The organism is Pseudomonas sp. AA-38, from assembly GCF_029457475.1.
GTDB lineage: Bacteria > Pseudomonadota > Gammaproteobacteria > Pseudomonadales > Pseudomonadaceae > Aquipseudomonas.
In genome coordinates this window covers 2,577,293-2,689,907 of the sequence record NZ_CP120359.1, presented here as the reverse complement: position 1 = coordinate 2,689,907, position 112,615 = coordinate 2,577,293, and the positions used below count along the sequence as shown (strand labels likewise).

101 protein-coding genes and 2 pseudogenes (1 of these 103 only partly in view) are annotated in these 112,615 nt (G+C 62.4%); 41 read left to right on the top strand and 62 right to left on the bottom strand.

Translation table 11 applies throughout. The annotated features are described in order from the left end of the window. Positions 1 to 501: the 5' portion of a TSUP family transporter gene (locus PVE35_RS12260; RefSeq protein ID WP_268183817.1), read on the bottom strand. 279 nt of this gene lie to the left of the window's left edge; the window shows 501 of its 780 coding nt (coding positions 1-501); its start codon is at positions 499 to 501; its stop codon lies beyond the left edge, outside the window. 101 nt (positions 502 to 602) lie between these two features. Here PVE35_RS12260 and PVE35_RS12255 point away from each other — a divergent pair, with 101 nt between their 5' ends. After that, on the top strand, positions 603 to 1,250 hold the full coding sequence (locus PVE35_RS12255; protein ID WP_277374804.1) for a hypothetical protein: 648 nt from the start codon (positions 603 to 605) through the stop codon (positions 1,248 to 1,250). Between the two features lie 147 nt (positions 1,251 to 1,397). Here PVE35_RS12255 and PVE35_RS12250 read toward each other — a convergent pair whose 3' ends face one another. From PVE35_RS12250 to PVE35_RS12235, 4 genes are all read right to left on the bottom strand, one after another. After that, positions 1,398 to 2,165 (bottom strand): SDR family oxidoreductase, encoded by a 768-nt coding sequence (locus tag PVE35_RS12250; RefSeq protein ID WP_277374803.1) that lies wholly within the window; start codon positions 2,163 to 2,165, stop codon positions 1,398 to 1,400. 16 nt (positions 2,166 to 2,181) lie between these two features. Further along, positions 2,182 to 3,249, bottom strand: coding sequence for a phosphotransferase family protein (locus PVE35_RS12245; RefSeq protein WP_268183821.1), 1,068 nt, complete (start codon positions 3,247 to 3,249; stop codon positions 2,182 to 2,184). 458 nt (positions 3,250 to 3,707) lie between these two features. After that, the gene (locus PVE35_RS12240; RefSeq protein ID WP_277374802.1) at positions 3,708 to 4,019 is read right to left on the bottom strand and encodes an SCP2 sterol-binding domain-containing protein; all 312 of its coding nucleotides are present in this window, start codon (positions 4,017 to 4,019) and stop codon (positions 3,708 to 3,710) included. 57 nt (positions 4,020 to 4,076) lie between these two features. Continuing rightward, on the bottom strand, positions 4,077 to 4,775 hold the full coding sequence (locus PVE35_RS12235; protein WP_277374801.1) for a histidine phosphatase family protein: 699 nt from the start codon (positions 4,773 to 4,775) through the stop codon (positions 4,077 to 4,079). A 220-nt stretch (positions 4,776 to 4,995) separates the two neighbouring features. Between PVE35_RS12235 and sohB the strand changes: the two genes are divergently transcribed. Further along, the gene (gene sohB / locus PVE35_RS12230; protein WP_277374800.1) at positions 4,996 to 6,015 is read left to right on the top strand and encodes a protease SohB; all 1,020 of its coding nucleotides are present in this window, start codon (positions 4,996 to 4,998) and stop codon (positions 6,013 to 6,015) included. Positions 6,016 to 6,045: 30 nt separating this feature from the next. Next, complete coding sequence (locus PVE35_RS12225) at positions 6,046 to 7,035, top strand: YhdH/YhfP family quinone oxidoreductase (RefSeq protein WP_277374799.1); 990 nt, start codon at positions 6,046 to 6,048, stop codon at positions 7,033 to 7,035. A gap of 64 nt (positions 7,036 to 7,099) precedes the next feature. Here the strand turns inward: PVE35_RS12225 and PVE35_RS12220 are convergent, their stop codons facing one another. Further along, positions 7,100 to 7,597, bottom strand: coding sequence for a DUF934 domain-containing protein (locus PVE35_RS12220; protein ID WP_268183829.1), 498 nt, complete (start codon positions 7,595 to 7,597; stop codon positions 7,100 to 7,102). Next, complete coding sequence (locus PVE35_RS12215) at positions 7,581 to 9,239, bottom strand: nitrite/sulfite reductase (protein WP_277374798.1); 1,659 nt, start codon at positions 9,237 to 9,239, stop codon at positions 7,581 to 7,583. The genes PVE35_RS12220 and PVE35_RS12215 overlap by 17 nt, the downstream gene beginning before the upstream one ends. A gap of 491 nt (positions 9,240 to 9,730) precedes the next feature. Between PVE35_RS12215 and PVE35_RS12210 the strand changes: the two genes are divergently transcribed. Next, positions 9,731 to 10,762: an ABC transporter substrate-binding protein gene (locus tag PVE35_RS12210; protein WP_277374797.1), complete on the top strand. Its 1,032-nt coding sequence runs from the start codon at positions 9,731 to 9,733 to the stop codon at positions 10,760 to 10,762. Here the strand turns inward: PVE35_RS12210 and PVE35_RS12205 are convergent, their stop codons facing one another. Continuing rightward, entirely contained in the window at positions 10,763 to 10,990 is a 228-nt protein-coding gene (locus PVE35_RS12205) for a DUF2970 domain-containing protein (RefSeq protein WP_268183834.1), read from the bottom strand. 150 nt (positions 10,991 to 11,140) lie between these two features. Between PVE35_RS12205 and PVE35_RS12200 the strand changes: the two genes are divergently transcribed. After that, positions 11,141 to 12,547 (top strand): FAD-binding oxidoreductase, encoded by a 1,407-nt coding sequence (locus PVE35_RS12200; protein WP_277374796.1) that lies wholly within the window; start codon positions 11,141 to 11,143, stop codon positions 12,545 to 12,547. A 19-nt stretch (positions 12,548 to 12,566) separates the two neighbouring features. Here PVE35_RS12200 and PVE35_RS12195 read toward each other — a convergent pair whose 3' ends face one another. The 4 genes from PVE35_RS12195 to PVE35_RS12180 form a co-directional block, all read right to left on the bottom strand. Then, a complete protein-coding gene (locus PVE35_RS12195; RefSeq protein ID WP_277374795.1) occupies positions 12,567 to 12,872 on the bottom strand; it encodes a hypothetical protein in 306 nt (101 codons plus the stop codon). A 168-nt stretch (positions 12,873 to 13,040) separates the two neighbouring features. Further along, positions 13,041 to 13,463, bottom strand: a complete 423-nt coding sequence (locus tag PVE35_RS12190; protein ID WP_277374794.1) for a hypothetical protein — start codon at positions 13,461 to 13,463, stop codon at positions 13,041 to 13,043. 28 nt (positions 13,464 to 13,491) lie between these two features. Next, positions 13,492 to 14,550 carry an RNA methyltransferase gene (locus tag PVE35_RS12185; protein WP_277374793.1) on the bottom strand — a complete coding sequence of 353 codons (1,059 nt, stop codon included), beginning with the start codon at positions 14,548 to 14,550 and terminating at the stop codon, positions 13,492 to 13,494. Positions 14,551 to 14,565: 15 nt separating this feature from the next. Next, on the bottom strand, positions 14,566 to 15,591 hold the full coding sequence (locus PVE35_RS12180) for a DUF5924 family protein (protein WP_268183844.1): 1,026 nt from the start codon (positions 15,589 to 15,591) through the stop codon (positions 14,566 to 14,568). Between the two features lie 140 nt (positions 15,592 to 15,731). Here PVE35_RS12180 and PVE35_RS12175 point away from each other — a divergent pair, with 140 nt between their 5' ends. Continuing rightward, complete coding sequence (locus PVE35_RS12175) at positions 15,732 to 16,031, top strand: DUF1883 domain-containing protein (protein WP_268183847.1); 300 nt, start codon at positions 15,732 to 15,734, stop codon at positions 16,029 to 16,031. Between the two features lie 26 nt (positions 16,032 to 16,057). Beyond that, complete coding sequence (locus PVE35_RS12170; RefSeq protein ID WP_277374792.1) at positions 16,058 to 16,195, top strand: hypothetical protein; 138 nt, start codon at positions 16,058 to 16,060, stop codon at positions 16,193 to 16,195. Between the two features lie 41 nt (positions 16,196 to 16,236). On the opposite strand, the gene osmE is transcribed toward PVE35_RS12170, so the two are convergent. Next, the gene (gene osmE / locus PVE35_RS12165; protein WP_268183851.1) at positions 16,237 to 16,569 is read right to left on the bottom strand and encodes an osmotically-inducible lipoprotein OsmE; all 333 of its coding nucleotides are present in this window, start codon (positions 16,567 to 16,569) and stop codon (positions 16,237 to 16,239) included. Positions 16,570 to 16,682: 113 nt separating this feature from the next. Beyond that, positions 16,683 to 20,405: a methionine synthase gene (gene metH / locus PVE35_RS12160; protein WP_277374791.1), complete on the bottom strand. Its 3,723-nt coding sequence runs from the start codon at positions 20,403 to 20,405 to the stop codon at positions 16,683 to 16,685. A gap of 292 nt (positions 20,406 to 20,697) precedes the next feature. Here metH and PVE35_RS12155 point away from each other — a divergent pair, with 292 nt between their 5' ends. The 3 genes from PVE35_RS12155 (at position 20,698) to nfuA (ending at position 24,945) form a co-directional block, all read left to right on the top strand. Continuing rightward, on the top strand, positions 20,698 to 22,977 hold the full coding sequence (locus tag PVE35_RS12155) for a fatty acid cis/trans isomerase (RefSeq protein WP_277374790.1): 2,280 nt from the start codon (positions 20,698 to 20,700) through the stop codon (positions 22,975 to 22,977). A gap of 293 nt (positions 22,978 to 23,270) precedes the next feature. Beyond that, positions 23,271 to 24,290, top strand: a complete 1,020-nt coding sequence (locus PVE35_RS12150) for an acyltransferase (protein WP_277374789.1) — start codon at positions 23,271 to 23,273, stop codon at positions 24,288 to 24,290. Between the two features lie 70 nt (positions 24,291 to 24,360). Beyond that, positions 24,361 to 24,945, top strand: coding sequence for a Fe-S biogenesis protein NfuA (gene nfuA / locus PVE35_RS12145; RefSeq protein WP_277374788.1), 585 nt, complete (start codon positions 24,361 to 24,363; stop codon positions 24,943 to 24,945). Positions 24,946 to 25,167: 222 nt separating this feature from the next. Here nfuA and PVE35_RS12140 read toward each other — a convergent pair whose 3' ends face one another. The 11 genes from PVE35_RS12140 to PVE35_RS12090 all read right to left on the bottom strand — a co-directional run bounded on the left by PVE35_RS12140 (position 25,168) and on the right by PVE35_RS12090 (position 36,602). Then, positions 25,168 to 25,878 (bottom strand): SDR family oxidoreductase, encoded by a 711-nt coding sequence (locus PVE35_RS12140; protein WP_277374787.1) that lies wholly within the window; start codon positions 25,876 to 25,878, stop codon positions 25,168 to 25,170. Further along, positions 25,878 to 26,261, bottom strand: coding sequence for a 5-carboxymethyl-2-hydroxymuconate isomerase (locus tag PVE35_RS12135; protein WP_277374786.1), 384 nt, complete (start codon positions 26,259 to 26,261; stop codon positions 25,878 to 25,880). Before PVE35_RS12135 ends, PVE35_RS12140 begins: the two co-directional genes overlap by 1 nt. 13 nt (positions 26,262 to 26,274) lie before the next feature. Then, positions 26,275 to 27,657 carry an MFS transporter gene (locus PVE35_RS12130; RefSeq protein WP_277374785.1) on the bottom strand — a complete coding sequence of 461 codons (1,383 nt, stop codon included), beginning with the start codon at positions 27,655 to 27,657 and terminating at the stop codon, positions 26,275 to 26,277. After that, entirely contained in the window at positions 27,654 to 28,916 is a 1,263-nt protein-coding gene (locus PVE35_RS12125) for a hypothetical protein (protein WP_277374784.1), read from the bottom strand. The genes PVE35_RS12130 and PVE35_RS12125 overlap by 4 nt, the downstream gene beginning before the upstream one ends. A gap of 46 nt (positions 28,917 to 28,962) precedes the next feature. Further along, positions 28,963 to 29,841, bottom strand: coding sequence for a hypothetical protein (locus tag PVE35_RS12120; protein ID WP_277374783.1), 879 nt, complete (start codon positions 29,839 to 29,841; stop codon positions 28,963 to 28,965). A gap of 8 nt (positions 29,842 to 29,849) precedes the next feature. Then, a complete protein-coding gene (locus PVE35_RS12115; protein WP_277374782.1) occupies positions 29,850 to 31,619 on the bottom strand; it encodes a thiamine pyrophosphate-binding protein in 1,770 nt (589 codons plus the stop codon). Between the two features lie 15 nt (positions 31,620 to 31,634). Continuing rightward, positions 31,635 to 32,774 carry an enolase C-terminal domain-like protein gene (locus PVE35_RS12110; protein ID WP_277374781.1) on the bottom strand — a complete coding sequence of 380 codons (1,140 nt, stop codon included), beginning with the start codon at positions 32,772 to 32,774 and terminating at the stop codon, positions 31,635 to 31,637. Next, the gene (locus PVE35_RS12105) at positions 32,752 to 33,624 is read right to left on the bottom strand and encodes an alpha/beta fold hydrolase (protein WP_277374780.1); all 873 of its coding nucleotides are present in this window, start codon (positions 33,622 to 33,624) and stop codon (positions 32,752 to 32,754) included. Before PVE35_RS12105 ends, PVE35_RS12110 begins: the two co-directional genes overlap by 23 nt. Before the next feature lie 12 nt (positions 33,625 to 33,636). Continuing rightward, positions 33,637 to 35,301, bottom strand: coding sequence for a GH3 auxin-responsive promoter family protein (locus PVE35_RS12100; RefSeq protein WP_277374779.1), 1,665 nt, complete (start codon positions 35,299 to 35,301; stop codon positions 33,637 to 33,639). Positions 35,302 to 35,412: 111 nt separating this feature from the next. After that, the gene (locus tag PVE35_RS12095) at positions 35,413 to 36,396 is read right to left on the bottom strand and encodes an aldo/keto reductase (protein ID WP_277374778.1); all 984 of its coding nucleotides are present in this window, start codon (positions 36,394 to 36,396) and stop codon (positions 35,413 to 35,415) included. Further along, positions 36,393 to 36,602, bottom strand: a complete 210-nt coding sequence (locus PVE35_RS12090; RefSeq protein WP_277374777.1) for a hypothetical protein — start codon at positions 36,600 to 36,602, stop codon at positions 36,393 to 36,395. The genes PVE35_RS12095 and PVE35_RS12090 overlap by 4 nt, the downstream gene beginning before the upstream one ends. 122 nt (positions 36,603 to 36,724) lie before the next feature. On the opposite strand from PVE35_RS12090, the gene PVE35_RS12085 reads away from it, so the two are divergent. Further along, positions 36,725 to 37,630: a LysR family transcriptional regulator gene (locus tag PVE35_RS12085; protein WP_277374776.1), complete on the top strand. Its 906-nt coding sequence runs from the start codon at positions 36,725 to 36,727 to the stop codon at positions 37,628 to 37,630. Between the two features lie 115 nt (positions 37,631 to 37,745). Here PVE35_RS12085 and PVE35_RS12080 read toward each other — a convergent pair whose 3' ends face one another. The 6 genes from PVE35_RS12080 to PVE35_RS12055 form a co-directional block, all read right to left on the bottom strand. Continuing rightward, positions 37,746 to 38,255 (bottom strand): HPP family protein, encoded by a 510-nt coding sequence (locus PVE35_RS12080; RefSeq protein WP_277374775.1) that lies wholly within the window; start codon positions 38,253 to 38,255, stop codon positions 37,746 to 37,748. Continuing rightward, on the bottom strand, positions 38,249 to 38,485 hold the full coding sequence (locus PVE35_RS12075; RefSeq protein WP_268183861.1) for a DUF1272 domain-containing protein: 237 nt from the start codon (positions 38,483 to 38,485) through the stop codon (positions 38,249 to 38,251). The genes PVE35_RS12080 and PVE35_RS12075 overlap by 7 nt, the downstream gene beginning before the upstream one ends. After that, complete coding sequence (locus PVE35_RS12070) at positions 38,478 to 39,500, bottom strand: GlxA family transcriptional regulator (protein ID WP_277374774.1); 1,023 nt, start codon at positions 39,498 to 39,500, stop codon at positions 38,478 to 38,480. Before PVE35_RS12070 ends, PVE35_RS12075 begins: the two co-directional genes overlap by 8 nt. A 127-nt stretch (positions 39,501 to 39,627) precedes the next feature. Further along, a complete protein-coding gene (locus PVE35_RS12065) occupies positions 39,628 to 39,900 on the bottom strand; it encodes a hypothetical protein (RefSeq protein WP_268183866.1) in 273 nt (90 codons plus the stop codon). A gap of 205 nt (positions 39,901 to 40,105) precedes the next feature. Beyond that, positions 40,106 to 41,269, bottom strand: coding sequence for a catalase family protein (locus PVE35_RS12060; protein ID WP_277374773.1), 1,164 nt, complete (start codon positions 41,267 to 41,269; stop codon positions 40,106 to 40,108). 26 nt (positions 41,270 to 41,295) lie between these two features. Beyond that, positions 41,296 to 43,170, bottom strand: coding sequence for a di-heme-cytochrome C peroxidase (locus tag PVE35_RS12055; protein WP_277374772.1), 1,875 nt, complete (start codon positions 43,168 to 43,170; stop codon positions 41,296 to 41,298). 182 nt (positions 43,171 to 43,352) lie between these two features. Between PVE35_RS12055 and PVE35_RS12050 the strand changes: the two genes are divergently transcribed. Further along, positions 43,353 to 43,820: a DUF3429 domain-containing protein gene (locus tag PVE35_RS12050; RefSeq protein ID WP_277374771.1), complete on the top strand. Its 468-nt coding sequence runs from the start codon at positions 43,353 to 43,355 to the stop codon at positions 43,818 to 43,820. Here the strand turns inward: PVE35_RS12050 and PVE35_RS12045 are convergent. Both PVE35_RS12045 and pnuC read right to left on the bottom strand, forming a co-directional pair. Continuing rightward, positions 43,788 to 44,339, bottom strand: a complete 552-nt coding sequence (locus PVE35_RS12045; protein WP_277374770.1) for an AAA family ATPase — start codon at positions 44,337 to 44,339, stop codon at positions 43,788 to 43,790. The two genes, PVE35_RS12050 and PVE35_RS12045, sit on opposite strands and share 33 nt — an antisense overlap. Beyond that, positions 44,336 to 44,905 (bottom strand): nicotinamide riboside transporter PnuC, encoded by a 570-nt coding sequence (pnuC, locus tag PVE35_RS12040; RefSeq protein ID WP_277374769.1) that lies wholly within the window; start codon positions 44,903 to 44,905, stop codon positions 44,336 to 44,338. Before pnuC ends, PVE35_RS12045 begins: the two co-directional genes overlap by 4 nt. Positions 44,906 to 45,230: 325 nt before the next feature. On the opposite strand from pnuC, the gene PVE35_RS12035 reads away from it, so the two are divergent. The 3 genes from PVE35_RS12035 to PVE35_RS12025 all read left to right on the top strand — a co-directional run bounded on the left by PVE35_RS12035 (position 45,231) and on the right by PVE35_RS12025 (position 47,730). Then, on the top strand, positions 45,231 to 46,061 hold the full coding sequence (locus PVE35_RS12035; protein ID WP_277374768.1) for an undecaprenyl-diphosphate phosphatase: 831 nt from the start codon (positions 45,231 to 45,233) through the stop codon (positions 46,059 to 46,061). Then, positions 46,058 to 46,780, top strand: a complete 723-nt coding sequence (locus PVE35_RS12030) for a DUF1294 domain-containing protein (RefSeq protein WP_277374767.1) — start codon at positions 46,058 to 46,060, stop codon at positions 46,778 to 46,780. The genes PVE35_RS12035 and PVE35_RS12030 overlap by 4 nt, the downstream gene beginning before the upstream one ends. A gap of 92 nt (positions 46,781 to 46,872) precedes the next feature. Beyond that, positions 46,873 to 47,730 carry a hypothetical protein gene (locus PVE35_RS12025; RefSeq protein ID WP_277374766.1) on the top strand — a complete coding sequence of 286 codons (858 nt, stop codon included), beginning with the start codon at positions 46,873 to 46,875 and terminating at the stop codon, positions 47,728 to 47,730. Here the strand turns inward: PVE35_RS12025 and PVE35_RS12020 are convergent. Further along, positions 47,725 to 48,072, bottom strand: a complete 348-nt coding sequence (locus tag PVE35_RS12020) for an MmcQ/YjbR family DNA-binding protein (protein ID WP_268183885.1) — start codon at positions 48,070 to 48,072, stop codon at positions 47,725 to 47,727. The genes PVE35_RS12025 and PVE35_RS12020 overlap by 6 nt on opposite strands. Before the next feature lie 41 nt (positions 48,073 to 48,113). Beyond that, positions 48,114 to 48,929 carry a helix-turn-helix transcriptional regulator gene (locus PVE35_RS12015; protein WP_268183886.1) on the bottom strand — a complete coding sequence of 272 codons (816 nt, stop codon included), beginning with the start codon at positions 48,927 to 48,929 and terminating at the stop codon, positions 48,114 to 48,116. A gap of 108 nt (positions 48,930 to 49,037) precedes the next feature. Between PVE35_RS12015 and PVE35_RS12010 the strand changes: the two genes are divergently transcribed. Both PVE35_RS12010 and PVE35_RS12005 read left to right on the top strand, forming a co-directional pair. Further along, positions 49,038 to 49,364 carry a DUF2834 domain-containing protein gene (locus PVE35_RS12010; protein ID WP_277374765.1) on the top strand — a complete coding sequence of 109 codons (327 nt, stop codon included), beginning with the start codon at positions 49,038 to 49,040 and terminating at the stop codon, positions 49,362 to 49,364. A gap of 122 nt (positions 49,365 to 49,486) precedes the next feature. Beyond that, positions 49,487 to 51,337, top strand: coding sequence for a diguanylate cyclase (locus tag PVE35_RS12005; protein ID WP_277374764.1), 1,851 nt, complete (start codon positions 49,487 to 49,489; stop codon positions 51,335 to 51,337). A 264-nt stretch (positions 51,338 to 51,601) separates the two neighbouring features. On the opposite strand, the gene PVE35_RS12000 is transcribed toward PVE35_RS12005, so the two are convergent. The 7 genes from PVE35_RS12000 to PVE35_RS11970 form a co-directional block, all read right to left on the bottom strand. After that, the gene (locus PVE35_RS12000) at positions 51,602 to 52,990 is read right to left on the bottom strand and encodes a TolC family protein (RefSeq protein ID WP_277374763.1); all 1,389 of its coding nucleotides are present in this window, start codon (positions 52,988 to 52,990) and stop codon (positions 51,602 to 51,604) included. Beyond that, on the bottom strand, positions 52,987 to 56,166 hold the full coding sequence (locus PVE35_RS11995; RefSeq protein WP_277374762.1) for an efflux RND transporter permease subunit: 3,180 nt from the start codon (positions 56,164 to 56,166) through the stop codon (positions 52,987 to 52,989). Before PVE35_RS11995 ends, PVE35_RS12000 begins: the two co-directional genes overlap by 4 nt. A gap of 29 nt (positions 56,167 to 56,195) precedes the next feature. Next, positions 56,196 to 57,434 carry a multidrug efflux RND transporter periplasmic adaptor subunit MexE gene (gene mexE / locus PVE35_RS11990; protein ID WP_277374761.1) on the bottom strand — a complete coding sequence of 413 codons (1,239 nt, stop codon included), beginning with the start codon at positions 57,432 to 57,434 and terminating at the stop codon, positions 56,196 to 56,198. Between the two features lie 181 nt (positions 57,435 to 57,615). Beyond that, on the bottom strand, positions 57,616 to 59,418 hold the full coding sequence (locus PVE35_RS11985) for a cobalamin-dependent protein (RefSeq protein ID WP_277374760.1): 1,803 nt from the start codon (positions 59,416 to 59,418) through the stop codon (positions 57,616 to 57,618). Between the two features lie 26 nt (positions 59,419 to 59,444). Continuing rightward, a complete protein-coding gene (locus tag PVE35_RS11980; RefSeq protein ID WP_277374759.1) occupies positions 59,445 to 60,350 on the bottom strand; it encodes a DMT family transporter in 906 nt (301 codons plus the stop codon). Between the two features lie 164 nt (positions 60,351 to 60,514). Continuing rightward, positions 60,515 to 61,294, bottom strand: coding sequence for an AraC family transcriptional regulator (locus PVE35_RS11975; protein WP_277374758.1), 780 nt, complete (start codon positions 61,292 to 61,294; stop codon positions 60,515 to 60,517). A 70-nt stretch (positions 61,295 to 61,364) separates the two neighbouring features. Further along, a complete protein-coding gene (locus PVE35_RS11970) occupies positions 61,365 to 62,279 on the bottom strand; it encodes a LysR family transcriptional regulator (protein ID WP_268183901.1) in 915 nt (304 codons plus the stop codon). 218 nt (positions 62,280 to 62,497) lie between these two features. Here PVE35_RS11970 and PVE35_RS11965 point away from each other — a divergent pair, with 218 nt between their 5' ends. The 3 genes from PVE35_RS11965 (at position 62,498) to PVE35_RS11955 (ending at position 65,181) form a co-directional block, all read left to right on the top strand. Beyond that, positions 62,498 to 63,520, top strand: coding sequence for a zinc-dependent alcohol dehydrogenase family protein (locus tag PVE35_RS11965; RefSeq protein WP_277374757.1), 1,023 nt, complete (start codon positions 62,498 to 62,500; stop codon positions 63,518 to 63,520). A gap of 86 nt (positions 63,521 to 63,606) precedes the next feature. Then, positions 63,607 to 64,500 (top strand): chemotaxis protein, encoded by an 894-nt coding sequence (locus tag PVE35_RS11960; protein WP_268183904.1) that lies wholly within the window; start codon positions 63,607 to 63,609, stop codon positions 64,498 to 64,500. A gap of 156 nt (positions 64,501 to 64,656) precedes the next feature. After that, positions 64,657 to 65,181 (top strand): hypothetical protein, encoded by a 525-nt coding sequence (locus PVE35_RS11955; protein ID WP_277374756.1) that lies wholly within the window; start codon positions 64,657 to 64,659, stop codon positions 65,179 to 65,181. 105 nt (positions 65,182 to 65,286) lie between these two features. Here PVE35_RS11955 and PVE35_RS11950 read toward each other — a convergent pair whose 3' ends face one another. Together PVE35_RS11950 and PVE35_RS11945 are read right to left on the bottom strand one after the other, a co-directional pair. Next, on the bottom strand, positions 65,287 to 66,603 hold the full coding sequence (locus PVE35_RS11950; protein ID WP_277374755.1) for an alkaline phosphatase D family protein: 1,317 nt from the start codon (positions 66,601 to 66,603) through the stop codon (positions 65,287 to 65,289). Positions 66,604 to 66,940: 337 nt separating this feature from the next. Beyond that, complete coding sequence (locus tag PVE35_RS11945) at positions 66,941 to 68,146, bottom strand: NAD(P)/FAD-dependent oxidoreductase (RefSeq protein ID WP_277374754.1); 1,206 nt, start codon at positions 68,144 to 68,146, stop codon at positions 66,941 to 66,943. A gap of 123 nt (positions 68,147 to 68,269) precedes the next feature. Here PVE35_RS11945 and PVE35_RS11940 point away from each other — a divergent pair, with 123 nt between their 5' ends. Together PVE35_RS11940 and PVE35_RS11935 are read left to right on the top strand one after the other, a co-directional pair. Beyond that, positions 68,270 to 69,769 (top strand): PLP-dependent aminotransferase family protein, encoded by a 1,500-nt coding sequence (locus PVE35_RS11940; protein ID WP_277374753.1) that lies wholly within the window; start codon positions 68,270 to 68,272, stop codon positions 69,767 to 69,769. 417 nt (positions 69,770 to 70,186) lie between these two features. Beyond that, complete coding sequence (locus PVE35_RS11935; protein WP_277374752.1) at positions 70,187 to 71,845, top strand: hypothetical protein; 1,659 nt, start codon at positions 70,187 to 70,189, stop codon at positions 71,843 to 71,845. Positions 71,846 to 71,975: 130 nt separating this feature from the next. Here PVE35_RS11935 and PVE35_RS11930 read toward each other — a convergent pair whose 3' ends face one another. Next, positions 71,976 to 72,956 carry an IS5 family transposase gene (locus PVE35_RS11930; protein ID WP_277372100.1) on the bottom strand — a complete coding sequence of 327 codons (981 nt, stop codon included), beginning with the start codon at positions 72,954 to 72,956 and terminating at the stop codon, positions 71,976 to 71,978. Between PVE35_RS11930 and PVE35_RS11925 the strand changes: the two genes are divergently transcribed. Both PVE35_RS11925 and PVE35_RS11920 read left to right on the top strand, forming a co-directional pair. Further along, the gene (locus PVE35_RS11925; protein ID WP_277374751.1) at positions 72,898 to 73,995 is read left to right on the top strand and encodes an AAA family ATPase; all 1,098 of its coding nucleotides are present in this window, start codon (positions 72,898 to 72,900) and stop codon (positions 73,993 to 73,995) included. The two genes, PVE35_RS11930 and PVE35_RS11925, sit on opposite strands and share 59 nt — an antisense overlap. A gap of 123 nt (positions 73,996 to 74,118) precedes the next feature. Further along, positions 74,119 to 74,511, top strand: coding sequence for a DUF4280 domain-containing protein (locus tag PVE35_RS11920; RefSeq protein WP_277374750.1), 393 nt, complete (start codon positions 74,119 to 74,121; stop codon positions 74,509 to 74,511). Between the two features lie 20 nt (positions 74,512 to 74,531). Here PVE35_RS11920 and PVE35_RS11915 read toward each other — a convergent pair whose 3' ends face one another. From PVE35_RS11915 to PVE35_RS11905, 3 genes are all read right to left on the bottom strand, one after another. Next, positions 74,532 to 75,227 (bottom strand): RES family NAD+ phosphorylase, encoded by a 696-nt coding sequence (locus PVE35_RS11915; protein WP_277374749.1) that lies wholly within the window; start codon positions 75,225 to 75,227, stop codon positions 74,532 to 74,534. After that, complete coding sequence (locus PVE35_RS11910; RefSeq protein WP_268183921.1) at positions 75,227 to 75,634, bottom strand: antitoxin Xre-like helix-turn-helix domain-containing protein; 408 nt, start codon at positions 75,632 to 75,634, stop codon at positions 75,227 to 75,229. The genes PVE35_RS11915 and PVE35_RS11910 overlap by 1 nt, the downstream gene beginning before the upstream one ends. 114 nt (positions 75,635 to 75,748) lie before the next feature. Continuing rightward, the gene (locus PVE35_RS11905; RefSeq protein WP_277374748.1) at positions 75,749 to 76,621 is read right to left on the bottom strand and encodes a DUF72 domain-containing protein; all 873 of its coding nucleotides are present in this window, start codon (positions 76,619 to 76,621) and stop codon (positions 75,749 to 75,751) included. A 186-nt stretch (positions 76,622 to 76,807) separates the two neighbouring features. On the opposite strand from PVE35_RS11905, the gene PVE35_RS11900 reads away from it, so the two are divergent. The 3 genes from PVE35_RS11900 to ligD all read left to right on the top strand — a co-directional run bounded on the left by PVE35_RS11900 (position 76,808) and on the right by ligD (position 80,537). Continuing rightward, complete coding sequence (locus tag PVE35_RS11900) at positions 76,808 to 77,032, top strand: PLDc N-terminal domain-containing protein (RefSeq protein ID WP_277374747.1); 225 nt, start codon at positions 76,808 to 76,810, stop codon at positions 77,030 to 77,032. A 100-nt stretch (positions 77,033 to 77,132) separates the two neighbouring features. Then, the gene (locus PVE35_RS11895; RefSeq protein WP_277374746.1) at positions 77,133 to 77,993 is read left to right on the top strand and encodes a Ku protein; all 861 of its coding nucleotides are present in this window, start codon (positions 77,133 to 77,135) and stop codon (positions 77,991 to 77,993) included. Between the two features lie 15 nt (positions 77,994 to 78,008). Beyond that, entirely contained in the window at positions 78,009 to 80,537 is a 2,529-nt protein-coding gene (ligD, locus tag PVE35_RS11890) for a DNA ligase D (RefSeq protein ID WP_277374745.1), read from the top strand. Between the two features lie 93 nt (positions 80,538 to 80,630). Here ligD and PVE35_RS11885 read toward each other — a convergent pair whose 3' ends face one another. The 12 genes from PVE35_RS11885 to tssB all read right to left on the bottom strand — a co-directional run bounded on the left by PVE35_RS11885 (position 80,631) and on the right by tssB (position 94,608). Further along, entirely contained in the window at positions 80,631 to 81,173 is a 543-nt protein-coding gene (locus PVE35_RS11885; RefSeq protein WP_277374744.1) for a toxin-antitoxin system YwqK family antitoxin, read from the bottom strand. Between the two features lie 7 nt (positions 81,174 to 81,180). Then, on the bottom strand, positions 81,181 to 83,178 hold the full coding sequence (gene tssI / locus PVE35_RS11880) for a type VI secretion system tip protein VgrG (protein ID WP_277374743.1): 1,998 nt from the start codon (positions 83,176 to 83,178) through the stop codon (positions 81,181 to 81,183). Between the two features lie 2 nt (positions 83,179 to 83,180). Then, complete coding sequence (locus PVE35_RS11875; protein ID WP_277374742.1) at positions 83,181 to 84,194, bottom strand: hypothetical protein; 1,014 nt, start codon at positions 84,192 to 84,194, stop codon at positions 83,181 to 83,183. Between the two features lie 139 nt (positions 84,195 to 84,333). Continuing rightward, positions 84,334 to 84,996 (bottom strand): endonuclease/exonuclease/phosphatase family protein, encoded by a 663-nt coding sequence (locus PVE35_RS11870; RefSeq protein WP_268183937.1) that lies wholly within the window; start codon positions 84,994 to 84,996, stop codon positions 84,334 to 84,336. Positions 84,997 to 85,207: 211 nt separating this feature from the next. After that, positions 85,208 to 86,143: a hypothetical protein gene (locus PVE35_RS11865; protein WP_268183939.1), complete on the bottom strand. Its 936-nt coding sequence runs from the start codon at positions 86,141 to 86,143 to the stop codon at positions 85,208 to 85,210. Positions 86,144 to 86,226: 83 nt separating this feature from the next. Further along, on the bottom strand, positions 86,227 to 88,776 hold the full coding sequence (gene tssH, locus PVE35_RS11860) for a type VI secretion system ATPase TssH (protein WP_277374741.1): 2,550 nt from the start codon (positions 88,774 to 88,776) through the stop codon (positions 86,227 to 86,229). Beyond that, a complete protein-coding gene (tssG, locus tag PVE35_RS11855) occupies positions 88,776 to 89,795 on the bottom strand; it encodes a type VI secretion system baseplate subunit TssG (protein WP_277374740.1) in 1,020 nt (339 codons plus the stop codon). The genes tssH and tssG overlap by 1 nt, the downstream gene beginning before the upstream one ends. Continuing rightward, a complete protein-coding gene (gene tssF, locus PVE35_RS11850; RefSeq protein WP_277374739.1) occupies positions 89,759 to 91,546 on the bottom strand; it encodes a type VI secretion system baseplate subunit TssF in 1,788 nt (595 codons plus the stop codon). The genes tssG and tssF overlap by 37 nt, the downstream gene beginning before the upstream one ends. After that, positions 91,530 to 91,955 carry a type VI secretion system baseplate subunit TssE gene (gene tssE, locus PVE35_RS11845; RefSeq protein ID WP_268183949.1) on the bottom strand — a complete coding sequence of 142 codons (426 nt, stop codon included), beginning with the start codon at positions 91,953 to 91,955 and terminating at the stop codon, positions 91,530 to 91,532. The genes tssF and tssE overlap by 17 nt, the downstream gene beginning before the upstream one ends. Positions 91,956 to 91,967: 12 nt before the next feature. Further along, positions 91,968 to 92,465 carry an Hcp family type VI secretion system effector gene (locus PVE35_RS11840; protein WP_268183951.1) on the bottom strand — a complete coding sequence of 166 codons (498 nt, stop codon included), beginning with the start codon at positions 92,463 to 92,465 and terminating at the stop codon, positions 91,968 to 91,970. A gap of 83 nt (positions 92,466 to 92,548) precedes the next feature. After that, positions 92,549 to 94,027 (bottom strand): type VI secretion system contractile sheath large subunit, encoded by a 1,479-nt coding sequence (gene tssC / locus PVE35_RS11835; protein WP_268183953.1) that lies wholly within the window; start codon positions 94,025 to 94,027, stop codon positions 92,549 to 92,551. A gap of 29 nt (positions 94,028 to 94,056) precedes the next feature. After that, entirely contained in the window at positions 94,057 to 94,608 is a 552-nt protein-coding gene (gene tssB / locus PVE35_RS11830; protein WP_277374738.1) for a type VI secretion system contractile sheath small subunit, read from the bottom strand. Positions 94,609 to 94,814: 206 nt separating this feature from the next. Here tssB and PVE35_RS11825 point away from each other — a divergent pair, with 206 nt between their 5' ends. The 7 genes from PVE35_RS11825 (at position 94,815) to galU (PVE35_RS11795) (ending at position 105,928) form a co-directional block, all read left to right on the top strand. Further along, a complete protein-coding gene (locus PVE35_RS11825; RefSeq protein ID WP_268183957.1) occupies positions 94,815 to 95,288 on the top strand; it encodes a type VI secretion protein in 474 nt (157 codons plus the stop codon). A gap of 205 nt (positions 95,289 to 95,493) precedes the next feature. Next, a complete protein-coding gene (gene tssK / locus PVE35_RS11820; RefSeq protein ID WP_277374737.1) occupies positions 95,494 to 96,819 on the top strand; it encodes a type VI secretion system baseplate subunit TssK in 1,326 nt (441 codons plus the stop codon). Between the two features lie 26 nt (positions 96,820 to 96,845). Beyond that, entirely contained in the window at positions 96,846 to 97,616 is a 771-nt protein-coding gene (locus tag PVE35_RS11815; RefSeq protein ID WP_277374736.1) for a DotU/TssL family secretion system protein, read from the top strand. Next, positions 97,613 to 101,425: a type VI secretion protein IcmF/TssM N-terminal domain-containing protein gene (locus PVE35_RS11810; protein ID WP_277374735.1), complete on the top strand. Its 3,813-nt coding sequence runs from the start codon at positions 97,613 to 97,615 to the stop codon at positions 101,423 to 101,425. The genes PVE35_RS11815 and PVE35_RS11810 overlap by 4 nt, the downstream gene beginning before the upstream one ends. Further along, the gene (tssA, locus tag PVE35_RS11805) at positions 101,422 to 102,483 is read left to right on the top strand and encodes a type VI secretion system protein TssA (RefSeq protein WP_277374734.1); all 1,062 of its coding nucleotides are present in this window, start codon (positions 101,422 to 101,424) and stop codon (positions 102,481 to 102,483) included. Before PVE35_RS11810 ends, tssA begins: the two co-directional genes overlap by 4 nt. A gap of 1,135 nt (positions 102,484 to 103,618) precedes the next feature. Next, positions 103,619 to 104,980: a UDP-glucose/GDP-mannose dehydrogenase family protein gene (locus PVE35_RS11800; RefSeq protein WP_268183965.1), complete on the top strand. Its 1,362-nt coding sequence runs from the start codon at positions 103,619 to 103,621 to the stop codon at positions 104,978 to 104,980. Between the two features lie 108 nt (positions 104,981 to 105,088). Beyond that, positions 105,089 to 105,928, top strand: a complete 840-nt coding sequence (gene galU / locus PVE35_RS11795) for a UTP--glucose-1-phosphate uridylyltransferase GalU (RefSeq protein WP_268183966.1) — start codon at positions 105,089 to 105,091, stop codon at positions 105,926 to 105,928. A gap of 48 nt (positions 105,929 to 105,976) precedes the next feature. On the opposite strand, the gene PVE35_RS11790 is transcribed toward galU (PVE35_RS11795), so the two are convergent. After that, positions 105,977 to 106,399 (bottom strand): VOC family protein, encoded by a 423-nt coding sequence (locus PVE35_RS11790; RefSeq protein ID WP_268183968.1) that lies wholly within the window; start codon positions 106,397 to 106,399, stop codon positions 105,977 to 105,979. A gap of 80 nt (positions 106,400 to 106,479) precedes the next feature. Between PVE35_RS11790 and gorA the strand changes: the two genes are divergently transcribed. Both gorA and PVE35_RS11780 read left to right on the top strand, forming a co-directional pair. Beyond that, complete coding sequence (gene gorA / locus PVE35_RS11785; RefSeq protein WP_277374733.1) at positions 106,480 to 107,835, top strand: glutathione-disulfide reductase; 1,356 nt, start codon at positions 106,480 to 106,482, stop codon at positions 107,833 to 107,835. Between the two features lie 9 nt (positions 107,836 to 107,844). Then, positions 107,845 to 108,468: a trimeric intracellular cation channel family protein gene (locus PVE35_RS11780; protein WP_268183972.1), complete on the top strand. Its 624-nt coding sequence runs from the start codon at positions 107,845 to 107,847 to the stop codon at positions 108,466 to 108,468. A 15-nt stretch (positions 108,469 to 108,483) separates the two neighbouring features. Here PVE35_RS11780 and PVE35_RS11775 read toward each other — a convergent pair. Then, positions 108,484 to 108,972 (bottom strand): annotated as a pseudogene (locus tag PVE35_RS11775) (hypothetical protein); the annotation flags it as partial. A 248-nt stretch (positions 108,973 to 109,220) separates the two neighbouring features. On the opposite strand from PVE35_RS11775, the gene PVE35_RS11770 reads away from it, so the two are divergent. The 5 genes and pseudogenes from PVE35_RS11770 (at position 109,221) to PVE35_RS11750 (ending at position 112,475) form a co-directional block, all read left to right on the top strand. Beyond that, complete coding sequence (locus PVE35_RS11770) at positions 109,221 to 109,712, top strand: hypothetical protein (RefSeq protein WP_277374732.1); 492 nt, start codon at positions 109,221 to 109,223, stop codon at positions 109,710 to 109,712. Positions 109,713 to 109,722: 10 nt separating this feature from the next. Further along, positions 109,723 to 110,166 carry a YetF domain-containing protein gene (locus PVE35_RS11765; protein ID WP_268183974.1) on the top strand — a complete coding sequence of 148 codons (444 nt, stop codon included), beginning with the start codon at positions 109,723 to 109,725 and terminating at the stop codon, positions 110,164 to 110,166. A gap of 137 nt (positions 110,167 to 110,303) precedes the next feature. Beyond that, positions 110,304 to 110,459 (top strand): annotated as a pseudogene (locus tag PVE35_RS11760) (general stress protein); the annotation flags it as partial. Between the two features lie 282 nt (positions 110,460 to 110,741). Then, positions 110,742 to 111,605, top strand: a complete 864-nt coding sequence (galU, locus tag PVE35_RS11755; RefSeq protein WP_268183975.1) for a UTP--glucose-1-phosphate uridylyltransferase GalU — start codon at positions 110,742 to 110,744, stop codon at positions 111,603 to 111,605. A gap of 15 nt (positions 111,606 to 111,620) precedes the next feature. Then, positions 111,621 to 112,475: an SDR family oxidoreductase gene (locus PVE35_RS11750; RefSeq protein ID WP_277374731.1), complete on the top strand. Its 855-nt coding sequence runs from the start codon at positions 111,621 to 111,623 to the stop codon at positions 112,473 to 112,475. Positions 112,476 to 112,615: the final 140 nt, after the last annotated feature.

Genomic DNA, 112,615 nt, shown 5'->3' with positions numbered 1-112,615 from the left:
CGTCCAGAACGCGCCAGTGCCGGGCCCGGCGACGCCATCGTAAAGCCCTAGGCTCAGCCCTTGCGGCCATTGCCTGCCACGGGCGATGGGCAGGTTCTGCTCGCTGGGCGCTTCCGGCGTGCGACCGAACAACAGGTACAGGCCGCAGGCGAAAACCACTGCCGGCAGCATCTGGTTGAGCCATTCGGCCGGCAGCCAGTGTGCGATCACGGCACCGAGCAGGGCGCCGATCAGTGTCGCCAAGAGGGCATTGCGCCACTGGCTGGGGTCGAACAACTTGCGTCGGTAGAAGGTGAAGGCGGCCGTGCCCGAGCCGAAGGTGGCGCAGAGCTTGTTGGTGCCCAGCACCAGGTGGGGTGGCAGGCCGGCGGTGAGCAGGGCAGGGATGGTCAGCAGACCGCCGCCACCGGCGATGGCGTCGATGAAGCCGGCCGTGAAGGCCACCAGGGCAAGAATGGCGAGGGTACTGGGATCGATGGCAAGTTCGAGCGCGAAGGGCATGGAAAGTGTCGACTTGTGGGCGAATGCGCAGCCTGCTGGCTGTTCGCCGTGAAAAGAGCTGCGCATAATGCCCTGATTTTGCCAGAGAAGGAACGTGACCGATGCAATACAACGGCTTGGCCTGGGCAACTGCCTTGCTGGCAGTGCTGGCGCTGCTGGTGGCGCTGCGCATTCTGCTCAACAGCGGCTGGTTCCTGGGGTGGTTGCGCGGCACCTGCGGGCTGGCGTTCCTGGCACTGGCGACGCTGGTGGGGCTGGTGGCCTACGACCTGTACTCCTATTCGCCGTTGCCGGACGACAAACCTCTGGTGACCCTGAGTTTCAAGGCCGATGGCCCACAGCGCTACAGCGTCACTCTGTTGGAGGGTGGGCGAGAGCGCAAGGTGACGTTGGAAGGGGACATGTGGCAGCTCGATGGGCGACTGATCCGCTGGAAGGGCATCGCGGCGCTGATCGGCCTACAGCCGGGGTATCGTCTGGAGCGCCTGTCCGGGCGTTTTCTCGCCATCGAACAGCAGGCCCTGGCTCAGCATGGCCGCGTACAACTGGCGCAGAGCCTCTATGGCATCGATCTCTGGCGTTGGTTGCGGCTGAATCAGCGCGACCTGTTCCTGTTCGAGCCGCAGGCGCTGCGTGTGACCTATCTGCCGATCGCTGCCGACGCGACCTATAGCGTCAGGCTGACGCCGACCGGCTTGCTGGCCGAACCGATGAACCCGGCGGCCGAAGCGGCGTTGAAGAACTGGTAGCGGCCGCTTGCGGCCATCTGATGACCCTGGTTGCAGAGTAGGGTGCGCTGTGCGCACCGATAGCAACCGCTGAACCTGCGGTGCGCATGGCGCACCCTACAAAAAAAGGCACCTGTAAGGTGCCTTTGTCGCTTATGGCATTCGGCTTCAGGAAAGGAAACCACCGTCCACGTTCAGGGCGATGCCGGTGGTGTAGCTGGACGCTTCGCTGGCCAGATACAGCACCGCGCCGGCCATCTCGCTGGGGTCGGCCACGCGCTTGAGCGGGATGCGCTGCAGGGCCATCTTGAGAATGGCGTCGTTCTTGGTCAGCGCCGAGGCGAACTTGGTGTCGGTCAGGCCCGGCAGCAGGGCGTTGCAGCGAATACCGAAGGCCGCGCACTCCTTGGCGAAGACCTTGGTCATGCTGATCACCGCCGCCTTGGTCACCGAGTAGATGCCCTGGAATTCGCCCGGCGTGACGCCATTGATGGAGGCGACGTTGATGATCGAGCCGCCGCCGTTTTCCTTCATCAGCTTGCCGCCTTCGATGGACATGAAGTAGTAGCCGCGGATGTTCACGTCCACGGTCTTCTGGAAGGCGCCCAGGTCGGTGTCCAGCACGTTGCAGAACTGCGGGTTGGTGGCGGCGTTGTTGACCAGGATGTCGAGGCGCCCGAACTGCTCGCGGATCTGCGCGAAGACGCTGGTGATCTGCTCCATCTCGCCGATGTGACAAGCGATGGCGGTGGCCTTGCCGCCGTCAGCGATGATGGCGTCGGCCACGGCCTGGCAGCCCTCGATCTTGCGGCTGGAGACGATGACGTGAGCGCCTTGCTGGGCCAGCAGCTTGGCGATGGCCTCGCCGATGCCGCGGCTGGCGCCGGAAACGAAGGCGATCTTGCCGTCGAGATCGAACAGTTGGGTCTTGGACATTGTGTTTTTCCCAGGGTTAGAGCGTGGATTTGCCGATGACCTGCAGACACATGCGCTCCAGCAGTTTGTTCATCTGGACGAACTGGGCGAAGCGTTTGTCCTGAGTCTGGCCGTGGAAGAAGCGGTAGTAAATCTGCTGGACGATGCCGGCCAGGCGGAACAGGCCGTAGGTGTAGTAGAAGTCGAAGTTGTTGATCTCGATGCCGGCCTTTTCCGCGTAGTAGTCGACGAACTGCTGGCGGCTGAGCATGCCGGGGGCATTGCTCGGCTGGCGGCGCATCAGTTGCACTGGCACCGGGTCTTCGGCTTCGATCCAATAGGCCAGGGTATTGCCCAGATCCATCAGCGGATCGCCGATGGTGGTCATCTCCCAGTCGAGTACGCCGATGATCTGCATCGGGTTGTCCGGGTCGAGAATCACGTTGTCGAAGCGGTAGTCGTTGTGCACGATGCCCGGCTTGTGGTGATCAGCCGGCATCTTCTCGCGCAGCCAGGCCATGATCGGCTCCCAGGTCGGTGCGTCGGGGGTCAGGGCCTTCTGGTAGCGGTCACTCCAGCCGCTGATCTGCCGTTCCACATAGCCCTCGGGCTTGCCCAGATCGCCCAGGCCGCAGGCGGCGTAATCGACGTTGTGCAGCTCCACCAGTTTGTCGATGAAGCTCTTGCACAGTGCCTCGGTCTGCTCCGGGGTGAAGTTCAGCTCGGCGGGCATGTCGGCGCGCAGGATGATGCCCTTGAGGCGCTCCATGACATAGAACTCGGCGCCAATCACCGACTCGTCGGTGCAGTGCACATAGGCCTTGGGGCAGTAGGGGAAGCCGGCGTTGAGCTGGTTGAGAATGCGGTATTCGCGGCCCATGTCATGGGCGGACTTGGCCTTGTGGCCGAACGGCGGGCGGCGCAGCACGAATTCCTGTTGCGGGTACTCGATCAGGTAGGTGAGGTTGGAGGCACCACCGGGAAACTGGCTGATCCTGGCCTCGCCACTCAGGCCGGGAATTTGTGTCTTGAGGTAGGCGTCGATGGCAGCGCTGTCGAGTTCTTCGCCGCTGCGGATATCGGTGGATTGATCGGTGAGCGCCATGTCTATCCCTTCTATTGATGATGGGTGCCCCAGATAATTTCCTAATCTAATGCTGCACCCAGGTCGTCACAAGCGATACGCCCCTTCATAGGCGGGCGTGTTGCCTCGCAATCAAACTGCCTGATCAGTCATTTTAGGCTGTGTACGGCATCGGTGATGCTGCGTTGCCCCCCTCTGGTACGCCAGCCTGAGCTAGGCGCCCCCGTCAGAATGCTCATGTACAGCACGTAAACCCGAATGCGAGCCCAGTGCGTTCTTCGCGGGGCCGCCATCGGTATTGTCTGACCTTCGCTCGATGACTTTTCGTACAGAGCCTCGGGATGGCAGGCAATAAAAAATTTCAGGAGAAATTTTTAACGTCGCGCAGCGACGGCGACGGCCCGAAGGGGTGCCGCCAGGCAATAAAAAACCGGAGTGCCAGGACTCCGGTTTTCATGGGGTGCGAGCAGCCCGCCGAATCAGACCGGGAACAGTTCGCCCAGCTTCATCGCCAGCATCATGTCGCCTTCGGCGCGCAGCTTGCCGGCCATGAAGGCCTGCATGCCGTCGGTTTCACCTGTGGTGATGCCCTTGAGGGTTGCGCTGTCCATGATCAGGGTCACGTTGGCATTCGGGTTGTCGCCTTGCTCGATGGCGCAGGTGCCATCCTTGACGATCAGCGCGTAGTTGTCGCCGTCTTCGATGTTGAACTGGAATACCAGATCCAGGCCGGCAGCGGCGCTGGAGTTGAACTTCGACTGCATGTTTTGGACGATGTCGGCAACGCTCATGGTCTTATCCTTCCTTATCATGGGTTTCGCGCGGCGCTAAGGCCGTATGATCCGAGTTCATCGATAGGTGATGAACTCCGGTGCCTTCAGCAGCTGTAAATGCACGTGGCTGTTGAAGGAAGCCAGGGTCACCTCGCGGCCGCGAAACTTCAGCAGGCTGAGCGAGGTGTTGACGATTTGCCAGTTGAGCTCGAATGCCTTGCGCGCTGGCACCTCGGTGATCAGGCGCAGCAGGGCGGTGATGGTGCCACCGGAAGTGAACACGGCGATGTTCTGCCTGCTGTCTGCGCGTTCGAGTATACGCTGCAGGCCGCCTTCGACCTGCGCCACGAAGGCCTGCCAGCTCTGTAGATCGGGGCGGTCATGTTCGCCCGAGATCCAGCGTTCGATCAGCTTGGCGAACAGGCGCTGGAATTCGGCACGGTTGTTGGCGCCGTTGCGCAGGATGTCGAGGGCTTCTGGCTGTTCGTCGAGAATGCCGGGCACCAGGCTACGGATCACCGCGTCGGCGTCGAACTCGTTGAAGGCATCGTCGATTTCCAGAACGGGAGCATGCTCGATGTGCTGCAGGGCGGCTTGCGCGGTGTGCTGCTGACGCCGCAGGCTGCCGCTGATGCAACGATCGAGACGAACGCCGAGCTTGGCCAGGTGTTGCCCGAGCACTTCGGCCTGGCGCACGCCGGTGGGTGACAGCACGTCGTAGTCATCGGCACCGAATGAAGCTTGGCCATGTCGAATCAGGTAGATGCTGCCCACGTCCGTCTTCGTCCCGGCGTGTTGAAAGTTTCGCGAGGTTATGGGCAAGCCGGGTAGCCTGTCAACGAATAAACATACGCTTGTTTGAATTCGTGGAAAACTTTAGTCGGGCCGTGCAAGCCCATGGTCGATGCGCTGTCGCGTCGGTATGCTTGAACGCTCGAAGGCGTCGCATCGCTTGCCGGTCAGCCGCGCCAGAATCGTTTGCAAAGGGGGATCTGTGGAGTTTCTAAGCGAATATGCCGGCTTTCTGGCGAAAACCCTGACCGTCGTGGTAGCCATCGTCGTGGTGCTGGTGTTCATCGCCGCCCTGCGCGGCAAGGGGCGGCGCGGCAGCGGTCACTTGCAGGTGGACAAGCTCAACGATTTCTATAAGGACCTGCGCGAGCATCTGCAGCAGACGGTATTGCGCAAGGACGAGCTGAAGGCGCTGCGCAAGGCTGAGGCCAAGGCGGCCAAGCAGGAGAAGAAGGCACCCAGCAGCAAGCCGCGGGTGTTCGTGCTGGACTTCGATGGCGACATCAAGGCCTCGGCCACCGACAATCTGCGCCATGAGGTCACCGCGCTGCTGTCGATGGCCAAGGCCGAGGACGAAGTGGTGCTGCGCCTGGAAAGCGGTGGTGGCATGGTGCACGGCTACGGTCTGGCCTCCTCGCAACTGGCGCGCATTCGCGAAGCCGGCATTCCTCTAACCGTCTGTGTCGACAAGGTGGCCGCCAGCGGCGGCTACATGATGGCCTGCATCGGCCAGAAGATTCTCGCCGCGCCCTTTGCCATCCTAGGCTCCATCGGCGTGGTGGCACAGTTGCCCAACGTGCATAGACTGTTGAAGAAGCACGATATCGATTTCGAGGTGCTGACGGCCGGTGAGTTCAAGCGCACCCTGACGGTTTTCGGCGAGAACACCGACAAGGGCCGCGAGAAATTCCAGGAGGATCTGGAGACCACCCACGAGCTGTTCAAGAGTTTCGTCGCCCGCTATCGCCCGCAACTGGATATCGATGCCGTGGCCACCGGCGAGGTCTGGTTGGGCATGGCGGCACAGGAACGTCTGCTGGTGGATGAGCTCAAGACCAGTGACCAGTATCTGGCTGAGCGTGCCGCGCAGGCCGAGCTGTTCCATCTGCATTTCGCCCAGAAGAAGAGCCTGCAGGAGCGTGTCGGGCTGGCTGCCAGCGTGGCCCTCGATCGCTTCGTGCTGACCTGGCTGAGCCGCCTGCAGCAGCAGCGCTTCTGGTAGGCTGAACGAAGACAATGACAGGAGACCGAGATGAGTGAATTCAAGGCATTGCTGGTCAGTGAAGCGGCTGACGGCGGTTTTCAGCGGCAGGTGGTGCAGCGCCGCCTGAGTGACCTGGCGAATGGCGAGCTGCTGATTCGCGTGCGTTATTCCTCGCTCAACTACAAGGATGCCCTGTCGGCCAGCGGCAATCGCGGCGTCACCAAGCAGTACCCGCACACACCGGGCATCGATGCCGCTGGCGTGGTCGAGGCGTCCAGCGTTGGCGAATTCGCCGTCGGCGACGAGGTGATCGTCACCGGCTACGACCTGGGCATGAATACGGCCGGTGGCTTCGGTCAGTACATCCGCGTGCCGGCTGCCTGGGCGATCAAACGCCCGCAGGGTTTGTCGCTGCGTGAAGCCATGCGGCTGGGCACTGCCGGCCTCACGGCGGCGCTGTGCGTGGACAAGCTGGAGTGCGCCGGCGTCGCACCGCAAGACGGCGTGGTGCTGGTCACCGGCGCTACTGGCGGTGTGGGCAGCGTGGCGGTGATGTTGCTGAAGAAGCTCGGCTACCGTGTTGCAGCGGCCACCGGCAAGGCGGATCAGGCCGAGTTCCTGCGCAGCTTGGGCGCCGACGAGATCGTCAGCCGTGAGGAGCTGCAACAGGGCGTCGAGCGGCCTCTGCTCAAGGAGCGCTGGGCAGCGGCGGTGGACACGGTCGGCGGCGATATTCTGTTCAATGTGGTCAAGTCGTTGCGCCGTGGCGGCAGTGTCGCTTGCTGCGGACTGACCGCAGGTGTCGGCTTCCAGGCATCGGTGATGCCCTTCATCCTGCGTGGCGTCAACCTGCTGGGGGTGGATTCGGTGGAGCTGCCGTTGGTGGTCAAGGCCTCGATGTGGGACAAGCTGTCGCTGCAATGGAAGCTGGATCTGGCCCCCCTGGCTCGGGAGATCACGCTGCAGGAGCTGCCGGCTGCCATCGAGCAGATCCTGGCCGGCGGCATGGTTGGCCGGGTGCTGGTACGGTTGGACTGACCAGTCGCCTGTCTGAAACGCAGAGGCCCCGCATGTGCGGGGCCTCTGCGTTTCTGCTGGCGGTTCAGGCGCGGCGGCGGAACAGCGGCAGCGGCTGGTCGGCCGAGGCCTGGTAGACCTCCTCGTACTCCTCGAAGGCCTTGAGGGCATCGACGGGATCCTTGTCCGCGCGCAGGGCGAAGGCATCGAAGCCGACACGGCGCAGGGCGAACAACTGATCACGCAGCACGTCACCGATGGCACGCACTTCGCCGGTGTAGCCATAGCGGGTGCGCAGCAGGTAGGCGGTGGAGGAGTGACGGCCGTCGGTGAAGCTCGGGAACTCCAGGGCGATGACCTGGAAGTGTGCCAGGTCATCGGCGATTTCCTCGATTTCGTCGCCGGCCTCCAGCCAGACGCCCAGACCGCCATCGCGAGCCTTGAGGGCGTGAGCGTGTTCGACCCACAGCGCCAGCGGCACGATGATGTCATCGCAGTTGGGGATGGCGTCCAGGGTCACGTCCTTGGCCAGCAGGTGCCAGGTTTCGTCGATCACCTGACCGTTCTTAATGATTCGCTGCATAGACGCGCTCCTTGAACGGATCGATACCGATGCGGCGGTAGGTATCGAGGAAGCTTTCTTCTTCGGTGCGTTGCTCGACATAGACCTTGATGATCTTGTCGACCACGTCCGGCATGTCGTCCTGGGCGAAGGACGGGCCGAGAATCTGCGCCAGGCTGGCTTCGCGACCGGCGCTGCCGCCGAGGGAGACCTGATAGAACTCCTGGCCTTTCTTGTCCACGCCGAGGATGCCGATATGGCCGACGTGGTGGTGGCCGCAGGCGTTCATGCAGCCGGAGATGTTCAGGTCGATGTCGCCGATGTCGAACAGATAGTCGAGATCGTCGAAGCGGCGCTGGATGGCTTCGGCCACTGGGATCGACTTGGCGTTGGCCAGCGAGCAGAAGTCGCCGCCCGGGCAGCAGATGATGTCGGTCAGCAGGCCCACGTTCGGCGTGGCGAAACCTTGCTCGCGCAGCTCGCCCCAGAGGGTCAGGAGCTGACGCTGCTCGACGTCGGCAAGGATGATGTTCTGGTTGTGGCTGTTGCGCACTTCACCGAAGGAGTAACGGTCGGCCAGCTCGGCGATGGCATCCAGTTGCTTGTCGGTGACGTCGCCAGGCGCCACGCCGGTGGGCTTGAGCGACAGGGTCACGGCCACGTAGCCGGGCTTCTTGTGGGCGAAGGTGTTGCGCTGGCGCCAGCGGGCGAAGCCCGGGTGCTCGGCGTCCTGCTGGGCGAGCAGGGCGTCTTCATCCTGCAGCGACAGATAGGCCGGATCGACGAAGTGCGCGGCGACGCGGGCGACTTCGGCCTCGGTCAGGGTGGTCGGGCCATCCTTGAGGTGCGCCCATTCGGCATTCACGCGCTCGGCGAACACCTCGGGGGTCAGTGCCTTGACCAGGATCTTGATGCGCGCCTTGTACTTGTTGTCGCGACGGCCATAGCGGTTGTACACGCGCAGGATGGCGTCGAGGTAGCTGATCAGGTGCTGCCACGGCAGGAATTCGTTGATGAAGCTGCCGACGATCGGGGTACGGCCCAGGCCGCCGCCGACGGAAACGCGAAAGCCCAATTCCCCGGCTTCGTTCTTCACCGCTTCCAGGCCGATGTCATGCACTTCGATGGCGGCGCGGTCGCTGACGGCGCCGTTGACGGCGATCTTGAACTTGCGCGGCAGGTGGCTGAACTCGGGGTGGAAGGTCGACCACTGACGGATGATTTCGCACCAGGGGCGCGGGTCGACGATCTCGTCCTTGGCCACACCGGCGAACTGATCGGTGGTGGTGTTGCGGATGCAGTTGCCGCTGGTCTGGATGGCGTGCATCTGCACGGTGGCCAGCTCGGCGAGAATTTCCGGCACGTCTTCCAGCTCCGGCCAGTTGAACTGCACGTTCTGCCGGGTACTGATGTGCGCGTAGCCCTTGTCGTAGTCGCGGGCGATCTTGGCCAGCATGCGCACCTGCTTCGAGGACAGCAGGCCATAGGGCACGGCGATGCGCAGCATGGGCGCATAACGCTGTATATAGAGGCCATTTTGCAGGCGCAGCGGACGGAATTCCTCGCCGCTCAGCTCTCCGGCGAGGTAGCGGCGGGTTTGATCGCGAAACTGCTTGACGCGATCCTCGACGATCCGTTGATCGTACTGGTCATATACGTACATGAAGGGTCCTGTTTTCAGGCTGCTTACTGCCAATCAGCGCGCACGGCCGCGCACTCCCCGAGGAGCCGGGGCACGATACCAGCTCAGGTTTATGCGTAAAAGTGATGTTTGAATATATAAACCTAGGTTTGGGGAATAAGACGGAGGTGAAGCATAACCAGAAGGTTTGAGCCTTGGCCGTGCCTGGTCTTAACTGCAACTGTGTCCCCCACGAACATAACAACAGGTGGAGCCATGAGCGAGCACAGTGAAACTCAGCATAGCGACAGCGTCGTCGATGCCTGGGCCATCTTCTGTCTGATCCTGATCGTCGTCGGTACCGCCATCTTCTGGGTCAGCGGGCAATAGCACGGCGCTTCGGGCGCTTGCTGTCGGCGTCTGCGGCGAATGGTAACAAGTACTGTCGTCCCATCCTGTCGTCGCTGCCGATATACTGCGCCTCGCGAAATGGGAGGCGCATGGTGAACAGGTGGTGGCTAGGGATTGGGCTGATGCTGTGCTGCACGCTGGTGCAGGCAGGTAAAGATGGTCTGTCGGTGGTGTTCCTGAATCCCGGATTCAGCGACGAACGGTTCTGGAGCGATTACTCGCGTTACATGCAGGATGCCGCCGACGATCTGGGCATGGACTTGCGCGTGCTCTATGGCGAGCGCGACAACCAGCGCATGCTGGCTAATGCGCGCCGGGTGCTGGACGGCAAGCACCCCGATTATCTGATTTTCACCAACGAGCAATTTTTCGGCCCGCAGGTTCTGCGTCTGTTCGAGAACAGCGAGGTGCGCCTGTTCGCCTTGCACAGCACTCTGAGCCCGACGCAGCAGGCCTTGATCGGCGGCAGCCGCGAACGTCATGGCAACTGGCTGGGCAGTCTGATTCCCAATGACGAGGAAGCCGGCTACCTGATGGGCCGTGAGTTGATCGCCCTGAGCCAGGGAAAGCCGACGCAGATGCTGGCATTTTCCGGAGTCAAGCAAACGCCATCGGCCACTCTGCGTCTGCTCGGGCTGCAGCGTGCGTTGGATGAGGCGCCCCATGTACGCCTGGTGCAGGCGGTGTATGGCGAATGGCAAGAGCAGCGGGCCTATCAGCAGGCCTCGAGCCTGCTGCCGCGCTATCCGGATGTCGAGCTGGTCTGGACGGCCAACGATGCCATGGCATTTGGCGTCATGCGGGCTGCCAACGAGCTGGGCAGACCCCTTCGCTACGCCACTTTGAACAATTCTGCGCGGGTATTCCAGGCGCGTATCGATGGGCGCGTCGAGGTGCTGCTCAGTGGCCACTTCCTGCTTGGTGCCTGCGCCATGGTGATGCTTCACGATCACGCCAAGGGGCTGGACTTCGCGGCGCGCGGCGGCAAGGATCAGGTAGCCCGGCTGTTGCGTGTGATCGACGAAGACGCCGCGCAAACTTTGCAGGCCCGTCTTGCCCGCAATGATATGGGGCTGGACTTCAGGCGTTTCAGTGCGCTTGGCAAGGCCGGCATGCGCGCCCCTGGCTGTTCCATCGAGCCGTTGCTGGAGTGATCAGCCCACCGCCAGGTGCATGATCAGCTTGACGATGCCCAGCAGCACCAGGACGAATACGCCGGTGAACAGCACGCCGAGCAGGATGAAGTGGCTGGGCTTGCCGCGGCTGAAATCGCGGCTGCGGTTCTTGCCGCTCTGCACGCCGAAGGCAGCGGCCAGCACGCTGTGCAGCATTTCCCAGAAGCTCAGCGGTGGTTGTTGGGGCTCTTTCTCCTGATCACTCATAAGCCTTTCTCCTTCGCTGTTGAAAGCATAGCCGAGCTTACGCATGGCGACGTCAACTCCCAAGCAACTCTTTCCTGCATCCCGCGCCTGGCAGGGCATCGCCAGACCATGGTGCAATGCGGCTTGCACCGGCATTGGATGGAGGGATAAATGAATTCCTGGCGCAACATAAGCCTGTGGATGGACCGGCTCGATGATCCGCTGCAGGCGCGGCACAGCCTGCAGGCCGATTTACAGGCTGACGTGGCGATCATCGGCTCCGGGTATACCGGACTGTGGACAGCCTATTACCTCAAGCGCCAGGCACCGCAACTGCGCATCGTGATGCTGGAGGCCGAGACTGCCGGTTTCGGCGCTTCCGGGCGCAATGGTGGCTGGCTGATGGGCAATCTGCTCGGCGAGGATCGTCTGCTCGCCAAGTTGCCAGCGGTCGAGCGCAAGGCGTCCTTCGACCTGCTGCATGGCATTCCCGATGAAGTGGCCTCGGTGGTAGCCCGTGAGGGGATCGACTGCGATCTGCGCAAGGGCGGTGTGCTGTATTGCGCGGCGCGCTACCCCGAGCAGGAGGTGCGCCTGCGTGAATACCTCGTGCACCTGCGTGCGCTGGGCCTCGGTGAGGATGACTACCGCTGGTTGGCGCCGAACGAGCTGGCCGCGCAACTGCGCCTGGCCAATGCCTATGGCGCCCTGTACAGCCCGCATTGCGCGACTATCCAGCCGGCCAAGCTGGCACGTGGCCTGGCACGCTGCGTCGAAGGCATGGGCGTGGAAATCTACGAGCGCAGCCCGGTGATCGACTGGCAGCCTGGCCAGGTGCGTACCAGGCACGGCCAGGTCATCGCTGACTGGGTGGTGCCGGCCGTCGAGGGCTACGCCGCCACCTTGCCGCCGCTGGGCGACCATCAACTGCCAGTGCAGAGCCTGATCGTCGCCACCGAGTCGCTGCCGGCGGATGTCTGGGCCGGCATCGGTCTGGAGCGCGGCCAGGCCTTCAGCGAGTTCAGCCGCCAGGTCACCTATGGCCAGCGCAGCCGCGATGACCGCCTGATCTTCGGTGCGCGCGGTGGCTACCGCTTCGGCGGACGCCTGCGCAGCGACTTCAACCTCAGCGATGACGAGCAGAGCCTGCGCCGTTACCTGATGGGGGAACTCTTTCCGCAGTTGCGCAAGGTGCGTTTCACCCATGCCTGGGGAGGTAATCTGGGCATGGCGCGGCGCTTCCAGCCGCACATGCTGCGCGACACACGCAACCGCATCGCCTTATCCGGCGGCTATGGCGGGGAGGGCGTTGGGGCCAGCAATCTGGGCGGGCGTACCCTGGCCGATCTGATTCTCGGGCGTGACACTGAACTGCTGCGTCAGCCCTGGGTGCTGCACGATAGCCCGATTTCCCGTCTGCGCCGCTGGGAGCCCGAGCCTCTGCGTTGGCTCGGTTACAACGCGATCATTCGCAGCTTCGTCCACGAGGACGAGGTGCTGGCCAATCCTCGTAGCCCGGCCTGGCGACGCCGCCTTGCACAAAGGCTGGCGGCAGGGTTGGAAAGCCTGATGTCCTGAGCGGTCAGGGCCGAGCGCTTCAAGGCAGGCCCAGCGAGCTCAGGAAGCTGTCGACCCGCGCCGTATAGGCAGGGTCTGCACCCAGATCCGCGTTGATCTCGCCATGGGAGCGATCCTCGCGCACCACGCTGACCGTCACACCGAGCTGGCGTGCCTTGGCCGCATAGGCGTCGGCCTGCGGGCAGGCGTCGCGGCGCCGGGTCGAGCAGACTGCCAGCAGCGGGTGCGCATCGTTGCGCAGCACATGCAGGGGCGAGGCTTTCTGCCAGTAGCTGCTGTCCTTGCCAAAGGCACGGTCGTAGAGGGGCAGATGGCGCCCCTGCATGACGGCCGGTACATCGAAGGCGGCGCTGTCCAGGGCGACGGTGCCGAGCCACGAAGGCGAAACCCCAGGTGCCAGTTGCGGGTCGCTGTTCAGCAGGGCGACCAGATGAGCGCCGGCGGAATGCCCTATCAGCGCCAGTCGTGCCGGATCGCCGCCCCAGCCTCGGGCCTAGCGCTGTACGGTCGTCACGGCCTGCGCCACATCGCTGGCCTGGGTCAGCGGATCGGCCTCCGGCAGCAGACGATAGTTGCTCGATACCAGGATGTAGCCCTTGCCCAGCCAGTGCCGGGCCTTGTTCTCGACCACTGCGTCGCGGGCCTTGTCGCCGGTGTACCAGCCCCCACCGTGCACCATGAACAGGATGGGCGCACTTTGCGGGTTGGGTGGTAGGTAGACGTCGAAGACCTGCCTTGGGTGCGTGCCGTAAGGCTGATCGTGGAGGACGCGGCTGCCGGCTGGCAGCTCGACCAGCAGTTGCTGTTCGCTGCGTACTTCGCGGCGTTCTTCGAGTTTTTCACGCAGGATGCCGGCCTGGGCCGTGATGGGCAGACACAGCGCTACGAGGATGAGTAGAGCGAGGCGGTGGGGCATTGAGCACTCCTTCAGGGAACGCCAGGCCTCATGTTAGTGCAGATCGGCTCGGCGATTGGCGATCCAGATTACGCACCTTGATCAGTTCGGTGGCGCGGGCGCGCAATTGTCCGCAGCCGCCATCGACATCCTGGCCAGCCGAGTTGCGCACCTTGGTCAGTACGCCACGGCTGTGCAAGTAGCGCACCATCTCGACGATGCGCTCGCCGTCCGGGCGCTGGTAGTCGTCCGCTTCCAGGCTGTTGTAGGGGATCAGGTTGAGCACGGCGAACTTGCCCTTGAACAGGCGCAGGATGTTGTCCATTTCCTCCTGGCTGTCATTGATGCCCTTGAGCAGCGTCCACTGGTACTGAATCGGGTAGTCGATGGTTCGGGCATAGGCTTCGCCCAGCTCCAGCAGATCTTCGGGGGCGATGCGTGGCGCCTTCGGCAACAGGCGCTGGCGCAGTTCGGCATCGGTGGTATGCAGCGACAGGGCCAGGGCAGGGCGCACGCGCTGCTGCGGCAGGCGCTCGAACACGCGCCGGTCGCCGACGGTGGAGAACACCAGGTTGCGCTGGCCGATGCCGCCCTCGGTGCCGAGCAGGTCGATGGCTTCCAGCACGTTGTCGAGGTTATGCGCCGGCTCGCCCATGCCCATGAACACCACCTTCTTCACCGGGCGGAAGCGTCGGCCCAGAGCGACCTGAGCGACCATCTCGGCGCTGCTGAGCTGGCGCAGCAGGCCGCTCTTGCCGGTCATGCAGAACACGCAGCCCACAGCGCAGCCGACCTGGCTGGAGATGCACAGACCGTCGCGCGGTAGCAGCACGCTTTCCACCATCTGCTTGTCGGCCAGTTCCACCAGCAAGCGGGCCGAGCCATCGGCGCCGGGGTGCTCGGAGCGCAGGCGGGCCAGGCCATCGAGCTCAGCGGCCAGCGCCGGCAGGCCCTGGCGCACCGACAGCGGCAGGAAGTTCTCGGTCTTCTGATGCTTGGTGCCGGTGTCCAGCGGCTTGCCTTGCAGCCAGGCACGGGTGATGCGCCCGATATGCTGGGGTTTGGCGCCTAGGGCGGCGAGACGTTGGTTGATGTCGGAGAGCTGCATGGGGCGCGGATGCTATCACTTGGCCGGGGCGTCGACCACGTCGAAGCGCAGCACGCCGATCATCTGTCCGGCCTCGGTCACCACCTCGACCTGCCACTGGCCCAGAGCATCGCCGGGAAAGTGCAGCTTGTGCGTCCAGGCGCGGTAGCCCTGCTTGCGCCCGCCCTGGATATCCAGGGCAATGCGATCCACCTCGCGACCGTTGTGCCGCCAGACGTGATAGATGCGCTCGTTCAGGCCGCGTGGTGCGTTGATCGCGGTGTAGGCGTAGAGCCCGTCGTCCTGCAGTTGCGCCAGGGTTACGCTTTCCAGTTGTTCGCCCGGTGTGCGCAATTGGCCATCGAAGCGATCGCTGATGGCCACCTCGGTCAGCCACAGGGTGGCGGGCGGCACCCACACGCGCGCCACCCAGCCGCCGGCGGCCAGCACCAGCGGCAGCAGGGCGAAGGTGAGGATGCGGCGCCAGCCTGAGGAGCCGATCAGCCCGGACAGGCTGGGCAGCGCCAGCAGCGTGGCCAGCGCCAGCGAGATGCCATAACTCTGTGGCGTGCTCAGGTGGAAGATGATCGGCAGGGCGGTGAGCATCACCGCGAACAGCGTCAGCGTATGGAAGCTCAGCAGCAGCCAGCGCCGGGGCGCCAGCCAGCGGTAGTAGATGGGGTCGGTGATCGATGCCAGCGCGGCGGCCGCCAGCAGGCCACTGAACAGCAACTGCCCGCTGTTCCAGGTGGTGGTGATGAAAAAGAACGGCAGAACGAAGAACAGGCTTTCCTGATGGATCATCTGCGTGGCGTAGCGCAGCAGTGGCAGCGGCAGCTCGAAACCGAAGCGCTGGGCGATACGCTCACGCAGCAGGTTTTCCAGAATCAGCCAGACCCAACTGACCAGCAGCACCACGCCCAGTACCTTGGCCAGGTGGGCCTGGCGATCCACCAGCAGAAAGCTGGCCACCCCCGAGCAGAAGCCGAACAGGGCGATCAGGCCCGGGTAGCGATGCATCCAGGCGAGCAGGGTGGGGATCTTGTCGAGCAGGGCTTTCATCGAAGGCAACGTAGGTGGAGTGCAAGGCGGGCATGCTAGGCAGGCTGGCTGCGTGGTGCAAGCGGATCGTCGACGGTGCTGGCGATGCCGCGCCGCTTGCGGCACTATTGCGCCCCCGTTTCACCACCGAGTCCGAATCGATGAAATTCATCCATCAACGCGAGCAACTGGAAGAGGGCGATCTGGTGGTCATCCAGTGTTCGCAGCCGTGCAATATCCGCCTGATGAACGATGCCAACTTCCGTGCCTTCAAGAACCGTGGCCGGCACAGCTACCACGGCGGCGCCTTCATCAAGTTCCCGGCGAAGATCAGTGTGCCGTCCAGCGGCTTCTGGAATATCACCATCGACACCGTCACCCGCAAGGCGGTGAGCATGACGCGCAAGCCGCAGCTCGAGTACAGCATCACCATCAAGCGTCAGCGCCGCGAAGGCGTTTGAGTCGGGGAGAAAAACTCTAAACCTCGGTGCTCCGGGTCAGGTCACAGCTATGTGAACTGGATAAAAAGGAGCACCCCATGCTGAAATTTCTCGGTAGCACCGTCGGTATCATCTTCATCATCGGCCTGATCGTGGTCATTGGCCTGTTCAAGCTGCTGTTCTGAACCTCGCTCGCCCCGCTGCCAGGCAGCGGGGCGAGCCTTCATCACAGGCGACGCTGGTTGTCCTGGTGCTGTGCGCAGGTCATGAAGCCCTTGCTGTCTACCCGGCCGTTGGCGTCGAAATTCACGTAGTAGGGCTGCTCCACACCTTTGGCATAGAGCACGTACTCGTTGCAGGTGCCGCCGGTGTAGCGGTTCTGCTCCTGCGAGGAGGGCGGGCCTCCGATCGTGCGAACCTGCTCCTGGGTCATGCCATCTTCGACCTGCTTGACCAGGGGTTCATCGCTAAAGGTCACGTAATCGACGGGGTTCTCGAAGGTCGAGCAGCCGCCGAGGGTGGCGGCTACGGTCAGTACTGCCAGGCTGTGCTTGTACATGTCGTCGCTCCAGGGTTTGAGCCGCAATGGCTCGACACTGATATGGAGCGACGTGCTGGCGCTGGAGTTCGAGTTTTTTCGGCGCCGGCCACCCGTTCAGGGCGCCGCCGCACTCAGTCGTCGTAACCCAGGTTCGGCGCCAGCCAGCGTTCGCTGATGGCGATGTCCTGACCCTTGCGCTGGCTGTAGCGCTCGATCTGATCCTTGTCCACCTTGCCGACGGCGAAGTACTGCGCCTCGGGATGGGCGAAGTACCAGCCGGACACGGCTGCGGCCGGGAACATGGCGTAGTGCTCGGTGAGGAACACGCCGCTGCGCCCGGCCTTGTTGTAATCGGCCTCGGGGTCGAGCAGCTTGAACAGCGTGGCCTTCTCGGTGTGATCCGGGCAGGCCGGATAGCCGGGGGCAGGGCGGATGCCCTTGTACTGCTCGCGAATCAGCGCCTCGTTGTCCAGTTGCTCGTCCGCCGCGTAGCCCCAGTACTCCTTGCGCACGCGCTCGTGCAGCCATTCGGCGCAGGCCTCGGCCAGGCGGTCGGCGAGGGCCTTGACCATGATCGAGTTGTAGTCGTCGCCCTTGGCCTCGTAGGCCTTGGCCACTTCCTCGGCGCCAATGCCGGCGGTGGTGATAAAGCCACCCACATAATCCGTAATGCCGCTTTCCTTGGGCGCGACGAAGTCGGCCAGGGACAGATTCGGCTTGCCATCGGGCTTGATGGTCTGCTGGCGCAGGTGGTGCAGGGTGGCCAGCTTCTCGCCGCTGTCGCCGTAGACTTCGATGTCGTCGTCACGCACCTGGTTGGCCGGCCAGAAGCCGAACACGGCGCGGGCCTTGATCAGCTTTTCGTCGATCAGCTTGCGCAGCATCGCCTGGGCGTCGTTGAACAGGCTGGTGGCCGCCTCGCCGACGATCTCGTCGCTGAGGATGCGCGGGTACTTGCCGGCCAGATCCCAGGAGATGAAGAAGGGCGTCCAGTCGATGTACTCGGCCAGCACGTTGAGGTCGATATCGTCCAGCACCTGGGCACCGGTGAATGTGGGCTTGGGTGCGACGTAGCCGTTCCAGTCGAAGGCCGGTTTGTTGGCGATGGCGTTGTCGTAGCTCAGGCGCTCGGTGCGGGTGGCGCGGGCGGCAGTGCGTTCGCGCACCACGGCGTAGTCCTCGCGGGTCTTCTGCACGAAGTCGGCTTTCAGTTCCTTGGACAGCAACTGAGTGGCCACGCCCACGGCGCGCGAGGCGTCGGTGACGTAGACCACGGCATCGTTGCTGTACTGCGGATCGATCTTCACCGCCGTGTGCGCCTTGGAGGTGGTCGCGCCGCCGATCATCAGCGGCAGGTTGAAGCCCTGGCGCTGCATTTCCTTGGCCACGTGCACCATCTCGTCCAGCGACGGGGTGATCAGCCCGGACAGGCCGATGATGTCGCACTTCTCGGCGATGGCGGTCTGCAGGATCTTTTCCGCCGGCACCATCACGCCCAGGTCGACGATGTCGTAGCCGTTACAGCCCAGCACCACGCCGACGATGTTCTTGCCGATGTCGTGTACGTCGCCTTTCACGGTGGCCATGAGGATCTTGCCCTTGGCTTCGGGCTTGTCACCTTTCTCGGCTTCGATGAAGGGAATCAGGTGCGCCACGGCCTGCTTCATCACGCGGGCGGACTTGACCACCTGGGGCAGGAACATCTTGCCCGAGCCGAACAGGTCGCCGACCACGTTCATGCCGCTCATCAGTGGGCCTTCGATGACCTCGATGGGGCGCGCGCATTGCTGGCGGCACTCCTCGGTGTCCTCGACGATAAAGGCGGTGATGCCCTTGACCAGCGCGTGTTCCAGGCGCTTGTCCACTGGCAGCGAGCGCCATTCCTCGTTCTCCACTTCCTTGGCCGCACCGTCGCCCTTGTACTTGTCGGCAATGGCCAGCAGCGCCTCGGTGGCACCGTCGTGGCGGTTGAGCACCACGTCCTCGACCGCGTCGCGCAGCTCTTTGGGGATCTCGTCGTAGATCTCCAACTGGCCGGCGTTGACGATGCCCATGGTCAGGCCGTTCTGGATGGCGTAGTAGAGGAACACCGAGTGGATCGCTTCGCGCACCGGGTTGTTGCCACGGAAGGAGAACGACACGTTGGACACACCGCCGCTGGAAAGGGCAAACGGCAGGTTGTCGCGGATATAGGCGCAGGCCTCGATGAAGTCCACCGCGTAGTTGTTGTGCTCCTCGATGCCGGTGGCCACGGCGAAGATGTTCGGGTCGAAGATGATGTCTTCCGGCGGGAAGCCCACTTCGTTGACCAGAATGTCGTAGCTGCGCTGGCAGATTTCCTTCTTGCGCGCGGCGGTGTCGGCCTGGCCCACTTCGTCGAAGGCCATCACCACCACGGCGGCGCCATAGCGTTTGCACAGGCGAGCATGATGCTTGAACGCCTCGACACCTTCCTTCATGGAAATCGAGTTGACGATGCCCTTGCCTTGAATGCATTTGAGGCCGGCTTCGATCACCTCCCACTTGGAGGAGTCGATCATGATAGGCACGCGGGAAATGTCCGGCTCACCGGCGATCAGGTTGAGGAACCTGACCATCGCCGCCTTGGAGTCGAGCATGCCCTCGTCCATGTTGATGTCGATGACCTGGGCACCGGCTTCCACCTGCTGCAGGGCGACTTCCAGGGCTTCGGTGTAGTTCTCCTCGCGGATCAGCCGGGCGAACTTGGCGCTGCCGGTGATGTTGGTGCGCTCGCCGACGTTGACGAACAGCGAGTTGCGATCGATGGTGAAGGGCTCCAGGCCCGACAGGCGGCAGGCTTTGGGAATATCCGGGATCACGCGCGGCGAGTACTTGGCCACCGCCTCGGCGATCGCCTGGATATGCGCTGGGGTGGTGCCGCAGCAGCCGCCGATGATGTTAAGGAAGCCGCTGGCAGCGAACTCTTCGACCACTGCAGCCATTTCTGCCGGGCTCTCGTCGTACTCGCCAAAGGCGTTGGGCAGGCCGGCGTTGGGGTGGGCGGAGACATGGGTGTCGGCCTTGTTGGCCAGCTCTTCCAGGTACGGGCGCAGGTCCTTGGCGCCGAGGGCGCAGTTAAGGCCCACGGAGATCGGCTTGGCGTGGCGCACCGAGTTCCAGAACGCCTCGGTGGTCTGCCCGGACAGGGTACGGCCGGAGGCGTCGGTGATGGTGCCGGAGATCATGATCGGCAGTTCGACGCCGTCTTCCTCGAACACCTGCTGCACGGCGAAGATCGCCGCCTTGGCGTTGAGGGTGTCGAAGATGGTCTCGATCAGGATCAGGTCGGCGCCACCCTCGATCAGCCCGCGGGTGGCTTCGGTGTAGTTCTCCACCAGCTCGTCGAAGGTGACGTTGCGGTAGCCGGGGTCGTTGACGTCCGGGGAGATCGAGCAGGTGCGGCTGGTCGGGCCTAAGACGCCTGCGACGAAACGTGGGCGATCCGGGGTTTCCAGGGTCTTGGCGTCGCAGACTTCACGGGCGACGCGGGCACCGGCCAGGTTCAGCTCGTAGACCAGCTCCTCCATGTCGTAGTCGGCCTGCGACACGCGAGTGGCGTTGAAGGTGTTGGTCTCCAGGATATCGGCGCCGGCATCCAGGTAGGTCCTCTCGATCTCGGCGATGATCTGCGGCTGGCTGAGCAGCAGCAGGTCGTTGTTGCCCTTGACGTCGCTGGGCCAGTCGGCAAAGCGCTCGCCCCGATAATCGGCCTCGTCCAGCTTGTAGCTCTGGATCATGGTGCCCATGCCGCCATCGAGGATCAGGATGCGTTCCTTGAGGGCTTGTTGAAGGGCTTGCAGCCGGGCGCTGCGATCACTGAGCGTGCTGGACATGGTCAACCTGTCTGGCCTGGAGAAAAAGGGGGCAAATCATAGCAAGGATGCAGCGCTTTCGGACGATGCAGGGTTTTCCATGAATTTCATTCATGTTGGTACGGGCGGCTCAGTAGTCATCGATGTGAGTGATGCGCTGGGGCGCCCTCTCGCGAATGGGCGTAGACAGCAGGCCTGTCACTGCATACCTGGCTGGGGTGAATGGCTTTCAGGGCATTTGTAACCGGCGCCCCGCTGTAGCGAAGCGCAGTTATCGGTAGAATCGAGCGCATTCCCTCCCTGGACGATCCCGATGCCCCTTCGCTCGCTGCTTGCCTTCACGCTGCTGTTGGCTTCCCTGGGTGTGCGCGCCGCTGCCATTTCCTATGTCGATGAGGTGCAACCGATCCTCACGCAGAAATGCGTCGCTTGCCACACCTGCTACGATGCCCCCTGTCAGCTCAATCTCGGCAGTGCCGAAGGCGCGCAGCGCGGGGCGAGCAAGGCGTTGGTGTATGACGGCACGCGCACCGAAGCGCAGCCGACCACGCGGCTGTTCTATGACGCGCAGGGAGAGGCGGCCTGGCGCCGCCGCGACTTCCATTCCGTGCTCGATGCCCAGGGCGGCCAGGCGGCTCTGCTGGCGCGCATGCTGGAGCTGGGGCGCAGCCAGCCACTGCCGGCCAATGCCAAGTTGCCGGCCGATCTGGACATCGCCATCACCCGCAGCAACACCTGCCCGCTGCCAGGCGAGTTCGACGACTATGCACGCAAGAATCCCCATGGCGGCATGCCCTTCGCCGTCACCGGCCTGAGCGATGCTGAATACGCCACGCTGGCGCGCTGGCTGGAGCAGGGCGCGCCGGTGCAGAGCCAACCGATCAAACCGACGGCGGCCGAGCAGCGCCAGGTGGACGACTGGGAGCGCTTCCTCAATGCGCCGGGCGCGCGTGAGGCGCTGGTGTCGCGCTGGCTCTACGAGCACCTGTTCCTTGCCCACCTGTATGTGGAGGGGGGCGAGCAGACGCACTTCTTCCAACTGGTGCGCTCGCGCACGCCCAGCGGCCAGCCGGTGGATCCGATCGCCACGCGGCGGCCCAACGACGATCCCGGCACCAACTTCTACTACCGCCTGTGGCCGATCCAGGGCGTGATCGTGCACAAGACCCACATCACCTATCCCCTCAGCACGCAGAAGCTCGAGCGGGTGCGCCAGCAGTTCTTCGCCGATGACTGGACGGTGGATGCACTGCCCGGTTACGGCGCGCAGCGCCGGGCCAACCCCTTCGCCACCTTCGCCGCCATCCCACCCCGTGCGCGCTACCAGTTCATGCTGGATAACGGCGAATACTTCGTGCGCACCTTCATTCGCGGCCCGGTATGCCGGGGGCAGATCGCCACGGACGTGATTCGCGACAATTTCTGGGCCCTGTTCCAGGATCCCGAGCATGATCTCTACATCACCGATGCCGAGTATCGTGAGCAGGCCACGCCGCTGCTGGCCATGCCAGGGCAATTCGACGACATCGGCGACCTGCTGGGCCTGTGGCTCGATTACCGCGACAAACGCAACGAATACGAGGATCTGCGCCGCGCCGCCTACGCCGATGCTCCGGCGCCTGGCTGGTCGAGCATCTGGAGCGGCAACGACAATGCGCTGCTGTCGATCTTCCGTCAGCACGACAGCGCCTCGGTGCGCAAAGGGTTGCTGGGTGAGATTCCACAGACCCTCTGGCTGCTGGATTACCCCTTGCTGGAACGCACCTATTACCAGCTCGTGGTCAACTTCGACGTCTATGGCAACGTCTCGCACCAGGCGCAGACACGCCTGTACTTCGACCTGATCCGTAACGGCGCCGAGGTCAACTTTCTCCGCCTGCTGCCGCCCGAGTCGCGCCGGGCCTATCTGGACGACTGGTACCAAGATAGTGGCAAGCTGAAGATGTGGCTGGATTACACCAAGATCGACCATCGCACGCCGAGCGCACTGTCCTTGCCTGGGCCGGATGCCAAACGCAGTTTCGCCGGGCAATTGCTCAGCCGTTACGCCGCCCTCGATGCGCGGCCCGACCCGATCAACCGCTGCGTCAATGGAAGCTGCTACCGCGAGGGGCTCAAACCGCAACAGCGCGATGTGGAGCAGAGCCTCAGTCGTCTGGCCAGCCGCCCGGCTGCAGGGCTCAAGGTGATCGAGCAGATGCCGGAGGCGACCATGCTGCGCGTCGAGTTCGCCGATGGCACGCGGGAGATCTACAGCCTGCTGCGCAACCGTGCGCACAGCAACGTGGCCTTCATGCTCGGTGAGGAGCTGCGCTACCAGCCAGGGCTGGATACTTTGACCATCTACCCGGAAGTGCTCTCCAGCTACCCCAACTTCCTGTTCAACCTCAAGGCCGAGGAGGTCGAGGCGTTCGTCGGGCAGATGCAGCAGGTCAGCGACGCCCAGGGCTTCGAGGCCATCACCCAGCGCTGGGGCATCCGCCGCAGCCATCCGCAGTTCTGGTTCTACTTCCACGACCTGGGCGAGCGCATTCGCGAAACCCAGCCCATCGAAGCCGGTGTGCTGGACATGAACCGCTACGAGAACCTGTAAGAACCTGTTCACGATCTCGCGAGCTAGAGCCAGGCAAGGCGAAACCAGGCGAAAAAGCGCAGTTTACGAGTTGTAAATGAGCATTTTGAGGCGGGTTTCAACGCAGCATGGCCGACGCGCAGCAGATCGTGAACAGGTTCTAACGTCATTCGCGGCCGGCATTGGCCTTGTGCCGCTGCCAACGCTCGTCGGGTTTCGCCGACCTTTCTCTCACCACAGCGGTCGGACGCTGTGGTTGCCTGCTTGCAGGCAGTCTCGTGACAATTTCAACGAGAGGGGGGAATGGCGTTTCCATGCTGGTTTCAGTTCAGGCATTGCGGGCGTTGGCGGCCTGGGTCGTGGTGTTTCACCATGTCATGCAGGTGTTCTTCAACTTCAAGGCCGATAGCTTCATCGGGCGGCTGTTTGCCGAACGCGGCGCTGTTGGCGTCGACATCTTCTTCGTCATCAGCGGGCTGGTGATCCATCTTTCCAGCCGGGGCAAGGCCATCACGCCCTGGCGCTTCATGCTCAATCGCGTGCTGCGCATCGTGCCGGCCTACTGGCTGTATTCACTGATAGCGGCTGCGATCATCGCCTTCGCCAATCCGGTGATGCCGGTGCAGGAGTTCGACCTGCACCACCTGTTGCTCTCACTGTTCTTCATTCCCGCCGAGAACCCGGGCGGTTTCGGCCTCTATCCCACCCTCAATGTCGGCTGGACGCTGAACTACGAGATGTTCTTCTACTTGCTGTTCGCCCTGGCGTTCTGCGTCCCCGAACGGCTGCGTCTGTTGTGCATCGCCGCCATGCTGGTGAGCTGCGCGTTGCTGGCGCGGCAGCCCTGGGTGAGCGACTTCTACCGTAATGGCATCGTCTACGAATTCCTCTTCGGCATGGCCCTGGGCATGGCCTATGAGCGTGGCTGGATTCGCCAGGGGGTCTGGCTGCCGCTGCTGGTGATCGCCGCATCGCTGCTGACAATCTACCACTTCGACAACTCCATGCGCCTGCTGCATTGGGGCGTTCCGAGTGCATTGATAGTCGCTGCCTGCATCGCCATGGAACCCTGGTTCAAGGACAATCGTCTGCTGAGCCGGATGGGCGACTGTTCCTACTCGGTCTATCTGCTGCACGTGATCATCCTGTCACTGGGCTGGTACGTGCAGGCCAGTCTGGATCTCGCGCCGGCGGTTGTCATCGCCGTCTGCATACCGCTGATCGCAGTGGCCGGGTGGGGCAGTTACGAGTGGATCGAGCGACGTCTCTTCGTTCGCGCCAAGGCCTGGGTCGAGGCGCGTTCAGGCCGTCGGGCGCTGCAGTCGCTATCCTGAGTAAATTAGTAGGACTATATTCACGGCGTCACTTGGCGTACACTGCGCCGCATGACCGTGAGGAGTTGCCATGAGCACTATTACCATTACCGATGCCGCCCATGACTACCTGGCCGAGCTGCTGAGCAAGCAGGACACTCCGGGTATCGGCATTCGTATTTTCATCACCCAGCCGGGTACGCCCTACGCGGAAACCTGCATCGCCTATTGCAAACCGGGCGAACAGAAAGCCGAAGACACTGCGGTCGGCCTGGCCAGCTTCACCGCCTGGATCGACGCCATCAGCGAACCCTTCCTGGAAGACGCCGTGGTCGACTACGCCACCGACCGCATGGGTGGCCAGCTGACCATCAAGGCGCCGAATGCCAAGGTGCCGATGGTCAACGAAGACAGCCCGCTCAACGAGCGCATCAACTACTACCTGCAGACCGAGATCAACCCGGGCCTGTCCAGCCACGGCGGCCAGGTATCGCTGGTGGACGTGGTGGAAGAGGGCATCGCCGTGCTGCGCTTCGGCGGTGGTTGCCAGGGCTGCGGCCAGGCGGACTACACCCTCAAGGAAGGTATCGAGAAGACCCTGCTCGAGCGCATTCCTGAACTCAAGGGCGTGCGGGATGTGACCGACCACAGCAATCGCGAGAATGCCTACTACTGAGGCACATTCGCGACGGCTCCAACAGAAAAGGCGCCTGATACGTTCGGCGCCTTTTTTGCTTCTGGTGGAATGTAGGGAAGTAACTCAAAATACTTGGCGTTGAGGAAAACCTATTTTTAGCTCTTCGTGCGCAAGCCCACATACAGGTGAAGCGACGATCCGGGAACGGCGCTGTCCCTGTTGGAGCAGGCTGCCTGTGAAGAGGCGCAGAATGGCCCTGTCTTAGGCTATGCGCCCGCCGCCTTCGACATACACCGTTGATCCGCTCATGTAGCCGTTGTCGAGGAGGAAGCAGACGGCTTTTGCCACATCGCTCGGGAGCCCGACGCGCCCAACCGGCAAACGGCTGGCTGCCGTGTCGAACATAGCGGTGCGCTTTTCTTCCGACAGCCCATCCCACAGTTCGGTGTCCAATAAGCCAGGCGAGAGTGTGTTGACGCGTACCGGCGCAAGCTCCAGGGCCAAGGCTCGACCTAGCGCTTCTAGCGCCGAGTTGATCGCTGATTGCAACGCGCTTGCCTTGCCCGGACGCACCGAGAGATACCCCGCGACGAAGGTGATGGAGCCCTGGGCGTGAACCGGGATGTACTTCGCCGCGTTGTAAGCACCCCAGAACTTGCTGTCCATCGCCCGCCGTGCCTGGTCGTCGAGCAGTGTCGTGATGCTGCCCATGGGCGTGTCGGCGGCGCTGATCACCACATGATCCCAACTAGGACCGTCGGTCAGGGCTCGGAGCTGCTCGGTATCGGTGATGTCCAACTGCAGATAGCGTGCGCCGTTGCTGAGTTGTTGCCTGGCCGCTTCCAGCTTTTCCAGATTGCGCGAGGCAATGGTCACTTTCGCACCCTGGCGATCGAGCAGCATTGCGGTGGCGAGGCCGACGCCGGATGACCCTCCGATTACGAGGACGGCTGAATCTTTGAAGTCGAACATCAAGCCTTCTCCTCAAGCTCGTTGGAGCGCATGCGTGCATAGGATTCGAGTTCAAGTTCGGTGATCTGCACGGCAATGTCACAATTGCCGTGGGCTAGGGCATCGTGGAAGTGTTCGGACAACACGTTCAGGGCAACTTGTGACAGGTTCTGCTTCTGTTGGGTGCTCTTGCCGGAGAATGTCTCAATGTTCAACCGCACGAACGAGGCGCTGTCGTTACCCTTACCTATATGGAAAGTATCGACTGGGAAGACCCGTGACTTGAAGTCCTGGGTGCGGAATCCACCGGCCTGTGCTAGTTGCACGTGCAGGGTGTCGAATAGCTGACGGCTGTCTAGTCCGCTGCCGGTGTTGGAGGAGTACTCGAGGGTCAAGTGAGGCATCGTGGGATTCCTTTCAGGAAGTGGCTTTGCAGGCCAGGGCCTGTGGTTTACTGAAACCGGTTAGCACCAGGCCGACACATAGCACCAAGGCGAGGGAGGCGATCAGCAATGCCGGGGCTATACCTTGGTTGAATGACTCAGGGGCGAAGTCGCCGAGCATCAGGCCCATGGTGGCCACGCCGATCATTCCGCCGATCTGCCGCGATGCGTTGAGTACGCCGGAGGCGACCCCGATGTGCTGGCTTTCGGCACTGGACACCATGGCGTTGGTCACAGCCGGGACGGCCAGGCCGATACCGAAGCCGGCTACGATGAACTGGATCAACATCGCGCCATAGGCGTGGCCATCAAGGAAGGGCACGATGCACGCATATCCCAGCGCTGCCAGTGCGCTGCCTATCAGCAGGGTCTTCCTGAAACCGCTGCGCACCATGAGCTTGGCGGAGTATAGGTTGGCCAGCATGATCGCCCCGGTCATCGGCAGGAAGGCCAGGCCGGTCTGCAATGGTGAATAGCGCCAGCTATACTGGAAGTACAGGCTGAACAGGAATACCAGCCCATAAAAGGCGAAGTTGATCAGGATGCCAATCAGTGCGGCAGCACTGAACTGCTTGTTGGCAAACAGGTATAGCGGCAGCATTGGTGCGTCGGCACAGCGCTCGACCACGACGAACAAGGCGCTGGCGGCGATGAAGCCTGCAGCGCTGAGCAGTACCTCGCGGGACAGCAAGCCGTAGGCGTTCACCTGGATCAGCGCGTATGTCAGGCAACCCAGAGCCGAGACCGCTAGTACCTGTCCTGCGATGTCGATCCTGCGCTCGACGAGTGTGGTTGTTTCCTGCACGAACAGGTATGCGATGGTGATACCCAGAGCCGCGATCGGGATGTTGACGTAGAAGATCGATCGCCAGCCGAACATGGAGATCAGAGTGCCACCGAATACTGGACCCAGAGCCAGGGCCATGCCGCCCGCTGCTGCCCATAGCCCGATGGCGCGACTGCGCTCGTTGGCGTCCGGGAAGGTCTGGTTGACGATTGCCAGCGAAGCCGGCACCACCAAGGCGGCACCGATGCCCTGCAGCAGGCGGAAAACAATCAGTAGGGTGAGACTGTCGGCCATGCCGCATAGCCACGAGGCCAGGGCGAAGAGGGCAAATCCGATCAGGAACACGCGCTTGGGTCCGAAGCGGTCGCCGAGTGACCCGGTGGTAAGTAGGAAGGAGGCAAAGGTCAGGGTGTAGCCGTTCACCACCCATTCCAGGTGAGTGAGACTGCCCTCAAGCTGTACGTAGATTTGTTGCAACGCCACGTTGACGACGCTGACGTCGAGGATGACGATGACGAATGCCAGGCAGGCGGAGGCCAGGCTCAGATTCTTTCTCAGCAAGGTATTCATTGTGCAACCCTCATAGGGGGGGCTGGTCGTGAAGTTTCCAGGAGCCCCAGTTTGGTCATGAGTGTGTAGTCGATCTCCTTGACCAAGGAATCGGACATGGCTGGATTGGCATAGCAATAGAGCATTTGCAGGCGGCCGCGGAAGCAAGACAGGTGCAGCACCACGCTGTAGTTGGCTACGTTGCGGTTGACCGCTGTCTCGACGAACTCCACCCACTGGTAGATTGCTGACGTGAAGTCGTTGACGCCGCTGTTAGTGATGCACGGCCCGATGAAGGTCTCGGCCGTGCATTGGGCCGAGACCTTTGAGCGGATGGCGGCATGGCTGAGCTGACTCGGAGTCCAGCCAACGCTGGCCTTGGATAAGGCGCTGCGGTAGCGCAGCGCCTGTGCTTCCAGTGGCAATGGCGTTGCCAGCATCGGACAACTCAGTACGTGAATATTGCAACCCAGGCTGCTGGCCAGCGCTGAGTCGAAATAACGGCGCGAGCTGATGGCCGTATACAGTTCGACCTGTTGTGTGCCGAGGCAGCTAGCGTAAGCTTCGGCGAGCGCTGCGGCGAAGCACTCGTTCAATGTGATGCTACGCATCTTGCATGCGGTGATGATGGATGCTGAAAGTGTGCGATCGAGGGAGCGTCGATGGATCCTGGTACGCCGCTGGTCGATCCGCGACATGGTGTGGTGGCGCAGGGCTGTCGCGACCTTTTCCGGCACCGCCCTGGCAGGCGTGCTGGTCGATTTAAGCGGTTGTTCGCAGCGGCTGGGAAGCAATGTCGAGGGCTGTCCTGTGCAGACATTCCAGACCAGGATTTCCAGCAGCGATTGCAGCAATAAATGGGTGGAGTAAGCGTCCGAGATTACGTGGCTGCGCGTGAAATACAGGTACAGCGCGCCGGGCGCGAGAATTAGCGACAGTCGCCAAGGCCAGCCGTCCTGCAGGGGGGTGTTGATCTGCTGGTCGAAGACTTGCAGGTGATCGACCCACTGGGGCTCATGGTGCAGGGTCATCTGTTCCGGTTTACAGGGTTTGTGCACGAACCCCAGAATCTCCTGCCCGTTACCGGTGCAGGATCTGTGGACGGCAACGTTGAGCACTTCGTGTCTGGCGACCCAGGTGCTCAACCTGGTAGATAGGGTGGTGCTATTGAAATCACCGTTCACTCGTGCGGCGGTCACTACCTGCGTCGAGCCATTGCCCAGCTCGTGCAGGTAATGGAACGCCGCTTCAACATCGCTGAGCGGTCTGAGTATCTTCATGATGTCCTCCCGGTTCGACGAGCCGTGTTCACGCAGGGCTGGGTTCTCAGGAACCCTGCAGTGCCAGCGGGTTGGTCAGTCCCAGGTTCAGTTCACGGAAGTGAAGTGAAACCGTGTCGCCGTCGGTGAGCGTGTGCCCATGGTCGTAGCTGTTGCGGTCCGCTCCGATGTAGATGTAATGCACCAGGCCTGGCTGGCGCAGAGCAGGAGATCTGAACAAGGTGTCGATCAGTTGCTCTTGCTTGTAGTGCAATTGGTCGATACCGGTTTCAAAGGCACTGCTGAACACCTGCTGCTCATTGCGGTAGACGTTGCAGGTGCCAGTGAGCACCCAGGGCGGCGGGCTCAGGAAGAGCCGCTCGCTGACCGAACACTCCTTGAGCTTGGCGTAGGCGAAAGCGGAGGGTGTCGCCTTGATGGCACCTATATCAGTGATGTCGTTGCCGACCGTGAAGCCGATGTAGCGTGGGTCGCCTTGGGTATCGATCAGATAGACCAGGACGATTTCGGCCTCTTCGCAGATCGCGGTGGTACCGTGCTCGATGTTTAGAGTCTGGCCGTCGGTCTTGAGTACATGGCCTGGCCCTTTGTAGAACCAGCTAGGCACAGGGTTGGGAGTGCCACCAGTGGATTGCACTTTCTTCTTGTTGGTCAGCCCAAAGCCACTGACGACAGCGTTTGATCTTTGGGGCGGCATCAACGGTGGCAGCAGCAGGCGCTCGTGGGCCGTGGTAGCGGGGAGGTGTTGCTCAGCAGCGGAGTCGATGAGCAATTGCCTGAAGTGTGCAAAGTCGCCATTGACCTTGAGCAACAGCTTCTGAATATCCCCCGGAACATAGCGGTAGGCAAGTACGTCGTCGTCGCGGCTGGGCGAAAAGGAAATGTATTGCTGGTTGCGATAGGTGAATTCAAAAAACGTGTTCATAGGCATCCCTATTGAATGAGCAGTTCCACGACCGCTGGTTTTCCGTGCTGACGGATGTAGGCCACAGCCTTGGTCACGGTGGCGGCTATGTCAGCCGCGTTATTGACTACAGGGTAGGCTTTGACGTTAAAGGACTGGGCGAGCTGGACGAAATCCACCGGGTTCTCGTAGAAGCTGGTGGCGATGTGCGCCTTGTCGATATCCCGGTTTCGCGCCCCTGCAACTCGGATCGCGTGCTGGGTGGAGTTGAAGTACAACTGGTTGTTCATGACGATGATCAGCAGCGGAATGTCATAGGCGGACAGTGTCCACAACCCGCTGGGGGTATAGAGGAAGTCGCCGTCGGACTGTAGGTTGACGCATAGGCAATCTTGATCCTTGAGTGCGAGCGCCGCACCTGCCGAAGCGCCGAGGCCATAACCTAGTCCGCCTCCTCCGTTCAGGCCCAAGTAGCATTGGGGGCTTTCGAGGTTCCACAGTTTCTTGACCCAACCATCCACCGTGAGGCTGCCGCTGTTAACCAATACCCACGATGTGTTTGCCAGGGCTACGCCTATTTCCTGTACGGCTATGGATACGTGGGGCACGGCATCCATGCGATGCTCCTCGAGCTGCTTTTGGATGGCTGCTTGCGAGGCGCTTTGGGCCTGGGACAAGTACTCGTCGTCGAAGCGCTTTTCTGGCCAGTGGGCAATGGCTTGACGCTCGGCATCGAGGGCCTTCAGTTCCGTGAGCAGAGCGTCGAGCGAGGTGCGAGTGTCACCGATGTAGGTGGTGCAGTTCGGTACATGACGTTGATAGTCGGTTGCCCATTTGCTGCTGAGCAGATCGTTGCAGTCGATGGTCGTGACCTCTACCTCTGCGGTGAGAGTGCTCAGCGACTGGCCGGGGAATATGTCCAGCAGGGCACCTTCGAGATCCTGCACTTCCAGCGCCATTACTTGGTCGGCGTGAACGAAATGGTCACGCGCGTATTGAGTACCGTTGCGCAGATGGCGGCTTGGGAAGTTGAAGCGATTACCCCGGTCGATGACCACAGCTTGGGTGAGCTCGGCAATGGCGCCCAATGGCGCGATGGTTGCTGGTTCACGGCCCGAGAAATCCACCACGATCACAGGCGCCCTGGCATCCATCAGCTTTTGCGCAATATGGCGGGCGCAGGCCTGGCCTAGGCCGGGGAGTTGCGGTAACACTTCAGGCAGCGGTATGACCGAGTGCAGGCTGTCTTGCAGCGGTTGCTCCTGGATGTCGAAGTCCACGGTGACCAATACGGGCGCATGCACGCCTGTTTCCATCAACTTACGCGCCCGATACATCGACTCGATGGTCGCGGCCTGGCTGGTGGGCTGGTCACTCCACTTGACGAACTCGTTGATCGCGCTCGGCAGGTGGGTCGAGGTATGGATCCAGTCGATCCACGGGCGACGCTTGGCGGCGTCGATGGGCCCGTTGCCAGCGATCATGAACAGCGGCACCCGGTCGCACCAGGCGTTGAAGATGGCCATTGATGCATGCAAGAGCCCGACATTGGCGTGGATTAATACGGCCATATGCCTGCCAGACGCCTTGTAATAGCCGTGGGCGATGGCCACTGCGATTTCCTCGTGGCAGGCCATGACGATCTCGGGCGCGAATGTTTCGTTCGCCTCGAAGACCAGTGAGTCGTGGATGCCACGGAAAGAGGCGCCGGGGTTGAACACGACCTTTTCAAAGCCGTGCTCACTCAGAAACCTGACGATGTAATCAGAGAAGTAAGCGTTGTCTGGAAAGTGATCCATGATGCGTCCCTGCGCCTAGAAGTAACGAGTGTGTTGGAACGGCGAAATGGCCGTTGTCATGACGGTGCCGAAACCGGTGCCGCAGGGGGCTATGATGACGTTATCGGCGCGGTCAAGCTTCGATGAGGGTTGTGCGATAGGGTTCGGGAAAAACAGGTCTGATTGCCCCGCTTCCGTGGTGAAGGCATTGGGCAGCAGGAAACTTAGGGTGCGGCCCGCATCGATCAGCGTGGCGCACTCTGCAACCTGAACGCCCACCTGGTAACCCATGCCGACCTCATCGGCGAAGCGCGCCAGTTCAAGGGCGCGGCTTAGGCCGCCGAGTTTCGCGACGCGCAGATTGAAATGCGTGCAACTGCGCAACTTCGCTGCTTGCGTGGCATCACTCAGGCTGCAAAGCGATTCGTCCAGCATCACTTCAATGCCAGTGCGGCGCTGTAGTTGGGCGAGTGCCGAAAAGCTGCGCGGAGGCAAAGGTTCCTCGACAATGTTTACCTGCCGTTCACGCAGTGCAGCGCAGCGCACGAGTGCATCATCGAGCGACCAGGCCATGTTGACGTCGAAGATGATCGTGGTCTGCGGGCCTAGGGCGGCACGCAGTGTGTCCAGCACCACGAGGTCTTCGGCAAAGTGCGAGCCGGCCTTGACCTTGACCACATGGAAGGGGCCGCGGCTAGCCAGGAACGTGTCCACCGACAGGGCGGTATCCTTCACCTGGGAGAATGGTCGCGGTGCCAGCATAGCTGCCGGTACTGCCAACTGCTTCAGTACCGGGGCTTGCAGTCGCTTGCACAGCACATCGATAGCCAGCAGTTCCAGCGCACAGCAAGTGTTGTTCTGCGGGATGGTCCCCAGCAGGTCGCCCATGCCGTGCGCCATCAGTGTCTGCAGCACCCCGACGGGATCCGAGGACTCGAGGCCGTCGCGGTAGCGCGTCCAGTTGACCTGGGCCAGCTCGGCCGAAACAGAGGCCAGCGTTTCACCGGTGACGTAATGTCTGGGGGCGCACTCCCCGTTAGCCGCAATTCCCGCGTGTTCATAGGTGAGTACCAGCGACTCGGCGGTGTTCCGGTTGTTTGCCGCATGACCAAAACTTCTGGCCATGGGCATATCGACGGTGTAGGCAGACAGCTCACACATGCTGGTTGTAGCCATGGGAAGACACATAGGCCGATACTTGGTTGATCAGGCGCTGGCGAACCTTGGTGTAGAGTAGGTAATGCTTGTTTGTCGCCAGTTCCAGGGTCTCGCCTAGGTCGCCGAACAACGACAGGTACTGCTTCTTGGCGCACTCGAGGTTAACCACAGGATCTTCATAACCGCTGATGAAGATGCTTGGCGTGTTGCGGCTGAGTTCCTTCTGGTACAGGTACATCATCTCCATTTCTACTAGGCGGGCACGGGACGAGGCCTTGATCTGGCGAGTAGCGAGCAAGTCATTGTCGATGAAGTCCACGTAGCGGCGCTGGTCGGAGAAGTCTTCGGCCTTCAGGCCCGCATCCCACAACTCATCCGACTGCTCGCGCAGCATCGCTTGGATTTTCTGCGGCGGTAGGGTGTGGTGGATCTTGCCCAGCCAAGCTGAGCAGAAGACCAATGACTCGAAAGCCGTGTCGAATTCCGGGTCTGCCAGCAGTGCGGCGAGGAACGAGCCGCCCAGGCAATGGCCGAGCAGGCCGAGCGGTGTGTCATCGCCGATTTTCGCCCTGACGGTACGGATGGCCGAGCGATAGTCAGCCAACATCTGTTCGACGGGGGCCAGTTCACTGCGAGGGCCATCGCTGATGCCACAGCCCCGGCGATCAAGAGCGAAGAACGCCACATCGTTTTCGGCGAACTGACATCCAGCTTCCCACAGCCAGCCGGCATGGCTTTGCAGACCGTGGAAATAGAAGATGGCGGCCTTCGGCGCTTCCGGGATCCACGCGTGCAGGGCGAGATTGCAGCCCTGCATGGGGAGATATTCAATGCAACGTTCAACTTGCTTGGCTTTTACGATGCTCATGGTCGGGCCCTTTCAACGAGTGGTAACGGCAGAGAGGAAGTCGAGGTCTTGCTGGAAGGGCTTGTATTTGTATTGGTTGGCATTGCTACCCGCGCGTCTGCTCTCGACGTAGTGGGTGATCGCGTTGGCGTCGACGGTGTGCACCTCGATCGCGGCGAGGCGGTTCGACTCGCGCTTTGACGCGTACTCGATGTTTTCGATCTTCAACTGGTCGTCCAGCGTTGCCGCCAGTGCTGCGGTGTTCTGAGATGGACCGGAGGTGACCTCGACCATCACGACGTAATGAGGAGGCTCGCCCCAAGACGGCCCGCACATGAACAGTCCCATGCCCATCTGGTGATGTTTGAAGGTGCTTTCGATGGCTTCAGTTATCTGCGCCTCTGTGAGTTTTTCCCCGGTGAAGGAGTGGTAGACGCCATCGCGGCGGATGAAATGAATCCATGGGATGCCGTCGACGATCTTGTCGACCCGGTAGATGTCGCCCGTCCACAGTCGATAGAGACCATTGCCCTGGCTCATGATCAGGTGATAGTCATGCCCGGCCTGCAACTCATCGAATCTCAGGGTCTTCACCGGCACATGGCATTCCACCCGTTCGCGAAGCGGCACATCGCTGGGTATAAACTCGAAGTAGGCCTGGGTAATGGCCAGTGGTTGGCTGTTCGTGGTGTCGTCTACCGGAATGGTGGTCACGCCTTCGGAGCCGCAGCTCATGAAGGGTAGCTTCTGTACCCCGGGGAAGATGGAGTTGAGCTTCTCGTTGTAGAGTCCCGCCGAGGCGGTCAGCCAGCAGCTAATGAATTTCAGTTCCGGCCAGATGTCCACCAGCGTGAACTCGGGGCGCGCCAGTATCGCTTCCAACGTCTTCGCCAATGCTTCGTCGGGAGCGGCGAAGGGCTTACCCTCCAGGGTGCCGTTGCGAATGTCCTCGACTAAGGGGGTGCGGAACTTGGTGAAGTAGTCCTTGATAGATATTAGTGTGCTGGGGTTGATGGCCGAGATACAGTGCAGCCGCTTGCCCACGAAGTGGCGGATGCGGTGGTACATCTTCTGTTCATGGGCTACCGGCATTTCCGGTACGAACCACGGTTCCTCGTACCACGGTGGGCACCAGTCGTTGGCATTGATGCGGGGGTGGCGATTGCTGATCGCTTGATGACATACACCTTGCAAATAGTCCTGAACATCTTCCCTGACTGTCTGGGTATCCAAGACGGCGTAGGGGTGATCCATGATGGCGGGGTAATTACGAATATAAGTAGCCCACAGGACTTTCATGGCCGGTATGCGATAGGACTGCAACCAATGCAAGGTGTAGGGGATTTTCTTCGGCACGCCGGTCGTCCCGCTGGTTTTCAACCAGCGCATTACGGGACTGCATGTAAGAACCCCACCTTTGCATTGCGCTTCCCGTTCAAGATAAGGTTCGAAGTCCTCATAGCGCATGATCGGCAAGTTATTGCGAAACGAATCTTCATCGGTGACGGTTTCGTTATAACCCTGTTCGCGCCAGTGCAAGGCATTACGGCTGACGCCGATAATGTCCTGCAGAACATCCAGTTGTGCCTGTCTGGGGTGTTGTAGTGACGACATGTAACGATCGTAGGCGATCACGCATTCGTGCAAGAACTCATCTTTGCGTCCATACCAATCGACAGGGCGTTTTTTACGAGACATCGAAACTTCCTTCTTCCTTGATGACAGAAATTACCTTTAAATCTTTCTCACTACAGTGAATGGTTCAAAGGTCTGTGCCTGATAGATTGATCAACGATCAACGATCAACGATCAACGATCAACGAAGGCCATCATTCTTTCGTTGTAGCGCGGCCCTGAAGCGGGTGACTCGTAGGTCATCTGGGCCAAGGCTTGCAGTACCTCGGGTGTCAATTGGACGCTGCTGGCCTGGCAATTTTCCTCGAGGTATTTGCGGCGTTTGGTGCCTGGGATGGGGACAATGTCGTCACCCTGGGCCAGTATCCAGGCGATGGCCAGTTGCGACGGGCTCATACCCTGGAGTTCGGCGAGGGATCTAATTTCCTTGGCGATGGACATGTTGCTGTCGTAGTTCGAGCCTTGCAGGCGTGGATCCTGAGCGCGGAAATCCGATGCGGGGTATCGTTCTGCGCGCTCAACTGTACCGGTAAGAAAGCCCCTGCCCAGAGGGCAGAAGGACACCAGGCCAATGCCGAGTTTCCTCAGAACCGGCAGCACATCCAGTTCGATGTTGCGTTCCCAAAGGGAGTATTCGCTTTGCACCACCGACAGCGGGTGCACACGATGGGCGCGTTCGATGGTATTGGCGCCCACTTCGCACAGGCCTAGGTACTTCACCTTGCCGGCCTGGACCAGCCCAGCCATGACGCCGACCACTTCCTCGATCGGGATGCTCGGATCGATACGGTGCTGATACAGGATATCGATATAGTCGGTATCCAGTCGTTTCAGGCTGGCGTTGACGACATCGACGATATGTTCCGGGCGGCTGTTGACTCCGACAATATTGCCATCGCGCAGGTCGAAGCCGAACTTCGTGGCGATCACCGCCTGTTCGCGAACTCCCTTGAGCGCTTTGCCGATCAGCACTTCATTGGTAAAGGGGCCGTAGGCTTCGGCGCTGTCGAAGAAGTTCACCCCAAGGTTCAGGGCCTTGCGCAGGGTTTTAGAGGACTCGACGTCATTAGGTTCGCCATACCACTGGCTCATGCCCATGCAGCCAAGGCCCAGTCGCGACACGGTCAATCCTTGTGTACCGAGTTTTACCTGTTTCATGTTGCACTCCTGAAGTTGAGTTGCTCGGCATCCATCTTCTTGATCTTGATCAAGGCGAAGTCATGGACTTCGTTGGTGTCGAGATCGGTGCAGCGCAATAGCCACTGGGGGGTGGTGTGGTACTCGGTGCTGCCGAAATGAAGGTACTCCACCTCTATGTTTCTTTCCCTTTGCAGACCTTTCCAGTTTTCGTAGATGACTTTCATCGGTGCTCTTCCGAACGCTCGCCAAAATCTTGAGTGATGGTCAGCTCTTTGCAATGATTCGTAAAGTATTTATAATTGAAAACACCTTTTATTCTCGCTGAAAGATGGAGCGGTTGGCGGTTATGGATAAGCTAAAGGCTATGCAGGCATTTGTTCAGGTTGTCGATAGTGCCAGTCTCACCAAGGCTGCCCATAAGCTTAATGTGTCGGTTGCGATGGTCAGTAATTACTTGAAGTTCATTGAGGGGGAGTTGGGTGCTGTATTGCTAGTAAGAACTACGCGTAAGATATCCATTACGGATTATGGTGCGTACTACTACAAGACCTGTCGGAATGTCTTCGACTTGCTACGTGAAAGTGAAGAAGTTGCGTCGCATGTTATCGAGAACCCTGAAGGCGTACTCAATATCTCGTTGCCACGTTCATTTGGTATATTTGGTTTCCTGCCGGCACTCAACAAGTTCTACCAGGCACACCCGAAGATACGGGTCGACGTGTCGATCAGCGATGCACTGGTGGACTTCTCGGAGAACCGATTTGATGCCGCCGTGCGCCTGGGCGCGCTCTCGGACTCATCGCTGGTGGCGCGACCACTGCGTCCTTACAAGTTGGTTCTTTGTGCTGCGCCGGAATATGTGGACAGGAAAGGTGCGCCTTCGACGCCTCAGGATCTGATCCAGCATGACTGTATCGCGACGTATTTTGACGAGCACAAGACAGCCTGGAATACTTTGCAGAGCACTTGGGAGTTCGTCAGTGACAATGCCGAGTTCATGAAGGTGTCCGTCCCGGCGAAGATGCAGATAAATGATGCCCAGGGGGTCTGTATCATGGTCTTGAGCGGGCAAGGCATCGCCTTACTTCCAGAAGTCATGGTCAGCACCTACTTGGCCGAAGGTTGTTTGGTAGCCCTGCTGCCGGGCTACCAAATTCCGCCGCGCCCCATGCACTTGGTATATCGCAGGAGCTCCCACATGCCGTTCAAGTTGAAGGCGTTCATCGGATTTCTAATGGACGAGTTCAGCTAAATCCACAAGTGAGTCGCCCCTTCACATACCGCAGCGGCGTCTAGAGCACCAACACAGTCCAATACGCAGACCTACCAGTCCGGCGCCAGGCAGTCTCTAAGATGCTGTCCATGTCTCACCAATACTTGGGATAACGCCCAGCACGGGTGGCGTTGTTGTACAGCAACGCCACCAGTATCAGGATCAGCGCGCCACTCAAGGTGGGGAATAGCAGGAACCCCCAGCCCGGTTGCGCCAGAAAGATGATCACCGGGTTCGAGCCCGCCGGTGGGTGCACGCTGCGGGTCAGCATCATCAGGGCAATGGCCGACCCCACTGCGATGGCCAGCGACCAGATATCAGGCCCCAGCAGATGCAGGCAGAGCAGGCCCACCAGGCTGCTCAGAACATGCCCCAGCAGCACGTTGCGCGGCTGCGAGAAGGGCAGGTCGGGGTAGCCGAACACCAGCACGCAGGAGGCACCGAAAGAACCCAGCAGCAGGCTGGCCGAGAGCAGGTCGGCGCTGACGGCGATGCTGCCGATGGCGAGAAAACCGCCGAGCCAGGCCAGGGCGATCTGGCGTGCCGGTGGCAAGGGCGGCAGTGGCGCCTGGTCGCCGCGTAGCTTGGCGAAGAATTTCAGCATGCTGTGGCTCTCCTCACGCGAGTGCTGGAAGCAGGATTGTTGATCAGTTTGGCGGGTGGGCGAACCGGGCGTCGCACCAGTTCGCCATCGCAGTTGGGGCAATGTCCAGCCAGGCGCTGCTCGGCGCAGTCGCTGCAGAAGGTGCACTCGAAGGAGCAGATGCGAGCGTCCAAGCTGCTCGCTGGCAGGTCGCGATCGCAGCATTCGCAGTTGGGGCGTAGCTCAAGCATGGAGAGGTTCCTGAATGGGCTGGCCGAAGCGCTGCAGGTAGTCCTGCGGGCTGATGGCCAGGTGTTTGTGAAAGCTGCGGCGCAGGTTCTCCGGATGGCCGAAGCCGGTCAGCCGCGCTACGGTGGCAATCGAGGCCTGGGCGTCCTGCAACAACAGGCGGGCGGCTTCCAGGCGTACCCGTTCGACGTAGCGCCCTGGGCTCATGCCCAGTTCCTGGGCGAACAGGCGTGACAGGGTGCGCGGCGTCATGTGTGCCTGGTTGGCCAGCGCCTCGAGCGACAGATCGCTGCCGAGGTTGAGGGGAATCCACTCGAGCAGGGCTGCCAGGCGCGGTACGCGGCTGGGTTCGGGGGTGAGCAGGGCGCTGAATTGCGCTTGCCCGCCGGGGCGGCGCAGGAACATCACCAGGCGACGCGCGACGGCCAGCGCTATCGGCCTGCCCTGATCGGCTTCCACCAACGCCAGGGCCAGGTCGATACCGGCGGTGACACCAGCGGAGGTGAACAGGTGCGCCGAGCCGCCGTGATCCTTGGGGTCGTAGGTGTGCAGGCAGTCGGCGAGCACTTCAACCTGCGGGTAGCCCAGGCGCAGGGTTTCGGCATCGGCCCAATGGGTGGTGGCGCGGCGGCCATCGAGCAGGCCGGTGGCGGCGAGGATCAGTGCGCCCGAGCAGATCGAGCCCAGACGGCGGATGTGCGGCTCGCTATTGCGCAGCCAGGTCAGCAGGGCCTGATTCTGGCATTGCGCCGCTTCGCCCAGGCCGCCGGGTATCAGCAGTGTATCCAGCGAGTCGGCCGCACGCTCACGCCAACTGCCATCGGCCACCAGTTGAAAACCGGCCGAGGTACGGACCGGGCCGGCCTCATCGGCGAGCAGTTGCAGGTGGTAAGCGGGGGGCAGCCCCTGGCGCTGGCGTTCGACGTTGGCCGAGGCGAACACCTGCAATGGCCCGGTGACGTCGAGGCTCATGACATCGGGGTAGATCAGGCTGGCGATGGTTCTGGGCGCATCCATGGGGAACCTCCTGGAGGACGGGAGGCAGTGTGCGCTGAGGCGGGGGTGGCAACAAGGACATCAGGCCCACGAATCTTGCCAATTTCGCGGCCTTTGGGGGCGCCACTCGGGCGCCCCGGGCGGCAGGTTAAGCCGGCATGCTCCAGGGAGCCAGGTCGAAGCCCTGATTGCGCAACTCCTCACGGGAGCGGTTGAGGGCTTCGGCCAGTTGCTGCGGATCGCTGTAGGTGGCGCTGGACAGTTGAGTGCGACCGAGCACGCGGGTGCTGGTACGGTCGATCACGCTGATGCTGACCACGGCGCTGCCATCCTGCTGCGGGCTCCAGGCAACGCATTGGAAGGGTTGAAAAGCACGGTCGGCGATCAACAGTGCATCGTTAAAACGGAGCGGGGTATTCATGGTTGGTTTCTCCCAAGGGCTTGCCAACAACTTAAATGGTGGCCGCGGGTTATTTGTGCGGCCTTTCAAGTCTGTTGATGAGCGGACTCGGGTGTTAAGTCACATCCATTCGGAAAAAGTTTTCAAAGTGCGTAAAAGTGCCGCAGGCGCTATTTGAAAGCGACGTTTGCAGGCAACTTTTACGACCAGAAGTTCCCTTGTTCCTTTATTCCGGTTGCGCGGCCGGTTGGCCTTGCGGAGCATCGTTACGCTCGTGCCGGTAAGCGCTGACCGCCTCGTATACCGCCTTGCGCAGCCGGTTGATACCACCGATGGGGCGGTGTTCGGCAAGTGAATGCCAGGGGTTGAAGGACAAATTGTCGCAGAACAGGTTTTGTTCGCGGCTATCGAAGTCCTGTGGCGGCAATGTGATACGCGCCACGCTTTGGAACGGCGAAATCTTTTCGCTCCACTCTACGCTCGGGTCTTCGATGGGCATGTAGTACTGCGCGTTCTGTTTTTGTACCTGCAACTCGAAACAGGCCGGCATGCGGTCGAGCGAAAGTTGCTGATAAAGGGCATTGCGCAAGAAGTTGGGCAGGGCCTGGTTCTGCTCGGGCAGGTTATAAGGCGGGCAGTTCTGTGGCGCCGGTACCACGCGGTACTTGATGTTGGCCGGGCCAAGCTTGTATGGGGCGATGGAGTTGTAGGTGGTGGCCACCGGGCTTTCCGGGGCGGGGGCCAGGGTCTTCAGGGCGATGAACAGGTGGCGGACTTCCCAGGTGCGTGGATCCCAGCTAGGGAAGAACGCCAGCACCTTCTTGCCATCGGCCTGGGCGGCGAAGTTGCTGCGGTATTCGGCCACATCGCGGACGAAGAACACCGGATGATTGAACATCACGAAGTCTTGCTCGCTGGCATGCGCCGGGCTGTGCATGAGCTTTTCGCCCGGTACGTCGAGCAGTTTGATGGCCATGCCGCGGGCATCGCGGGCGCGGTCGAACTGTGGGTAGGCGTTGCCGTTGGACAGGCGTACCCAGGCTTGCCAGGTCTTGCCCGGCTCGCTGAATACCCCCTGGCGCAGATCGGCGTCGAGGTCGTCGAGCACCTGTACCTCGCCCTTCACGCAACCATGGGCCTTGGCATGGGCATCACGCAGGACGCGGGTATTGTCGCGGTGCTGCTCAACCACGCGCACGGCGTCCTCGATGATCAGGCGGGTCAGCGCCGCCTCGTCCGGCGGAATCTGCTCTTCATTGGCCACCGGGCCGGAGAATTTCTGCGCGTAATAGAGCTCGCCCACGCCCCAGCCCAGCAGGCCGAGCAGCGCCAGGGTGAGCAGGAGTTTGCCGAGGACGCGGCCAAGCCAGAGCCAGAAAGCTTTCAACATGGGTGGATTCCTTCTTCTCGTTCTTATCAGCTTTCGCAGCTCGGGGGTGGCGTGCTCGGGCGCACCGGGACGTCGCTTAGCTGGGCTTCCAGCGGCGGGTTGCCCAGCACCTTGAGGTATTCGATCAGGGCCAGGCGCTCATCCGGGGACAGGGCTCGGCCGATCACGCCTTGCTGGCGACAGCCATCGCGGAATTCATGACCGCCGTTGCCATTACCGGTCACACGGGTATCGAAGAAGAACCCGCCGGGAAATTTCTCGGTCTGGAAGCCGACGAACTTGGGGTCGTACTCGAAACTGCCGACCCAGAAGCTGCTTTGCCGCTCGTAGACCGGCGAGAGCAACTGGAACAGGGTCGGCACTGAACCGTTGTGCAGGAAGGGCGGCGTGGCCCAGATGCCATCCAGTGGTCTGGCCTTGTAGCCGCGCAGCTCCTGCACGCCAATGGGCAGGCCGTAGCCGTCCATCACCTGACGCTCCCGTGGTGGGATACCAGCGTCCTGATAGGCGCGGTTTTCCACGTAGGCGGTGATATAGGCCAGGCCCTTGGCGCTGGAGATGCTCTTGAAGTCCACCTCGTCGAGGCTGGAGCCGAACAGGCGCACGTCCAGCTTGCTCAGCTCAGCCTTGGTCCAGCCCAGGCGGCTGATGTCGAAGCGGTGGTCGGCGATGTTGTCGGCCGTGGTCGGATCGGTGCCGATCACGCTGAGCGGCACGATATGCATGCGCCACTCGGGATCACGGCTGGGGGCCAGGCGCTGGTCGACGGGTTTGGGATCCGGCGCGTGGCAACGGGCGCAGTTCTCGCTGAACAGGGCCTTGCCCTGGCTGGCCAGCGGCAGGTCGATCTTGCCCAGCACCTCTTGCGGCCAGTGCGGCGGTTGCAGGCGCTGGAGCGTTTCCTCGAGGGTATGGAGGTCATGTAGGCGCACGCTGGAGGCGTAGCGGTCGGCTTCGGGGATGGGTTGGCCATGGCCGTCGAGCAACTGCAGGGTGGCACCGACGCCCAGTGCTTCGCCAACGTTGCGCGCCATCGGCTGCATGGCCGAGCCGTTCCATTGCACCCAGTCGAACTTCCAGATGTCCCAGAGTTGCGGGTAGCTGACCGGGCCGTTGGCGATGCGATAGTTGGCTGGGTCGATGGCGTCGCCGAACACGGTATTGGCGATACGGCCGAAAGCATCGGTGCGGCCGAAGCCCTCTTCGGTGGGGTAGAGGCCGCGGTGCCAGTCGTTGGCGGCGGTTTCCAGCAACTCGTCGAGCACCTGCTTGAAGTCCTCGCGCAGGCGTTCGCGCCCTTGCGGGTACTGCTCGCCCAGCACCTCGCGGGCGAAACGGCGGAATTTCAGCGGGTTGTAGTAGGTGAAGAGCATGCTCATGCCCAATGCCTGGCCAAAGCCGCCGCCGCGCAGGGTCGGCACCGTCGAGGCCAGGGAATGCAGTGCGGCGCCACCGTCGATACGCACGGCCTGGCCACGATAGCGCAACTCGCCGGTGTGGCAGGCAGCGCAACTGATATCCAGGTACTGCTCGCCGCTCTCGCTGTCCTCGTGGCGGGTGAAACCGACCGGCAGGTTGCCCGGGTTCAGCGCGCTGGGCCGTTGGTTGGGGTCGATGAGCAGGCCGAAGCGTGCCAGGTACTCGGGACGGGCGAATCGGCTCGAGCCGAAGGGCATTTCCAGGGCGGTGAACCACTCGTAGCGCATGCCCTTGAGCTGCGTGCCCTGCGGCGTGTAGTAGTAGGTCTGGCGGTCGGCCTCCGACCATTGGTCGAGGTAGTGCAACTGCTCGGGTTGCTGATAGCTGGGCAGGTTCGGGTTGGCGACGTAGTAGAGGACGACTGCCAGGGCGATCAGCGCCAGCAACAGAACCAGTTTGAAAACTCGGCGGAGCAGGCGCATCGGGGTGTCTCCTTCAATGGAGTTCTTTTTAAGGCTGCTGTTATGCCAAGCCCGTAGTCCGTTGGCAAGTTGCCATCAATTGTAGACGAGCCATTTCTTGCACTTTTGTCTCTGCTTCTCTACGGCATGCTGGGCGCGGGCCTGCTAAGGTGCATGCGAACCCATCATGCAAGGACAGGCTCATGCATCCGTTCGAGGCCGAGAAACCTCCACAGTTGGCCCTTCTGCTGGGTTATGCCGGGCTGTTGCCTTTCGTCTTCGGGGCGCTGGGGATCTGGCTGATCCCGCAGGGTTGGCGCGCCTTCGTGCTCGAGGCGCTGCTCGACTACGCGGCGGTGATTCTGGCATTCATGGGGGCCATTCACTGGGGTCTGGCCATGCGCGCTGAGGCGAGCGAGAGCCAGGCGCAACTGCAGCTCGGGCTGTCGGTGATTCCACCGCTGCTAGGCTGGGTGGCGATTGCCAGTGGGCTGACCACCAGCCTGGTACTGCCGATCTTCCTGTTCGCCTTCAGCGGCCTGTACCTGGCCGATCTGCACGCGGTGCGTGTCGGCCTGGCGCCGAAGTGGTATCCAGCGTTGCGCACGCCGCTGACCCTGGTGGTGTGCCTCAGCCTGCTACTGGCCTGGGCCAGCGTGCTCTTCGTCTGAGGCGAGCAGGGCTGCGACTTGACGCTGGGTGGTCTGCCAGCGTTGCTGCCAGTCACCGCCGACCGCATGGAACCTCTGGTTCGTGCTCTGCAGCCAGTGCTGGCAGGCCTGGTGGAAGTCCAGACGATCCTGCAGCTCCGGTTGGCAGCGCTGGCCGTCGTCGCACCAGGGCACGCCACGCGGGTCGAGCAGCAGGTGCAGGTCGTAGTGTCGGCGCAACAGTTCCGTCTCCAGCCAGTCGGGCACGGCGCCGAACAGGCTGCGGCTCCAGAGGATATTGCTGAGCAGGTGGGTGTCGAGAATCAGCAGGTGCGGGCGCTCGGCCCGGGCCTGATCTTCCCAGGCCAGTTGCCCCTGAGCGATGACGGGGATGTCCGCGTAGCAGGTGTCGCGCTGCTCGCGCTCGATGAAGTGGCGCACGTATTCGCCGACCACACGCCCGCCGAAGCGCTGGGCGATGCGCTGCGACAGCCAGCTCTTGCCAGTGGACTCCGGCCCGGTCAGCACCACGACTTTCATGCGGCCGACCGCAATGCCAGATCCTTGCGCCAGCCGAGCCAGCCGCTGATGGCCAGCAGGGTGAACACGGCGTAGAGCACGGCGGTCAGGTAGAGTTCGGTGACGATGAAGAACGCCACGTAGCATAGATCCACCACTATCCATAGCACCCAGCATTGCGCGCGTTTCTGCGCCATCCACCACTGCGCCACCAGGCTGAAGGCAGTGAGGGCGGCGTCCAGCCAGGGGGCGCTGGCATCGGTGAAGGTGGCCATCGAATAGCCCAGCAGCAGGGCACCCAGCACTCCGGCTGCCAGATCACGAACAACGCCCGGCATGGGCAGCATGCTCACCTGACGCCCTTCATGGCGCTCGCCGCCGCGCGTCCATTGCCACCAGCCATAGAGCTGCAGCGCGGCGAACAGCACCTGCAACAGCAGATTGGAATACAAGCGCCAGTCGTAGAACAGCCAGGTATAGAGCAGCACCATGACCAGCCCGATGGGCCAGCACCAGGGGTTTTGCCTGACGGTCAGCCAGACCGAGATGATGCCAAGGCCGGCGGCCAGCAATTCGAGCCAGGACATGGGTCACCCCCGAGTAAAAAGGGCGCGATTGTAGCGCCAAGTCAGTCTGGATCAAACGCGGAACTGCCGATTCAGTTCCTCGGCCAGGTGCTTGATTAGCACGGTGATGCCCCGCACTAGCATGAGCCAGAGGCGGCTCATGGAAACCTTAGGAAGGTACTCTGCACGCTATCGGCATAAGGCTGCCGCCTTCGCGACCTTTGTCTGATAGCATCTCGCCCGGTCGAAAGCAGCCCCTGATACGCAGGAACCTCTCCATAACGCGTCTGTCCCAGGGGCGGGAAAAATTCAAAGCAGCGCATTGCCGTATTTCTTGGGGGAGTCAATGGATATCTGGATGGCCTTTCAGGCCCTGATTCTGGGCGTAGTCGAGGGGCTTACCGAGTTCTTGCCGATTTCCAGCACTGGCCACCTGATCGTGGTAGGCGACCTGCTGGGCTTCAACGGCCAGACGGCCACGGCATTCAAGATCATCATTCAGCTCGGTGCCATTCTGGCCGTGATGTGGGAGTTCCGTGCCCGCGTGTTCGGCGTGGTCGTGGGCCTGCCGCGCGAGCGCAAGGCTCAGCGTTTCACCTTCAACCTGCTGCTGGCGTTCATTCCGGCAGTGATCTTCGGCCTGGCCTTCGCCGATCTGATCGAGCATTGGCTGTTCAACCCGATCACCGTCGCCACGGCGCTGATCGTTGGTGGGTTGATCATGCTCTGGGCGGAGAAGCGCGAGCATGCGATCAAGGCCGAAACGGTGGATGACATGAACTGGAAGCTGGCCCTGAAGGTTGGTTTCGCCCAGTGCCTGGCGCTGATTCCTGGCACCTCTCGCTCCGGCGCAACCATCATCGGTGGTCTGGTGTTCGGCCTGTCGCGCAAGGCGGCCACCGAGTTCTCCTTCTTCCTGGCGATGCCGACCATGGTGGCGGCCACGGTGTACTCGCTGTTCAAGTACCGCGACATCCTGCATCTCGACGACCTGCCGATCTTCGCCATTGGGTTCGTCACCACCTTCATCGTGGCGATGATCACCGTGCGCGTCTTGCTCAGGTTCATCGCCAACCACAGCTATGCCGTGTTCGCCTGGTACCGCATCGCCTTCGGCCTGGTGATCCTGGCCACCTGGCAGTTACACCTGATCGACTGGAGCACCGCGCAACCGTGATCGGCAACGAGCGCAAGGGGCTTCTGAAACGCTGGGACGACGCCAAGGGCTTTGGTTTCATCCAGCCGCAGGGTGGCGGTGCCGAGCTGTTCGCCCATATCTCGGTGATGCGTGGGGAGCGCCGTCCCCAGGCAGGGGATGAGGTGTTCTATATCGAGGGGCGTGACCCGCAGGGCAGGCCGCGCGCCGAGCACATGCGTCTGGCGGGTGAGTTGAGCCTGGATCGCCAGGCCATTCGCCGCAAGCCGGCGGCCAGGCAGGCAGTCAGCGGCCGCGAGCCAGGCAAGGCCACTCGAAGTACGCGACGGCGGCAGGGCGAAGGCATGATTCAACATTTCGGCGCCAAGGCCGTGCTGTTCCTGTCACTTTGTGCATTGCCGCTGTTTGCTGCGCTGCTGCAACTGCGTGGCGCCCTGTGGTGGGTATTGCCGCTCTACCTGCTGGCCAGTGCGCTGAGCTTCGTGCAGTACTGGCAGGACAAACGCAGTGCCCAGCAGGGCAGGCGGCGTACACCGGAGCAGACCCTGCATCTGGTCGAACTGGCCGGTGGCTGGCCGGGCGCCCTGCTGGCGCAACAGGTGTTTCGCCACAAGACGCGCAAGCTTTCCTACCAGATACCGTTCTGGCTGATCATCGCCGCACATCAGGTGTTCTGGATCGACCTTCTGTGGCTCGATGGTGCCTACCTCGCTCGCTACATTCCGTTACCCATCCAGTAACCGCACGGGTTGCAAGGCTCGCTGGCATGAAACCGCGGTAAGCGACTATGTTGGCGTCCCGGATTCTGCCAGCCTGGCGAGAGCAAGGTGTCATGCGAACAATAGTGAGAAACCTCGGTGCAGCCATTGCCAGACAACGTCTCGCAGCCGGTTTACGGGCGCTTGGTCTGTGTCTGCTGGGCTGGCTCGCAGGCCCCGTGCAAGCGGCTGCCGGGGTGCAGCTAACCCTGGGCGGTACGCCCGAGTCGCTGGCCTATACCCGGCTCGTGCTCGAGCAGACCTTGGCATCAGGAGGGCATGCCGTCGAGGTGCGGGAGCTTACCGACCTACCGATGACGCGCCTGGAGCTCATGCTGCAACGTGGAGACATCAGTGCGCTGATCCTCGGGCCGACGGCCGAGCGTAATCGCAGGTTTCTGCCGGTATGGGTGGATATCACCGACAATCTGGTCAATCAACGCATCCTGTTCATTCCCAAGGGGAGCCAGGCGCTGTATGACCCGGTGCACAGTCTGGAGGACTTCCGCCGCCTGCAGCGGGTGGCAGGCATGGGCACGGCTTGGGCGGACAGAGCCATCTGGGAAAGCAATGGCCTGCCGGTGGTGAGCATCGACGGCGACTGGAAGCGGCTCTACCGTATGGTGGCGTCGCCGGCACGGCGGATCGACTATCTGCCCCGTGGCGCCCACGAAATGGCGCTGGAATGGAAGCAGCACGCCGACCTGGAGGTGGAACGGAACCTGGTGTTCACCTATGCGCAGGATCACATTCTCTATGTCTCGCCGGCGCGCCCGGAGCTGCATCGCTTGCTGCAGGCATTGTTGCCGCAGGCACAGCGCACGGGGCTGATAAGTCGTCTGGCCAGGGAGTACTACCACCAGGCCTTCGAGCCGCCGGTCAGCCTGCAGCAGCGGCGAGTCATCCGCCTGGGGATGCCCGCGATTCTATAGGAGTAGCCCCGGTTGCAAGCGCTTGGGTAGGCGGCGCACCACTAGCTGATGGGAGCGGGTGAGCAACTGGCGCAATTCCGCCTCGCCCAGAGGCAACTGCCGGGCACTCATGCTGATCCAGTGCGCGCGGGCCAGGTAGGGCGCCGGGCGGATGCCGGGGCGATCCACGTAACCCAGGAACAGGTCGCTGTCGACCTTGAAGGCCAGATCCTCGCCGAGAAAGTCGAGGATGGCGAACATCTTGTTGCCCGCGATGGAAAAGACTCGATTGCTGCCCCACTTGAAGTCTTCACGGGCACCGGGCAGGTTCAGGCAGAAGGTGGCGATCTGATCGGGGGTCATGGCTGATTCCGAAGTCTGCAGGTAGTTGGCTGGGTGTGCATTCAGGTCGGGGCAGCCTGCGAGCGTTCGTACGCCTGGGTCATGACCCGCCAGGTATGTGGGTCAGCCGGGATCAGGTGCTCGATGCGCAGCGAGGCCACTGTGATATCCAGCGGCATGCCAAAGGTGGTGAAGGTGGAGAGAAAACTCAAAGGCCCCTCGGGTGAGTCGATGCGCGTCATCACCAATGGTGGGAGTTCGTCGTGCCCTGCGGCCGGCCCGCAGGGTGCTGGTAAACCCGCCAGCATCCTGGCCAGCTCGGGATCTTGCAGTGCTTCACGTGAGGCGCGCTGCCAGGCAAGGGCGCGGATCTCATCGGCGTTGACCAGGTGATCCCCCAGGCCGCCTGGTTGCAACAGGGTGACCAGCAGGTTGAGTTCATCGGCGCTATCTGCCGGCAGTCCCAGCAAGCCGAACAGTGCCGCCGTGCTGGCATTGGCAGCCAATACCTGCCACTGGCTGCCTAGCACTATCGCCGGGGCCGGATTGTTGGCTTGCAGGATATGGCCGATGGCGTCACGAATGGCGGCAAGGGACTGCGCCTCGAGCGGTGACTTGCCATAGCGCGGCGCGTAACCGGCAGCTAGAAACAGGCTGTTGCATTGCTCCAGCGGGGCTTCCAGGGCCATCAGCAAGGCGTGCAGAGTCGCGGGGCTGGGCCTGGCGCGGCCGGTTTCGATGCAGCTCAGGTGGCGCTGGGAGATGCCGCAGATCAGCCCCAAATCGAGTTGGCTGAGGCCGGCCTGGCGACGCAACTGGCGCAGTTGCAAGCCAGCAGGGGCAAGGGCAGGCGTTCGTGGCGGAAGGTGGGCATTCATGCACGGACTCTGGCAGTTCGGGCGAGGCGTCGTCCATGACCTCAGAGGTCATTGAACCAGAGGTGAGCCTATCACTAATTTGCTTGCACCATCGTTCAGGAGCCGCTCATGAACCGACCTTACCTCGCACTCGTCACCCTGCTGAGCTTTGCGCTCTATACCGCTTGGAGCATGGCGGTAGCCGAACAGTCGCTGCTGGCTTTCGGTCTGCAACTGCTGTCGCGCCCGGATACCGCGCAAGTCGTCATCGATCTCTACCTGATGGCAGCGCTGGCCATATGCTGGATGTATCGCGATGCACGCGCCAAGGGGCGTTCGTGGCTTTGCGTCCTGCCTTACCTGGCCCTGACTGTCCTCTTCGTTTCCATCGGCCCGCTGACCTACCTCGTGGTCGAAGGCTTCTGCCGCCAGCGCTTACCGGCGGCACGCGCATGAACACCGGTTGGCGCCGCCTTGACCCGCGTGTTTTGGCAGCTTCTGAGCTTGTCTTGTAGACTCCGCTCTTCCTTGCTTCTCTACGAGCAGTGCCTGCTGCGCGCGCCCATCGTTGGCCACCCATGAATATCGATCGCCGTTTTCGCTTCGCCTGGCTGTTGCTGTGGCTGCTGCTGTCATGGCCAGCGCTGGGCGATGTGCTGCCTGTGGATGGGGGGCAACTCGGCGATGCGCCAGTGTCGCTGACTCGCCATGTCGGCATGCTGGAGGATCCCTCTCAGGCCTTCACCCTGAAGGAGGTGCGTGATGCTGCGCAGGAGGGCCACTTCCGTTACCAGCAAGGCAGCGGCGCATCCTTTGCTCTGGGCTTCACCCGTTCGGCCTACTGGTTTCGCCTGGTACTCGGCAATTCCAGCGATGTGCCGCTCACGCGCCTGTTGGTGGTGGACAATCCGCGCATCTCCCAGGTCGATGCCTACATTCCGGACGGGCAGGGTGGCTATCACACCTGGTTGACGGGGGCCGACCGGCCATTCACCACCAAGGCCTACGACAATCGCAATTTCGTCTTCCCGGTCGGACTGCCGGCGCGCTCGCAGCAGGTGATCTACCTGCGCGTGCAGTCGAGCATCGGTCTGCTGGTGCCGTTGCAACTCTGGTCGCCGCAAGCCTTTCAAGCCTACGAGCGTGATGACTACATGGCACGCAGTGGTTACATGGGCATCGCGGTGGCGATGATCCTGTTCAACCTGATGTTGTTCATCGCTCTACGCGAGCGCATCTACCTGCTGTACGTGACTTTCGTGCTCAGCGCCGCGGGCCTTTTGACCATCAAGAACGGCATGGCGCCGGACTGGAGCCTGTTCGGCTTCACGCTCAATTCCAATGTCGCCTACTACAGCAGCGCGTCGCTGGCCTTGTGCGCGCTGATGCTGTTCATGCGACAGATGCTGCAGACCCCGCGTTTGCTGCCCTGGGGCGACCGCCTGCTGCTGGCGATGATCGGCCTGTATCTGGTATCGCCGTTGATCTACGCCCTGGCCTTGCCTCAGGTGTCCCGAGTGGCCATCGTGCTCAACCTGCTGACAGCGCTGATGATGATCGCCATTGCCGTCGCCTGTGCCGTGAAACGGCAGCGCAGTGCCTATTTCTTTCTCGCCGCCTTCGGCCTGCTGATACTGGGCGGGGCCAGCACCACGTTACGTGCCATGGGCATCCTGCCGACCAACGTGTTCACGGTCGACGGCCTGCAACTGGGCTCATCGCTGGAAATGCTCCTGCTGGCCTTCGCCCTGGCCGACCGTATCAACGTCATGCGCCAGGAAAAGATGCAGGCCCAAGCGCAACTGCTGCAGGCTCAGGAGCAGCTGGTGGACAGCCTGCAGCGCTCCGAACGTGAGTTGGAGCAGCGTGTGCAAGAACGCACACAAGAGCTGCAGGTGCTCAATCAACGCCTGGAAAACCTGAGCATGACCGACGCGCTGACAGGCATCGGCAACCGTCGGCAGTTCGATGCCATGCTCGCTCAGCAATGGCATCAGGCCCAACGCAATGCCACGCCGTTGGCTCTGGCCGTTCTGGACGTGGATTGGTTCAAGCCCTACAACGACCTCTACGGCCACCCGCTGGGAGATGCCTGCCTGCGCCAGATTGCCCAGGCGCTGGAAGCGACCCTTGGCCGCTCGACGGATTTCGTCGCCCGTTATGGTGGTGAGGAGTTCGTCTTTCTCGCGCCCATGACCGATCTGGCCGGTGCGCTGCAGCGGGCCGAGCAGCTGATCGCGGCGGTGCGCGCCCTGAATCTGCCGCACAGCGGCTCGCCCTATGGTCAGGTCACCCTGAGCATCGGCGTGGCGGCCATGCAGGCCACGCCGCAGCACGATCAGCAGCAGCTTCTGGAGCGGGCCGATGCCGCCTTGTACCGGGCCAAGCAACGGGGGCGCAACCGCGTCGAGTGCGACCAGACGGAGTGAACGCCGCCCCTGTGTAGGAGCGAGCTCATTCGTGATAGGCCATGGCTCGATGCCCCGCGACTCTGCGTGCTTGATGAGGGGTAGCCGTAGGGCGGACTCAGGAGCCTAAGCGAACAGTCCGCCGGGCCATGCCGAGTTCGGCACCACGGCTCACGCCCAATACAAGCATTCCAACTGCGAAGAGCCATAAAAAAGCCCCGAGCACGCAATGCGCGCCCGAGGCTAAAGGAGCGGCGGAGCGGAGCCGCCCCCAGGAGAGAAAACTCAGGCCTGTGGCTGCCAGCCGCCACCCAGCGCCTTGTAGATGGCGACGATGCCGCTGTACAGCTCCACCTCGGCCGCCGCCTGGGCGTCTTCGGCGGCCAGGCGCTCGCGCTCGGCATCGAGCAGCACGAGGAAGTCCACCGTACCTTCGCGGTAACGAATCGCCGCCTGCTGCGCCGCCGCACGGCTGGCTTCGACCTGGCGTACCAGGGCGATCAGGCGTTGCTGGCGCTTGCCGTAATCGCTGAAGGCGTTCTCCGACTCTTCCAGCGCCAGCAGCACCTGTTGCTCGTACTGCGCCAGGGCACCGTCGGCTTCGGCTTCGGCGCCGCGCAGACGCGCGCGCACGCTGCCCAGGTCGAATGCGGCCCAGCTTATGCTCGGTGCCACGGCCCAGGCCCGCGCTGCCGAGGCGCCCAGTTGCGAGCCGCGCCCGGCGGTAAAGCCGAGAAAGCCCGACAAACTCACCCGTGGGAACAGGTCGGCCGTGGCCACGCCGACTTCGGCGGTGGCTGCCGCCAGTTGCCGCTCAGCGGCCTGCACGTCCGGGCGTCGGCGCAGCAGCTCGGCCGGGTTGCCAATCGGCAGGGCCTTGGCGATGGCTGGCAGCGGCTTGGGCGACAGATCCACCTCCAGTTGCTCCGGGCGCTGGCCGAGCAGGGTGGCGATGCGGTTGCGCGCCCGTACCTGCTGCGCCTGCAACTGCGGCACGCTGGCTTCCACCGCCGCCAGGCGGGCATCGGCGCGCAGCACGTCCAGCTCGCTGCCGATACCGGCATCGCGCAACTGTTCGGTGATGGCGCGCGATTCCTGCTGGTTCTTCAGGTTTTCCAGGGCGATGTGTTCACGTAGCTGCGCGCCGCGCAAGGTGCCGTAGGCATCCACCAGCTCGGCGATCAGGCTGACCTGAATCTGGTAGTAGTCGGCCTCGGCCACCTCGATGCGCGCTTCGCTGGCCTCCAGTTGGCGCTGGATGCGGCCGAACAGGTCGAGCTCCCAGGCCGTGTCCAGGCCCAGGTCGTAGCGTTCCTGGCGCACGCGCTGCTCGGTGGTCGGTGGCTGCTGGGCCTTGCCGAATTCGCCACTGGCACGGCTGGTGACGGTGGGGAAACGGTCGTTGGCCACGTCATCGCGAATGGCCCGCGCCGCGCGCAGGCGGCTGAAGGCCACGCGCAGCTCACGGTTGTCGGCAAGCGAGCGCTGCACCAACTGGTTCAGCGTCGGGTCGTCGAACTGCTGCCACCAGGCCGCCTCGAAACGGGTGCGGTCGTAGTCGCCGGCCTCCAGCGCGGCAATGCGCGCCGGGTCGGTTTCGGGTGCGCGATAGTCCGGGCCTACGGCGCAGGCCGACAGGGCCAGGGCGAGCAGGGCGGGGGTAAAGGCCTTCATGCGTGCACCTCCTGCAGGCGGGCGACTTTGCGCGCTTGGCGTTTCTCCACGAAGGCGCGGATCAGCACGTAGAACACCGGCGTCAGCAGCAGGCCAAAGAAGGTCACGCCAATCATCCCGCTGAACACCGCCACGCCCATGGCATGGCGCATCTCGGCACCGGCGCCGGAGGAGAGCACCAGCGGCACCACGCCCATGATGAAGGCGATGGAGGTCATCAGGATCGGGCGCAGACGCAGGCGGCAGGCTTCCAGCACAGCGGCGATGCGATCGAGGCCTTCTTCCTGTTTCTCCTTGGCGAACTCGACGATGAGGATGGCGTTCTTGCACGCCAGGCCCACCAGCACGATCAGGCCGATCTGGGTGAAGATGTTGTTGTCGCTACCGGCCAGGATCACCCCGGTGATGGCCGAGAGCAGCACGGTCGGCACGATCAGGATGACCGCCAGCGGCAGGCTCCAGCTCTCGTACTGGGCGGCCAGCACCAGGAAGGCCAGCAGCACGCAGAGCGGGAAGATGAACACGGCGGTGTTGCCGGCGAGAATCTGCTGGTAGGTCAGATCCGTCCACTCGTAGGTCATGCCATTGGGCAGTTCCTGTTCCAGCAGCTTGGCGATGGCGGCCTCGGCCTGGCCCGAGCTGTAGCCCGGTGCGGCGGCGCCATTGATCTCGGCGGTGAGGAAGCCGTTGTAGTGCATCACCCGGTCGGGGCCGGCGCTGTCTTCCACCTTGACGAAGGTGGACAGCGGCACCATCTCGCCACGGTTGTTACGTACCTTGAGCTGGCCGATCTGCTCCGCTTCCAGACGGAACTGCTGGTCGGCCTGGACGTTGACCTGATAGGTGCGGCCGAAGCGGTTGAAGTCGTTGGCATACAGCGAGCCCAGGTACACCTGCAGGGTGTCGAAGATGTCGCTGATGGCCACGCCGTGGGTCTTGGCCTTCTCGCGGTCGATGGCGGCCTCCACCTGCGGTACGTTGACCTGATAGCTGGTGAACACCGACATGGGGTTCAGCTCCGGCAACTGACGGGCCTTGTTGAGGATGTTCTGGGTTTGCGTGTACAGCTCCTCGTAGCCCAGGTTGCCGCGATCCTGAATCTGCAGGCGGAAGCCGCCAATGGTGCCCAGGCCTTGTACCGGGGGTGGTGGGAAGATGGCGATGTAGGCGTCCTGGATCTCGCTGAACTGGCCGTTTAGCGCGCCCGCGATGGCAGAGGCCGACATGGACGGATCCTTGCGCTGGCCGAAGTCCTTCAGCGTGACGAAGACGATGCCGCTGTTCGGGCTGTTGGTGAAGCCGTTGATCGACAGGCCCGGGAAGGACACGGTGTTCTCCACGCCCGGGTACTTGGCAGCGATATCGCTCATGCGCTTGATCACCGCCTCGGTGCGGTCGAGGGTGGCGGCATCGGGCAACTGGGCGAAGGCCACCAGGTACTGCTTGTCCTGCTGCGGCACGAAGCCGGTGGGGGTACTGGAGAAACCCAGGTAGCCGAGCACCAGCAGGCCGCCGTAGACCAGCATGGCGATGCTGCTGCCGCGCAGCACGCGACGCACCGTGCCGACGTAGCCATGGCTGGCGCGGTCGAACACGCGGTTGAACGGGCCGAACAACCAGGCGCCGAACAGCTTGTCGAGCAGGCGCGAGAAACCATCCTTGGGCGCGTGGTGATCTTTCAGCAGCACGGCAGCCAGCGCTGGCGACAGGGTCAGCGAGTTGATCGCCGAGATCACCGTGGAGATGGCGATGGTCAGCGCGAACTGCTGGTAGAACTGCCCGGTGAGGCCGGAAATGAACGCGGTGGGCACGAACACGGCGCACAGCACCAGGGCGGTGGCGACGATGGGGCCGGTGACTTCCTTCATGGCCTGGCGGGTGGCTTCCACCGGCGACTTGCCCAGGCCGATGTTGCGCTCGACGTTCTCCACTACCACGATGGCGTCGTCCACCACGATGCCGATGGCCAGCACCAGGCCGAACAGTGACAGGGCGTTGAGGGAGAAGCCGAACAGGTGCATCACCGCAAAGGTGCCGATCAGCGACACCGGCACGGCGGCCAACGGGATGATCGAGGCGCGCCAGGTCTGCAGGAACAGGATCACCACCAGCACCACCAGCACGATGGCTTCGAGCAGGGTGTGCACCACCGCCTCGATGGAGCCACGGACGAAGATGGTGGGGTCGTAGACGATCTCGTAGTCCATGCCCTGCGGGAAGCTCTGCTTCAGCTCGGCCATGCGCGCACGCACCTCATCGGAGATGGCGATGGCGTTGGAACCGGGACGTTGGAACACCGGGATGGCCACGGCTGGCTGGTTGTTCAGCAGCGAGCGCAGGGCGTACTGGTTGGAGCCCAGCTCGATGCGGGCGATGTCACGCAGGCGGGTGATCTCGCCGTCTTCGCCGGCGCGGATGATAATGTTCTCGAACTCTTCCTCGGTGACCAGACGGCCCTGGGTGTTGATCGACAACTGGAAGCTATTGCCAGCGTCAGAGGGCGGCGCGCCGAGGGCGCCGGCGGCGACCTGGCGGTTCTGCTCGCGGATGGCGTTGACCACATCGCTGGCGGTGAGCCCGCGCGAGGCCACCTTGTTCGGATCCAGCCAGACGCGCAGCGAGTAGTTGCCCATGCCGAACAGTTGCACGTCGCCCACGCCGTCCAGGCGCGCCAGCTCGTCCTTGACGTTGAGCGCGGCGTAGTTGGACAGGTAGAGCATGTCGTAGCGGTTGTCCGGCGAGGTCAGGTGCACCACCATGGTCAGGTCGGGGGAGGCCTTGTCCACGGTCACGCCGAGGCGCTGCACCTCGGTGGGCAGCGTCGGCATGGTGCGGGTGACGCGGTTCTGCACCTGTACCTGGGCGTTGTCCAGATCGGTGCCGAGGGCGAAGGTCACGGTCAGGGTCAGCTTGCCGTCGTTGGTCGACTGCGACGACATGTAGAGCATGCCTTCGACGCCGACGATGGCCTGCTCCAGCGGCGAGGCGACGGTCTCACCGATCACCTTGGGGTTGGCACCGGGGAAGTTGGCGCGCACCACCACGGTGGGCGGCACCACTTCCGGGTATTCGCTGATCGGTAACTGGAACAACGAGATGGCGCCGCTGATCAGGATCAGCAACGACAGCACGGCGGCGAAGATTGGCCGCTGGATGAAGAATTGCGAGAAATTCATGGCTCTTTCCTCAAGTCGCGCAGGCGCGATCAGCCGCGCGGCGAGCGAATATCGGTACGTTCGGCGGCAAGGCGGGGCGACTGGCTCTCGGCGGCGGCCTCACGCATGCGTGCCAGTTGCGCCAGGGTGTCGGCATCGGCCATGGCCACCGGTTGTGGGTCGACGGTGGCGCCGGGCATGGCGCGCTGCAGGCCGTTCACGACGATCTTCTCGCCCTTGCTCAGGCCGCTGCGGACGATGCGCAGGCCTTCGAGCTTCGGCCCCAGTTCAATTGAGCGGTAGGCCACGGTGTTGTCGTCGCCGAGCACCAGCACATACTTCTTACCCAGGTCGGTGCCCACCGCTTCGTCCTTGATCAGAGTGGCGGCGTAGGGCTTGCTGCCCACCAGCTTGAGGCGCGCGTAAAGGCCCGGGGTGAAACGGCCGTCTTGATTGTCGAACACGGCGCGGCCACGGATGGTGCCGGTGCGCGGGTTGACCTGGTTGTCGAGAAAGTCCAATTGGCCCAGGTGCGGGTGACCGGCCTCGTCCGACAGCCCCAGATACACCGGGCTGGCGCCACGGGCATCGGTGCCGGCATCATGGGCCAGTTCCGTGTACTTGAGGAAGGCGCGCTCATCAGCATCGAAGTAGGCGTAGACCTTGTCGGTGGAGACCACCGAGGTCAGCAGGCTTTCACCCGCGTTGACCAGGTTGCCGCGAGTTATTTCGGCGCGGCTGACGCGGCCATCGATGGGCGAGGTGATGCGGGTGAAATCCAGATTGAGACGGGCGTTGTCCAGCTCCGCCTGGATAGCCGCGACCTGCGCTTGCGCTTCGCTGGCGGCACTGGCGCGGGCATCGGCCAGTTCTGCGGAGATGGCGTTGCTCTGGCGCAGACGTTCGCCACGGCGGGCTTCGTTGACGGCGCGAGCCTGGTTGGCACGGGCCTGCTGCAATTGCGCTTCAAGTCGCTTGAGCTCGGCCTGGAAGGGGCGCGGGTCGATCTGGAACAGCAGGTCGCCTTTCTTCACTAGGCTGCCTTCATTGAAGGCCACGCGGTCGATGTAGCCAGATACGCGTGGACGAATCTCCACCGATTGCGGCGCTTCCAGGTGCCCGGTGAACTCGTCCCACTCGTTGACCGGCTGCTCGATGACCTCGGCCACGCTGACCTTGGGTGCCGGCATCTGCGCCTGGGCCTGCGGGGCTTGCTCGCAGCCGCTCAGCAGCAGAGCGCCGGCGAGGGCAAGGGGGAATATCCAGATGTTCTTGTGAAACTGTTCCATAGATGACTCCGCCAGTCGGATTTGTGAATGGGCGGAGTCTGCGGTGAGGTACGGCGAGCGACTAATCGAACGCCATGAAGTTCAATATCACCGGCAATGATTATGTGCGGCTATTCATGAACGAAGGGCATGGTTGCGGCCATCGGACCTGTGCACCGACAGCCGCGTGGGATGTGTGTAATCAAGCGTCCACAGGCCAGGTGCCACGGCGCACCATTTCCCTGACGCGGTCAACGCCATTGGCCCGTACCAGCAATTCCATGCGTGCTTTTTCGATGTCCTCAGCGCTCCAGTGCTCGGTGGCCATGGTGGCCTTCTCGTGAGACCAGCCATTGTCGTAGTGGCGCACCACGTATTGCTGCTGATATTCCCACATCGAGGTTCCGGGAATCGGGGTAACAATAAAAGGGTTGGCATAGGCCATGCCTGCACCCATCAGGGTGACGGCATAATCGATGGTGCGCTCGATCAGCTCCAGACTCTCGATGAAAGGCTCTTGCCCTGGCCGTTCGGGAGGATTGACGAACCCCAGCATGAAGCCGCCGGTGACCTGAATACCGTGCTCGGTGAAGATCTCTATAAGCTCGAAGGTCGATTGTTGAATCGCGTTGAACCGGGACTTGTTGGAGTTGACCAGGCTCTCTTCGTTTGCGCTTTCAACAGCGAGATATACGTTATAGCAACCATTCTCGGCGATGGAACGGATGAACTCCCTTGCATTGAGTCCTCCTTTGATTGCCTCGATGACATTACGGTATTGCGGGTTTCTGCGTTCATTTTCATCCAACTGAGCGATAAAGCTTTCCCCAAGATGCAGAAGGATCAGGTTGAAAAGGCTTAACCCGCCTTCTTCGACCCAGGGTAGGTCGTGCTTTTTCAAAAGATGGCCGACCTCCATGGCATAGAGCGGGTCGTGCATCAGGTGATCGTCCTCGATCAGGACTTCGGTCACACCCTGCCTGACCAGATCGGCCAGGTGCAGGTCGAACCAGTCCAGCCCCAGGGCGCGCCAGGGGCCGTTGATTTTCGGGATGTAGCAAAAATTGCAGTTCACGTTGCAGCCGATCGTGGAGAATATCTGCGCCCAGGCGCCGTGCTTGCGCACTCGGGCCCCGGAGGAGTGATAGGGCTGCAGGTAATGGCTCATGTCCAGAAAGCTGAAGTCCGGCAGGGGCATGATGCCAAGCCGTTCATTGAGGCCCTGGCGCTTTGGAACGATGCTCAGGTAGCTGGACTTCTGGGTAGGGCGAACCAGTTGCCCACGGCTGTCCCGGTAGGCCACGCCAGGTACGGCATCGATGTTCGTGCCCTCATGGGTCAAGGCATCGAGCAACAGGGTGAAGGCCCGGTCGGCCTCATTGATCAGCGCGAAATCGAAGGCCGAATCCAGCAGCGCGTTCTTCCAGTCACCACTGGAGTGGGCCCCGCCGGTCACGAGCACCAGGTTGGGATCGATGCTCTTCACCAGCTCGGCCAGTGCCCGCGCATTGCCCCATTGCACCGTGTAGTTGCATTGAATGCCGACGATATCGGGTTGGCTGGTTTCGATGATCTCGCGTAGCTGCGTATCGTTGAGGCCATAGCGGATCAGGTTGCCCTGATCGACCTGTACCAGGCTGTGTTCCTGGGACCAGCCGGCAAAGGGCGCGTCGACGATCTGCACGTCGTAGCCGGCGCGTCGAGCCACCGTGGCGATGCGTAGCAAGCCGATAGGCGTACCGGCTCGCTTCATCACTTCAAAGGTGTCTATGCCGATGCGGGCGAATGCACTGTCGTGCGGGGTAGGTTCGATTAGACGGGTGTAGGGTGGAACGAACAACAAGACACGCGGCGCCTCGCCATTGGCGCGTCGGCGGATGGCGGTTCGACTGCTGAGCAACGAGGGTTGCCTTAGATGCTTGAGCAAGGGGCGCGTAGGGGAGACCGAAAAGCTGGGCTCGCGGCTGTCGATCCTGATGGTATCCTGTGAAGCGATCAATTCCATCTGTCTGTCTCCTTGAAAGGTCGGTGTCAGCCTGAGGTTTTGCGTGAGCGCGAAGTGGCGATGACGGCCCCGAGGATGATCAGCACGGCCGGGATCAGCAGGATCGGGCTGGCATCGCTTTGCCCGACCACAATCAGCAGCACCGTGGAGAACAGAGGCGCCAGGTAGGACAGGGCGCCCAGCATCGCCAGGTTGCCGTGCTTGGTGGCGTGATCCCAGGCGAAGAAGGCCAGGCCCACTGGCCCCAGGCCGAGGGCGACGATTGCCGCCCATTGTTCGGCAGCAGGGCGCACCGTGGTCTCGAACAGCAGGTGGCAGAGCAGGCCGGCGGCGGCGACCAGGCCGCAGATACCGCCGATGATGCTGCTTGGCACGTTGCTGAAACGCCGATTGACCACCGAATAGGTCGACCAGACCCAGGCGCCGGCAAAGGCAGCGGCGTAACCCATGATGGGCATCGCTGCGCTTTCCTGGCTGGCGCGCTGTTGCATGATCAGGGCTGTTCCCGCCAGGCCGAGCAGGGCGCCCAGCAGTTGGCGTTTGCGCAGCGACTCGCCGGTGCCGAGGCTAGACAGCAGGACGATCATCAGTGGCCAGAGGTAGGCGATCAGGCTGGCTTCAGCCGCTGGCGCGGCCTTGAGCGCGAAAAAATACAAGGCGTGATAGCCGAAGATGCCGGCGAACCCCGTTGCCCATACATACCAGGGCTGGCGCCAACTGTTGAACTCAGCAGCACCCCGCAGGCCAAGAATGCACAAGCTGGCCACGAAGGCGACGGCGAAGCTCGAGGCCAGCAATTGAAAGGCCGGGATGCCGGCCGTCAGGGTCGTCAACAGCGCCAGACAGGCCCATAGAAATACCGCGATCACCCCGATCAGTGTGGCGCCTGCGCTCGCGCCGAGGGTAGCGATGGATAGGTTGGAAGTGGTCATGCAAGCCCCGCCTGCCTGTGATGTTCAAACGGGGAAAATACAAAGGCGCGGGTAGGCGGTCTTGATCGGAACTGCCGGAGAATTGTTCGAGACTGCTGCCTTCGGGGCCGCTTCAAGCACCTAGTGGCGACAGGACGCAGCAAGCCGGGGCCGAGATGGGCTCTTCAGTGGGCGCGTGTGCGTTTGCGTAGCGAGGCCGGTGTCAGGTCGTGGGCCTTCTTCAGCGCATGGGTCAGCGCGCTCTGGTCGGCGTAACCGGTGCGATGGGCGATCTCGATGATCGGCAGCGAGGTCTGGCGCAGCAGGTCGATGGCCAGGTTCAGGCGCAGGCTGGCGATATGGCTGAATGGCGTTGTTGCCAGGTGCCGCTCGAACAGGGCGTACAAGCGCCGCTCACTGGTGCCGGAATGGCGGGCGATATCACGGATCGTCAGGGGGGCATGCAGGTGTCGTTCGATATAGTCCAAGGCCTTGGCGAGGATGAGCTGACCGGGATCCTGTGGGCTGACCTCGGGCTGCAACAAGGAGCACAGCAGCAACTGGCTCCACGACTCGGTCAGCGTTGTTGAGTGGCTCAGGCGCGCGCTGTTGCCGATGGCGTAATCGAGCAGGTGACGGATATCGGGGCTCAGCGCAAAGAAGCGCTTGCCGCTCAGTGGGTCGAGTGCTTGCGTGGTGCTGTCGCTGGTTTCGGCACATTGGGCCGGCACGTCCAGCACCAGAAAGCTGTTGTGGGTGTTGGCCTGGAAGGTATGCCGGGCGCCGGCGGCGATCACCACCCCCTGGCTGGCATCCACCTTGCCGCCGCGTCCGTCGATCTCGATTTCCATTGCGCCGCAGCGCGGCAGGACGATCTGGTGAAAGTCGTCGTGTTCGTGAAGCTCCACCTCCCCTGAATAGGAACGTATCGCCAGGGAGAAGGGGAAAGGGACGGTAGCGTTCATCCATGACTCTCTTGGTGTCGAGACTGAGCGCAAGTGTAATGCAGCGCTCGGAGCTAACAAGACAGGGATATTACAGACTATCCGGGTCACCACAGAACATCTGGATCCGCGAACGCAGCCAGCGCTCGGCCGGGTCGTTGTCCTGGGCGCCGCGCCAGGCCATGTGCAGCTCGAAGGTCTGCGTCTGCAGTGGCAGATCCTCGGCGCGCAGGCCGCCAGCGGCGGTCAGGGCGGCGGCGGTGTAGTCGGGCACGCTGGCGACGATATCGGTTTCCGCCAGCAAGGTGCCCAGGCCGTTGAACTGCGGCACGGCCAGCACCACATGGCGCTTGCGCCCGAGCTTGGCCAGTTCGTCATCGATGAAGCCGGTCAGGTCACCGGCGAAGGACACCAGGGCATGGGGGCGGTTGCAGTAGTCATCCAGGCTCAGCGCGCCGGGGATGGAATCGGCGCGCAGCAGCTTGGCCTTGCTGCGGCGCAACACCTTGCGCTTGGCGTTGGCGGGCAACTCGTCGGTGTAGGCCACACCCACGGAAATCTCACCGGAGGTCAGCAGGCCGGGCATCATCAGGTAATTGGTGCGGCGAACCACCAGCACCACGCCCGGCGCTTCGGCGCGCAGGCGGCGCAGCAGGGCAGGCAGCAGGGCGAACTCGACGTCGTCCGAGAGGCCGATGCGGAACACTGCGTTGCTGGTGGCCGGGTCGAAGTCGGCAGCGCGGCTGACGGCCGTGGAGATGGAGTCCAGCGCCGGCGAGAGCAGGGTGAAGATCTCCTGCGCACGCGGGGTCGGCTCCATGCTGCGGCCGGTGCGTACGAACAGCGGATCGTCGAACAGGGTACGCAGGCGCGCCAGCGCCGCGCTGATGGCTGGCTGGCCCAGGAACAGCTTCTCGGCGGCACGGGTCACGCTGCGCTCGTGCATCAGCGTCTCGAAGACGATCAGCAGGTTCAGGTCGAGGCGACGCAGATCGTTGCGATTCATTCGGATACCATAGGAGGGAAACTGGCCTTGTCAGCACTGCGTTGCAAATGAGAGCCTGTGCGTGGGCATAGTAAGGTCAGTGCACGGCGGATTGAAAGGCGCCGAATCACTGCCAGGCATGACGACTATCGATGGCAGCCGATAGTGCCGGTGTCATACAGCGGATAAAGTCCCCACTCAATGAAGTGTCAATCCGCGATCGAGCGTTGAGGTAAGCGATGTCCCGCATGATCCGTTTTCATAAGTTCGGCGATGCCGACGTGCTCCAGTACGAAGAGGTTCCGACGCCCGTGCCCGGCCCCGGTGAGGTGCTGGTGCGTGTTCAGGCTGTAGGGCTTGGTTGGAAGGACGTGATGTGGCGTCAGAACCTGGCTGCCGAACAGGCTCGCCTGCCAGCAGGCACAGGTTTCGAGTTGGCCGGTACCGTGGCCGCACTGGGCGAGGGCGTCGAGGCCTTCGAGCTGGGCACCGCCGTTGCCGGCTTTCCGGCAAGCACGCCGAACCGTTACCCGACCTGGGGCGATCTGGTGCTGATGCCCAGCCATGCCCTGACCCGTTACCCCGAGGTGCTCAGCCCGGTCGAGGCCAGCGTGCACTACACCGGGCTGCTGTTCGGCTACCTGGCGCTGGTGGATCTGGCTCAGCTCAAGCCCGGGCAGCACGTACTGATCACCGAGGCCAGCCACTGCCTGGCCCCGCAGACCGTACAACTGGCCAAGGTGCTGGGCGCCAGGGTCATCGTCTCCACCAGCTCGGCCGATGATCGCGAGTTCCTGCGTGGCCTGGGCGCTGACAAGGTGATCGTCACCGAGGAACAGGATCTGGTGCTGGAGGTGGAGCGCTATACCGAAGGCAAGGGCGTGGAGGTGATCCTCGACCAGTGCGCCGGCCCGCAGATGAAACTGCTCGGTGATATCGCTGCAGCGCGTGGCAAATTGATACTGTATGGTAACAACGGTGGCAACGACACGGCGTTCCCGGCTTGCGCCGCGTTCAAGAAGCACCTGCAGTTCTTCCGCCATTGCGTGCTGGATTTTACCGGCTGCCCGGAGTTGGGCATCGAGCCCGACAGCGAAGCCGTAACCCGTGCGCTGACGCACATCAACCAAATGACGGCAGATCGATTGCTCACACCCGTGATCGACAAGGTCTTCGCCTTCGAGGATTTCGTCGCCGCGCATCGTTACATGGAAACCTGCCCGAACCGTGGCCGGGTTGCCCTGCAACTGAGCATCGATTGAGGATCGACGGTCGTATCGCGCCCGCTCTTGCGGCGTGATGCGGCTGGGTGGTTTATCCTGTCGAATGTCTAGTCAAGGAATCAGCCATGACGCTCGTTACCGGCGACTCGCTATCGCTTCTGCTCTTTCGTCTGCATAGCGGCAGGCTGCTTGGCATCAACCTGCTCAAGGTCAATGAGGTCATCGACTGCCCGCCGCTGACCAAGCTGCCCAACCGGCACCCCAACATTCGCGGTATCGCCATGCTGCGCGGCTTCACCCTGACCGTCATCGACCTGGGCGCTGCCATCGGTGAACGTGGTGTCAGCAGCGAGAACGACGAAGGCTGCCTGATCGTCACCGAAGTCAATCGCTCCCGTCAGGGCATGCTGGTGAAGAACGTTGAGCGCATCGTGCCGTGCTCGACCCGTGACGTGCGCCCACCACCCGCTGGGGCGGGCAGTCGCGCCTTCATCACCGGCGTCGTGCAGATCGACGGCGATATCGTGCAGGTACTGGATATCGAGAAGGTGCTGCACGAGATCACCCCGGAGCACGACCACACGCCGACCGAGCAACTGCTCGATCCGCAGGACGCGAAGCTGCTGCAGGGGCGACGGGTGCTGATCGTCGACGACTCGTCGGTGGCGTTGCAGCAGACGGTCAACGTGCTGCGCCAGCTCGGCCTCGACTGCACCGCCGTGCGCAGCGCCCAGGCTGCGCTGGATCAGTTGCATGACTACCGCGAAGCCGGCATGCCCTTCGAGTTGCTGGTGTCGGACATCGAAATGCCCGAGATCGACGGCTACAGCCTGGTACAGGAGATTCGTCGCAGCAGCGATATCGCCGACACCTACGTGCTGCTGCACACTTCCCTCGATAGCACCATGAACACCGAGAAGGCGCGTGCGGTGGGGGCTAACGCCATCCTCACCAAGTTCTCCGCCGTGGATCTGACCCGCCTGACCCTGGACGCCTTCCGCCAGATTAGCGCGCGCTGAGCCTTGCCGCCCGACGGCAGACAATTGCCGTCGGGCGGCAGCTTCATGCCTCTGCCTTAATCTCGCACTCCGTGCAAATCAATAACTTGCAATGATTATCTCGACTGGCATGAGAGTTGATGGGTTGCACCTGCCATTCATCAACGAGGATCAATCATGAGCACGATTGCGGGAGTGGCAGGCCACAGCAGCCTGTCACTGATGGAGTTCAAGACCGGCAAGCGCAGTGACGAGCAGCAGAAGGACGCGCTGTTTGGCGCTCAAACCAGCGTGCCCCAGCCGCGCACCGTCGATGCCAATGCCGAACGCGACTACCAGGCCCAGCAGGCCAGCGACGAAGGCTTCGCGCGCTATCGCGTCGGCCTGCAGACCACCTCGAACGCAGCGGCGGATAACCACTCTGAAAGTGGCGTCTGGAGCAATGGCCTGGGCACGAGCAAAAACGACGAACCTGACAAGGCCCTGCAGGAATTCCAGGCCTACATGGCCAAGTCGCCTGCCGAGAAGATGCGCGACAGCATCCTCAAGGACATGGGCCTGACCGAGGAAGACATCGAGGACATGCCGCCCGAAAGGCAGAAGGCGGTCGAGGCGGAAATCGCCGAGCGCATGAAGGACAAGGCGCAGATGCAGGCCCAGGCGGATGTATCGCCTGAAGAGCATGTATATGGCGTGGTGTAACGAGCGGCTAGAGCCGGCAGGGCGCAGCGCTGTGTCACTGCCGCTCTGGAGCCTGCCGGGTTAGTTACGAGGACACTCCAGGGGCGTGCCCTGCTTAGGGGCTGCTCAGATCGTTCCTTTGATCGCGGGTTTGGTCGTATCAGTGGTGGTTCTGAAGATGCTGAACTCGATCGGCTGTCCACTGGCGACGGTAATGCTCATGACATTTGAATGGTCGCCGTAGAAGGTTTTTTTCCTGATCGTGGACGTATATTGAAGTCCATCACTGGTTTCGCTCTTGGGTGACTCGTAGTGAAACTCCAGGGGCAGTTTCGGTGTGAACTGATTGATCGGGCTGGACATGAGCTCATGGATGACAATCTTGTTGCCCGCCCCGTCGGAGATCTCCATGTCGGCGCAGTAGGAAGTGTGCATGTCGCCGGTCAGGAAGATGACATTGCTGATGCCGTTCTTGAGAATGTGCCCGAGGATCTTTTCTCGCTGGGCTTTGAACGCCGGGTCACACCATTTGTCCTGTTTTGGATTCTTGACGGCACCTACGAATGGGACGCTGGTTACGATGAATTTGGTGTTGTTGCTGTATTGAGTCATCCAGGCAAGCAGGCTTTTGAGCTGCTTGTCGTCGATCATTTGTCCGAGGCTCGATACACGCGATGTACGAGTGTCGAGCACGAAAAACTGAACATCACCATAGTTGAAGCTGTAGTAATACTGGTCGGCAGCGCCAAGTGTGGTTGGGTTATGTGAGTGCTGGAACTCCCAGTAGACCTTGAGTGCGATGCGCGGCAGCGTGCTGCCGAGCTCATCGCTGCCATGCGCGTAGTTGTTGATGATCTCGTGGTCGTCCAGGATCATGTAATGCGGCAGTTCGGTCAGTACCTTCCTGGCGGGAATGCAGTCATCCCAGGCATCCAGATACTTGTCCCGGTAGTGCTCCAGGCTGGCCTCGGGTTTGAAAGGAATATCGGCATATATTTGATCACCCGCATGGAGCATGAAGCGCGCTTGGGTTTTCGCCGCGATTCTGGAAATGCTCAGCCAGGACTGATCCGGGCGCTCCAATATGCCAAGTGAATGAAGGTTGCACGAGCCAATAAGAAAGGTGAACGGCTGGGAGGCCGTTGTCGGGAAGGTCTTGAATCGACCTTCGGTATAGGCATCTCTTATGCGTGCCTCAGCGGGATCCTTGAGGGTTTTGCCGAAAGATACCTTCACTTTGTATTCAGTGTCGGCAGTTAGCCCGGTGAATTCATGAACAGCGGTGAAGAACTCGGATTCTTGAGTTGAAATGGCTACTTCAGTTGGTTTTTTGTTGTTGGCCAAGTTGATTAGCTGCAGAAAGGCTACTGGCCAGCGAGCCGATGCCCTGATCCAGATCTTCGCTGAGCTATCGGTTGTGTGCCCCAGAATGAGTTTTGCCATGTAATGTCCCTTTAATGTGTGGCTCCATGGCTTGGCGCTCTTGCTGGCCAGCCATGTTGGGCAGTGCATGTCATGGACTCCCAGCGCGAAGACTGGAACACGCGGAGGACTGCACCAGGTCGGACGTCTGTTTTTGTGGGCTAGCGTTCAATCGCCCTTGAATAATCTAGGTGCTGGGCGGCAAATTGCCATTTCGCCTGTCTGCCATTGGTCGGCCGTTGATCTAGGCGGCAGATCTCGGTGGACTGTTCGCTGACGCTACGAGCGGTCGGTGTCCCGATCCACCCTACGCGTTGAACGGCCTGGGCTCTAGGCTCCAGGCCGTTCTTGAGCCTCTTCAGGCCACCACCGGAATCAGCGGGTCGGCTGCCGCCAGGGCGGCTGCACGTTCGGCTGCTGGCGGGTAGATCCACTCGGTGTTGATCTGGGTCTTCAGCGCCTTGCCCTCCTGGCCGGTGAGCACCACCTTGCGCTCCCAGCCTTCGGTGAACACTGCGCCCCAGGCGCCCAGATCCAGGCAGGTGACGTACTTGGGCTGGCTATAGGCGATAGGCTCCACACCGAGCAGGTCGGCTGCGGCATTGTTGCCCGCCGAGCGCCCAAGGGCGATGGCGTGCTGACAGGTCATCAGCGCATGGTTGCCGATATCGTCCACGGCGGCGTAGGCCGTGTCCCCCGTGGCGTAGATCGCCTCCTGGCCGAGTACCTTGAGGTAGCGGTCGACATGCAGGCGGCCATGCAGGTCGCGTTCAGCCGAGATTTGCTGGGTGAGCGGCGAGGCTTGCACGCCGACTGCCCAGATCACCGTGCTGGCCTCGATGCGCTCGCCGTTATCGAGCACCACACCCGCTCGTTCCACTTTTGCCACCGGGCTGCCGAGCTTCCAGGTGACGCCGAGCTGGTCGCTGGCTTCTGCCACCACCGCCGCAATATCCTGCCCCATGGCGCCGCCCACCTGATTCGCCATGTCGACCACTATCACACGGATATCGGCCTGCTCGCCGAGCAGGGCGCGCAGGCGAGCAGGCATTTCCATGGCGGTCTCGATGCCGGTGAAGCCGCCGCCGGCCACCACCACGGTGTTGCGTGCTGGGCTGTCCGGCTGCCGGCGCAGGGCCTGCAGGTGGGCCTCGAGTTTCTGTGCCGACTCCAGGCTGTCGACATCGAAGGTGAATTGGTCGATCCCGGCCACCGGCGGGCGCGACACCTGGCTGCCGCTGGCCAGAATCAGCCGGTCGTAGGCCAGGCTGGCGCTGTTGCCGTTTCGGTCGCGGTAGCTCACGCGGCGTTCTTCGCTATGGATACGGGTCGCGCTGCCTTGCACGAAGTGCACGCCGACGGCGTCGAACAGCGGCCCCAGCGGAGCGACGGTGGTGCTCAGGTCAGCTTCGTAGAAGCGTGGACGTACGCGCAGCTCGGCCTGTGGGGCCAGCACGGTGACCGCCACGTCGAGGCGCTGCTGACGATCCAGCAGACGGACGGCGCTGAGTGCGCTCCACATACCGCCGAATCCGGCGCCGATGATCAGGATCTGTTGCTTCATGGTTTCGCTCCAGTGAAGAGATGGGAAATGTTCCGCTCGATTACGGAAGCGATTCTGCTGCTGGCTTGGATCGGTGTATTGATCCATTCTTGCTGGAAGTAATTGATCCATTCAGAGGCCCTCATGCCAAACACCAGCGCACCGCCGCAGGTGCTCTTCCTGCCGCTGGGCACGCCGGAGCCGGGCGTCAGTCTGCAACGCTGGCTTTACGAGTCGCTGCGTGCGGCCATTCTTGGCGGACGCCTGCCGGCGGACAGCAAGCTGCCCAGCACGCGACAACTGGCCGAGCACTATCAGATCGCCCGGGGCACGGTGCAGGCGGCCTATCAGCAACTGTTGTCCGAGGGCTACCTGCATGCACGCACCGGCAGCGGTACGCGGGTCAGCGCCGTGCTGCCGGATGTCACGCTCAATGCCGGCTACGTGCGGCGCAAGGTGAGGCCGCCCGAGGAGCTGCCACGCACGGCGCCAGCTACACCTTGGGTGGAGCGCCTGGATCTGCTCGATCCGGTGTTCGCCAGGCGCTCCTCGGCGCCGGGATTGCGCCCGTTCTTTCCTCATCGGGGGGATGTTCAGGCCTTTCCCATCGACACCTGGCGCAAGTTGCACACGCAACAACTGCGCGCGTCACGCTTGTCACTGCTGCTCGACGCCGACCCCTGTGGCCTGCCGGCACTGCGTGAAGCCATCGCCGGCTACCTGTCCATCGCCCGTGGCGTGCAGGTGCCGGCCGAACGCATACTGGTGCTTGCCAGCGTGCAGCAAGGGCTCGACCTGTGCCTGCGCCTGCTGGCACCCGGCGACTCACAGGTCTGGATGGAAGATCCGGGTTATCCCGGCGCGCGCCAGCTACTCGATGTGGCCGGAGTGCGACGGATCGACGTGCCGGTGGATGCCCAGGGCTTGCAGGTGGACGAAGGCATGCGCCTGGCGCCCCATGCACGGCTGGCCTACGTGACGCCGTCGCGCCAGGCACCGCTCGGTGGCGAACTGTCGCCGTCGCGCCGCCTGGCCTTGCTGCAATGGGCGCAGCGCGAAGGCAGCTACATCTTCGAGGACGACTACGACAGCGAATACCGCTTCATCGCCAAGCCGATCCCGGCGCTGCGCTCGATGGCGGCTGCCGAGCAGTCGGTGATTCTCGCCGGCACCTTCAGCAAACTGCTGTTTCCGGCGATTCGCCTGGCCTATCTGGTGCTGCCCGCGCACCTGGTGGAGTGCTTCACCCGCGCGGCAGCCCTGACCGCACGGCATGCCAATAGCCTGTCGCAGGCAGTGCTGGCTGACTTCATCCACGAGGGCCACTTCGACCGTCACGTGCGGCGCATGCGCAAGCTCTACGCCCAGCGTGCCGAGGCCTTCGCCGAGGCCGCGCAACGTCACTGGCAAGGCATGATCGAGGTGCCGGAAATCCGCGCGGGGCTGGACATCGCCTGCAATCTGCAGATGGACGACGAGGCCAAGGCTTTTGCGCAGATACAGGCTGCCGGCATCGAGGCGATGCCGCTGGCACGCTACTGCGTGCATCCACGCTCGCCCGGCCTGGTAATGGGCTTTGCGCCTTATGATGAGCGCGCCATCGATGAAGCGGCGAGAGCGCTCGGCGCAGCGCTGCGGGCCTGATGCAACCCGCGTTCCATTCACTACCAAACGATATGGAGGCGGATCGTGCAGGGATGTTAGAGCGACCCACGGAGGACGCCGGCCAAGCCGAAGCTTGCCTACAGGGCCCGTCATAGATGCGCGAGAAAACAGTAGACTCAAAAAAAGCGCCTATTCTTGACTATGGCGCTACCGCGCCTTCGTGTGAATCGGGCTACCACACCCAGTCACGGGATTGACCGCGACTGGTGTGTGAGGGAGTAGGGCAAGGGGGAGGGGCTGGTTCGGCCAATAGCGGCCTTTGAGGGGCGGTTGCTCTGGCTGGGCGCAAGAAAAAGTTGCTCCCTTCCTGATTACTATCTAGACATGCTGATGGCGAATGGTCACCTTAGAGAAATTAAACAGAGATGCGTAGTACTACGCCAAGGAGGAGGCAGGGTGTCGATCATTCAGGAAATTCACGCATGGTCTAAGGGGCTGCCTGCTTGGCAGCAAGATGCGATCGCTCGACTCTATCAAGATCGTACGCTTAGTGCGGCTGACCTGGATGATCTCTACGCGTTGGCTAAGGCCGAAGTGGGGATTGCTGATCCAGATGACCGGAAGCCCAGGGTGCTTGAGGAGGCTCAGATAGCTCCGCCGGCCGATCCAACCCGAGTTGTTCAGCTAGCAGCGATCAAGGATCTCCAGAATGTTAACGCCCTAGCGAACGGTGGCAGTGTTCCGATTGCAGTGGTAGGTCTGACGGTCATTTACGGAGAGAATGGCGCTGGGAAGTCGGGCTACTCCAGAGTATTCAAGCATGCGTGCCGTGCGAGAGATCGGCGTGAGCCCATACTGCCTAACGCAAACTTGGATCCCAAGACTGCCGGCGTTGCCCAAGCGGTGTTCGAGGCTGTTATCGATGGCACGCGTACTGACCTTGCTTGGCAGTATGGAATAGCGGCGCCTGAACCGCTTTCAGACATTTCCATCTTCGACACCCATTGCGCCCGTGCTTACATCGATAACCATGGCGACTTCGCTTACGCCCCATACGGACTGGATATCTTGGAGGGGTTAGTAGGCGCGTGTAACAAGCTCAAATTGCGTGCAACGCAAGAAAAGACAGCGAATGCTCCAAGTGACGCCGCGTACGCCGTACTTGCGAAAGAGCAGACTGCGGTGTCCACTGCGCTGCTGGGTATCCCGACTAGGACTAATCCCGAGCATATTGAGGCCTTAGCCACGCTCAGCCAGGCAGAGCAGGATCGGCTGCTCTTATTGACACAAACCCTAGCTGAAGCTGATCCGAAGCAAAAAGCCCAAGCGCTGCGTCAGAAGGCGACGCGCCTCTCAGGGTTGAAGGATCGAATAGCAGCAGCAATTGCGTTGATCAACGATGAAAAGGTCAACCAGCTCAGAGAACTAATTAAGAAATCGAAAGCGGCCAAAGCTGCAGCGGAGCTCGCTGCTACGGAGTTCAAACAGACACCAGGTCAACTTGTTGGCACAGGTGGCGATGAGTGGAAGGCTCTATTTGAGGCGGCTCGAATTTTCGCCGGAGTTAGTCATCCGGAACATGAATTCCCGGCAATTCCAGAGGATGCCGCATGCCCCCTTTGCCAGAACCGACTTGGGGAGGAAGGCGCCTCGCGACTAGTTAAGTTTGACGCCTTCATTAAGCATGCTGCCGAAAAGTCTGCGAAAGACGCCCGTGAAACTGCCGCCAATGCCTACAGGGTAATTCAGAACGCAGCCTTGGATGTAATGTTCCGCGATGCCTTGGTTGAGGAACTCACGGAAATTGATCCGGAGCTCGCTGCGGCATGTTCATCAATGCAGGAGTGTCTGCACTCCCGTCAGAAATTAATACTGCAAGCCGCTGCCGCTGAGATCCAGTGGGAGGAGGTTCTGGAGTGGCAGGCCGATCCGCAGCCGGGCTTAAAGCACATTATTGAAAGCCTACAAGGCCAAGCCGCTGCGCTAGAGGCAACTGCCGATGAGAGAGTCCGGGCTGAAATGGTTACGGAGAAGCGAGAGCTTGATGCAAGAGTAAGGTTGGGCGAGGTTAAGGACGCTGTACTGGAGGCAATTGCTAAGGAAGGTCTGAAATAGGCCGCTATTTCTGGCCGACTTCGGCCACTGCCGATTTTGAAAGAGTCCATCTGATCGAAAATGCTCAGATAACCCGCTTGTTTCTCCGTTTCTGACCTCCGCAATCAACCTGCGGAGGCCATTTTCCACATTACAGACGCACCTCTCCTGCACCCACCAACAAATATCGGCGTGCCATCCACAGGTTCGACAGAGCGAATAACGTCACCATCTGGACGGTGTTCTTCGCCAAGCCACGAAACCGCACCTTGGTGTAACCAAACTGGCGTTTGATCACCCGGAACGGGTGCTCAACCTTCGAGCGGGTCTGCGCTTTGGCTTTCTCGAGGCTGCGGTATGCCTTGTACAGTGCACTTTTCTTGCCGTGCTTTTCGTACGTGCTGCGCCGAGCCGCGATCTGCCAGATGACCTGGCGCCCCTCATGCTCCTCGCGCTTCTCGACGCCCGTATAACCGGCGTCAGCCGCCACCATGTTCTCTTCGCCATGCAGCAGCTTGTCCACCTGGGTGACGTCCGCAACATTGGCGGCTGTGACATGGACGTGGTGCACCAACCCCGACTCCACATCGACCCCGATATGTGCCTTGGCACCGAAGTAGTACTGGTTGCCTTTCTTGGTCTGGTGCATGTCGGGATCGCGTTTGCCTTCCTTGTTCTTGGTCGAACTGGGTGCATGAATCAGCGTGGCATCGACGATGGTGCCTTGACGCAAGGACAGGCCACGGTCGCCCAGGTAGCCATTGATGACACCGAGAATGCCGACAGCCAGGTCATGCTTCTCCAGCAGTCGACGGAAATTGAGGATGGTCGTTTCGTCCGGGATACGCTCCAGGCTCAAGCCTGCGAATTGGCGCAGAATGGTCGTTTCATACAGGGCCTCTTCCATTGCAGGATCGCTGTAGCCGAACCAGTTCTGCATCAGGTGTACCCGCAGCATAGCCATCAACGGGTAGGCCGGCCGACCGCCTTCACCTTTGGGATAATGCGGCTCGATCAGTGCCACCAACCCCTTCCAGGGCACAACCTGATCCATCTCGATCAGGAACAGCTCCTTGCGGGTCTGCTTACGTTTACCGGCGTATTCGGCGTCGGCGAAAGTCATTTGCTTCATTGAGAAACTCGGGCAACGGGATTGGCCTATTTCACCAGAAACGGGAGGTCTTCTTCAGACTTTCCCTAAGCATGAGGCCTGTAGCAAACTTCAGGCATGCATTGAGGGTTTAGACGCACGTGCTATCTCCAGAAAATCCACCGACCTTTCGCGTACTACGGCCAGCCAGGAGCTGGCGGACGCTCTGAACGAAGAGCTCAAGCGTCTGAAGGTACATCAGCTTCAAGTCGTGATGAAACCTGAGTCTCCTGGAGGCAAGACCCAGTTCAAGCTGATCTTGCAACTGCCTGGCGGGGGTGCCCCGGCAGCCATTCTTAGCGAGGGAGAGCAGCGTGCTATTGCCATTGCCTCTTTCCTTGCGGAGATCAGGCTTGGTAAGGGACGTGGTGGAATTGTACTGGATGACCCTGTTTCATCGTTAGACCACCGCCGTCGTTGGGAGGTAGCGGAGCGTTTAGCTATTGAGTCGCTGACTCGACAAGTAATTGTCTTCACCCACGACATATACTTCCTCTGCATTTTGGAGCAGAAGGCTGAGGAGTTTGGGGCTGCTCTGACTAAGAACTACATTCGTCGAACCTCGCAAGGTTATGGGGTGCATTCGCAGGATCTGCCGTTCGACGTGGTGGGTACCAAGGAACGCCTGGCCAGACTGCGCCAAGCGTTGGTTGAGGTTCGCAGAGCACAGAAAGATGGGGACGACGATGAGCATCGTCGCCTGACCGCTGCAAGCTATGGTCGACTGCGCCTCGCTTGGGAGCGGTGTGTCGAGGAAGTTCTATTGAACGGAGCTGTCCAGCGGTTCGGCGAGGGTGTATCGACACAGCGTCTCAAGTCTGTTGTTGTGACCGATGAAGATTACCGAGAGATCGATATCGGCATGAGCAAATGCTCCAAGTTCGAGCATGACGCGGCAACGGCAGTCGGAAGGCTTCCGACGCCAGAACCTGATGAACTAGAACAGGACATTGAGAGATTGGCTACATGGAGGGCTGCTTTGGAAAAGCGTTTGAAAGATACAGCCAAAGCTAGGGGCTGAACTGAAACCCCTTCGAGCAACCGCAGGCAAATGACAGCTTCTGATCGAGAGCTGCCTCATCCACCACCCCCACCAATCTTCTACTAAGCTTCCCTCCCATCAAGGACTGGCTTGGAGCGAGTGATGGGTTGTCCGCAGGTATGCAGTGGTGCGACGTTGCAGTGCAGTTTTGGCGCTGCGCCGAGCATGTTGAACGTGTTGCCGACCAATCGCACGCTGACAGGCAGCATGCCGGCGGCGAATATCATGGATCATATCCCGCTGGTGAACATCATGCCTTTCGGCATGTGCATGAGCATGGCCAACCCGATGGTGGCGGCTGCCACTGCAGCGGCCTTGGGGGTGTTGACGCCCATGCCGTGCATACCGGCCACGGCCACGCCCTGGATACCCGGCGCGCCGACCATGCTGCTGGGCAATATGCCTTCGCTGGATTCCAACTGTACTCTGATGTGCAACTGGGCCGGCGTCATCAAGGTGGTGATGCCGGGCCAGATGCAGATGCTGATTCCCTAGCAGATCACGAGCGCACCGGGCTAGGTCGCCAGCAATGTGGTGATCTGATTGACGCTGACCACTTGCCCGCTCCAGATCATTTCATAGTGTGCGCTCTGGATGATTGAGGTCACGGGGCGCGGCGTCATCAGTGCCCAGCAGATGTGGCCGGCAGCGCGAACCGAGTGATAACGCAGGCCTGAGCATCCTGCGCCTCTGAGCTCCGCGCCCAGCCGGTGCGAGTGGGTGTAGTCGTCCGGAGCATAGATGGGGTCTGAAAGCGGCATGACCGTGGCGTCTCTCAACCCTGCTTCGCTGAAGCTGGCGGTCAGCCCTCTGAACACGAAGCGCTCATAGTTGAGCTCTGGCACTTTCGACCAATAGCGCTGCTGGTGGTGGCACACCTCGGCAATCGCGGTGTCCATGCTGTCCGCCAGGTACAGCACGCCGAAGCTGCCGTTGCTGAAGCGCGAACCGGCCGGGTTGACGTGGGTGAAGGGGGCCGTCGCATAGGAGCAGCCCGCGATGCCGAAGGGAATCTGATCGCGCGGGATCAGCTCCAGGCGACCAATTTCGTTCTGCAGCCGTGGATTGGTCAGCGCCTGGATCTGATAGAGGGCGTCGAAGTCCTCTGCATCGGCGACGTCATCGAACAGGGCGATGGGCGGAAACTTGGAATTGACCAGGCGGTAGGCTTGTACAGGGTGATCTTCCAGCAACGGAAGGTCGCTGAGCATTACCACTGGGCACCTCGCAGGGTGTCGATGCGCCGGAACGTTTCGTACAGCGAGATCATGTCCCCTTGTGCCATGACTTCCAGCGGCGCACGGCCGTTGAAGAACTCATTGTGGTTTTTCATCAGAGCAAAGCCGTAGACGTTGTCGGGATTGTCGAAAACCACGCGCAGTGCCGCATGGATATTCAACACCAGGCTGACGCGCTGCATCTGGTCGGCGTCCAGGCTCACTGTCCACGAAGCATCCTGCTGACTGGCACGGGTGTAGGTGCTGCGGGAAATACGCAGCACTCGGCAGGCCTGTTCGGGAGAGGCCTTCCACTTGTCGAGAATGTTCAGCGCAGCGCGCAAACCGGCGGCGCACTGGCTTTTCGAGAAGTCCTGAAGCTGGATGGCGGTAGCGGTCATGGGAAGCCCTCTTTAATCTACAGAGCAAAATATAGCATATTTGATTCTGTGGATAGTAAGTGCTCGCTCCGTTGCTCTTTTGCGCCTGCAACAGTCCGCTGAAACAATCGACCATCAACTTCGCTCCAACAGTTCCCGCAGGGCACGGGCGTCATAGGGCGCCCGCACCTTCACGTCGTTGTCGAAATAGCAGTAGACATCCCGTGGCCTTCGGCGGGGTGGGTGTGATGCATCGATCAGTTCGGCGTCGTCGGGCTGGCCACCGGCGGCCCAGGTTGCGATGCGCTGCTGCCAATGCTGCAGGGCTTCGGGCGAATAGCCGCTGACATAGAGTTCGGCATCGCCATGCAGGCGCAGGTAGAGAAAATCGGCGGTGATGTCTTCGGCATAGGGCCATTTGCCCGCGGTGTCCGCCACCACCAGGGCGACGCCACGTTGGCGCAGCAGCTCGATGAAGGCCGGATCGCAGAAACTGGCGTTGCGAATTTCCACGGCATGGCGCAGCGGGCGATCCTCCGTGGCATCCAGGTAGCCCGCCACGTGCAGGCGGGCGGAGGCGTGGCGGGCCAGGCTGCGCGCCTGATCGGTGTCTGCCGGCAGCTTGGCGAGAAAGTCGGCGAAGAGGCGTTCGTCGAAGCGAAAGCTGGGGGGAAATTGCCAGAGGATCGGGCCGAGTTTCTCCTTCATGCCCAGCAACCCAGAAGCGAAGAAGTTGGCCAGTGGCTCGTCGATGTCCAGCAGCCGGCGCACATGGGTGATGAAGCGCGGCGCTTTGACGCTGAAGACGAAGTCCTCTGGCGTTTGCGCTGCCCATTTGCGGTAACGCTCGGGTGTTTGCAGGCCGTAGAACGAGCCGTTGATCTCGATGCTGCTGACTGCGCGGGAGGCGAACTCCAGCTCGCGGCGCTGCACCAGGCCCTTGGGGTAGAAGTCGCCGCGCCAGGGCGCGTAGCGCCAGCCGGAAATGCCGATACGCACATCGCTCATGGCGCCACCTCCGGCAGGCGTGGGCAGCGCGGGTGGTGCAGGGCGGAAAAGGCCATGGGTGTTACCTCGCAACTCGCATGTGGCATTGGAGAGGCGCGAGGTGGCGGTCATTCGAGTCAATTTTTTCTGAACCGCAGGCCTTGGATGCGGCCACAACTCTATGAGTCTGCGCGGAGGAATTTCCAAATGCCCGGTGAAATCAGTCTGCTATTCATTGCGCTCGGCGTGATCATCATCCTGCTCGATCTGTGGGCCATCGTCAGCGTCTACCGCAGCGACAAGAGCGTGGAAGCCAAGGCGCTTTGGTCGCTGCTGATCGCCGTTATGCCGGTGCTGGGCCTGGGCCTGTGGGGGCTGTTCGGGCCACGCGGGATGAACCCACCGCCGTCCTCGCCGGAGCACAGCAAGTAAGACCCGATGGCCATGCCGGGAAGAGGAGGGGCGATGAGCGTTGAGATTTCAAAGGCGCCAGCCCTGTGCGCCGGCCATGCTCGATACGGAGACCTGCGTCATGCCTAGAGCTATCTGGAAGGGGGCCATCAGCTTCGGCCTGGTGCACATCCCGGTTGCACTGGTGACCGCCACCTCGACCCAGGGGGTGGACTTCGACTGGCTGGACAAGCGCAGCATGGATCCGGTCGGCTACAAGCGGGTGAACAAGGCCACCGGCAAGGAAGTGAGCAAGGAGAACATCGTCAAGGGCGTGGCCTACGAGAAAGGCCGCTACGTGGTGCTCAGCGAAGAAGAGATTCGCGAGGCGCACCCCAGGTCGACGCAGACCATCGATATCTTCGCCTTCGTCGACAGCGCGCAGATTCCCCTGCAGCACATCGACAAGCCCTATTACCTGGCCCCGGATCGCCGTGGCGAGAAGGTTTATGCGCTGCTGCGCGAGGCGCTGAGCTGCACCGACAAGGTGGCCCTGGCGCGCGTGGTGCTGCACACCCGTCAGCACCTGGCGGCTCTGATGCCCATCGAGTCGGCCATGGTGCTGGTGATATTGCGTTGGCCGAGCGAAGTGCGCGGGCTGGAGACACTGGAGCTGGACGATTCGGTGACCAAGCCCAAGCTGGCCAAGAGCGAGCTGGACATGGCCAAGCGCCTGATCAAGGACATGAGCGCCGACTGGCAGCCGGACGAATATCAGGACAGCTTCCAGGATCGCATCATGGCGCTGGTGGAGAAGAAGGCCAAGGCCGGCAAGATCGAGAACGTCGAGCAGGTCGAGGGCGAAGAGACCCGGCGCAGTGCCGATGTCATCGACCTGACCGAGCTGCTCAAGCGCAGCCTCGGCGGCAAGCCCGAGAGCAAGGCGAAAGCCAGGCCCAAGGCGAGCACGCCACGCAAGAGCCCCAAGACTGCACGCAAATAAGCCGGGATACCGACCATGGCCAGAGCGCAGAGCGAATACAACCGCAAACGCAATTTCGAGCAGACCAGCGAGCCCCGCGAGCAACCCCGCAAGCGCCGCAGCAAGGCCGGTGCGCTGCGCTTTGTGGTGCAGAAGCACGATGCGCGCCGCCTGCACTACGACTTTCGCCTGGAGCTGGACGGCACCCTGAAGAGTTGGGCGGTGCCCAAGGGGCCGAGCCTGGATCCCACGCAAAAGCGCCTGGCGGTGCATGTGGAAGACCACCCGCTGGATTACGCCAGCTTCGAGGGCAGCATCGCCGAAGGCAACTACGGCGCGGGCGACGTGATCGTCTGGGATCATGGCATCTGGCAGCCCCAGGGCGATCCGGCGGCCGCCTACAAGGCCGGAAAACTCAAGTTCACCCTGGTGGGCGAAAAGCTCGCCGGGGACTGGGCGCTGGTGCGCACACGTCTGCGTGGCAGTGGCGACAAGGAACAGTGGCTGCTGATCAAGGAGCGCGACGACACGGCGCGCTCCAGCGACGAGTACGACATCGTCGAGGCGCAGCCGCAGAGCGTGATAAGCGGTGCGCTGGTGGGTGGGCCGAGCAAGCTGGCCAGGCGCAAGAAGGCCACCAAGCCGGCGCCGCGCCGCGAGACGCCGGTGGAATTTCCCGACAGCCTGGCGCCACAACTGGCGACCCTGGCTGAGCGTCCGCCGGAAGGCGATTGGCTGTACGAGGTGAAGTTCGACGGTTACCGCATCCTGGCGCGGGTGCAAGGCGCTGAGGTGCGCCTGTTCACCCGCAATGGCCACGACTGGACGGAGCGTCTGCCGCAGCAGGCCAAGGCTCTGGCCAAGCTGGGCCTGAGCGATAGCTGGCTGGACGGCGAGGTGGTGGCCCTCAACGAGCAGGGCCTGCCGGATTTCCAGCAACTGCAGAACGCCTTCGACATTGGCCGCAGCCACGACCTTATCTACTACCTGTTCGATGTGCCGTTTCTCAACGGCGAAGACATGCGCGAGGTGCCCCTGGAAACTCGGCGAGCCGGGCTCAAGGCTGCGCTGGGTAGCACCCGGCGCAGCCCGCTGCGTTTCTCGGAGGCCTTCAGCGCCCATCACCGGGACATAATCGAGAGCGCCTGCGCCATGTCGCTGGAGGGCGTTATCGGCAAGCGCTCCGGCAGCCTCTACGTGTCGCGGCGCAGCGCCGACTGGATCAAGCTCAAGTGCCGGCTGCGTCAGGAGTTCGTGATCGTCGGCTACACCCAGCCGCAGGGCAGCCGCAGCGGTTTTGGCGCGTTGCTGCTGGCGGTGAACGAGGCGGATGGGTTGCGCTATGCCGGGCGGGTCGGCACTGGCTTCGGCGAAGCCGCGCTCAAGGCCCTGCACCAGCAGTTGCGCAAACTGGCGCGAGACGAGTCGCCACTCGACCGCAAACTTACCGCCGCCCAGGCCCGTGGTGTGAGCTGGGTCGAACCGCAACTGGTCGGCGAAGTGGAGTTCGCCGAATGGACCCGTGAGGGCATCGTGCGCCAGGCCAGCTTCATCGCCTTGCGCAGTGACAAGCCGGCGGCGCAGATCATTCGCGAGCACCCGCAGGCGCCAGGAGCGGCAGCGGAGAAATCGACAGCGAAGGCTGACGGTTCGCGCAAGGCATCCGCCAGGCCGCTGGTGGCTGGGGTGCCGATCAGCCATCCGCAGCGGGTGATCGACCCGGACAGCGGCACCACGAAACTTCAGCTCGCTCAGTTCTATGCGGATATCGCCGAGTGGCTGCTGCCCTATCTGCGCAATCGCCCGGTGTCGCTGGTGCGGGCGCCGGACGGGGTAGGGGGTGAACAGTTCTTCCAGAAGCACGCCGAGCGCCTGGCGATCCCCAACATCAAGCACCTCGACCCCAAGCTGGACCCAGGCCATGCCCGGTTGATGGAGATCGACAGCGTGTCGGCCCTGGTCGGTGCCGCGCAGATGGGCTGCATCGAGTTTCACCGCAGGGGCGCCACCAGTGACCGCATCGAAACGCCGGATCACTTCGTGCTGGACCTCGACCCGGACCCGGCGCTGCCGTGGCGCAGCATGCTGGAGGCGACTCGGCTGACCCTGGCCGTGCTCGACGAGCTGGGGCTGCAGGCCTTTCTCAAGAGCAGTGGCGGCAAAGGCATGCATATCATCGTGCCGCTTGCCCGGCACGCCGGCTGGGACAGGGTCAAGGGCTTCGCCAAGGCCCTGGCGCAGTTCATGGCCCGGCAGCTACCCGAGCGTTTCACCGCGACCTCGGGGCCGAAGAACCGGGTGGGTAAGATCTTCATCGACAACCTGCGCAACGGCCGTGGCGCCAGCACGGTATCGGCCTATTCGGTGCGCGCGCGACCCGGTCTGCCGGTATCGGTGCCGATCGCTCGGGACGAGCTGGATGGCCTGCGTAGCGCCCAGCAGTGGACGCTCGCCAATCTGCAGCAACGCCTCGAGGGGCTGCGCCAGGATCCCTGGGCCGGCTACGCCAACCGCCAGCGCCTGACCCGCGCCATGTGGGACAGGCTCGGTGCCGAGCCGCCATGAGCGGCGCAGCGGGCAGGCGTCACCGTGCAGATCGGTGCCAGACCGATGATTGCCGAAGTCATGCCCCTGCTCAGGCTCGTTTGCAGCGCTCCGCTAGACTTCGGCCGATTCGTTCCATCGCCGCCACCACCAGCGCAGCCGCGAGATGGGTTTGCCGTCGGCATCCAGTGGGCGGCCGTCCTCGGCGAAGCCCTGGCCTTCATCCAGTGGCTTGCCGTTGAGGTAGCGGCTGCGATGCGCGACCTGGCCGTTGCCATGGAAGCGCTGATAGAGGCCGTCACGCACGCCATCGCGGTACAGCTCCAGCTCGGCCAGGCTGCCGTCCGGGTAGTAGCTGCTGGCTTCGCCGTGCATCAAGCCTTGGCGGTAGGCGACCTTGCGCTGCAGCCAGCCTTCGGCGGCGAAGTACTGGGCCACGCCATGCAGGCGCCCGTCGGCGTAGGGCAGTTGTGCCGACACCTGGCCGTTGGGGTGGTAGAGGAGGCTGGGGCCGTGCAGCACACCATTGGCGTAGCCGAGCTGTGCCTGCGGGCGGCCGGCTTCCTGGATGCGCACCGGGCCGTCGAGGGCGCCGTCCTGCAATTTGCCCTGGAGGCGGCTGTCGCCACGGGTGAGGTCGAGGTTGCCGTTGGCCATGGGCGCCTCAGTTGACCTTCACCAGGCCGCCCTTGATGGTCAGCATGCCGCCGCCATCCACGGTCTGTTCGGCGGCGGCCTTGTTGGTAAGGCTGACGCCGGCGTCGTTGGTCAGGGTGGTGCCGGCTTTGTTGTCCAGGGAGGTGCCCGCCTGGTTGGTGAGCGAGGTGCCAGCCTTGTCGGTGAGCGCCATGCCGGCCTGGGTGGTGAGGTTCTTGTCGCTCTTGGCGGTGAGGTCGCCGCTGCTCTGCAGGGTGAGGGTGCCGGTGACCTTGATGGTGAGGTTGCCGTCCACGGTCAGCTCGTAGTTGCCGCTGACCTTGTGGCTGTAGTTGCCGCCGGTGCTGTGGGTCTGGTCGGCGCCGACGCTGACGGTACGGCTGTCCTTCACATCGAGGCTGTCGCTGCCGGTCTGGATGGTCACCGTGCGCTTGCCCTTTTCCAGGGTGATGGTCTCGTCGCCTTCCTTCACCGTGCGGGTGCGGGCGTTCTGTACCGTGAGGGTTTCGTCATGGCCGATGGTGGCGGTGCTGTCGTTGAGCACGTTGACGGTCATGTCCTTCTGCGCCTGGAGGAAGACTTCCTCGGCGTCCTTCTTATCCTCGAAACGCAGTTCGTTGAAGCCGCCACCGCCCTTGGAGGAGTTGGTCTTGATGCCGGACTGGGTCTGGTTGTCCGGCAGGGCGTAGGGCAGGGTGTTGTCGCCGTTGTAGACGCAGCCGGTGACCAGCGGGCGGTCCGGGTCGCCGTCGATGAAGGTGACGATCACTTCCTGGCCGATGCGCGGGATGAACTGCATGCCGAAGCCCTTGCCGCTCCAGGGCAGCACCACGCGCACCCAGCAGGACGAGGTCTCGTCGCTCTTGCCGTCGCGATCCCAGGGGAACTGGATCTTGATACGGCCGTACTGGTCGGTCCAGATTTCCTCGCCGGCCTTGCCCACCACCTGCGCGGTCTGGGTGTGCATGCGCGGCTTGGGCGTGAGCCGGGACGGGCGGTAGGCGGTGGTCTTGGGGATGGCCTCGAAGCGGTTGCGGTAGTGCTCGTGGCTGGCGTCATGAGTCACGGAGGTCACCACCCAGTCGATATTGAGGCTGGTGTCGTCATGCCCGGTGAGGGTGAACCAGTGGCCGGGCACCAGCCAGCGGCAGTCGCTCTCGCCGATCAGGCGCTTCTCCTGGCTGCGCAGCCCGTCCACGCGCTGCTTGGTCAAGGCATCGCCGCGCGCCTTGGCGATATAGCCGCCCGGGTGTTCATACATCGACAGCGGCCCGGCCACCGCTTCGGCATTGCTGTAGAGCGAGGTGGTGGGGGTGGTGAAGGCGTAGTCCGTGGCGCTGTACACCCCGCTCACCGCCTGCACGCTGTACTGCGCCGAGCGGATGCCATGCAGTTCACGCACGCCGATACCCTGGCCAAGGTAGGGCACCTTCGGCCCATTGGGAATCTGCACGAAGGCATCGCTGCTATCGCCCAGCACCAGCGTGTGCTTGCCGTCCTCATGGGTGAAGAACCAGAAGATGCCTTCCTCCTCCAGCAGCCGCGAGACGAAGGCAAAATCCGTCTCCCCGTACTGCACGCAATACTCGCGCGGCTCGTAGCTACCGGAGAGCGACAGCTTGAAGTCGGTAAAGCCATGGGCTTTGAAGATGGTGGTAACGATGTCGCTGGTGGAAAGGTTCTGGAACACCCGATTGTTGCTGGCCAGCGTCAGCCACCAGAGCCAGGGGCGCAACACCACCTGATAGCGGTCGGCCGTGGCATCGGCGGGGAGCTGGCGAATCTCCGCGACCAGCGCATCGAGGGGGCGCTGGTTGGCGTCGTTGTGCAGGGTGGCGGTGATATGCGTGGCCACGGCACTGCTCAAGGTCAGCGCCGTGGCGCTGTCGCCGTGGAGAGTCAGGCTGCCCAGCTCGTTCAACGCCTCGTCCCCGGAAAGCGCCTGGGGGTAAAGATCAGTCAGGGCGGAGGTGTTGAGGGAGAGGCTGGTTCCAGAGGCCTTCATATTCAGAGTCCCTTAACCAGGGCCGGACGCCAGGCCAGACTCAACTGACAGGCATGGTGTCCAGAACCTACATCATGGATATTGAACGCATCTTGAAAGCGCCCTTTTCCTTGCGCATCAGCATAAGCGCCAACGCCTCCCGGGCGTTGTTTGAGGCTGAGCGCGCCAGTGCCGTTACCCACGATGATGTGTATGTCGCAAGGCTCTAGCCGCACCTGCGCGTCTGGTGCTGAGTCCTGACATATCTGCACTAGCACGGTCAGGGTTTGCCATGAAATTTTGGTAAAGTTCTTTTCACCAATAACGGGAGTTCCTACAGCTCGGCCAGCCTCCTGCTCTTCTCCGGTCCACTCTTTTTTATCGTAAGCCGTAGCGCCAGTGCAGAGATTCACTCCCCCGGAGAACGCCAACAGGGAGTTATGCACCCGCTTTTCGGCATCCACCCAGTAAACGGTGCCAGCAATCACCAACGCCATGTCGAAATCTGCAGTCAACTTTTGCATAGCTTCGTCTAGCTGCAATTTTTCGTCTGCGCTCAGAGGCTGCGGATCTCTCAAGGTACCGTTGTGGAAATAGGTTTCGGGCCCAACGAATAGGCGGCAACCCCGTGCCAGTGAATCTTTGATAGCTTTCCCCATATTCCCCAAGCAGCTATCCAGGGTGCTGACTTCCCTCATGAAACCCGGGCCAGGGCAGTAGAGTTCAGTTCTCCAGCTAGTCCAGCTAACAGTCACTTTCGGCATGGCGGCTACCCACAATTCGTCGTTGGGCTGCATCGCTTTTATCTTGTTGTTGACTTCCGCAGGAGAAATACTGGTAGGCAATACATGTTGGGCTGAATTGACCAATGCTGAGGTCGAAGGGAGAGTTGGGCTTTTAGTGTCGAAATAATAAAAATCGAAACAGCAAGCCAGATTGCGAAGCGTGTTTTGCCATAAGCTTGTGACTAAACTGTGTTCGGAAATTCGCTCTAAGATCCCTGGGTCGCTAAAAATAAAGAATTTAAGCCTTGCCAATTATCTCGCTCCTGTCTAACGGCTGTTACGAGGTTTCAATCTGGTTGCGCCATGGCTTGCTCGGGTAATAGGGAGTGCATCACCAGATGCAGCATCTGCTACATGCTATCTAAATACAGGTATGATCTGTCTCTTTTTTCTAGGCAGAAAACACATCGAATAAAATAGGACGATGATCTGGCCCATTCATATCGAAATCATGCTCAAAATGGGTAATGTCGACAGGCGACACCCTCACATCCACCGAAGCGAGAACCCAATCTAGAATTCCGCCGCTCCTGTGCGTGGGTTTTCCGTTCCAGCAATCATGGGCAATTCCCGGTGAGTCCAATTCGCCTACCTTGGTAATGTCTAAGTTCAAGTCTCCAGTAGCGACCCAGCGCCCACCAAGTTGTGTGCAGGCATTTAACTGGCTCTTGGTTTGTTTGTTTTGTCCGGACTTGAAATGTGCAAGGAAGATGAGGCCGGAATAGCCATTAACGCCTTGGGCCTCTACAGCTATGAGATCACGATTTAAAGCAAATAAATTCCCTTGGCTGCTAATTGTCAGGGTGGCGCTTTTTTTACTCATGACAATGTAGCTGTTGGAGTAACCTCCTTTGTGGCGTCCTACGTTGTAGTCTCTGTAAATATCGCCAAGATTATTGATGTAGTTGTCTTCCTGAGCGGAGTGTACTTCGCATAGAAAGATTAGATCCGTTCCCAATTGGACGCAATGTGACACAAAAAAATCGACCTGCGACCTCTTTGCTAATGTTGAGGAAAGCCCGCTTTTTTCAATATTGAAGCTTGCGATTCGCATGTTCTATTGTCCTAGGAAAGATTTTTGGAAAAATTCACTTTGTTCGGAAAATCTATTGGCCAATGTCGAGTCTGCGAAGGTCTTTGATGATATAGATTTTTCGTCATGAAAAATGGGAGCTATAATGCATGAATGGGCGGCGCCTTCTGGGGCAAGTGTGATATTTATATGAAGAGTGTGCTCGCGTGGCCTATGACTCTTATCAGTATGTTCACCATTGTGGATCGCCGGCGAGAGCTGCTATGTCCGTACAGTTGTTGTTGGTCGCGCCACTGAATAAAGCCTGTACATAATTCCCGAACGCTGACTCTCCTATGTCGCTTGGGCGTTGGCCCGCACCGCTCCCGGTTGCGCGAGTGTCATCTGCTGGCAGGTCGATCCTGACTTCAAATTCTCTATGCATCCAGGGTTTGAAATGATCGATCCATGCGGCGCAATACGCACATGTCCTCTTTAGGCCGCCAACCCTGACTCTTCCAGTCTTTCTTGGCAATAAGTCCTTCGTGTGTGCGTATGCCAGCATTCGCATAAGTTTTAGTTCGGCGTGAACAGGTGTGGAGTCGTTTAGCAAATTGATTGCGTACTCGCCGTTGTAATTGGGTGAATAGTGGAAGTCAGTGGCAGCGGTTCGATTGAGTCCATTCAGCGCCGGCGCTCCGGTGAATTTTTTCAGGAACCAGGCTAGCTTTTGCTGGGTGTTTATAGTTGTTAGATTTGTAGTGGTAACCAGTACTTTGGCTCGGGCAGACTCCGTTGTGGACAGCGGTGCAATATGCCCTAGGCTTGAGGCTGCATAGGCCAAGGTAATACTGTCCTGGTCACTGAATTCTCCCTGATATGACCTGCCGACATCAGTGGGGCGGCTAGTGAAGGGAACAGTCAGCAACCAGTAACTGTAGCGTAGACAATCAATGAAGGTCGTATGGTTAGAAACACCGAATGCCCGAAAGAAATTGGCGATGGGGTGATGTTCTCCATGGTTACCGGCGATATAGAGTGAGTCGCGAAACTGCATGCACTGCACTTCCTCGATTGCCGTACCAGACCCCTCTCGAAGCTCAGCACCCCAGTCTCGCAGGCTTGCCGCTCGGCTGATAATGGTGGAGAAAAGAGTGAGATCCTTGGCGGTATAGTCCGGCATGGGCATCTGGAAACTCCTGGTTACTGATTCGCGGCGACCGCGTATCTACTTTCCTTGAATGTTTTTATCTTCTCGGGATAACGGTGTATTCACTCCAACACCCACTCCGCCAATTTCCCCGTCACCTGCGCCATCAGCACGTTCTCGATATCTCGTGCGCCCGCCGAGCTGCATTTGGCGAGCACGGCCTTGACGATGGCAGGGTCGAAGTCGAACTGTTTGCCGGTGGCGGCCTTGTAGCGTTCGCGCAGTTTTTCCAGCTTGGCCAGGACGATGCCTTCCAGCGTCGCTTCGTCCAGTGGGCGGTAGGGCACCACGGTCATGCGGGCCAGGAAGGCGGGGCGGAAGGCCTGTAGCAGCACCTTGCGCAGGCGTTCGTTGAAGGCGTCGCTGCCGAGCTGGTCGGTGGGGGTGTCCAGCACCAGTTCGGCGCCGACGTTGCTGGTGGCGAGCATCACGGTGTTCTTGAAGTCCACTACCAGGCCGGTGCCGTCTTCCATCACGCCCTTGTCGAAGACGTTGTAGAAGGCCTCCAGCACGTCGGGGTGGGCCTTTTCGATTTCGTCCAGCAGCACCACGGAGTAGGGCCGGCGGCGCACGGCTTCGGTGAGCACGCCACCAGTGCCGTAGCCGACGTAGCCGGGCGGGGCGCCCTTGAGCTGGCTGACGGTGTGGGCCTCCTGGTACTCGGAGAGGTTGATGCTGATGAGGTTGCGCTCACCGCCGTAGAGAGCGTCGGCCAGGGCGTAGGCGGTTTCGGTCTTGCCGACGCCGGTAGGGCCGACCAGCAGGAACACACCCACCGGCTTGGCCGGGTCGGTCAGGCCGGCGCGGTAGGCCTGGATGCGCTGGGCGATGGTGGCCAGGGCGCTGTTCTGGCCCATGACCCTCTGCCCCAGGCGCTGGCCGAGGGTGCGCACAGCGTAGGCTTCATCGGAAAGCATCTTGCCGATGGGGATGCCAGTCCAACCGGCAATCACGGCGGCCACGGTGCGTGAGTCCACCTGTTCGGGCACCAGCGGGTCGTCCTGGCGGATGGCGTCGAGGCCGGCCTCCAGGCGCGCCAGTTCGGCGGCCAGATGGTCGATGCGCTCGTCCACGGCCTCGTCGGGCTGGCTGGTATCGGCGCTTTCGCTCAGGGCCAGCAGCTCGCGGCGGGCCTCCAACAGTTCACGCACGGCTTCGCGTTCTTCGCCCCAGCGGGTTTCCAGTTCACGAATGGCGCTGCGGTTGCTGGCGGATTCCTGCTCCAGGGCGGTGATGCGTTCGCGGTGGTCGAGGCCGGTGGTCTGTTCACGGCGCAGGCGTTGCAGTTCTTCGCTCACCGCTACTTCGCGGTGGCGCAGGCTTTCCAGCGGTGGCGGTACGTCGTGCTGGCCGAGGGATACACGGGCGCAGGCGGTGTCGAGCACGCTGATAGCCTTGTCCGGCAACTGGCGGCCAGAAATGTAGCGGTGGGAGAGCTTGACCGCGTCCTGAATGGCGCTATCGAGCACCTGCACGCCATGGTGCTGTTCCAGCTTGGCGGCGACGCCGCGCAGCATTTCCACAGCGGTGGCCTCGTCGGGTTCTTCCACCTGCACCAGTTGGAAACGGCGGGCCAGGGCCGGGTCTTTCTCGAAGTACTTCTTGTATTCCAGCCAGGTGGTGGCGGCGAGGGTGCGCAGTTCGCCACGGGCCAGGGCCGGTTTGAGCAGGTTGGCGGCGTCGCTACCGCCCTCGCTGCCACCGGCGCCGATCAGGGTGTGGGCCTCGTCGATGAACAGGATGATCGGCTGTTCGCTGCCTCGCACCGCATCGATCACGCCCTTGAGGCGCTGCTCGAATTCGCCCTTGACCCCGGCACCGGCCTGCAGCAGGCCGAGGTCAAGTACGCGCAGGATGACGTTCTGCAGCGGCGGCGGCACGTCGCCGGCAGCGATGCGCAGGGCCAGGCCTTCGACCACGGCGGTCTTGCCGACACCGGGGGCGCCGACCAGGATCGGGTTGTTCTGCCGACGGCGCAGGAGGATGTCGATGCTCTGGCGAATCTCGCCGTCGCGCCCGACTATGGGGTCGATGCGCCCGGCGCGGGCATCGGCGGTGAGATCCTGGGTGTACTGGTCGAGCACGCTGTCCTGCGCGGCATCCTGGGCGGGGCGGGCCTTGCCTGCCGGGCCGGTGCCACCGCTGTACTCGCGGGAGGCTTGCGTCCACTCCAGCAAGTTGGCGCGAAGGGCTTCGCGGGGGATGCGCAGCAGTGAGGAGGCGCTGTTGAGCAGCAAGCTGCGGCGCTCGTCGCGGTCGAGCAGGGCGAGCAGCAGCAGGCCGGAGCGGATGCTCGCCTGGCCCTGCACGCTGGCCTGCACCACGGCGTCTTCCAGCAGGCCGATGGTCTGGGCAGAGAGGGCGGGGGTACGGGTGCTCCCGGCCTTGAACAGCTCCAGGGCGCGGTTGATCTCGGTGGCTACGCTGTCCCGTTCCAGACCGAAGCGCGGCAGCAGGTAGGCGAAATCGCCGCCTTCGATGTCGAGCAGCTCCAGCAGCAGGTGCTCGATCTCCACGTAGTGATGGCTGCGTTGCAGGCAGCGTTGCGCGGCGCGTTCCAGTGCGCGGCGGCTGTCTGCGTTGAGGCGACCGATCAGCCCGGCGAGTTCCATCAGCGCATCTCCTTGTGGCGCAGGCGGGTGTCGATGCGTTGCAAGGTGGTCGCCCCCGCGCGTTGCAGGCCGCCGCTCCAGCGCAGGCGCGGCGGTTGTTGGCGATCCAGGCGCAAGGGGTTGCCGGGGCGCACCAGCAGGCGCAGATGGCAGTCGGTATCCGGGCCGAGATAGAAGCTGGCCAGATCCGCCAGGCGTTCATGCTGTTCGCCTCCGGGCAGATAGGCCGACGCCTGCTCCGCTGCTAGCGGGCCGAGGGTCAGGCGGATACCGGCGTGCTCGTCCCAGACTCGGGTGCCGGCGACGGCGTTGCGGCCCAGGCCGAGATTGCGCCCGCCGCGTTGCAGGCGGCTGCGGCTGGCCGGCGGAATCTCGCGCCAGGCACCCTGGTAGGCGTCATAGTCCACGGTCACGCCGAACTGATGCCTTACCAGCACGGCGAAGCCGGCCAGGGAACGGCGTGGGCCATGCAGCAGGGCGGTGCGGGTGGTGATGGCGGTATCCGGTAGGGCCATGCGCCCTTGCAGGCCACGGGGCAACAGACCGCTCAGGGCCTGCAGCAGGTGGCGTGCCGGAGCCTGCTCTGGGCGCTGAAAGCCCAGGGCCAGGCGATGACGTCCGAGCACCCGGTAGAGCTGGGCGAGCAGGCGGTTGTGGAACAGGTCAAGGAAGTCTGCCGGGGCATGATCCTTGAGGCGGGCGCGTTGCTGCAGCCATTCCTGATAGGCGTAGGGCAGCGGGCCGTCGGGGCCGCCCAGGCCGAACACGGCGGTGCTCAGGGTGAGCGGCTCGCCGGGGCGCTCTTCCAGGCGCGTTACCTGGCTGGCGGCGAAAGTCGGCGTCAGTGGGCCGCGCAGGCGCACGGCCTCAGCCTCGGGGCTGCTGCCCAGACCGAGCGGCGTGGCATCGGGGCGCTCGCGTTCCAGCAACAACAGGGCCTGGAGGAACTCGAAGGCCTGAGGGGTCTGGCGCAGGCGCTGGCTCAGAGGTTCAGCGGCTTGCCGGCCTGGGGCTGCCATGTCCGTACCTCCTTGTCGTGATCCACCAGCACCGTGCGCACGAAGCGGTTGGGTGTGGCATAGAGGGAGAAGAATTGCGCCAGCACGGCGGAGAACAGCACGGCGCTGCTACCGGCGAAATGCTCCGCATCCAGGCGGATGCGTACTTCCAGGCCATTGCGCCAGCCACGCCAGGCGTCTTCACCGACCCGCGCCACCACGCGCTCGCAGGTCAGCTCCAGCAGGCCTTCCACCTGGCGCCTTGGCCCGGCTTCGTCGCGCAGGTTGTGCAGGTGGAGCATTTCGCGCAGTGCTTCGAGGGCGTCGGGGCCTTCCACCAGGGAAAGGTGGTTGAGGCTCAGTTGCGAGACCAGGCGCCAGCGCGAGGGGCCGGACAGTCGGGGCAGGCTCTGCACGCTGGGCGTGCTCAACAGGCTGGCCAGAGCTACCGGCCCTGGGCGCTCGAAGCCCAGGCGGGTGCCAGCGGGCAGTTGCTCGGCCAGGTGCCGGCTGGTGCACAGCAGCTCGGCGGTCAGGCTGTATTCGGGGGCGTCCTGCAGCGGGTCGAACGCGGTGTCCACCAGGCTCAGCAACAGGTCGCTGCCGGGTCGCGTGGGGTTCAGGCCCTGCACACGGCGCGCATGCCAGTACAGGCCTGCGTCGCCATGGTCATGCCCGTAATAAGCCGGTACTCGGCGCACGCCCTGCGGCGTGGCGGCGCGCAGGCTGCGGATGCTGTAGATCTCCACGCTGCTTTCGCGGTGGGCATCGGCCACCAGGCGGTATTCGCTGCGGCTGCCGTCCGGGCGCAGAGGCTCTGAGGTGCGGGGGAACAGGTTGATCGCCGGGGTGCAGCCCAGGCGTAGTTCGCTGGCCTGCAGGTGCGGTCGGCCCACGGGGGCGCGGTCGAAGGCGATCACCAGTTGGCAAATGCGACCGCCTTGCGTCGGTGGCAGCAATGGCAGGTCGAAGAAGGCGAACTTGTCGGGGAAGGCGAAGTACTCGGCCAGCAGACGCAGGCCGGGATGCTGAGCATCCTCATCGGGCAGCAGCGCCTGGTCGTCGGCGAAACCCACCGGCGAGGGCATTGCACTCACCGGCTGCAGCGGCTGGCCGGGGGCACCGCTCCAGAGCCCCAGGCAGTGAGCGGCGAGCAGGTCGTAGAGAATGGCATTGGTCATCGGCGACGCCGCCAGGTGCACGCGCAGGCTGCGCACCGGTAATTGCGCCCAGTCGAATTCACCCAGGCATTCCAGGCTCAGGCGCAGGGCGGAGCGGGCCAAGGGGTGGCCGGTGAACGCCACCGCCGCGTCGCCATCGAGCAGGGTGGCCTCACGGATACGCAGCGGCCATAGCTCGACCTGCGCACTGGTGCGCCAGTGCACGCTGGCCTGGTCGCGGGTGGTGACGAACAAAGGGGTATCGCGTGGCAGGGTATAGCCTTCGGCGAGGTTGCCCTGGGTCGCGTCCGGCTCGAACTGCACGATGGCACAGGACGGTAGGGGGCGCAGGGCCAGGGGATAGAGCTGCTCCAGCAGCGCATCGCTGAATTCGGCGTAGTCGTCGTCAAGGCGCCGGTGCAGCCGTGCGGTGAGCAGGGCGAAGCCTTCCAGCAGACGTTCGACGTGCGGGTCGGGGCATTCCCCGGGTGCCAGTTCCAGGCGCCTGGCCACCTTGGGATGACGGCGCGCGAAGCCTGTGCCGGCGTGGCGCAGCCAGGTCAGTTCGCGCTGGTAGTAGTCGAGCAGTTCGGCATCAATCGAGTCGCTCATGGCGCACCTCCATGCCGGCTTCGCCAGGTGCCAGCAGGAAGACTGCCGGCCAGCTAGCTTGGCCGCTGCGCAGGTGCCCGGCCAGGCGGATGTTCAGGCGCTGAGGTTGCCCGGGCATGGCCTCGACATCGACCGCGCTGAGCTGCAGGCGCGGCTCGAAGTGCTGCACGGCGGCGCGCACCTCGCGCAGCAGCAAGCGCCGATCATCGGCGCGCAAGGCCTGCAGGGCGGCCCAGTCGGCGATGCCGTAGTCGAGCAGGGTGAGTGCTCGACCGGCAGTGCGTTGCGGGCGACGGGTATTGAGCAAACGCAGCAACTCCTGGCGGACGGACTCGGCCAATGCCTCGTGGTTGAAGTCCGGCGCCTCGTCCTCCTGGGTGCAGAGGCGCTCGAACAGGGGGGCGCGCACGTCTGGTTTTCCTTACTTGACGAGTTTGTTGGCGGCCAGATCCCAGGTGGAAGCCGCGGTGCCTTCCTTGGTGCCATCGTCCTTCTGCGCGGTGAGCTCCCATTTGATCTTGGTGAAGTTCAGCGACAGGGTTTCCACCGGCTTGCCACCCGCACCACCGCTGACGCTGACGTTGGAGAGCACCACGTTGTCGAGGGTGTAGATGATGAACGGCAGCAGCTTGCCGTCGCCCTCGGCAGCGTTGCGGCCAATGGTGATGGTGGCCTTGGTGATGGGCTTGCCGGCGCAGCAGTATTCGTTGAGTGAGGGGGTAGAGGTGTCGACGAACTTGGTGACGGTGAACTCACCGATGTGCGGCTTGCCGGAGGTGCGCTCCGAGTTGCTGACGTCGTTGGTGACCTGCATCGCCACGTTGTGGCTGTAGGACATCAGTTCGATCTTGTCGGTGTAGCCCTCGAGCAGACTGTCGCCTTTGATGTCGTCGCCGAGGTCGAGAATGATGGCATCCATCGCGGATAACTCCTGGGTCTGGAAACGGGGTGAATCATGATTGGGAGAGGCCCCCGTCGAACGTGCCGACGGGGAGCGTCAGATCAAGCGGCCACCGGCGGCGGTAGGCTGGCCACCAGGCGGATCGAGGCAGTCAGTTCTTCCAACTGGAAGTGTGGGCGCAGGAACACCGTGGCGCGGTAGACGCCCGGCTTGCCGGCGACTTCCGAGACGTCCACGCGGGCTTCGCGCAGCGGGTACTGGGCCTTGATCTCCTGCGGCGCGTTGTCGTTGATCAGCACGTAGTCCGCGATCCAGTTGTTGAGGTAGGTCTGCACGTTGTCGCGGGTCATGAAGCTGCCCACCTTGTCGCGCATGATCACCTTGAGGTAGTGGGCGAAGCGCGAGGCCGCCAGCACGTAGGGCAGCATGGCCGAGATGCGCGCGTTGGCGTTGGCTTCGTTGGTGTTGTAGAGCTTGGCCTTGTTGGTGGTCTGGCCGCCGAAGAACACGGCCATGTCGGTGTTCTTCTTGTGGCACAGGGAGATGAAGCCGAGGTCGTTGAGCTCCTTCTCGCGGCGGTCGGTGATCGCCACCTCGGTCGGGCACTTGAGCGACAGGTCGCCGGACAGGGTGCGGAAGGTGTGCGCCGGCAGGCCTTCCACCGCGCCACCGCCTTCGGCACCACGGATCGCTGCGCACCAGCCGTATTTGGCGAAGGCCGTGGTGATGCGAATGGCCATCAGCCAGGCGGCGTTGCCCCAGAGATACTTGGAGTGGTCGGTGCCGTTGACGTCCTCGACGTAGTCCATGCCTTCCACCGGTTTGGTGTCCGGGCCGTAGGGCAGGCGCAGGAGGAAGTTCGGCAGCACCAGGGAGACGTAGCGCGAGTCTTCGCTCTCACGGAAGCTGCGCCACTTGATCAGCTCCAGGCTCTCGAAGATCTTGCTCAGGTCGCGCGGCACGGCCAGCTCGGTAAAGCTGTTCATGTCGAACAGTTTGGGGCTGGCGGCGGCGATGAAGGGGGCGTGGGCCGCAGCGGCAACGTTGGAGAGTTTCTCCAGCAACGCGACATCCTGCGGGTGGCGGCCGAAGTTGTAGTCGCCTACCAGCAGGCTGAAGGGATGGCCGCCGAAGGTGCCGTATTCCTCTTCGTAGATCTTCTTGAACAGCGCGCTCTGGTCGAATTCGACGGCTTTTTCCAGGTCGTTCTGCAGCTCCTTCTGGGTGACGTTGAGCAGGCGCAGCTTCAGACGAGTGCTGGTCTCGGTCTGATCCACCAGCATGTGCAGGCCGCGCCAGGAAGCTTCCAGCTTCTGCAGGTCGGGGTGGTGCAGCACCTCGTTGAGCTGGTCGCTGATCAGCTTGTCGATCTGGCTGATGCGGTCGTTGATCATGGCCACGGTGTCCTTGTCGATGGCCATGCCTTCGTCGAGCACCTGGGTGGCGAATTCCGCGAGCATGTCGCGGGCGTAGTCCTGCTGGCTCTCGTCGTGGGCCATGCGGCCCTCGGCGATGATGCGGTCGAGCAGGGTCAGGGTCTGGGTCGTGCTCTCGCTGGATGCACCGGCTTCTGTTGCCATTTCGCTATCTCCGGAAATTCAGGAAGGGATCAGGCCTGGGGTTCGGCCGGTGCTTCGCCGTCATCGGCGGCTGCGGCTGGCGCTTCGTCTTCGGGGCGCGCCGACTTGATCTCCTGCAGCCCTTCGGTGTTGCTCACCACCTCCTGCAGCAACTGATCGAGATTGTCGTTGCCATCCAGCTTGGTGAGCAGGTCGCGCAGGCGCTGGCGGGCTTCGTAGAGACGCCGCAGTGGGGTGATCTGCTTGACGATGTTGACCGGGTCGAAGTCGTCGAAGTGACGGAAGCGCAGCTCGACGTTGAGCTTGCTGCCGTCGCCGCTGATGGTGTTTTCCACCTGCAGGGTGCTGCGCGGTTCGATGGACGCCAGCACCTCGTTGAAGTTGTCGCGGTCGATTTCCGTGAAGCGACGTTCCAGCAGCTTGGGCAGGGGGTTTTCCGGCTTGCCGGAAAGGTCGGCGAGGATGCCGACCACGAGGGGCAGTTCCTTCTTCTCGATGGCGTTGCCGATCTCGACGTCGTAGGTGATCTGAACGCGGGGCGGACGGATGCGATCCAGTTTGTGTTGCGTACTTTCGGCCATGTCGGTTGAGCTCCGGGACGTTACCTGGAGCGCATGCAGCGGACGGATTCCGTGCTCGCACTCCCTTGCTGGATCACGGCTGGACAGTCTGACCGGGTGGCAACCCTGTCCCTGGCGATCCTTTCAGGTTCATCTACACGACGAACTTTCATAGACGCTAGAACAGGTCTATAAATTTGCAAATGCAAAATCTACGGTGGACTTTCATGACACAGGGACGTTCGATCCTGCGCTGTATTTCCCTCTTTTCGCTCATGAGCCTGACACTCATCGGCTGTTCTTTTTTCGGTGGCGAGAAGGTCAAGCTCGACAGTCTGGTGCTGGACGTGGCCGAAGGCGCCAATGACGACACACCTATCGCCGTGGACTTCGTGCTGGTCACCGACCCCGACCTGTTCAAGCTGCTGTCCGCGGTCAATGCCCGACAGTGGTTCAGCGAGCGCGAGCAGTACCGACGCGACTACCGTCAGCAGTTTTCAATCTGGAGCCTGGAGCTGGTGCCAGGGCAGTTTCGCGAGGTACGCGACTTCCCCTTCGATGGGCAGGAGGCGGCTGGACTTTTGGTATTCGCCGGCTATAACACTCCAGGCGCGCATCGTTTGCGCCTGAACGAGCCAGGCCGGGTGTGGCTGCGTTTCGATAGCAGGGAAATGCGTCTTCTGAGCGAACGAAGCCGTTAACAGGCCGTTGAAAAGCGTAGGCGAGACAGGCAAGACAATACCGATGGCGGCCCCGCAAAAACAGCCGAAAAAGCGCAGTTTACGTGTTGTAAATGAGCATTTTGAGGCCGTTTTTAACGCAGTATTGCCAACGTAGGTAGTTTTTCAACAGCCTGTTTAGAACACCTGCAATGCCAGACCAACAGCGGATGTCGAGGGGAGCGGTATGAAGGTTTTGCCGGACGCAGTCTGCTGGCACGAGGGCATGCAGTTGCTGCCGCAACACTTCCAGTTGCAGGCGCTACGCGCCGAGGTGTTGGCGGCTCATTTCGCCCAGGCGGGCAACCCCTGGTTCTGGGGCGTGAGCCAACTGGAGATCGACCCTGCCGCGCTCAGCGCAGGCCTGGTACGCATCCAGGCCCTGGAAGCCATATTGCCCGATGGCCTGCCGGTGAGCCTGCAGCCTGGCAGTGGCACGACCCTCGAACTGGATGTCGGCCCTGCCGCAGCAGCAGCGGCCAATGCCCAGGTGACCCTCTACCTGGCGGTCAATCCGCTCGGCCGCAGCGGCCAGGTGTTGCCGCTACAGGGGCGCCTGCAATCGGTGGTAGGCGATGCGGTGCCGGATCTGGCCAGTGGCGAATACCCTGAGCCCATACTGGTCTGGCGGCCGCACCTGCGCCTGGTGACCGAGAGCGAACGGGTCGATTCGGTCTGCCTGCCGCTGTTGCGCGTGGCCAAGGAAGCCGGTGGTTTCGTCCGCCAGCCATATGCCCCACCTGCGCCTCAGGTGCTGCCGCAATCCCTGCTTGGGCAGGCGGTCGCGGAGCTATGCGCCCGTGGCCGTGAAAAGTGCCAGTTTCTCGCCGGCCGTTTGCGCCAGGCCGAACAGGCTGGTAACGCCGATGACATCGAGGAGCTGCGGCGGCAACTGGCCGCGCTCTGGGCGCGGCTGCCCGAGGTGGAGGCCGCGCTGAATTCGCGCGTGGCCAGCCCGCAGACGCTGCATGGCTTGCTCGCCGGCATGGCCGGCACCTGGTGTGCGCTCGACGCGGCCAGCGGCGTTCCTCCCTTCGCCCCCCTGGATTACCTGGAACTCAAGCGCGGTTTCGACGAGGTCATCCAGTGGCTGCATCAGGCACTGGACAAGGTGCGGGTGGGCTATCGCTGCCTACCGTTCGAGGCCATCGCCCAAGGTTTCGCCATTCGCTTGCCCGATACCCAGGCGCGTCGGCAGCGTCTGGTGGTCGGTCTGCGCATGCCGGCCGGTACCGGGCAGCAGGACGCGCAGGACTGGTTGAGCCATGCCGTTATCGCTTCCGAACCCCATGTCACCACCCTCAGCCGGCAACGCATGAACGGCCTGGCTCATCAGCCGATGAGCCGCAGCGAGCAAGTGGCCTATGGCCTGGGTGACGACACCCACCTGTTCGTGATCCAGGCGGCCGGCGAGTGGTTCGACCCCGAATTGCCGCTGTGCCTGGTGGGCTCCGCTCAGGCCGTGCAAGTCAGCCCCTGGCAGGTGGTGCTGTTCACCACCAACCCCGATTGAGTCTCTCCCCAGCCAAGGATGCGTAGATGTCTGCCAGGCCTATCAAGCTGTATTCCCCCACATTCGGTGACGCGCCGTTGAGCCTGGCCTTCCGCCAGGCCTGGCTGGCCTGGTGCGACGCCCGGGAGGCCTTGACGGAAAGCACCCTGGGCGACGGCCAGTTGGTCGAGCGTATGGCGGAACTCGCAACGCGTACGGTGCGCCACCTGTGGCGCGATGCCTTCGCCAGCGTTGGCGCCTCTTCGCCGGATCAGGTCAAGGCCATGGTCTATGCCTTCGTCGCCTTGCTCGACGAACGCTTGCTGTTCGACGATTGGCAAGGCCGCATCGCCTGGCAGGCGCGCCCGCTGGAGGCCCGCCTGTATGGATCGCGCAGCGCCGGGGAGCGCGTGCCGAGGGCCATCGATCGACTGCTCAAGCTGCGTGCCCCGGCCACCCGTGACCTGGCCAACGTCTACCTGCAATGCCTGATGCTGGGATTCTATGGCGCCTTGCGCAGCGAGCGCGGGCGGGCCACCCATGCACGCTGGCTGCAGGCGCTGTTCACCTTCGCCTGGCAACGCGAGCCGAACATGAGTGGCGTCAGTGCCAGCCTGGCGCGGCCGACGCGCACGCCGCCGCTGCGCCTGCCGTTACGGCGCGCACTGCCGGATGGGCTGCGCCTGACCTTGGCCATCGCCGGCATGGCACTGCTGCTGACCGCCGTCGGGCATCTGATGTGGCGTGACATCCGTGCGGAACTGGAACCGGCGCTGTACTTGTTCAATGAGCAACAGGCCGAGAGCAGCACGCAATGAGTACCTTGACCATCGTGCTGTACGTACTCGGCGCCTTGCTCCTGCTGGCGCTTCTGGTCGTGGCGTTCTGGTGGTTGCGCACGCAATCGGGCACGGCCATCCGCAGCTTCTATGCCGCGGTGCGCAAGATGGAGCACGATCAGGGCATCGAGTCGCGCTACCAGACGCCCTGGCTGATGCTGCTGGGTGACCCCCGTGAGGGCAGCCAGCTCTGTGCCGATTGGCAGTTGACCCCGGTCGGGCGCGCGTCCTGGTTCGGCCGCTGGTGGGCCGACCCGGACGGCGCCGTGCTGGTGGTGCCGCAGGCCTTGTTCCTGCCGCAGGACAACGGCACGGCACCGACCTTCGTCTGGCGCAGGCTGCTGGGCATCCTGCAGCGCCTGCGTGGCCAGCGTCCGCTGGATGGCATCGTCTGGGTGATCCCGCTGGCGCAACTGCAGAACGAGGAGCTGCGTGCGGCGGACGTGCTGGTGATGCGCCGGCGCTTCGCCGAACTGCTGCAACGCCTGGGCCTGAGCCTGCCGGTGCACGTGCTGATCAGTGGTCTTGAGGCGCTGCCCGGTTTTCAGGAACTGCTGGCCGTGCTGCCGGAGGAAAGCCGTGAGCAGACGCTGGGCTGGTCATCGCCTTACAGCCTTGACGCCAGTTGGCAGAGCTACTGGCTCGACGATGCAGGCGACCAACTGATCCAGGCCGTGCAGGCCGCCATCATGGAAGCGGCCGCTCTGAAGGGTGAAGTGGCCGAGGAGCTGTACCGCCTACCGGATCAACTGGCGGCGCTCAAGGACGATCTGCGCCTGTTGCTGGAGCCGGTTTTCCAGGGCAATGCCCAGGGCGAGGCGCCGCGTCTGCGAGGTATCTACCTCACCGCTGCCCAGGCCAGCGCTGCACAGGACGATGCCTTGAGCAGCGATGAACGCGCGCCAGCGCAGGGGGTATTCACCCAGCAGCTTTGGCAGCGCCGCCTGCTGGCCGAGCAGGGGCTCGCCCAGGCTGTGCCACGCATCCTCAACCTGCGCCGACGCTGGCAGAAGACGGTAGCCGGCATTGCCGGCGTCATCGGGCTTTGCTGGGCCGTGGCGATGCTCTGGATCTGGCAGCAAGGCGTGACCGATGCGCGCGTGCTGAGCCGCCTGCTGCAGGAAACCCATGGCAACCATCAGAGCATGAGCCAGACCTCGCCGGAGCGTAACCAGGCCTATGCACGGCAGAACGTCCAGGGGTTCTGGAACCTGCTGCAGCAGGCGCCACGCTGGCATTACGCGTCCCTGGTCTACCCCACGTCCTGGGGCACGGCACTGGACGATCAGCTCGATCTGCTGCTGAGGAACATGGCGCAGCGGTCGGTGGTTGCGCCGTTGCGGCAACTGCAGTTCGATGAACTGGCCAGGCTCCAGGCCATCCGTATCAGCGAACGTCGTACCGACGTGCAGGGAGCGGTACCCGATCAATGGCCGAGTTACGTCAAGGCACGTAGCCTGGCCGAGGGCGTGATCAACCTGGAACGGCAGAACAAGCTGCTCAGGGAACTGCTGTCAGGCCAGCAGGGCGTGGTGGAGCCGATGGCGCAACTGGGCAACGACGCGCTGGGGCTGAACCTGGATCCCACCAGCCTGAACAAGCGCGCCTTCTATGACAGAACCCTGCGCGGCCTGGGCGTGCCGCGCCTGGCGCCCCCCGATCTGGAGGCCCAGCGCAAGGCACTGGCCAACCAGTTCCAGACGCTGATGAGGTTCTGGCTCACCCAGTATTTTCTTGCCGACAACTTCGTGCGGCCCGCCGGCTACCTCAAACGCTACCTGAACGACATGGAGTACGGTCGCGATGTGTCCTTGCAGCGCCTCGAGGAAATCAATGCCTACATCGGTCACCTCGAGGATCTGATCATCCTCACCAACTCCGCCTGGAGTCACGGCAGCAACGAGGATCTGACGCCGGGCTACCGCGACCTCATGAACAGCGTGCAGCAAAGCAGCGTATTCGGCCCGGCCGTGGTCAGTGCCCTGGACGACGAGGCCAAGCAGCTACGCCAGGATTTCCAGACGCAATGGATAGCCGGCTCCGCCAGCCAGGGCAGCCTGCTGCAACGCCAGGCGGGTGGCAGCCTGATGCTGCAGGAGCCGATCAGCAAGCTGTCGCGCAGCATCGATGACCTGCTCAAGCGTGACTTCGCCGTCGTCGCCCTGCGCGACCCCGATGCGCTGCTCAGGCCGCGTGCGCCGAGCCTGCCCAGCGAGCAACGCATGGCCCAGGCCCTGGCCTATCAGCAAAGCTATCGCGACTACGTGGATCAGGAGCTGCCGCAGATCGCCCCCGACTATCGCACCGGCATGCTCAAGGTGGCCGGCGACACGGTGGCGCTGGCCATGTGGTCGGCGCTCTATCCTTCGGCGCGCCCCTCTGCCACGAGCACGGCGTACAGCAGCGCTTTCGGCGAGCAGGCCAGCCAGGTGATCCAGGGGTTCAAGGAACTGGGGCGTGGCGACCTGGCCGGTACGCTGCAAACGCAACTGACCTTGCAGGCCATGGCCAATGTCGACAAGGCGCTGGAGGTTATCGATGCGCTGGCGTTGTTCACCCAGCGCTACGATATTGCCGACTGGAATGGCGACCCCAACCTCGGGCTGCTGCTCTATCGCTCCAGTGACGTGCAGGATCTCAAGACCTTCCTGGCCGGTCAGTTCACCACGGTCAGCGCCAGCAGTGAGGCCGTCCTGCCCGAACTGAACTGGCTGCGTGCCCAGCCTGATCTGCCTCTGACCATGCAGAGCAAGGTGGCCCGGCTCAGCTCGATGCATGATGAAGTGCTCAAGTACAAGGCGCAGAACCCCACCAGCGCACCGGCGCTGTTCGAGCAACTGGTCACCCGCGACCTGGTGGAGATGAACCTGGCCAACTGCGCCCAGGTGTTGACCACCGCCACCTTGCCCCAGGGCGCTGGTGACCTGGCGCAATACACCCGCTCCTTGAGCGATCAGGCCTACCGTCGTTGCCATCAGCTGCAGGTGCAGGATGCCGCCGAAGCCTGGCGGGCGCTGGCGGATTATTTCAATCAGTACCTGGCCGGGCGTTTTCCCTTCTCCTACAACCTCGACAGCGCCGACGCCGACCCGGCGCGGGTACGGCATCTGTTGGAGCTGATCGACACCCACCTGCAAACGGCCGAGAAGGGCCTGAGCCTGGCCAGCCCGGGTAACCGCCTGGCTGCCGAAGACTTCCTGACGCGGCTGAAACAGGCCCGCGTCTGGTTGGGCCCCTTGCTGATACGCGACCAGGCCGGCGTGCTGGGCATCGAGCTGGACGTACGCTGGCGCACGGATCGGGAGCAGGAACAGGGTGCCGATCAGGTGATCATCTGGTCGTTGCACAGTGGTAACCAGCAGATCACTCACCCAGGGGAGGCCGGGCAGCGCCTGCGCTGGAACCTGGGCGAGCCGCTGCAACTGGTGCTGCGCTGGGCGCGTGGCAGCCAGCAGCGCCCGGTCAGCGACCCCATGCAGCCGAGCATGGCCGTCAACGAGCTGGAGGCCGGCTGGGAGTATCGCGGCCCCTGGGCCTTGCTGCGCCTGCTGCGTACCCATGTCATGCCGCCACTGCTGCCCAACGTGGACTACACCGACTTCCCCCTGACCCTGCAGGTGCCGGTGCATGGGCCCTGGGACGCCACGCCGCAGGCGCAGATGTTCATGCGCGTGTCCATGCTCAGCCAGGGCAGCAAGCTGCCGCTGGCCATTCCCCCTCTGCCGGTGAGCGCGCCCGGCATGCCATTTGGCGAGCCCGTCATGGCCAACAACGAGCCGTTGCAATGACCACCATCGATATCACTCAATTGCTGGAGCCGATCCCCGGTGACGCCCCCTGCGGGCCCAGCCTGCGCCACGACCCAGCCTGGGATCGCCTGAAAGAGCTACGCCGCGAAGACGATGCCAGTCTGCCCGCGGGCGTCTGGCAGGCTGAGCTCAAACGGGGTGACTGGGCGGCGCTGGAACATCTGGCCGGCGAGCTACTGCGCGAGCGCAGCAAGGATCTGATGATCGCGGCCTGGCTGGGGGAAGCCTGGCTGCATCGCTATGGCCTGCATGGCATCGCATCGGCACTGCAGCTTCTCGTCGAGTTGTGCGAGCGCTACCCCGATGAGCTGCACCCGCAGGCGGAGGAGGGCGATCGCTCCTGGCGCGTGCCCCCGCTGGAATGGATGGTGCGCCGTTACAGCCAGCTACTTCTGACCCAGGTGGCGGTGTTCGGTGGGGACAACGAGGAGGTGGCGCAGCTCACCCTGCACCAGTGGAAGTATCTGCAGGCGCGTCAGGTTCAGGCCAGCGACAGCAAGCAGGACAAGGTCGCGGCGGAAAGCGCCAGGCTGGAACAGCGCAAGTACCTGGAGGCCATACGCCAGCTACCCGGCGAGCCGTTGCGCGACAGGTTGCAGGTGCTTGATGACGGGCTCGTCGCACTGCAACGTTTCGAGGCCTGGAGCGATGCCTGGCTCGCCGAGCAGGCGCCCAGCTTCGCGCCCTTGCGTCAGGTGCTAGAAGACATTCGTCATCTCGTGCAGGAGTTCGCCCCGATGAGCAGCGATACACCGACCATCTCGCCCGTGCCGGTCGAGGCCGCCCCGGCTGGCGCACCGCCGCAGGCCGCAGCACCGTTACTCGGCGCCGTGCCGGGCAGCCGCGAGGAGGCCTACCGGCAATTGAGCCTGATCGCCGACTATCTGGCCCGCAGCGAACCGCACAGCCCGGTGCCCTATGTCATCCGCCGGGTGGTGGAGTGGGGCCAGCAACCCTTGAGCGAGCTGCTGGAGGAACTGCTTAGTAGCGATGCGGAATCGCGGCGTGTTTGGAAGTTGCTGGGGGTGTTGAAGTAAGGCGCCGTCAGCGGCGCCATGCTGTTCGTTGACACCGGACTGGCAAGGTTTTGTGTTGTTTGGTGTTCTGGACGCCGCTACGGTGTGTTCAGATAGTCCGGGTTTCGCCCCCTCGGGCGACTCACTTTTCTTTGAAATCGGAATGCCGCCCAGCGCAAAGAAAAGTAAGCAAAAGAAACGCACCCCCGCCATCCGGAACTAGGCGTCCCCGTCATGCTTCGCTCGACTTCCCTCACTCCGGCATCGCTCCGGGGTCGGCTTGCAAGGGCCATCCATGGCCCTTCAAGCGGGGCCGCCATCGGTATCTCGCGGCATCTATGCCGCTCGCCCCCTGCGCAATGCCTACATTCGGCCTCCTGAAGGGGGAGTTAGCGCGCCGGAACGTACATTGGTTCCGGGCATGCCCGGCGTGTTCTGGTAGCTGTGAAGTCGTGACTGGGTCGTCGAGTTAAACCAAAACTTTCATTCGCGTAGTTTCAGCTTGCCGGCCTGCAGCCGGGTCAGCTCTACGACTGACCTCATGTTCAAGCACTGCGCACTACTTCTGGGTTACCGCAGGTTCAGGCGCGTGCAGAGCCCGCTCAGGAGGGTGAGCGGAATCGTCGTGGAAGAGGTTGAGCGACATGGATGTCGCGACGACTGCATGGATGCAGGAGGTAGAGCGACGCAGGATGCCAAAGCCGAGAGCCACGATGGCCGGGGCCGCCTAGGTAGGGATGGCCCACCGTCGGTGGGCCGCATCCGGTCGGGCCTCCGGAGCGGCGATGGAGCGAACGAACCCTGGCGCAGCCAGGGCCGGATGATCGGGCGGAGGGTTTGGTTACTTTTGTCGGGCCGGCCATCCGGGGCAAAAGTGACTCGCCCGGGAGGGCGAAACCAAAAACATCAACAAGAACGCGGCAATCCGGAACAGACTCCCGGACAACCAGCAATCCAACACACAACCTTGCCAGTCCGGTAGCAAACAAACAGCCCCCTAAAAACCGATGCCAATACCTGGCATCAGGTTTTAACGAAAACCCCTGGCCGCAAATGCTTGAGCGAACGGCATCGCTGTCATACGGCATTCACCTAATCGCCATATCCCTGCCACCGCGTTTCGTTGCAATCACAGCGAAAACGGGGAGGAATGCTCATGCGAATCTGTGTGATCGGTGCAGGATATGTCGGTTTGGTCAGCGCGGCCTGCTTCGCTGAAATGGGCAATCGGGTGGTGTGCGTGGAGCGTGATCCGCTGCGGGTGGCACGTCTGAGCAAGGGCGAGGTGCCCATCTACGAACCCGGGCTCGAACCCATTCTCAAGGCGCAGACCAATAGTGGTCAGCTGAGTTTCACCACGCAACTGGCCGCCGGCATTCGCCAGGCGGAGATCATCTTCATCGCAGTCGGCACGCCCAGTGGCGAAGACGGTTCCGCCGACCTCAGCCATGTGCTCGCCGTGGCCGACGAGCTGGGCGAGCAGCTCGAGCACCCTTGCCTGGTGGTAGACAAGTCCACCGTGCCGGTCGGCACCGGCGAGCAGGTGGCGCGGCGCATCAACGCCGGCTTGGCCAGGCGGCAGCAGTGCGCGCGGGTGGTAGTGGCGAGCAACCCGGAGTTTCTCAAGGAAGGCTCGGCGGTCGAGGACTTCATGCGCCCTGACCGGGTCATCGTCGGCTGCGACGAAGAACGCGGCCGGGAAGTGTTACGCCGCCTTTACTCGCCGTTCCTGCGCAACCATGATCGCCTGCTGTGCATGAGCCTGCGCGCTGCGGAGTTCAGCAAGTACGCGGCCAACGCCTTTCTCGCCACCAAGATCTCCTTCATCAACGAAATGGCCGGCATCTGCGCGCGCCTGGGGGTGGACATCGAAGACGTGCGCCGTGGCATCGGCAGCGACAAGCGTATCGGCACCCACTTCATCTATGCCGGCTGCGGTTATGGTGGCTCGTGCTTTCCCAAGGACGTGCGCGCGTTGATCCGCACCGCCGAGCATGAGGGCATTGAACCTGGCATTCTGCGCGCGGTCGAAGCCCGCAATGCGTTGCAGAAAACGCTGTTGTTTCAGGCTATTCGCGAACATTTCAACGGCCACTTGCAAGGCCGTGTCGTGGCGCTGTGGGGGTTGTCGTTCAAACCGGGTACCGATGATCTGCGTGAAGCGCCGAGCCTGGTGCTGCTCGATGCTCTGCTCAATGCCGGGGCACGGGTGCAGGCTTGCGATCCTGCAGCCCTGGCCGGTGTGGCTCGGCGTTATGCGCAGGCCATCGAGAGCGGCCAACTGGCGCTGAGCGAGTCGCCTTACGTGGCCTGCCAGGGCGCAGATGCCCTGGTGCTGGTCACCGAGTGGAAGCAGTATCGCCAGCCTGACTTCGCTCGTATTCGCGGGGCCATGCGCATGCCGGTGCTGTTCGACGGGCGTAACATCTACGACTCGACGCAACTGGTGGAACAGGGTTTTCTGTACCGCGGTATCGGTAGGCCAGCAGCCGGGAGTTGTAAGGCTAGCGCGGCTTGATAGACTAAGGGCCGTTCACGATCCAGGATCCAGGCCCGCCGTTGCGGGCCCGATCATTCGTGAGCAAGGTCTACAGCGCGCAATCCACTCATCCCCATTGGGAGTCCCATGATCAAGAAATGCCTGTTCCCCGCTGCCGGTTACGGCACCCGCTTCCTGCCTGCGACCAAGGCAATGCCCAAGGAAATGTTGCCGGTGGTGAACAAGCCACTGATCCAGTACGGGGTTGAAGAGGCGCTCGAGGCCGGTCTCGACCAGATCTCCATCGTCACCGGGCGCGGCAAACGCGCGCTGGAAGACCATTTCGACGTGAGCTACGAACTGGAGCACCAGATCAAGGGCACCGACAAGGAGAAGTACCTGGTCGGCATCCGTCGTCTGATCGACGAGTGCAGCTTCTCCTACACCCGTCAGGTCGAGATGAAGGGCCTGGGCCACGCCATCCTCTGTGGCCAGCCGCTGATCGGTGACGAGCCGTTCGCCGTGGTACTGGCCGATGACCTGTGCCTGAACCTCGAAGGTGACAGCGTGCTGGCGCAGATGGTCAAGCTGTACAACCAGTTCCGTTGCTCCATCGTCGCGATTCAGGAAGTACCCAAGGACGAAACCTACAAGTACGGCGTGATCGACGGCGAGATGATCCGCGACGATATCTACCGCGTCAGCAACATGGTGGAAAAACCCAAGCCCGAAGACGCGCCGTCGAACCTGGCGATCATCGGCCGCTATATTCTCACCCCGGATATCTTCGACCTGATTCGCAGCACCCCGCCGGGCAAGGGTGGCGAAATCCAGATCACCGACGCCCTGATGCGCCAGGCCCAGCAAGGCTGCGTGATGGCGTATAAATTCAAGGGCCAGCGTTTCGATTGCGGTAGCGCCGAAGGTTACATCGACGCCACCAACTTCTGCTTCGAGCACCTGTACAAGACCGGCAAGGCGTTCTGATACGCCCTCAGGTCGACGAAACGCCACCCTCGGGTGGCGTTTTGCATTTCAGGGGATGGGCATCTCTTCGGAGCCAGGCCCTAATGGCTGGCCGTAGCTGAACTCCACGTAATTGCCGGCCGGGTCGCGCAGGCCGCAGTAATAGCCGACCGGGTAGGGCTCCTCGCGCGGCGGCCAGATCAGGCAACCCTGTTCCTCGGCCATCGCCGCGACACGGTCGACCTCGGCGCGGCTGGCCAGGGCGAAGCCGAAATGGCTGTAGTCATCCTCCGCCAGGTTGCGCTGCTGACCACCGGGAATGATGACGATGATGAACTGGTGTTCCTTGCCGGGCTCGGCCAGCCAGACGATGCGCTGGCTGTCACCGGGGCGCTGGTGGACGACCTGCATGCCGCAGAAGCGCTGATAGAAGGCTATGCAGGCATCCAGATCCGGAACGTGCAGGGCAAGGTGGGTCAGGGTAGGGCGCATCACTGTTCTCCTCCCGTGGCTATGACAGCCCCTGGCGTGGGGCTTTGCGGTATGCTCCTGGTCTGCCAAGGAGATACCTCATGAGTTACGACTTCGACCTTTTCGTGATCGGCGCCGGTTCCGGCGGTGTGCGTGCCGCGCGCTTCGCGGCGGGCTATGGTGCGCGTGTCGCGGTCGCCGAAAGCCGCTACCTGGGCGGCACCTGCGTCAACGTCGGCTGCGTGCCGAAGAAACTGCTGGTCTACGGCGCGCATTACGCCGAGGACATCGAGCAGGCCAGTGCCTTCGGCTGGTCGCTGGGCGAAGCGAACTTCGACTGGACGACCCTGATCAGCAACAAGAACCATGAAATCCAGCGCCTCAATGGCATCTATCGCAATCTGTTGACCAACAGCGGCGTGACTTTGTTCGAGGGCCATGCGCGAATCGTCGACGCCCACACCGTCGAGGTCAATGGCCAGCGGCACCGTTGCGAGCGCATTCTCATCGCCACCGGCGGCTGGCCGCAGATCCCCGATATTCCCGGCCGCGAGCTGGCCATCAGCTCCAACGAGGCCTTCTTCCTGCCCAGCTTGCCCAAGCGGGTGCTGGTGGTCGGCGGCGGTTACATCGCCGTGGAATTCGCCTCGATCTTCAACGGCCTGGGCGCGCAGACCAGCCTGCTCTATCGCGGTGACCTGTTCCTGCGTGGCTTTGACGGCGCCGTGCGCGAGCACCTGCGCGACGAGCTGAGCAAGAAGGGCGTCGACCTGCAGTTCAACGCCGACATCGCCCGTATCGAGCGCCAGGCTGACGGCTCGCTCGCGGCCACCCTCAAGGATGGCCGCGTGCTGCTCGCCGATTGCGTGTTCTACGCCACCGGGCGGCGGCCGATGCTCGACAACCTGGGCCTGGAGAACGTCGAGGTCAAGCTCGACGAGCGCGGTTTCATCGAGGTGGACGACCTTTACCAGAGCAGCACGCCGTCGATCCTGGCCATCGGCGATGTGATCGGCCGCGTGCAACTGACGCCCGTGGCCCTGGCCGAAGGCATGGCAGTGGCGCGGCGGCTGTTCAAACCCGAGGAGTATCGCCCGGTGGACTACCAGATGATCCCCACGGCGGTGTTCAGCCTGCCGAACATCGGCACCGTGGGCCTGAGCGAGGAACAGGCGATCGAAGCCGGGCACAAGGTGAAGATCTTCGAGAGCCGCTTCCGGCCGATGAAGCTGACCTTGACCGAGTGCCAGGAGCGCATCCTGATGAAGCTGGTGGTGGATGCCGACAGCGATCGAGTGCTGGGCTGCCACATGGTCGGCCCGGAGGCCGGCGAGATCATCCAGGGCCTGGCCATCGCGCTGAAGGCCGGCGCCACCAAGCAGATCTTCGACGAGACCATCGGCGTGCACCCCAGCGCCGCCGAGGAATTCGTCACCTTGCGCACGGCGGTCAGGTAAGCATCCATCATGCAGCAACTGTTCTATTTCGCCGACCTGTTCGGCGTGGCCGTGTTCGCCATCACCGGCGCCCTGATGGCCGGGCGCAAAGCCATGGATCTGTTCGGGGTATTGGTCATGGCTATCGTCACGGCCCTGGGTGGCGGCACCCTGCGCGACCTGATCCTGGACAATCACCCGGTCAGCTGGATTCGCGACGACACCTACATCCTGGTGGCCTCACTGGCGGCGCTGGGTACCGTGGCCTGGGTGCGCATGACCCGGCCGATCCACGAGAAGGGCCTGCTGATCGCCGATGCCTTCGGCCTGGCCGTGTTCACCGTGTACGGTACCGAGCTGGCCTTGCAGAACGACACGCCGATCAGCACGGCGGTGATCATGGGGGTGATGACCGGCGTGGTCGGCGGGGTGATCCGCGACGTGCTGTGCAACGAGATACCGCTGATCTTCCAGAAGGAAATCTACGCCACGGCCTGCATCGCCGGTGCGCTGACCTTCATCGGCCTGCGCATGCTCGGCACCCCGCACTGGCTGGATACCGCTGCCGCCATGCTGGTGGTGCTGCTGGCGCGCCTGGCCGCTATCCATTGGCACCTGGCGCTGCCACGTTTCCATCTTCTCGATAAGCCCTGAGGACTGATCCGGCTGCAGTTGCAGCCAGAGCGTGAAGGCGCCCACACCGGCCCAGAACACGATGAACAGCCAGGGTGAGCGCAAGGAAAAGAGCAGCGACTTGTAGCCGCTATCCAGGCTCGACTCCTGCTCGCTGAACAGCGGGAAGTCATCGTAGGCATGGCCGAAGCCAGGGTCGCCGCGCAGCAGTTGTTCCTGCTTGTAATGCCAATGCCCGATGATCGCCGCCGACGCCTTGATGCCTGGCCAGGCATGCAGCGAACTGACCACCCCCAGCAGCGCCAGCAGGGTCGGGAAGACCAGGGTGAAGAGCTCGCCCCAGACGTCATTGCTGTTGGCCATCGAGGTGGCGTAGGCGATCACCAGGAAGGACTGCGCCGACAGATAGGCGTTGGTACGCCCGGCCAGCAGGCTGGTTTCGTACTGGATCTCCCGGCGATAGAAGTCGAGCCGCTCCCTGGGGCTGCCGAAGAGCAGCGTCAGCGATGGATCATCCGGTTTCATCCAAACCTCTGCAGGCGTCTTTGCGCCATCGGTGCCTGGTTCTGGCTATCCCGGGCAGGTGTCCGGCAGGTCTTGCGTTTCATCCCATCTCCTCGTGTGCAGCGTTTCGGTGTTCACCTGCGTTGCAGGTGCACCTGTAAAGGGACTGGCATGGTTGAACTAGGGTCGCCCAAACCGACGGACGGAAGCGTGATTCTTTCCTGACCTTTGCTGCGCCAAGCGGTCACAACAGGCAGGAGGAACTGCCCATGCACCAGTCCGAACGCAACAGCCGCCGTGTGCCGGTACGCGAAAACATGCCGCTGCAGATTCGTGGTTGGCAGATCGAGCGCGTGGGTTGGTATGGCCTGCTTCTGCTGGTTGCGCTGGCGTTGGCCGGTCTGTTCTCCAAGGGGCCGCTGAGCGATGCTCGTCTTGCCAGCCCCCGGGGTGAGCTGCAGGTGCACTATCAGCGCTTCATGCGCAACGGCGCTTCGTCATTGCTGCTGGTGAGGTTGCCGCGCGCGGCTGTCCTGGAGCTGGGCGGCGAGCTGCTGCAGGGCTTCTCCATCGAATCGATCCAGCCGCAGCCGGCCAGCAGCGTCAGCGACGGCCAGGGCGGGCTGACCCTGCACTTCGGCAAGGGCGCGGCCATCACCGAGGTCAGCATCCAGCTCAAGGCCGACGGTGTCGGCGCCTATCGTTCGCACCTGCAAGCGGCTGGCCAGCGGGTCGAGATCAGCCAGTTCATCTACCCCTGAGGAGACTCCCATGGATGCCGTGCTACGTGCGGGCGCCATCTATCTGGCGCTGCTGATCCTGTTCAAACTGGCTGGCCGGCGTTCGCTGGCGCAGCTTTCCACCTTCGACTTCGTGCTGCTGTTGATCATGGGCGAGGCGACCCAGCAGGCCCTGTTGGGCGAGGACTTTTCCGTTACCAACGCGGTGCTGGTGATTGTCACCCTGATCGTGTTGGATGTCGGCGCCTCGCTGCTCAAGCGCCGCAGCGAACGGCTGGCGCAGTTGCTCGACGGCACGCCGACCGTGGTGGTCGAGGATGGCGTGCCGCTGCAATGGCGCCTGGACAAAGCGCGCATGACGCTCGATGACGTCATGGAGTCGGCCCGCGAGAACGGGCTGGAGCGCCTGGAGCAGATTCGCTACGCGATCATCGAGCGTAACGGCAAGATCTCCATCATCCCGCAGGCAGACTGAGGCGCAGACAACCGCTCGTCCGCGGTGTCGCGGTACAGCGCAGAAAAAAGCTGAACATCCGCCGCAGGGGCTTTCTCCAAAACAGTGCAAGGGCATTGGTGCCCTGTCACTGAGGAGATACCGATATGACCACCAACAAGAACCCTGGCAACTTCGCCAACGACCGCGAGAAGGCCTCCGAGGCCGGCAAGAAAGGCGGACACAACAGCGGCGGCAACTTCGCCAATGACCGCGAGAAGGCTTCCGAGGCTGGCCGCAAAGGCGGGCAGAACAGCCACGGCGGTCGTAGTTGAGTCTTGCCACACCCCGAGGAGGCTCCTGGTGGGCCTCCTTCCTTCCAGCGATTCGCGCGACATTCGACAAGCGAGTCTGATGCCCTTCGCTGCATGCCGTGGGGCTGGCACGTATTCGGTTCGCCTTCAGCATTTCCTTCCATCTGAAGCTACCACCTGTTCCGCGGCACGGTGACGCCCGAGCAGGGCTATCACTGAGCGGGTGTGGACGAAAAATTCTTGAACCGGGGAGCGCTCAGATGAGTCCTTTCCTAGTACCCACCCTCAGAACATTGGTGCCCCATGATCAAGAAATGTCTGTTTCCCGCCGCTGGTTACGGTACCCGCTTCCTGCCTGCGACCAAGTCGATGCCCAAGGAAATGCTGCCGGTGGTGGATACGCCGCTGATCCAGTACGGCGTCGAGGAAGCACTGGAGGCCGGGCTCAACCAGATCGCCATCGTCACCGGCCGGGGCAAACGTTCACTGGAGGATCACTTCGACATCAGCTACGAGCTTGAGCACGAGATCTCCAACACCAGCAAGGAAAAATCCCTCAACGGCATTCGCCACCTGATCGATTCCTGCACCTTTTCCTACACCCGCCAGGTGGAGATGAAGGGCCTCGGCCACGCCATCCTCACCGGCCGCCCGCTGATCGGTGACGAGGCCTTCGCCGTGGTGCTGGCCGATGACCTGTGCCTGAACGTCGACGGCGATGGCGTGCTGACGCAGATGGTCAGGCTCTACGAGCAGTTCCGCTGTTCCATCGTCGCCATCCAGGAGGTGCCGATGGAGGAGGTGTCGCGCTACGGCGTGATCGCCGGCGAGGCGTTGCGCGAGGACATCTTCCGCATCGAGCGCATGGTGGAAAAACCCAAACCCGAGGATGCCCCGTCGAACCTGGCGATCATCGGTCGCTATATCCTCACCCCGGACATCTTCGACCTGATCGAGCAGACCGAGCCGGGCAAGAGCGGCGAGATCCAGATCACCGATGCCCTGATGAAACAGGCCGAACAGGGCTGCGTGCTGGCCTACAAGTTCAAGGGCCAGCGCTTCGACTGCGGTTCGGCCGAAGGCTACGTGCAGGCCACCAACTTCTGTTTCGAGCACCGTCACAAGACCCACCCGGCAGCCGTGAGCCCACGCTTGCAGGCTGTCTGAACCAAGGAGCCCCGTATGAACGACAAGACATTGCCGCCCCAGCATCAGCAACGTCAGCCCGGCCTCGAGCATGCCATGCAGCCCGAGCCGATCTACCTCGACGAAGCCTATCGTCCTGCCGGCAAGCTGATCGACAAGGTGGCGATCATCACTGGCGGCGACAGTGGCATCGGCCGTGCCGTGGCCGTCCACTACGCCCTGGAAGGCGCCAAGTTGGCGCTGGTCTACCTGAACGAAGACGAGGATGCGCAGAAGACCGTGGACGAGGTCAAGCGTCACGGCGGCGAGGCCCTGGCCCTGGCCGGTGACGTCGGCGATGCGCGCTTCTGTCAGTGCGTGATCGACGCGGTGATCGGCAAATGGGGGCGCCTGGACATTCTCATCAACAATGCCGGTGAGCAGCACCCGCGCAAGGATCTGTCGGAGATGGACGAGGAGCAGTGGCAAAAGACCTTCCGCACCAACATCTTCGCCATGTTCCAGCTGACTCGCGCGGCGCTGCCGCACCTGCACAGCGGCGCCAGCATCATCAACACCAGCTCGGTCACCGCCTACAAGGGCAACCCGATGCTGATCGACTACTCCTCGACCAAGGGGGCGATCAACTCGTTCACCCGCTCGCTGTCGATCAATCTGGCGTCACGTGGAGTCCGGGTCAACGGCGTGGCCCCGGGGCCGATCTGGACGCCGCTGATTCCTTCCACCTTCAGTGCCGACAAGGTGGCCGAATTCGGCGCCGAAACGCCACTGGGGCGGCCGGGGCAGCCAGCCGAAGTGGCGCCGGCCTACGTCTACCTGGCCAGCAACGATGCTTCCTACGTCACCGGGCAGATGTTGCATGTCAACGGTGGGAGTGTGGTCAACGGCTGATCATTCCTACAAGAAGCTGTGAAGAACGCACGGGCATGCAGATGTTCGTGCGTTTTTTATTGGGGCTTCCTGGACTGGACATGGTGTGGGGTGCCGGGCCTGGCATGGACTAGCGGACTGTTCGCGAAGCAGTACGCCGA

Coding starts and splice junctions, on each gene's coding strand:
- PVE35_RS12045 (WP_277374770.1), bottom strand. CDS start 44,339: ATGAAAGTCGTGGTGCTGACCGGGCCGGAGTCCACTGGCAAGAGCTGG.
- PVE35_RS12115 (WP_277374782.1), bottom strand. CDS start 31,619: ATGGATCACTTTCCAGACAACGCTTACTTCTCTGATTACATCGTCAGG.
- PVE35_RS11895 (WP_277374746.1), top strand. CDS start 77,133: ATGCCTAGAGCTATCTGGAAGGGGGCCATCAGCTTCGGCCTGGTGCAC.
- PVE35_RS12120 (WP_277374783.1), bottom strand. CDS start 29,841: ATGAACACGTTTTTTGAATTCACCTATCGCAACCAGCAATACATTTCC.
- tssK (WP_277374737.1), top strand. CDS start 95,494: ATGAAGGTTTTGCCGGACGCAGTCTGCTGGCACGAGGGCATGCAGTTG.
- mexE (WP_277374761.1), bottom strand. CDS start 57,434: ATGGAACAGTTTCACAAGAACATCTGGATATTCCCCCTTGCCCTCGCC.
- PVE35_RS12255 (WP_277374804.1), top strand. CDS start 603: ATGCAATACAACGGCTTGGCCTGGGCAACTGCCTTGCTGGCAGTGCTG.
- PVE35_RS11790 (WP_268183968.1), bottom strand. CDS start 106,399: ATGCGCCCTACCCTGACCCACCTTGCCCTGCACGTTCCGGATCTGGAT.
- PVE35_RS12060 (WP_277374773.1), bottom strand. CDS start 41,269: ATGTTGAAAGCTTTCTGGCTCTGGCTTGGCCGCGTCCTCGGCAAACTC.
- PVE35_RS11900 (WP_277374747.1), top strand. CDS start 76,808: ATGCCCGGTGAAATCAGTCTGCTATTCATTGCGCTCGGCGTGATCATC.
- PVE35_RS12205 (WP_268183834.1), bottom strand. CDS start 10,990: ATGAGTGATCAGGAGAAAGAGCCCCAACAACCACCGCTGAGCTTCTGG.
- PVE35_RS11985 (WP_277374760.1), bottom strand. CDS start 59,418: ATGGAATTGATCGCTTCACAGGATACCATCAGGATCGACAGCCGCGAG.
- PVE35_RS11815 (WP_277374736.1), top strand. CDS start 96,846: ATGTCTGCCAGGCCTATCAAGCTGTATTCCCCCACATTCGGTGACGCG.
- osmE (WP_268183851.1), bottom strand. CDS start 16,569: ATGTACAAGCACAGCCTGGCAGTACTGACCGTAGCCGCCACCCTCGGC.
- PVE35_RS11975 (WP_277374758.1), bottom strand. CDS start 61,294: ATGAACGCTACCGTCCCTTTCCCCTTCTCCCTGGCGATACGTTCCTAT.
- PVE35_RS11930 (WP_277372100.1), bottom strand. CDS start 72,956: ATGAAGCAAATGACTTTCGCCGACGCCGAATACGCCGGTAAACGTAAG.
- nfuA (WP_277374788.1), top strand. CDS start 24,361: ATGAGCACTATTACCATTACCGATGCCGCCCATGACTACCTGGCCGAG.
- PVE35_RS12035 (WP_277374768.1), top strand. CDS start 45,231: ATGGATATCTGGATGGCCTTTCAGGCCCTGATTCTGGGCGTAGTCGAG.
- PVE35_RS12100 (WP_277374779.1), bottom strand. CDS start 35,301: ATGTCTCGTAAAAAACGCCCTGTCGATTGGTATGGACGCAAAGATGAG.
- PVE35_RS12010 (WP_277374765.1), top strand. CDS start 49,038: ATGAACCGACCTTACCTCGCACTCGTCACCCTGCTGAGCTTTGCGCTC.
- metH (WP_277374791.1), bottom strand. CDS start 20,405: ATGTCCAGCACGCTCAGTGATCGCAGCGCCCGGCTGCAAGCCCTTCAA.
- PVE35_RS12020 (WP_268183885.1), bottom strand. CDS start 48,072: ATGACCCCCGATCAGATCGCCACCTTCTGCCTGAACCTGCCCGGTGCC.
- PVE35_RS12025 (WP_277374766.1), top strand. CDS start 46,873: ATGCGAACAATAGTGAGAAACCTCGGTGCAGCCATTGCCAGACAACGT.
- PVE35_RS11825 (WP_268183957.1), top strand. CDS start 94,815: ATGACACAGGGACGTTCGATCCTGCGCTGTATTTCCCTCTTTTCGCTC.
- ligD (WP_277374745.1), top strand. CDS start 78,009: ATGGCCAGAGCGCAGAGCGAATACAACCGCAAACGCAATTTCGAGCAG.
- PVE35_RS12085 (WP_277374776.1), top strand. CDS start 36,725: ATGGATAAGCTAAAGGCTATGCAGGCATTTGTTCAGGTTGTCGATAGT.
- PVE35_RS11980 (WP_277374759.1), bottom strand. CDS start 60,350: ATGACCACTTCCAACCTATCCATCGCTACCCTCGGCGCGAGCGCAGGC.
- PVE35_RS11945 (WP_277374754.1), bottom strand. CDS start 68,146: ATGAAGCAACAGATCCTGATCATCGGCGCCGGATTCGGCGGTATGTGG.
- PVE35_RS11765 (WP_268183974.1), top strand. CDS start 109,723: ATGGATGCCGTGCTACGTGCGGGCGCCATCTATCTGGCGCTGCTGATC.
- PVE35_RS11865 (WP_268183939.1), bottom strand. CDS start 86,143: ATGCCCATGCCGGACTATACCGCCAAGGATCTCACTCTTTTCTCCACC.
- PVE35_RS12195 (WP_277374795.1), bottom strand. CDS start 12,872: ATGCAGGGGCGCCATCTGCCCCTCTACGACCGTGCCTTTGGCAAGGAC.
- tssI (WP_277374743.1), bottom strand. CDS start 83,178: ATGAAGGCCTCTGGAACCAGCCTCTCCCTCAACACCTCCGCCCTGACT.
- PVE35_RS11960 (WP_268183904.1), top strand. CDS start 63,607: ATGACGCTCGTTACCGGCGACTCGCTATCGCTTCTGCTCTTTCGTCTG.
- PVE35_RS12130 (WP_277374785.1), bottom strand. CDS start 27,657: ATGAATACCTTGCTGAGAAAGAATCTGAGCCTGGCCTCCGCCTGCCTG.
- tssC (WP_268183953.1), bottom strand. CDS start 94,027: ATGGCAACAGAAGCCGGTGCATCCAGCGAGAGCACGACCCAGACCCTG.
- PVE35_RS11810 (WP_277374735.1), top strand. CDS start 97,613: ATGAGTACCTTGACCATCGTGCTGTACGTACTCGGCGCCTTGCTCCTG.
- PVE35_RS12080 (WP_277374775.1), bottom strand. CDS start 38,255: ATGCTGAAATTCTTCGCCAAGCTACGCGGCGACCAGGCGCCACTGCCG.
- PVE35_RS12200 (WP_277374796.1), top strand. CDS start 11,141: ATGAATTCCTGGCGCAACATAAGCCTGTGGATGGACCGGCTCGATGAT.
- PVE35_RS11910 (WP_268183921.1), bottom strand. CDS start 75,634: ATGACCGCTACCGCCATCCAGCTTCAGGACTTCTCGAAAAGCCAGTGC.
- PVE35_RS12220 (WP_268183829.1), bottom strand. CDS start 7,597: ATGCAGCGAATCATTAAGAACGGTCAGGTGATCGACGAAACCTGGCAC.
- PVE35_RS11920 (WP_277374750.1), top strand. CDS start 74,119: ATGGGTTGTCCGCAGGTATGCAGTGGTGCGACGTTGCAGTGCAGTTTT.
- PVE35_RS11965 (WP_277374757.1), top strand. CDS start 62,498: ATGTCCCGCATGATCCGTTTTCATAAGTTCGGCGATGCCGACGTGCTC.
- PVE35_RS12250 (WP_277374803.1), bottom strand. CDS start 2,165: ATGTCCAAGACCCAACTGTTCGATCTCGACGGCAAGATCGCCTTCGTT.
- galU (WP_268183975.1), top strand. CDS start 110,742: ATGATCAAGAAATGTCTGTTTCCCGCCGCTGGTTACGGTACCCGCTTC.
- PVE35_RS12215 (WP_277374798.1), bottom strand. CDS start 9,239: ATGTACGTATATGACCAGTACGATCAACGGATCGTCGAGGATCGCGTC.
- PVE35_RS11750 (WP_277374731.1), top strand. CDS start 111,621: ATGAACGACAAGACATTGCCGCCCCAGCATCAGCAACGTCAGCCCGGC.
- PVE35_RS12240 (WP_277374802.1), bottom strand. CDS start 4,019: ATGAGCGTTGCCGACATCGTCCAAAACATGCAGTCGAAGTTCAACTCC.
- PVE35_RS11885 (WP_277374744.1), bottom strand. CDS start 81,173: ATGGCCAACGGCAACCTCGACCTCACCCGTGGCGACAGCCGCCTCCAG.
- PVE35_RS11995 (WP_277374762.1), bottom strand. CDS start 56,166: ATGAATTTCTCGCAATTCTTCATCCAGCGGCCAATCTTCGCCGCCGTG.
- PVE35_RS12225 (WP_277374799.1), top strand. CDS start 6,046: ATGAGTGAATTCAAGGCATTGCTGGTCAGTGAAGCGGCTGACGGCGGT.
- tssG (WP_277374740.1), bottom strand. CDS start 89,795: ATGGCAGCCCCAGGCCGGCAAGCCGCTGAACCTCTGAGCCAGCGCCTG.
- tssF (WP_277374739.1), bottom strand. CDS start 91,546: ATGAGCGACTCGATTGATGCCGAACTGCTCGACTACTACCAGCGCGAA.
- PVE35_RS12150 (WP_277374789.1), top strand. CDS start 23,271: ATGCTGGTTTCAGTTCAGGCATTGCGGGCGTTGGCGGCCTGGGTCGTG.
- PVE35_RS12065 (WP_268183866.1), bottom strand. CDS start 39,900: ATGAATACCCCGCTCCGTTTTAACGATGCACTGTTGATCGCCGACCGT.
- PVE35_RS12075 (WP_268183861.1), bottom strand. CDS start 38,485: ATGCTTGAGCTACGCCCCAACTGCGAATGCTGCGATCGCGACCTGCCA.
- PVE35_RS11905 (WP_277374748.1), bottom strand. CDS start 76,621: ATGAGCGATGTGCGTATCGGCATTTCCGGCTGGCGCTACGCGCCCTGG.
- PVE35_RS12210 (WP_277374797.1), top strand. CDS start 9,731: ATGCTGTGCTGCACGCTGGTGCAGGCAGGTAAAGATGGTCTGTCGGTG.
- PVE35_RS12005 (WP_277374764.1), top strand. CDS start 49,487: ATGAATATCGATCGCCGTTTTCGCTTCGCCTGGCTGTTGCTGTGGCTG.
- pnuC (WP_277374769.1), bottom strand. CDS start 44,905: ATGTCCTGGCTCGAATTGCTGGCCGCCGGCCTTGGCATCATCTCGGTC.
- PVE35_RS11840 (WP_268183951.1), bottom strand. CDS start 92,465: ATGGATGCCATCATTCTCGACCTCGGCGACGACATCAAAGGCGACAGT.
- PVE35_RS11915 (WP_277374749.1), bottom strand. CDS start 75,227: ATGCTCAGCGACCTTCCGTTGCTGGAAGATCACCCTGTACAAGCCTAC.
- PVE35_RS12050 (WP_277374771.1), top strand. CDS start 43,353: ATGCATCCGTTCGAGGCCGAGAAACCTCCACAGTTGGCCCTTCTGCTG.
- galU (WP_268183966.1), top strand. CDS start 105,089: ATGATCAAGAAATGCCTGTTCCCCGCTGCCGGTTACGGCACCCGCTTC.
- PVE35_RS12090 (WP_277374777.1), bottom strand. CDS start 36,602: ATGAAAGTCATCTACGAAAACTGGAAAGGTCTGCAAAGGGAAAGAAAC.
- PVE35_RS12185 (WP_277374793.1), bottom strand. CDS start 14,550: ATGCAGCTCTCCGACATCAACCAACGTCTCGCCGCCCTAGGCGCCAAA.
- PVE35_RS11950 (WP_277374755.1), bottom strand. CDS start 66,603: ATGGCAAAACTCATTCTGGGGCACACAACCGATAGCTCAGCGAAGATC.
- PVE35_RS12110 (WP_277374781.1), bottom strand. CDS start 32,774: ATGGCTACAACCAGCATGTGTGAGCTGTCTGCCTACACCGTCGATATG.
- PVE35_RS11955 (WP_277374756.1), top strand. CDS start 64,657: ATGAGCACGATTGCGGGAGTGGCAGGCCACAGCAGCCTGTCACTGATG.
- tssA (WP_277374734.1), top strand. CDS start 101,422: ATGACCACCATCGATATCACTCAATTGCTGGAGCCGATCCCCGGTGAC.
- PVE35_RS12070 (WP_277374774.1), bottom strand. CDS start 39,500: ATGGATGCGCCCAGAACCATCGCCAGCCTGATCTACCCCGATGTCATG.
- gorA (WP_277374733.1), top strand. CDS start 106,480: ATGAGTTACGACTTCGACCTTTTCGTGATCGGCGCCGGTTCCGGCGGT.
- PVE35_RS12175 (WP_268183847.1), top strand. CDS start 15,732: ATGAAATTCATCCATCAACGCGAGCAACTGGAAGAGGGCGATCTGGTG.
- PVE35_RS12155 (WP_277374790.1), top strand. CDS start 20,698: ATGCCCCTTCGCTCGCTGCTTGCCTTCACGCTGCTGTTGGCTTCCCTG.
- PVE35_RS12055 (WP_277374772.1), bottom strand. CDS start 43,170: ATGCGCCTGCTCCGCCGAGTTTTCAAACTGGTTCTGTTGCTGGCGCTG.
- tssB (WP_277374738.1), bottom strand. CDS start 94,608: ATGGCCGAAAGTACGCAACACAAACTGGATCGCATCCGTCCGCCCCGC.
- PVE35_RS11970 (WP_268183901.1), bottom strand. CDS start 62,279: ATGAATCGCAACGATCTGCGTCGCCTCGACCTGAACCTGCTGATCGTC.
- PVE35_RS12180 (WP_268183844.1), bottom strand. CDS start 15,591: ATGAAAGCCCTGCTCGACAAGATCCCCACCCTGCTCGCCTGGATGCAT.
- PVE35_RS12125 (WP_277374784.1), bottom strand. CDS start 28,916: ATGAAGATACTCAGACCGCTCAGCGATGTTGAAGCGGCGTTCCATTAC.
- PVE35_RS12190 (WP_277374794.1), bottom strand. CDS start 13,463: ATGCCCCACCGCCTCGCTCTACTCATCCTCGTAGCGCTGTGTCTGCCC.
- PVE35_RS11870 (WP_268183937.1), bottom strand. CDS start 84,996: ATGCGAATCGCAAGCTTCAATATTGAAAAAAGCGGGCTTTCCTCAACA.
- PVE35_RS12015 (WP_268183886.1), bottom strand. CDS start 48,929: ATGAATGCCCACCTTCCGCCACGAACGCCTGCCCTTGCCCCTGCTGGC.
- PVE35_RS11780 (WP_268183972.1), top strand. CDS start 107,845: ATGCAGCAACTGTTCTATTTCGCCGACCTGTTCGGCGTGGCCGTGTTC.
- PVE35_RS12135 (WP_277374786.1), bottom strand. CDS start 26,261: ATGCCTCACTTGACCCTCGAGTACTCCTCCAACACCGGCAGCGGACTA.
- PVE35_RS11770 (WP_277374732.1), top strand. CDS start 109,221: ATGCACCAGTCCGAACGCAACAGCCGCCGTGTGCCGGTACGCGAAAAC.
- tssH (WP_277374741.1), bottom strand. CDS start 88,776: ATGGAACTCGCCGGGCTGATCGGTCGCCTCAACGCAGACAGCCGCCGC.
- PVE35_RS12000 (WP_277374763.1), bottom strand. CDS start 52,990: ATGAAGGCCTTTACCCCCGCCCTGCTCGCCCTGGCCCTGTCGGCCTGC.
- PVE35_RS12245 (WP_268183821.1), bottom strand. CDS start 3,249: ATGGCGCTCACCGATCAATCCACCGATATCCGCAGCGGCGAAGAACTC.
- PVE35_RS11800 (WP_268183965.1), top strand. CDS start 103,619: ATGCGAATCTGTGTGATCGGTGCAGGATATGTCGGTTTGGTCAGCGCG.
- PVE35_RS12140 (WP_277374787.1), bottom strand. CDS start 25,878: ATGTTCGACTTCAAAGATTCAGCCGTCCTCGTAATCGGAGGGTCATCC.
- PVE35_RS12105 (WP_277374780.1), bottom strand. CDS start 33,624: ATGAGCATCGTAAAAGCCAAGCAAGTTGAACGTTGCATTGAATATCTC.
- PVE35_RS12095 (WP_277374778.1), bottom strand. CDS start 36,396: ATGAAACAGGTAAAACTCGGTACACAAGGATTGACCGTGTCGCGACTG.
- PVE35_RS11940 (WP_277374753.1), top strand. CDS start 68,270: ATGCCAAACACCAGCGCACCGCCGCAGGTGCTCTTCCTGCCGCTGGGC.